Origin of the sequence: Micromonospora sp. NPDC049374 (genome assembly GCF_040677165.1) — a bacterium.
Lineage (GTDB): Bacteria > Actinomycetota > Actinomycetes > Mycobacteriales > Micromonosporaceae > Micromonospora.
On sequence record NZ_JBFAQH010000006.1, the window covers coordinates 250,293 to 360,766 of the forward strand.

116 protein-coding genes, 4 tRNA genes and 1 pseudogene (1 of these 121 only partly in view) are annotated in these 110,474 nt (G+C 71.7%); 51 read left to right on the forward strand and 70 right to left on the reverse strand.

Annotation, left to right across the window (positions count from 1 at the left end):
* Both AB0J93_RS13130 and AB0J93_RS13135 read left to right on the forward strand, forming a co-directional pair.
* Positions 1–66, forward strand: the final stretch of a protein-coding gene (locus tag AB0J93_RS13130; protein ID WP_363921306.1) for a flotillin family protein. 1,956 nt of this gene lie to the left of the window's left edge; the window shows 66 of its 2,022 coding nt (coding positions 1,957–2,022); its start codon lies beyond the left edge, outside the window; the stop codon is at positions 64–66.
* A complete protein-coding gene (locus AB0J93_RS13135; RefSeq protein ID WP_363921308.1) occupies positions 59–5,143 on the forward strand; it encodes a DNA repair ATPase in 5,085 nt (1,694 codons plus the stop codon). Before AB0J93_RS13130 ends, AB0J93_RS13135 begins: the two co-directional genes overlap by 8 nt.
* Before the next feature lie 83 nt (positions 5,144–5,226).
* Here the strand turns inward: AB0J93_RS13135 and AB0J93_RS13140 are convergent, their stop codons facing one another.
* From AB0J93_RS13140 to AB0J93_RS13155, 4 genes are all read right to left on the reverse strand, one after another.
* Positions 5,227–6,375: a serine hydrolase domain-containing protein gene (locus tag AB0J93_RS13140; protein WP_363921310.1), complete on the reverse strand. Its 1,149-nt coding sequence runs from the start codon at positions 6,373–6,375 to the stop codon at positions 5,227–5,229.
* A gap of 96 nt (positions 6,376–6,471) precedes the next feature.
* Positions 6,472–8,034, reverse strand: coding sequence for an AMP-binding protein (locus tag AB0J93_RS13145; protein ID WP_363921312.1), 1,563 nt, complete (start codon positions 8,032–8,034; stop codon positions 6,472–6,474).
* 20 nt (positions 8,035–8,054) lie between these two features.
* On the reverse strand, positions 8,055–9,269 hold the full coding sequence (locus tag AB0J93_RS13150) for an acyl-CoA dehydrogenase family protein (RefSeq protein WP_363921314.1): 1,215 nt from the start codon (positions 9,267–9,269) through the stop codon (positions 8,055–8,057).
* A 1-nt stretch (position 9,270) separates the two neighbouring features.
* Entirely contained in the window at positions 9,271–9,723 is a 453-nt protein-coding gene (locus AB0J93_RS13155) for an SCP2 sterol-binding domain-containing protein (RefSeq protein WP_363921316.1), read from the reverse strand.
* A gap of 67 nt (positions 9,724–9,790) precedes the next feature.
* Here AB0J93_RS13155 and AB0J93_RS13160 point away from each other — a divergent pair, with 67 nt between their 5' ends.
* A complete protein-coding gene (locus AB0J93_RS13160) occupies positions 9,791–10,429 on the forward strand; it encodes a TetR/AcrR family transcriptional regulator (protein WP_363921317.1) in 639 nt (212 codons plus the stop codon).
* Between the two features lie 32 nt (positions 10,430–10,461).
* On the opposite strand, the gene AB0J93_RS13165 is transcribed toward AB0J93_RS13160, so the two are convergent.
* The gene (locus AB0J93_RS13165; protein WP_363921318.1) at positions 10,462–11,112 is read right to left on the reverse strand and encodes a VTT domain-containing protein; all 651 of its coding nucleotides are present in this window, start codon (positions 11,110–11,112) and stop codon (positions 10,462–10,464) included.
* A 193-nt stretch (positions 11,113–11,305) separates the two neighbouring features.
* Between AB0J93_RS13165 and AB0J93_RS13170 the strand changes: the two genes are divergently transcribed.
* Both AB0J93_RS13170 and AB0J93_RS13175 read left to right on the forward strand, forming a co-directional pair.
* Entirely contained in the window at positions 11,306–12,451 is a 1,146-nt protein-coding gene (locus AB0J93_RS13170) for a histidine kinase (RefSeq protein ID WP_363921319.1), read from the forward strand.
* Positions 12,448–13,089 carry a response regulator transcription factor gene (locus tag AB0J93_RS13175; protein ID WP_363921321.1) on the forward strand — a complete coding sequence of 214 codons (642 nt, stop codon included), beginning with the start codon at positions 12,448–12,450 and terminating at the stop codon, positions 13,087–13,089. Before AB0J93_RS13170 ends, AB0J93_RS13175 begins: the two co-directional genes overlap by 4 nt.
* 70 nt (positions 13,090–13,159) lie before the next feature.
* Here the strand turns inward: AB0J93_RS13175 and AB0J93_RS13180 are convergent, their stop codons facing one another.
* The 7 genes from AB0J93_RS13180 to AB0J93_RS13210 form a co-directional block, all read right to left on the reverse strand.
* Positions 13,160–13,774, reverse strand: coding sequence for a DedA family protein (locus AB0J93_RS13180; RefSeq protein ID WP_363921323.1), 615 nt, complete (start codon positions 13,772–13,774; stop codon positions 13,160–13,162).
* 54 nt (positions 13,775–13,828) lie between these two features.
* Complete coding sequence (locus tag AB0J93_RS13185; RefSeq protein ID WP_363921550.1) at positions 13,829–15,127, reverse strand: adenylosuccinate synthetase; 1,299 nt, start codon at positions 15,125–15,127, stop codon at positions 13,829–13,831.
* Between the two features lie 158 nt (positions 15,128–15,285).
* Positions 15,286–16,245, reverse strand: a complete 960-nt coding sequence (locus tag AB0J93_RS13190; protein WP_363921325.1) for a hypothetical protein — start codon at positions 16,243–16,245, stop codon at positions 15,286–15,288.
* Between the two features lie 10 nt (positions 16,246–16,255).
* Positions 16,256–17,230: a serine/threonine protein kinase gene (locus AB0J93_RS13195; RefSeq protein ID WP_363921327.1), complete on the reverse strand. Its 975-nt coding sequence runs from the start codon at positions 17,228–17,230 to the stop codon at positions 16,256–16,258.
* On the reverse strand, positions 17,227–17,979 hold the full coding sequence (locus tag AB0J93_RS13200) for an NUDIX domain-containing protein (protein WP_363921329.1): 753 nt from the start codon (positions 17,977–17,979) through the stop codon (positions 17,227–17,229). Before AB0J93_RS13200 ends, AB0J93_RS13195 begins: the two co-directional genes overlap by 4 nt.
* A gap of 84 nt (positions 17,980–18,063) precedes the next feature.
* The gene (locus AB0J93_RS13205; RefSeq protein ID WP_363921552.1) at positions 18,064–18,969 is read right to left on the reverse strand and encodes a MaoC/PaaZ C-terminal domain-containing protein; all 906 of its coding nucleotides are present in this window, start codon (positions 18,967–18,969) and stop codon (positions 18,064–18,066) included.
* A gap of 251 nt (positions 18,970–19,220) precedes the next feature.
* Positions 19,221–20,594, reverse strand: a complete 1,374-nt coding sequence (locus tag AB0J93_RS13210) for a 3-oxoacyl-ACP reductase (protein WP_363921331.1) — start codon at positions 20,592–20,594, stop codon at positions 19,221–19,223.
* 54 nt (positions 20,595–20,648) lie between these two features.
* Here AB0J93_RS13210 and AB0J93_RS13215 point away from each other — a divergent pair, with 54 nt between their 5' ends.
* A complete protein-coding gene (locus AB0J93_RS13215) occupies positions 20,649–21,941 on the forward strand; it encodes an acetyl-CoA C-acetyltransferase (protein ID WP_363921333.1) in 1,293 nt (430 codons plus the stop codon).
* 146 nt (positions 21,942–22,087) lie between these two features.
* A complete protein-coding gene (gene purB / locus AB0J93_RS13220) occupies positions 22,088–23,512 on the forward strand; it encodes an adenylosuccinate lyase (RefSeq protein WP_363921335.1) in 1,425 nt (474 codons plus the stop codon).
* Between the two features lie 172 nt (positions 23,513–23,684).
* Here the strand turns inward: purB and AB0J93_RS13225 are convergent, their stop codons facing one another.
* Both AB0J93_RS13225 and AB0J93_RS13230 read right to left on the reverse strand, forming a co-directional pair.
* The gene (locus tag AB0J93_RS13225; protein WP_363921554.1) at positions 23,685–24,248 is read right to left on the reverse strand and encodes a YbjQ family protein; all 564 of its coding nucleotides are present in this window, start codon (positions 24,246–24,248) and stop codon (positions 23,685–23,687) included.
* A 24-nt stretch (positions 24,249–24,272) separates the two neighbouring features.
* Positions 24,273–24,953: a trypsin-like serine protease gene (locus tag AB0J93_RS13230; RefSeq protein WP_363921337.1), complete on the reverse strand. Its 681-nt coding sequence runs from the start codon at positions 24,951–24,953 to the stop codon at positions 24,273–24,275.
* Positions 24,954–25,402: 449 nt separating this feature from the next.
* On the opposite strand from AB0J93_RS13230, the gene purS reads away from it, so the two are divergent.
* The 4 genes from purS to AB0J93_RS13250 all read left to right on the forward strand — a co-directional run bounded on the left by purS (position 25,403) and on the right by AB0J93_RS13250 (position 30,044).
* Entirely contained in the window at positions 25,403–25,666 is a 264-nt protein-coding gene (purS, locus tag AB0J93_RS13235) for a phosphoribosylformylglycinamidine synthase subunit PurS (RefSeq protein WP_210939093.1), read from the forward strand.
* A complete protein-coding gene (gene purQ / locus AB0J93_RS13240; protein ID WP_363921341.1) occupies positions 25,663–26,346 on the forward strand; it encodes a phosphoribosylformylglycinamidine synthase subunit PurQ in 684 nt (227 codons plus the stop codon). The genes purS and purQ overlap by 4 nt, the downstream gene beginning before the upstream one ends.
* A 67-nt stretch (positions 26,347–26,413) precedes the next feature.
* Positions 26,414–29,284, forward strand: coding sequence for a phosphoribosylformylglycinamidine synthase subunit PurL (purL, locus tag AB0J93_RS13245; RefSeq protein ID WP_363921343.1), 2,871 nt, complete (start codon positions 26,414–26,416; stop codon positions 29,282–29,284).
* Positions 29,285–29,288: 4 nt separating this feature from the next.
* On the forward strand, positions 29,289–30,044 hold the full coding sequence (locus AB0J93_RS13250; protein ID WP_363921346.1) for a 2-phosphosulfolactate phosphatase: 756 nt from the start codon (positions 29,289–29,291) through the stop codon (positions 30,042–30,044).
* Positions 30,045–30,223: 179 nt separating this feature from the next.
* Here AB0J93_RS13250 and AB0J93_RS13255 read toward each other — a convergent pair whose 3' ends face one another.
* Positions 30,224–32,425: a carboxypeptidase-like regulatory domain-containing protein gene (locus AB0J93_RS13255; protein ID WP_363921348.1), complete on the reverse strand. Its 2,202-nt coding sequence runs from the start codon at positions 32,423–32,425 to the stop codon at positions 30,224–30,226.
* 102 nt (positions 32,426–32,527) lie between these two features.
* Between AB0J93_RS13255 and AB0J93_RS13260 the strand changes: the two genes are divergently transcribed.
* The 5 genes from AB0J93_RS13260 to amcA all read left to right on the forward strand — a co-directional run bounded on the left by AB0J93_RS13260 (position 32,528) and on the right by amcA (position 37,320).
* Positions 32,528–32,890 (forward strand): sterol carrier family protein, encoded by a 363-nt coding sequence (locus AB0J93_RS13260; RefSeq protein ID WP_363921350.1) that lies wholly within the window; start codon positions 32,528–32,530, stop codon positions 32,888–32,890.
* A 162-nt stretch (positions 32,891–33,052) separates the two neighbouring features.
* Entirely contained in the window at positions 33,053–34,615 is a 1,563-nt protein-coding gene (purF, locus tag AB0J93_RS13265) for an amidophosphoribosyltransferase (RefSeq protein WP_363921352.1), read from the forward strand.
* Positions 34,616–34,679: 64 nt separating this feature from the next.
* Positions 34,680–35,834, forward strand: coding sequence for a phosphoribosylformylglycinamidine cyclo-ligase (gene purM / locus AB0J93_RS13270; RefSeq protein WP_363921355.1), 1,155 nt, complete (start codon positions 34,680–34,682; stop codon positions 35,832–35,834).
* A 177-nt stretch (positions 35,835–36,011) separates the two neighbouring features.
* A complete protein-coding gene (gene amcB / locus AB0J93_RS13275) occupies positions 36,012–37,115 on the forward strand; it encodes a cyclophane-forming radical SAM peptide maturase AmcB (RefSeq protein ID WP_363921556.1) in 1,104 nt (367 codons plus the stop codon).
* On the forward strand, positions 37,084–37,320 hold the full coding sequence (gene amcA, locus AB0J93_RS13280; RefSeq protein WP_363921357.1) for a multiple cyclophane-containing RiPP AmcA: 237 nt from the start codon (positions 37,084–37,086) through the stop codon (positions 37,318–37,320). The genes amcB and amcA overlap by 32 nt, the downstream gene beginning before the upstream one ends.
* A 146-nt stretch (positions 37,321–37,466) precedes the next feature.
* On the opposite strand, the gene AB0J93_RS13285 is transcribed toward amcA, so the two are convergent.
* The gene (locus AB0J93_RS13285; protein WP_093403828.1) at positions 37,467–37,679 is read right to left on the reverse strand and encodes a DUF3073 domain-containing protein; all 213 of its coding nucleotides are present in this window, start codon (positions 37,677–37,679) and stop codon (positions 37,467–37,469) included.
* A gap of 368 nt (positions 37,680–38,047) precedes the next feature.
* The gene (locus tag AB0J93_RS13290) at positions 38,048–39,130 is read right to left on the reverse strand and encodes a Glu/Leu/Phe/Val dehydrogenase dimerization domain-containing protein (RefSeq protein WP_363921359.1); all 1,083 of its coding nucleotides are present in this window, start codon (positions 39,128–39,130) and stop codon (positions 38,048–38,050) included.
* Between the two features lie 272 nt (positions 39,131–39,402).
* Here AB0J93_RS13290 and AB0J93_RS13295 point away from each other — a divergent pair, with 272 nt between their 5' ends.
* Positions 39,403–40,242 (forward strand): hypothetical protein, encoded by an 840-nt coding sequence (locus tag AB0J93_RS13295; RefSeq protein ID WP_269740393.1) that lies wholly within the window; start codon positions 39,403–39,405, stop codon positions 40,240–40,242.
* Between the two features lie 252 nt (positions 40,243–40,494).
* Entirely contained in the window at positions 40,495–40,704 is a 210-nt protein-coding gene (locus AB0J93_RS13300) for a BldC family transcriptional regulator (RefSeq protein ID WP_007073996.1), read from the forward strand.
* 100 nt (positions 40,705–40,804) lie between these two features.
* On the opposite strand, the gene AB0J93_RS13305 is transcribed toward AB0J93_RS13300, so the two are convergent.
* Positions 40,805–41,185, reverse strand: coding sequence for a PPOX class F420-dependent oxidoreductase (locus AB0J93_RS13305; protein WP_203999126.1), 381 nt, complete (start codon positions 41,183–41,185; stop codon positions 40,805–40,807).
* 54 nt (positions 41,186–41,239) lie between these two features.
* Here AB0J93_RS13305 and AB0J93_RS13310 point away from each other — a divergent pair, with 54 nt between their 5' ends.
* Positions 41,240–42,019 carry a methyltransferase domain-containing protein gene (locus tag AB0J93_RS13310; protein WP_363921362.1) on the forward strand — a complete coding sequence of 260 codons (780 nt, stop codon included), beginning with the start codon at positions 41,240–41,242 and terminating at the stop codon, positions 42,017–42,019.
* A gap of 80 nt (positions 42,020–42,099) precedes the next feature.
* Here AB0J93_RS13310 and AB0J93_RS13315 read toward each other — a convergent pair whose 3' ends face one another.
* Positions 42,100–42,396, reverse strand: a complete 297-nt coding sequence (locus AB0J93_RS13315) for a hypothetical protein (RefSeq protein WP_363921364.1) — start codon at positions 42,394–42,396, stop codon at positions 42,100–42,102.
* Positions 42,397–42,590: 194 nt separating this feature from the next.
* On the opposite strand from AB0J93_RS13315, the gene AB0J93_RS13320 reads away from it, so the two are divergent.
* On the forward strand, positions 42,591–43,535 hold the full coding sequence (locus AB0J93_RS13320; RefSeq protein WP_363921366.1) for a 3-hydroxyacyl-CoA dehydrogenase family protein: 945 nt from the start codon (positions 42,591–42,593) through the stop codon (positions 43,533–43,535).
* Positions 43,532–44,278 carry an enoyl-CoA hydratase/isomerase family protein gene (locus AB0J93_RS13325; protein ID WP_363921368.1) on the forward strand — a complete coding sequence of 249 codons (747 nt, stop codon included), beginning with the start codon at positions 43,532–43,534 and terminating at the stop codon, positions 44,276–44,278. Before AB0J93_RS13320 ends, AB0J93_RS13325 begins: the two co-directional genes overlap by 4 nt.
* A gap of 59 nt (positions 44,279–44,337) precedes the next feature.
* On the opposite strand, the gene AB0J93_RS13330 is transcribed toward AB0J93_RS13325, so the two are convergent.
* On the reverse strand, positions 44,338–45,696 hold the full coding sequence (locus AB0J93_RS13330) for an ABC transporter substrate-binding protein (RefSeq protein ID WP_363921370.1): 1,359 nt from the start codon (positions 45,694–45,696) through the stop codon (positions 44,338–44,340).
* A gap of 154 nt (positions 45,697–45,850) precedes the next feature.
* On the opposite strand from AB0J93_RS13330, the gene AB0J93_RS13335 reads away from it, so the two are divergent.
* Positions 45,851–46,240 (forward strand): hypothetical protein, encoded by a 390-nt coding sequence (locus AB0J93_RS13335; RefSeq protein ID WP_363921372.1) that lies wholly within the window; start codon positions 45,851–45,853, stop codon positions 46,238–46,240.
* A gap of 34 nt (positions 46,241–46,274) precedes the next feature.
* On the opposite strand, the gene AB0J93_RS13340 is transcribed toward AB0J93_RS13335, so the two are convergent.
* Positions 46,275–46,787, reverse strand: coding sequence for an SRPBCC family protein (locus AB0J93_RS13340; RefSeq protein ID WP_363921374.1), 513 nt, complete (start codon positions 46,785–46,787; stop codon positions 46,275–46,277).
* Between the two features lie 196 nt (positions 46,788–46,983).
* Here AB0J93_RS13340 and AB0J93_RS13345 point away from each other — a divergent pair, with 196 nt between their 5' ends.
* Positions 46,984–47,955, forward strand: a complete 972-nt coding sequence (locus AB0J93_RS13345; RefSeq protein ID WP_363921376.1) for a hypothetical protein — start codon at positions 46,984–46,986, stop codon at positions 47,953–47,955.
* 76 nt (positions 47,956–48,031) lie between these two features.
* Here the strand turns inward: AB0J93_RS13345 and AB0J93_RS13350 are convergent, their stop codons facing one another.
* Positions 48,032–48,466 (reverse strand): hypothetical protein, encoded by a 435-nt coding sequence (locus AB0J93_RS13350; protein WP_363921378.1) that lies wholly within the window; start codon positions 48,464–48,466, stop codon positions 48,032–48,034.
* 4 nt (positions 48,467–48,470) lie between these two features.
* Complete coding sequence (locus tag AB0J93_RS13355) at positions 48,471–49,169, reverse strand: cation transporter (protein ID WP_363921380.1); 699 nt, start codon at positions 49,167–49,169, stop codon at positions 48,471–48,473.
* Positions 49,170–49,511: 342 nt separating this feature from the next.
* Between AB0J93_RS13355 and AB0J93_RS13360 the strand changes: the two genes are divergently transcribed.
* Positions 49,512–49,838 (forward strand): hypothetical protein, encoded by a 327-nt coding sequence (locus tag AB0J93_RS13360; protein WP_363921382.1) that lies wholly within the window; start codon positions 49,512–49,514, stop codon positions 49,836–49,838.
* Positions 49,839–49,921: 83 nt separating this feature from the next.
* Here the strand turns inward: AB0J93_RS13360 and AB0J93_RS13365 are convergent.
* From AB0J93_RS13365 to AB0J93_RS13400, 8 genes are all read right to left on the reverse strand, one after another.
* Positions 49,922–49,995 (reverse strand) — tRNA-Phe (locus AB0J93_RS13365).
* Positions 49,996–50,098: 103 nt separating this feature from the next.
* Positions 50,099–50,172, reverse strand: a tRNA-Asp gene (locus AB0J93_RS13370).
* Between the two features lie 33 nt (positions 50,173–50,205).
* Positions 50,206–50,278 (reverse strand) — tRNA-Glu (locus tag AB0J93_RS13375).
* A gap of 154 nt (positions 50,279–50,432) precedes the next feature.
* The gene (locus tag AB0J93_RS13380) at positions 50,433–51,212 is read right to left on the reverse strand and encodes a polysaccharide deacetylase family protein (RefSeq protein WP_363921384.1); all 780 of its coding nucleotides are present in this window, start codon (positions 51,210–51,212) and stop codon (positions 50,433–50,435) included.
* Between the two features lie 79 nt (positions 51,213–51,291).
* Complete coding sequence (locus AB0J93_RS13385) at positions 51,292–52,233, reverse strand: MerR family transcriptional regulator (RefSeq protein ID WP_363921386.1); 942 nt, start codon at positions 52,231–52,233, stop codon at positions 51,292–51,294.
* On the reverse strand, positions 52,223–52,813 hold the full coding sequence (idi, locus tag AB0J93_RS13390) for an isopentenyl-diphosphate Delta-isomerase (RefSeq protein WP_363921388.1): 591 nt from the start codon (positions 52,811–52,813) through the stop codon (positions 52,223–52,225). The genes AB0J93_RS13385 and idi overlap by 11 nt, the downstream gene beginning before the upstream one ends.
* Positions 52,814–52,868: 55 nt before the next feature.
* On the reverse strand, positions 52,869–54,350 hold the full coding sequence (crtI, locus tag AB0J93_RS13395; protein ID WP_363921390.1) for a phytoene desaturase family protein: 1,482 nt from the start codon (positions 54,348–54,350) through the stop codon (positions 52,869–52,871).
* A 69-nt stretch (positions 54,351–54,419) separates the two neighbouring features.
* Positions 54,420–55,574: a polyprenyl synthetase family protein gene (locus AB0J93_RS13400; protein ID WP_363921392.1), complete on the reverse strand. Its 1,155-nt coding sequence runs from the start codon at positions 55,572–55,574 to the stop codon at positions 54,420–54,422.
* A gap of 65 nt (positions 55,575–55,639) precedes the next feature.
* On the opposite strand from AB0J93_RS13400, the gene AB0J93_RS13405 reads away from it, so the two are divergent.
* Complete coding sequence (locus tag AB0J93_RS13405; protein WP_363921394.1) at positions 55,640–56,551, forward strand: phytoene/squalene synthase family protein; 912 nt, start codon at positions 55,640–55,642, stop codon at positions 56,549–56,551.
* Positions 56,548–57,699, forward strand: a complete 1,152-nt coding sequence (locus AB0J93_RS13410; RefSeq protein WP_363921396.1) for a deoxyribodipyrimidine photo-lyase — start codon at positions 56,548–56,550, stop codon at positions 57,697–57,699. The genes AB0J93_RS13405 and AB0J93_RS13410 overlap by 4 nt, the downstream gene beginning before the upstream one ends.
* On the opposite strand, the gene AB0J93_RS13415 is transcribed toward AB0J93_RS13410, so the two are convergent.
* Positions 57,696–58,508 carry a hypothetical protein gene (locus AB0J93_RS13415; RefSeq protein ID WP_363921398.1) on the reverse strand — a complete coding sequence of 271 codons (813 nt, stop codon included), beginning with the start codon at positions 58,506–58,508 and terminating at the stop codon, positions 57,696–57,698. The genes AB0J93_RS13410 and AB0J93_RS13415 overlap by 4 nt on opposite strands.
* A gap of 128 nt (positions 58,509–58,636) precedes the next feature.
* Between AB0J93_RS13415 and AB0J93_RS13420 the strand changes: the two genes are divergently transcribed.
* Positions 58,637–60,115: an FAD-dependent oxidoreductase gene (locus tag AB0J93_RS13420; protein WP_363921400.1), complete on the forward strand. Its 1,479-nt coding sequence runs from the start codon at positions 58,637–58,639 to the stop codon at positions 60,113–60,115.
* Positions 60,116–60,306: 191 nt separating this feature from the next.
* On the opposite strand, the gene AB0J93_RS13425 is transcribed toward AB0J93_RS13420, so the two are convergent.
* The gene (locus AB0J93_RS13425) at positions 60,307–61,071 is read right to left on the reverse strand and encodes a crotonase/enoyl-CoA hydratase family protein (protein ID WP_363921402.1); all 765 of its coding nucleotides are present in this window, start codon (positions 61,069–61,071) and stop codon (positions 60,307–60,309) included.
* A gap of 86 nt (positions 61,072–61,157) precedes the next feature.
* On the opposite strand from AB0J93_RS13425, the gene AB0J93_RS13430 reads away from it, so the two are divergent.
* Positions 61,158–62,009, forward strand: a complete 852-nt coding sequence (locus AB0J93_RS13430) for a Rieske (2Fe-2S) protein (RefSeq protein WP_363921404.1) — start codon at positions 61,158–61,160, stop codon at positions 62,007–62,009.
* A gap of 108 nt (positions 62,010–62,117) precedes the next feature.
* On the opposite strand, the gene AB0J93_RS13435 is transcribed toward AB0J93_RS13430, so the two are convergent.
* The 12 genes from AB0J93_RS13435 to AB0J93_RS13490 all read right to left on the reverse strand — a co-directional run bounded on the left by AB0J93_RS13435 (position 62,118) and on the right by AB0J93_RS13490 (position 71,386).
* On the reverse strand, positions 62,118–63,401 hold the full coding sequence (locus tag AB0J93_RS13435) for a LysM peptidoglycan-binding domain-containing protein (protein ID WP_363921406.1): 1,284 nt from the start codon (positions 63,399–63,401) through the stop codon (positions 62,118–62,120).
* Between the two features lie 14 nt (positions 63,402–63,415).
* Positions 63,416–63,841: a pilus assembly protein TadG-related protein gene (locus tag AB0J93_RS13440; protein ID WP_363921408.1), complete on the reverse strand. Its 426-nt coding sequence runs from the start codon at positions 63,839–63,841 to the stop codon at positions 63,416–63,418.
* Positions 63,838–64,302, reverse strand: coding sequence for a pilus assembly protein (locus AB0J93_RS13445; protein ID WP_363921410.1), 465 nt, complete (start codon positions 64,300–64,302; stop codon positions 63,838–63,840). The genes AB0J93_RS13440 and AB0J93_RS13445 overlap by 4 nt, the downstream gene beginning before the upstream one ends.
* Positions 64,287–64,730: a TadE family protein gene (locus tag AB0J93_RS13450; protein ID WP_363921412.1), complete on the reverse strand. Its 444-nt coding sequence runs from the start codon at positions 64,728–64,730 to the stop codon at positions 64,287–64,289. Before AB0J93_RS13450 ends, AB0J93_RS13445 begins: the two co-directional genes overlap by 16 nt.
* Before the next feature lie 3 nt (positions 64,731–64,733).
* On the reverse strand, positions 64,734–64,937 hold the full coding sequence (locus AB0J93_RS13455; protein WP_363921414.1) for a hypothetical protein: 204 nt from the start codon (positions 64,935–64,937) through the stop codon (positions 64,734–64,736).
* Positions 64,938–64,962: 25 nt separating this feature from the next.
* Complete coding sequence (locus AB0J93_RS13460; protein ID WP_363921417.1) at positions 64,963–65,826, reverse strand: type II secretion system F family protein; 864 nt, start codon at positions 65,824–65,826, stop codon at positions 64,963–64,965.
* On the reverse strand, positions 65,823–66,725 hold the full coding sequence (locus tag AB0J93_RS13465) for a type II secretion system F family protein (RefSeq protein ID WP_363921419.1): 903 nt from the start codon (positions 66,723–66,725) through the stop codon (positions 65,823–65,825). Before AB0J93_RS13465 ends, AB0J93_RS13460 begins: the two co-directional genes overlap by 4 nt.
* Positions 66,726–66,729: 4 nt before the next feature.
* Complete coding sequence (locus AB0J93_RS13470; protein ID WP_363921421.1) at positions 66,730–68,262, reverse strand: CpaF/VirB11 family protein; 1,533 nt, start codon at positions 68,260–68,262, stop codon at positions 66,730–66,732.
* Positions 68,252–69,052, reverse strand: a complete 801-nt coding sequence (locus tag AB0J93_RS13475) for a ParA family protein (RefSeq protein ID WP_363921423.1) — start codon at positions 69,050–69,052, stop codon at positions 68,252–68,254. The genes AB0J93_RS13470 and AB0J93_RS13475 overlap by 11 nt, the downstream gene beginning before the upstream one ends.
* A 2-nt stretch (positions 69,053–69,054) precedes the next feature.
* A complete protein-coding gene (locus AB0J93_RS13480) occupies positions 69,055–69,717 on the reverse strand; it encodes an SAF domain-containing protein (RefSeq protein ID WP_363921425.1) in 663 nt (220 codons plus the stop codon).
* Positions 69,718–69,836: 119 nt separating this feature from the next.
* Positions 69,837–70,709: a hypothetical protein gene (locus tag AB0J93_RS13485; protein ID WP_363921558.1), complete on the reverse strand. Its 873-nt coding sequence runs from the start codon at positions 70,707–70,709 to the stop codon at positions 69,837–69,839.
* A gap of 107 nt (positions 70,710–70,816) precedes the next feature.
* Positions 70,817–71,386 carry a hypothetical protein gene (locus tag AB0J93_RS13490; protein ID WP_363921427.1) on the reverse strand — a complete coding sequence of 190 codons (570 nt, stop codon included), beginning with the start codon at positions 71,384–71,386 and terminating at the stop codon, positions 70,817–70,819.
* Positions 71,387–72,076: 690 nt separating this feature from the next.
* On the opposite strand from AB0J93_RS13490, the gene AB0J93_RS13495 reads away from it, so the two are divergent.
* Positions 72,077–72,775 (forward strand): A24 family peptidase, encoded by a 699-nt coding sequence (locus tag AB0J93_RS13495; RefSeq protein WP_363921560.1) that lies wholly within the window; start codon positions 72,077–72,079, stop codon positions 72,773–72,775.
* Between the two features lie 57 nt (positions 72,776–72,832).
* Entirely contained in the window at positions 72,833–75,205 is a 2,373-nt protein-coding gene (locus tag AB0J93_RS13500; RefSeq protein WP_363921429.1) for a glycosyl hydrolase family 65 protein, read from the forward strand.
* A gap of 11 nt (positions 75,206–75,216) precedes the next feature.
* Here the strand turns inward: AB0J93_RS13500 and AB0J93_RS13505 are convergent, their stop codons facing one another.
* Positions 75,217–75,702, reverse strand: coding sequence for a hypothetical protein (locus AB0J93_RS13505; RefSeq protein WP_363921431.1), 486 nt, complete (start codon positions 75,700–75,702; stop codon positions 75,217–75,219).
* 143 nt (positions 75,703–75,845) lie between these two features.
* Complete coding sequence (locus AB0J93_RS13510; protein WP_363921433.1) at positions 75,846–76,559, reverse strand: DUF4386 domain-containing protein; 714 nt, start codon at positions 76,557–76,559, stop codon at positions 75,846–75,848.
* Between the two features lie 95 nt (positions 76,560–76,654).
* Here AB0J93_RS13510 and AB0J93_RS13515 point away from each other — a divergent pair, with 95 nt between their 5' ends.
* Positions 76,655–77,374 (forward strand): TetR/AcrR family transcriptional regulator C-terminal domain-containing protein, encoded by a 720-nt coding sequence (locus AB0J93_RS13515; protein ID WP_363921435.1) that lies wholly within the window; start codon positions 76,655–76,657, stop codon positions 77,372–77,374.
* Here the strand turns inward: AB0J93_RS13515 and AB0J93_RS13520 are convergent.
* Positions 77,295–78,278 (reverse strand): AraC family transcriptional regulator, encoded by a 984-nt coding sequence (locus AB0J93_RS13520; protein WP_363921437.1) that lies wholly within the window; start codon positions 78,276–78,278, stop codon positions 77,295–77,297. The two genes, AB0J93_RS13515 and AB0J93_RS13520, sit on opposite strands and share 80 nt — an antisense overlap.
* A 146-nt stretch (positions 78,279–78,424) precedes the next feature.
* Here AB0J93_RS13520 and AB0J93_RS13525 point away from each other — a divergent pair, with 146 nt between their 5' ends.
* Together AB0J93_RS13525 and AB0J93_RS13530 are read left to right on the forward strand one after the other, a co-directional pair.
* The gene (locus AB0J93_RS13525) at positions 78,425–79,246 is read left to right on the forward strand and encodes an NAD(P)H-binding protein (protein WP_363921439.1); all 822 of its coding nucleotides are present in this window, start codon (positions 78,425–78,427) and stop codon (positions 79,244–79,246) included.
* Positions 79,243–79,689, forward strand: coding sequence for a DUF4345 domain-containing protein (locus AB0J93_RS13530; RefSeq protein WP_363921441.1), 447 nt, complete (start codon positions 79,243–79,245; stop codon positions 79,687–79,689). Before AB0J93_RS13525 ends, AB0J93_RS13530 begins: the two co-directional genes overlap by 4 nt.
* Here AB0J93_RS13530 and AB0J93_RS13535 read toward each other — a convergent pair.
* Positions 79,670–80,440 carry a hypothetical protein gene (locus tag AB0J93_RS13535; protein WP_363921443.1) on the reverse strand — a complete coding sequence of 257 codons (771 nt, stop codon included), beginning with the start codon at positions 80,438–80,440 and terminating at the stop codon, positions 79,670–79,672. The two genes, AB0J93_RS13530 and AB0J93_RS13535, sit on opposite strands and share 20 nt — an antisense overlap.
* A 140-nt stretch (positions 80,441–80,580) precedes the next feature.
* On the opposite strand from AB0J93_RS13535, the gene AB0J93_RS13540 reads away from it, so the two are divergent.
* Positions 80,581–81,606 carry a sodium:calcium symporter gene (locus AB0J93_RS13540; RefSeq protein WP_363921445.1) on the forward strand — a complete coding sequence of 342 codons (1,026 nt, stop codon included), beginning with the start codon at positions 80,581–80,583 and terminating at the stop codon, positions 81,604–81,606.
* Between the two features lie 24 nt (positions 81,607–81,630).
* Here AB0J93_RS13540 and AB0J93_RS13545 read toward each other — a convergent pair whose 3' ends face one another.
* Genes AB0J93_RS13545 through AB0J93_RS13555 form a run of 3 tightly spaced genes read right to left on the reverse strand, consistent with a single transcriptional unit; the run spans position 81,631 to position 83,065 of the window.
* Positions 81,631–82,257 carry a dihydrofolate reductase family protein gene (locus AB0J93_RS13545; protein WP_363921447.1) on the reverse strand — a complete coding sequence of 209 codons (627 nt, stop codon included), beginning with the start codon at positions 82,255–82,257 and terminating at the stop codon, positions 81,631–81,633.
* Complete coding sequence (locus tag AB0J93_RS13550; protein WP_363921449.1) at positions 82,254–82,730, reverse strand: SRPBCC domain-containing protein; 477 nt, start codon at positions 82,728–82,730, stop codon at positions 82,254–82,256. Before AB0J93_RS13550 ends, AB0J93_RS13545 begins: the two co-directional genes overlap by 4 nt.
* Positions 82,727–83,065 (reverse strand): helix-turn-helix transcriptional regulator, encoded by a 339-nt coding sequence (locus AB0J93_RS13555; protein WP_363921451.1) that lies wholly within the window; start codon positions 83,063–83,065, stop codon positions 82,727–82,729. Before AB0J93_RS13555 ends, AB0J93_RS13550 begins: the two co-directional genes overlap by 4 nt.
* Before the next feature lie 191 nt (positions 83,066–83,256).
* Here AB0J93_RS13555 and AB0J93_RS13560 point away from each other — a divergent pair, with 191 nt between their 5' ends.
* Complete coding sequence (locus AB0J93_RS13560; protein ID WP_363921562.1) at positions 83,257–83,511, forward strand: type II toxin-antitoxin system prevent-host-death family antitoxin; 255 nt, start codon at positions 83,257–83,259, stop codon at positions 83,509–83,511.
* Positions 83,508–83,882 (forward strand): type II toxin-antitoxin system VapC family toxin, encoded by a 375-nt coding sequence (locus AB0J93_RS13565; RefSeq protein ID WP_363921453.1) that lies wholly within the window; start codon positions 83,508–83,510, stop codon positions 83,880–83,882. Before AB0J93_RS13560 ends, AB0J93_RS13565 begins: the two co-directional genes overlap by 4 nt.
* 126 nt (positions 83,883–84,008) lie before the next feature.
* Here the strand turns inward: AB0J93_RS13565 and AB0J93_RS13570 are convergent, their stop codons facing one another.
* Positions 84,009–85,181 carry a hypothetical protein gene (locus AB0J93_RS13570; RefSeq protein ID WP_363921455.1) on the reverse strand — a complete coding sequence of 391 codons (1,173 nt, stop codon included), beginning with the start codon at positions 85,179–85,181 and terminating at the stop codon, positions 84,009–84,011.
* Entirely contained in the window at positions 85,178–86,152 is a 975-nt protein-coding gene (locus tag AB0J93_RS13575) for a class I SAM-dependent methyltransferase (protein WP_363921457.1), read from the reverse strand. The genes AB0J93_RS13570 and AB0J93_RS13575 overlap by 4 nt, the downstream gene beginning before the upstream one ends.
* Positions 86,153–86,462: 310 nt before the next feature.
* On the opposite strand from AB0J93_RS13575, the pseudogene AB0J93_RS13580 reads away from it, so the two are divergent.
* A pseudogene (locus tag AB0J93_RS13580) lies at positions 86,463–86,747 on the forward strand (tyrosine-type recombinase/integrase); the annotation flags it as partial.
* 32 nt (positions 86,748–86,779) lie between these two features.
* Here AB0J93_RS13580 and AB0J93_RS13585 read toward each other — a convergent pair.
* The 3 genes from AB0J93_RS13585 to AB0J93_RS13595 all read right to left on the reverse strand — a co-directional run bounded on the left by AB0J93_RS13585 (position 86,780) and on the right by AB0J93_RS13595 (position 87,519).
* Entirely contained in the window at positions 86,780–87,037 is a 258-nt protein-coding gene (locus AB0J93_RS13585; protein WP_363921459.1) for a Txe/YoeB family addiction module toxin, read from the reverse strand.
* Complete coding sequence (locus AB0J93_RS13590; RefSeq protein WP_204026165.1) at positions 87,034–87,309, reverse strand: type II toxin-antitoxin system prevent-host-death family antitoxin; 276 nt, start codon at positions 87,307–87,309, stop codon at positions 87,034–87,036. Before AB0J93_RS13590 ends, AB0J93_RS13585 begins: the two co-directional genes overlap by 4 nt.
* Positions 87,310–87,447: 138 nt before the next feature.
* Positions 87,448–87,519 (reverse strand) — tRNA-Lys (locus tag AB0J93_RS13595).
* Between the two features lie 196 nt (positions 87,520–87,715).
* On the opposite strand from AB0J93_RS13595, the gene AB0J93_RS13600 reads away from it, so the two are divergent.
* Together AB0J93_RS13600 and AB0J93_RS13605 are read left to right on the forward strand one after the other, a co-directional pair.
* Entirely contained in the window at positions 87,716–88,201 is a 486-nt protein-coding gene (locus tag AB0J93_RS13600; RefSeq protein WP_363921462.1) for an anthrone oxygenase family protein, read from the forward strand.
* Between the two features lie 132 nt (positions 88,202–88,333).
* Entirely contained in the window at positions 88,334–89,383 is a 1,050-nt protein-coding gene (locus AB0J93_RS13605; protein WP_363921464.1) for an NAD-dependent epimerase/dehydratase family protein, read from the forward strand.
* Positions 89,384–89,470: 87 nt separating this feature from the next.
* On the opposite strand, the gene AB0J93_RS13610 is transcribed toward AB0J93_RS13605, so the two are convergent.
* The 5 genes from AB0J93_RS13610 to AB0J93_RS13630 form a co-directional block, all read right to left on the reverse strand.
* Positions 89,471–90,688, reverse strand: a complete 1,218-nt coding sequence (locus AB0J93_RS13610) for a hypothetical protein (protein ID WP_363921466.1) — start codon at positions 90,686–90,688, stop codon at positions 89,471–89,473.
* A 55-nt stretch (positions 90,689–90,743) separates the two neighbouring features.
* Positions 90,744–91,436 carry a hypothetical protein gene (locus AB0J93_RS13615; protein WP_363921468.1) on the reverse strand — a complete coding sequence of 231 codons (693 nt, stop codon included), beginning with the start codon at positions 91,434–91,436 and terminating at the stop codon, positions 90,744–90,746.
* Positions 91,433–92,251 carry an ATP-binding cassette domain-containing protein gene (locus tag AB0J93_RS13620; protein ID WP_363921470.1) on the reverse strand — a complete coding sequence of 273 codons (819 nt, stop codon included), beginning with the start codon at positions 92,249–92,251 and terminating at the stop codon, positions 91,433–91,435. Before AB0J93_RS13620 ends, AB0J93_RS13615 begins: the two co-directional genes overlap by 4 nt.
* A complete protein-coding gene (locus tag AB0J93_RS13625; RefSeq protein ID WP_363921472.1) occupies positions 92,248–92,586 on the reverse strand; it encodes a PadR family transcriptional regulator in 339 nt (112 codons plus the stop codon). The genes AB0J93_RS13620 and AB0J93_RS13625 overlap by 4 nt, the downstream gene beginning before the upstream one ends.
* An 82-nt stretch (positions 92,587–92,668) precedes the next feature.
* Positions 92,669–93,388 (reverse strand): PP2C family serine/threonine-protein phosphatase, encoded by a 720-nt coding sequence (locus AB0J93_RS13630; RefSeq protein WP_363921474.1) that lies wholly within the window; start codon positions 93,386–93,388, stop codon positions 92,669–92,671.
* Positions 93,389–93,450: 62 nt separating this feature from the next.
* Between AB0J93_RS13630 and AB0J93_RS13635 the strand changes: the two genes are divergently transcribed.
* Entirely contained in the window at positions 93,451–94,626 is a 1,176-nt protein-coding gene (locus AB0J93_RS13635) for a LuxR C-terminal-related transcriptional regulator (RefSeq protein WP_363921476.1), read from the forward strand.
* Positions 94,627–94,703: 77 nt separating this feature from the next.
* On the opposite strand, the gene AB0J93_RS13640 is transcribed toward AB0J93_RS13635, so the two are convergent.
* The 4 genes from AB0J93_RS13640 to AB0J93_RS13655 form a co-directional block, all read right to left on the reverse strand.
* Positions 94,704–95,063 (reverse strand): hypothetical protein, encoded by a 360-nt coding sequence (locus AB0J93_RS13640; RefSeq protein WP_363921564.1) that lies wholly within the window; start codon positions 95,061–95,063, stop codon positions 94,704–94,706.
* Positions 95,064–95,213: 150 nt separating this feature from the next.
* Positions 95,214–95,447 (reverse strand): hypothetical protein, encoded by a 234-nt coding sequence (locus AB0J93_RS13645; protein WP_363921478.1) that lies wholly within the window; start codon positions 95,445–95,447, stop codon positions 95,214–95,216.
* 81 nt (positions 95,448–95,528) lie between these two features.
* The gene (mscL, locus tag AB0J93_RS13650; protein ID WP_363921480.1) at positions 95,529–96,002 is read right to left on the reverse strand and encodes a large conductance mechanosensitive channel protein MscL; all 474 of its coding nucleotides are present in this window, start codon (positions 96,000–96,002) and stop codon (positions 95,529–95,531) included.
* A gap of 38 nt (positions 96,003–96,040) precedes the next feature.
* On the reverse strand, positions 96,041–96,724 hold the full coding sequence (locus AB0J93_RS13655; RefSeq protein WP_363921482.1) for an FCD domain-containing protein: 684 nt from the start codon (positions 96,722–96,724) through the stop codon (positions 96,041–96,043).
* Positions 96,725–96,774: 50 nt separating this feature from the next.
* Here AB0J93_RS13655 and AB0J93_RS13660 point away from each other — a divergent pair, with 50 nt between their 5' ends.
* Positions 96,775–98,181, forward strand: coding sequence for an MFS transporter (locus AB0J93_RS13660; protein WP_363921484.1), 1,407 nt, complete (start codon positions 96,775–96,777; stop codon positions 98,179–98,181).
* Between the two features lie 10 nt (positions 98,182–98,191).
* On the opposite strand, the gene AB0J93_RS13665 is transcribed toward AB0J93_RS13660, so the two are convergent.
* A complete protein-coding gene (locus AB0J93_RS13665; RefSeq protein ID WP_093403921.1) occupies positions 98,192–98,548 on the reverse strand; it encodes an STAS domain-containing protein in 357 nt (118 codons plus the stop codon).
* Positions 98,549–98,712: 164 nt separating this feature from the next.
* Here AB0J93_RS13665 and AB0J93_RS13670 point away from each other — a divergent pair, with 164 nt between their 5' ends.
* The 6 genes from AB0J93_RS13670 to AB0J93_RS13695 are packed head-to-tail and all read left to right on the forward strand — an operon-like array spanning position 98,713 to position 104,298.
* A complete protein-coding gene (locus tag AB0J93_RS13670; RefSeq protein WP_363921487.1) occupies positions 98,713–99,573 on the forward strand; it encodes an STAS domain-containing protein in 861 nt (286 codons plus the stop codon).
* Positions 99,573–99,989, forward strand: coding sequence for an STAS domain-containing protein (locus tag AB0J93_RS13675; RefSeq protein WP_363921489.1), 417 nt, complete (start codon positions 99,573–99,575; stop codon positions 99,987–99,989). Before AB0J93_RS13670 ends, AB0J93_RS13675 begins: the two co-directional genes overlap by 1 nt.
* On the forward strand, positions 99,986–100,405 hold the full coding sequence (locus AB0J93_RS13680) for an ATP-binding protein (RefSeq protein ID WP_363921491.1): 420 nt from the start codon (positions 99,986–99,988) through the stop codon (positions 100,403–100,405). The genes AB0J93_RS13675 and AB0J93_RS13680 overlap by 4 nt, the downstream gene beginning before the upstream one ends.
* Positions 100,393–101,415 carry a SpoIIE family protein phosphatase gene (locus AB0J93_RS13685; RefSeq protein WP_363921493.1) on the forward strand — a complete coding sequence of 341 codons (1,023 nt, stop codon included), beginning with the start codon at positions 100,393–100,395 and terminating at the stop codon, positions 101,413–101,415. Before AB0J93_RS13680 ends, AB0J93_RS13685 begins: the two co-directional genes overlap by 13 nt.
* Positions 101,412–102,761 (forward strand): sensor histidine kinase, encoded by a 1,350-nt coding sequence (locus tag AB0J93_RS13690; RefSeq protein ID WP_363921495.1) that lies wholly within the window; start codon positions 101,412–101,414, stop codon positions 102,759–102,761. The genes AB0J93_RS13685 and AB0J93_RS13690 overlap by 4 nt, the downstream gene beginning before the upstream one ends.
* A 1-nt stretch (position 102,762) precedes the next feature.
* Positions 102,763–104,298, forward strand: a complete 1,536-nt coding sequence (locus AB0J93_RS13695) for a SpoIIE family protein phosphatase (RefSeq protein ID WP_363921497.1) — start codon at positions 102,763–102,765, stop codon at positions 104,296–104,298.
* Between the two features lie 21 nt (positions 104,299–104,319).
* On the opposite strand, the gene AB0J93_RS13700 is transcribed toward AB0J93_RS13695, so the two are convergent.
* The gene (locus AB0J93_RS13700; RefSeq protein ID WP_363921499.1) at positions 104,320–105,105 is read right to left on the reverse strand and encodes an AraC family transcriptional regulator; all 786 of its coding nucleotides are present in this window, start codon (positions 105,103–105,105) and stop codon (positions 104,320–104,322) included.
* A 31-nt stretch (positions 105,106–105,136) separates the two neighbouring features.
* Here AB0J93_RS13700 and AB0J93_RS13705 point away from each other — a divergent pair, with 31 nt between their 5' ends.
* The 4 genes from AB0J93_RS13705 to AB0J93_RS13720 are packed head-to-tail and all read left to right on the forward strand — an operon-like array spanning position 105,137 to position 108,422.
* A complete protein-coding gene (locus AB0J93_RS13705) occupies positions 105,137–105,709 on the forward strand; it encodes a TIGR03086 family metal-binding protein (protein ID WP_363921501.1) in 573 nt (190 codons plus the stop codon).
* A gap of 57 nt (positions 105,710–105,766) precedes the next feature.
* Positions 105,767–106,303, forward strand: coding sequence for a PadR family transcriptional regulator (locus AB0J93_RS13710; protein WP_363921503.1), 537 nt, complete (start codon positions 105,767–105,769; stop codon positions 106,301–106,303).
* Positions 106,300–107,001: an ABC transporter ATP-binding protein gene (locus AB0J93_RS13715; RefSeq protein WP_363921505.1), complete on the forward strand. Its 702-nt coding sequence runs from the start codon at positions 106,300–106,302 to the stop codon at positions 106,999–107,001. Before AB0J93_RS13710 ends, AB0J93_RS13715 begins: the two co-directional genes overlap by 4 nt.
* Complete coding sequence (locus AB0J93_RS13720; RefSeq protein ID WP_363921507.1) at positions 106,998–108,422, forward strand: FtsX-like permease family protein; 1,425 nt, start codon at positions 106,998–107,000, stop codon at positions 108,420–108,422. Before AB0J93_RS13715 ends, AB0J93_RS13720 begins: the two co-directional genes overlap by 4 nt.
* 30 nt (positions 108,423–108,452) lie before the next feature.
* Here AB0J93_RS13720 and AB0J93_RS13725 read toward each other — a convergent pair whose 3' ends face one another.
* Positions 108,453–109,115 (reverse strand): response regulator transcription factor, encoded by a 663-nt coding sequence (locus AB0J93_RS13725; protein ID WP_363921509.1) that lies wholly within the window; start codon positions 109,113–109,115, stop codon positions 108,453–108,455.
* Positions 109,103–110,392: a sensor histidine kinase gene (locus tag AB0J93_RS13730; RefSeq protein WP_363921511.1), complete on the reverse strand. Its 1,290-nt coding sequence runs from the start codon at positions 110,390–110,392 to the stop codon at positions 109,103–109,105. The genes AB0J93_RS13725 and AB0J93_RS13730 overlap by 13 nt, the downstream gene beginning before the upstream one ends.
* Positions 110,393–110,474 lie beyond the last annotated feature (82 nt).

The following is a 110,474-nucleotide window of genomic DNA, read 5'->3' on the forward strand; positions in this document are numbered from 1 at the left end:
CGCCTCGGCGTGGCGGAGACCCCGGTCGCCGCCCTCACCGGCCCACGGCAGCGCGCCGGTGAGTGAGCCGACCGCCGGTCCGGCCACCGTCGGGCGTACGCCCGGCGACGCCGGACCGGCCTCGGCCGCCCCGGATCCGAGCGGGCCGGGGGCGGCGGACGCCGGTTCCCGGCCGGGACTGGACGACGGTAGCTACGAGGTGCTGCGGCGGCGGCTCGCCACGCAGGCGGCCGAACTCGGCCGGCGGGCGGAGGCGCTCAACGCCCGGCGGCTGGAGGTCTTCGGCAGCACCGAGCTGCGGCTGCTGAGCACCGAGCGGATCCGTACGGAGCACAACTGCGTACCCCGGGACATCGTCTCGGTGGGTGGGCTGATGCTGTTCGGCTACAACGTCTTCATCGGGTTGAAGCCGGAGACCTCCGTCGACGATGTCTTCTCCCTGCACCGGTTCAGCCGCGAGCCCGGGGAGCGCGGGAAGCCCGGCGGGGGCGGCGGGCCGGAGGCGGCCGGGTTCCGGTTCGACGAGGCGGGCCACGACGAGCTGCCCGGTCTGCTCCGCGACCCGCAGTTCGTCCGCGACTTCGGTGAGCTGTACCGCTACTACCGACAGGCCCGCCTGCTACAGCTGCGCCGGGTCGACGGCCGGTTGCTGGCGGTTTTCCAGACCGGTCCACGCACCGAGGACATCCGGGTGCTGCGGTGGCGGGTCGGCGTCGACGGCGTGCCCGAGTATCTGGACAGCCGGGGCGAGCGGGACCATGTCTTCCCACCGTCGCACGACTTCGAGTGGACCGAGACGACCCGCGAGGACCACGTCCTCGGCCGGCACCCGCACATCTCCATCGACGGCCAGGTCTTCGTGGAGACGGTCGGCGGCACGCTGACCGTGAAGGTGGAGAACAACACCGAGGTCGGCGAGGGCGTCTACAGCGAGCCGGTGGACGAGCCTCTGCAGAGCCTCGCCGACGCCGACGTGCACTGGGCCCGGGTGGGCCCGCTGATCCTGCTGCGGCTGCGGCCGTACAAGGAGACGCAGTGGCGGCACCTGGTGTTCAACACGCTCACCCGGGAGGTGGTCCGGCTCGACGGCATCGGCGTCGCCTGCCAGCGGCTCCCGGAGGACCACGGCATCATCTTCCCGGGCGGGTACCACCTGGTCACCGGCGTCACCCGGACGTTCGACACCGACGTCGCCGACCTGGAGTTCGAGCGGGTGGTGCGCTCGCCCAACGGCGAGGACGTGCTCTACGTCTTCCACGCCCGCGCCGACGGTCGCACCCTGCTGCTGCCGTACAACGCGATCCGCAAGGAGGTGGCCGCGCCGATCCCGTGCCACGGGTTCTCGCTGTTCGACGACGGCACGCTCGTGGTGTTCCGGGCGGTGTCCGAGGAACCGACCCGGGTCCATCCGATGCAGGTCTGGCAGACGCCGTACGTCTCGGACGCGTACGCGGCGGCTCAGCCGGCCGGCACCGGACCGCTGGAGCGGGTCGGCAACGCCGATCTGGTACGCGGCATCTCGGACTGCCTGTCGGCGGCCCGGATGGTCGACGGCACCGCCACCGCCGGGGTCTACGAGGCGCTGATCGCCGCCTGCGCCCGGATCGCCGACCACTACCACTGGCTCGGCGAGGACGAACTAGGTGACCTGGCCACGCCGCTGGCCGGGCTGCGCCGCACGGCCGCCACCGTGCTTGAGGAGCACGAGAAGGTCCGTACGCTCACCGAGCGGGCCCGCGCCGAACTGGACGACAGCGCCGAGCAGATCGCCTCGCTGGCCCGCCGGGCTCGGGGCGAGGCGCCGCTGACGGCCGACGACTGGGTCACCCAGTTGGGCGGCCTGCGCCGCGCCCGGGGACACCTGGAGACGCTGCGGGAACTGCGTTACGTCGACCACACCCGGATCGACGAGTTGGCCGGTCGACTCGACGAGGAACTGGCGGCGGCCGGTCGTCGGGCGGTGGAGTTCCTGCGCCGGGACGAGGCGTTCACCGGTTACCAGCAGGAGGTGGAGCGGCTCGCCACGAAGGCCGGTGAGATCGGCACGGTGGCCGAGGCGGGCACCGTCCGCGACGAGCTGGCCGCGCGTACGGATGGACTTCAGACCATCACCGACGTGGTCGGCGGGCTGGACATCGCCGACGCGACGGTCCGTACCGGCATCCTGGGCCGTGTCGGCGAGGTGCTGGGCGCGGTCAACCGGGCCCGCGCCGTGCTCGACAAGCGCCGCCGGGAGTTGGCCGCTGCGGAGGGCCGGGCCGGCTTCGCCGCCGAGTTCGCGCTGCTCGGGCAGGCGGTGACCGGTGCGCTGGCGGCGGCGGACACCGCCGAGCGGTGCGATGAGCAGCTGGGCCGGCTGCTGCTGCGGGTAGAGGAGTTGGAGTCCCGCTTCGGCGAGTTCGACGACTTCCTCGCCGAGCTGGCCACCCGGCGCACCGACATCTACGAGGCGTTCTCCTCACGCAAGCAGGCGCTGCTGGACGAGCGGGCCCGCCGTGCCGACCGGCTGGTCGCCTCCGCCGAACGGATCCTGGTAAGCGTGCACCGGCGGGCCGGCACCCTCGGCTCGCTCGACGAGATCAACACCTACTTCGCGGCCGATCCGATGGTGGACAAGCTGCGCGCGGTGGTCGAGGAGCTGCGTACCCTCGGCGACGCGGTGCGGGCCGAGGAGCTGGACGGCCGGGTCCGCGCCGCCCGCCAGGAGGCCGGACGTGGCCTGCGCGACCGCCTCGACCTGTACGCCGACGGCGGCGAGACGATCCGGCTGGGCCGGCACCGCTTCGCGGTGAACACCCAACCGATCGACGTGGCGGTGGTGCCGGCCGAGGGCCGGATGGTGGTGGCGGTGACCGGCACCGACTACCGTGCCCCGGTACGCGACGAGGAGTTCCAGCAGACCCGGCGGTTCTGGGATCAGCTACTGGTCTCCGAGTCGGCGCAGGTGTACCGGTCCGAGTACCTGGCCACCTCGATCCTGGCCGCCGCCGAGGCCGGCCGCGACGGCCCCGGCCTGGATGAGTTGCACACGGCGGCGGTGGACGCCGACGGGCTGCGGGACCTGGTCCGGCGGATCGCCGAGACCCGCTACGACGAGGGATACGACCGCGGCGTGCACGACCACGACGCGGCCGAGATCCTGCGGGTGCTGCTGCGCCTGCACGCCGGTGCGGGGCTGTTGCGCTACCCGCCGGCCGACCGGGCCGCCGCCCAACTCTTCTGGCGGTACGCCACCGACGAGTCGGCCCGGTCGACCTGGACGGCGCGTGCCGCCTCGCTGGCCCGGGCCCGGGCGCGGTTCGGTCGCCCGGACGGTGCGGACGCCGCCGACCTGCTCTGCGGCCAGTTGGCCGAGGCGGTCGACGGTTTCCTGCGCGGCGCCGGCCTGCCGGTGCCTCCGGGCGGGACCGCGGTGGCGGGCGAGTACCTCTTCGGGGAACTCGCCGCACCGCCGGTGCGGTTCGTCACCGGCAGCGGCGCGCGTACCCTGCTGGACCGGTTCCGCCGGGCGCTCGGCGGTCCGCAGTCCCGTTCCTCCCGCGAGTTCGACGACGACCTGCGGGCACTCGGTGACGACCTGGCCGGTCGGTACCAGCTGATCGAGGCGTGGTTGACGGCCTTCCTGGCCACCGACGAGGGTGGCCTGTCCGGTTACGACCTGCCGGAGGCGGTCGCCGTCGAGCTGTGCGGCCCCGACCTGGCCCGCGAGGACAGCGCGGCGACGATGACGGAGACGGTCGTCGACCTGCTCGGTGCGCATCCGCGCATCGAGGGCTCCACCCTCGACGTACGGCTGGACGAGACGCTGGCCCGGACCCGCACGTTCCGCACCGAACTGGTCCCGGCGTACCGGGACTACCAGCGGCGCCGCAACGCGCTGGTGGAGGTCGAGCGGGAGCGACTGCGGCTGGAGGAGTACCGGCCGAAGGTGATGAATGCCTTCGTCCGCAACCGGCTGCTTGACGAGGTGTACCTGCCGCTGATCGGCGACAACCTGGCCCGGCAGCTCGGCGCGACCGGCGACGGCAAGCGCGTCGACCAGTCCGGCCTGCTGTTGCTGATCTCGCCGCCGGGCTACGGCAAGACCACCCTGATGGAGTACGTGGCCAGTCGGCTCGGCCTGGTCTTCGTCAAGGTCAACGGGCCGGCCCTGGGGTCGAAGGTCACCTCGCTGGACCCGGCGGAAGCGCCCGACGCCACCGCCCGGCAGGAGGTCGAGAAGATCTCCTTCGCCCTGGAGCTGGGCAACAACGTGCTGCTCTACCTGGACGACATCCAGCACACCAACCCGGAGCTGTTGCAGAAGTTCATCTCGCTCTGCGACGGGCAGCGCCGGATGGAGGGCGTGTGGGAGGGCCGCACCCGCACGTACGACCTGCGCGGCAAGCGGTTCGCGGTCTGCATGGCGGGCAACCCGTACACCGAGTCGGGGAAGCGGTTCCGGGTGCCGGACATGCTCGCCAACCGGGCCGACGTGTGGAACCTCGGCGACGTGCTCTCCGGCCGGGAGGAGGTTTTCGCGCTCAGCTACGTCGAGAACGCGCTCACCGCGAACCCGGTGCTGGCACCGCTCTCCGGCCGGGACCGGGCCGACCTGGAACTGCTGGTGCGGATGGCCCGGGGCGACGACACGGTCCGCGCCGACCAGTTGTCCCACCCGTACGAGCCGGTGGAGCTGGAACAGGTCGTCTCGGTGCTGCGCAAGCTGCTGCGGGTGCAGCAGGTGGTGCTGGCCAACAACCAGGCGTACATCGCCTCGGCGGCGCAGTCCGACGACGCCCGCACCGAACCGCCGTTCCAGCTCCAGGGGTCGTACCGGAACATGAACAAGTTGGCCGAGCGGATCGTCCCGGTGCTCACCGACGAGGAGTTGGAGGCGGTGATCGACGACCACTATCTGGGCGAGGCACAGACTCTCGCGGCCGGCGCGGAGGCGAATCTGCTCAAGCTCGCGGAGCTGCGCGACCGACTCACGCCGGAACAGGCCGCCCGCTGGGCCGAGGTGAAGGCTGCCTTCCAGCGCTCGCGGGCGCTCGGCGGTACCGGGGACGACCCGCTCGACCGCGCGGTGGGTGCGCTCGGCCTGCTCGCCGACCGGGTCAGCGGCGTCGCCGCCGCCATCGGCCGCGCCACCGACCGCTGAGCCCTGATGTCAGGCAGGGTCCCTTGCTGACGGCCTCGGGTGCCGCAGGGGCCCTGCCTGACACTGCGGTGTCGCGGTTGGCCTCAGGTGAGCGCCAGGACGGCGGCCAGCACCCGCTGGACCAGCGCGGACTGACCCTCGGCCTTGGCATCGGTCGGGCTGGCGGCGAAGACGAACCGCAGGCCACCGTCGTCGAGGGCACCGATGGCCGCCTGGTAGCCGTATCGGGCGCCGGACTTGCCCCAGAACACCCGGCCGTCGGGCAGTCGGATCGAGGAGAGGCCGCCGTTGCTGTACTCCGCGCCCGCCCACGGGTGGGTGAACAGCTCACGTTGCTGCGCGGGGGCGAGCAGCCGGCCATCGAACAGGGCGGCGGAGAACCGGTCCAGGTCGGCGACGGTCGAGATCAGGTCGCCCGAGGCGGGCGTGAAGGTCTGACTCCAGCGCGTCGCGTCCACCAGTTCGGTCAGGCCGTCGCGGTTCACCTGCTGATAGCCCCGCACGTGCGGGCCACGTATCCCGGTCGCGACGCCTGGAGCGTACGTGTCGCGTAACCCGAGCGGCCGGAAGATCCGCTGCCGCATCTGCTCCGAGTACGACGAGCCGGTCACCCGCTCGATCAGGATGCCGGCGACGATGTAGCCCATGTTCGTGTAGCGCTGGGCGTCGCCCGGGGTGTAATCCGGCGGGTTCGTCAGCGCCCTGCGAACAATCTGCTCGGGAGTCCAGCGGTCGAAGCGGTGCTGGAGTTGCCAGTCCAGTCCGTCGGGCAGGACAGGGCTGGGCAGACCACTTGTGTGGGCGAGCAACTGCCGTACGGTCACCGTCGGCCAGTCGGCCGGGATCAGGTCCGGCAGGTACGGGCGTACCGGCTCGTCGAGGTCCAACTGGCCCTCCGCCACCAGTTGGTAGACCACGACGGCGGTGAAGACCTTGGTGACGCTGCCGATCCGGATCCGGGCTTCCGGCGGCACCCGTGCCGAGGAGCGCAGGTCGCGTACGCCGAAGGTGTCCTTGAAACAGCCGGTCGGTGTGGTGACCCGCAGTTGGACGCTGGTGGTGGTGAGCTGGGGGTCGGGGATGTCGCCGACCGCCGCTACCAGGCTCGTGGAGTCGAGCGTGCCGGCAGGGCAGTCGCGGTGGGCGGCAGCACCCGCGGGTGCCGCCAGGGTGCCGGCAAGCAGTGCGCCGACCGCGACCCCCGCGACGAGATTGCGTCTGGTGAGTTTCATGGGGCGAGCCTGCCGAGCCGGCAGGGCGGGAGGTATCCGGATTCCACCCGACCGACCCCTGAGGACGCTCCCGTAGGGGCAAGTCTCCCGTCGAGGTCAGCCGTAGTAGCGGCGTAGTTCGCGGGTGAGCACCTTGCCGGTGGCGTTGCGGGGCAGGTACTTGACGAAGACGACGTCGCGGGGGACCGAGAAACGGGCCAGGTAGTGCCGGACGTACTCGCGGACCGCCTCGGTGTCGAGGGTCTCGCCGGGGTGCAGGGCGAGGAAGGCGGCGAGCCGCTGGCCGTAGTCGGGGTCGGGTACGCCGATGACGGCGGCCTCGCGTACCTGGGGAAGTTGGGCGAGCAGCTGTTCCACCTCGGCGGGGAAGACGTTCTCGCCACCGGAGACGATCATGTCGTCGGCGCGGCCGTCCACGAAGAGCAGTCCGTCGGCGTTGACCCGGCCGAGGTCGCCGGTGTCGAGCAGGCCGTCGCGCCGATCCCGGTCGGGCCCGGAGGTGTAGCCCTCGAAGAGCATCTCGTTGCCGACCAGGATCCGCCCGACCCGGCCACCGGGCACCGGCTGGCCGTCGTCGTCGACGATTTCCAGCCGGGTCCCGTGCGGCGGCCTGCCCGCGGTGGTGGGTGCCCGGCGCAGGTCTGCGGGGGTGGCGATGGAGGCCCAGGACGCCTCGGTCGAGCCGTACAGGTTGTAGAGCACGTCGCCGTAGGTGTCCATGAACGCCGCCGGCAGCCCGCCGGGCAGCGCCGAACCGCTCACGGCGACCACCTTCAGCGGTGGTAGGTGCTCAGGCGCGGGCAGCTCCATCAGCCGTTGCAGCATCACCGGCACCGCGAACAGTGCCTGACACCGATGCCGCACCAGGTCGTCCAGGGTGGCGGCCGGGTCGAAGCGCCGGTGCAGCACGATTGTGGCCCGCAGGGCGAAACAGACCTGTAGGGCCGCGTACCCCCAGGTGTGGAAGATCGGGGCGGCGATCAGCACCCGGTCCCGGACGTGCAGCGGGATCCGGTCGATTATGGACACCAGCGGGCCGAAGCCGTTCGGGGTGGGCCGCCGGGCGCCCTTGGGCACGCCCGTGGTGCCGGAGGTGAGCACGATGATCCGGCCGTCCCGCTCGGGCGGGTGGAGCTCGCCGGGGAGGGCGGTGGCGATCAACTCCGCCCGGGCCTGCTCGTCGAGGCGGTGCAGCTCCGCCGGCAGCCCGAGGGTCCGCTCGGTGAACTCGTCGTCGTGCACCAGGACGCGTAGCCGCTGTTCCTCCGCCACGGTGGCCAACTGCGCCGGGGAGAGCCCGGTGTTGACAAGCACGGCGTCGGCGCCTAGCAGCGTGGCGGCGACGACGGTCTCGATCAGGCCGGGGTGGTTGCGGCAGAGCACGGCGACCCGGTCGCCGGCTTGGACGCCGAGTGCGGCGCGCAGCGCGCGGGCGAGCCGCATGGACCGGTCGAGCAGTTCGGCGTACGTCAGTTCGTTGCCCTGCTCGTCGACGACCGCGACCCGGCCCGGGTCCCGGGCCGCCGCCTGGCGCAGTTCACCGGCGAGGCTCCAACCCCATTTCCGCAGCGCGCTGAGCTGGGATGCGACGCGGATCGGACGACCCGGGGCGAGCAGGCCCCGCCGAGTCAGCGTGGTGACGATGAACGGCAGGTCCATGCCCGCGTACCTCCTGGCGGTCAGCGGATCTGCATCCCGGAGATCGCCCGGGAGATGACCAGTCGCTGGATCTCCGAGGTGCCCTCGAAGATGGTGTAGATCTTGGCGTCGCGATACCAGCGCTCGACCGGGTGGTCCCGTAGGAAGCCGGCGCCACCGAGCAGCTGGACCGCCTTCTCGGTCACCGAGACGGCCACCTCGCCGGCCTTGAGCTTGGACATCGAGCCCTCACCGGCGGTGAACGGCCGGTTGTTGCGGCCCATCCAGGAGGCCCGCCAGACCAGCAGCCGGGCGGCGTCGATCTCCATCCGCATGTCGGCAAGCGTGAACGCGACCGCCTGGTTGGTGATGATCGGCCGACCGAACTGGACCCGCTCCTTCGCGTAGTCCAGGGCGTACTCGTAGGCGGCCCGGGCCACGCCGAGCGCCTGCGCGCCGACGGTGGGTCGGGACAACTCGAACGTACGCATCGCGGCCTGGCCGGAGGCACGTTGCCCGGAGCGGGCGCGGGCCAGGCGTTCGTCGAGCGCTTCCTTGCCGCCGAGCAGGCACCGGCCCGGCACCCGCACGTCGTCCAGGAAAACGTCGGCGGTGTGCGAGGCGCGCAGGCCGAGTTTGCGCAGCTTGCGGGTGGCGCTCAGCCCGGCGGTGCCGGGCGGCACGACGAACGCGGCCTGTCCCCGCGAGCCCAGTTCCGGTTCGACCGAGGCGGTCACCACGTGCACGCCGGCGATCCCACCGTTTGTGGCGTACGCCTTCTGTCCGCGCAGCACCCACTCGTCGGTGGCTTCGTCGTAGCTGGCCCGGGTACGCATGGCGGCGACGTCGGAACCGGCCTCCGGCTCCGAGGAGCAGAAGGCGGCGACGGCCGGGGAGTCGACGTCACCGAAGCACTGCGGCACCCATTCGACGAGTTGGTCCGGGGTGCCCGCGCCGTAGATGGCGGCGACCGCGAGGGAGGTGCCGAAGATGCTCAGCCCGATGCCGGCGTCGCCCCAGAACAGTTCCTCACTGGCGATCGGCAGCGACAGCCCGGTGGGGTCGGCCCAGCAGGTGGCGAGGAACTCGAAGCCGTAGAGCCCGACCTTCGCCGCTTCCCGGATGACCGGCCAGGGAGTTTCCTCGCGGGTGTCCCATTCGGCCGCGGCTGGGCGCACGACGTCGCGGGCGAAGCCGTGCACCCAGTCCCGTAGATCCCGCTGTTCCTCGTTCAGGTCGAGCGAGAACTCGACCATGTCAGGCCTTGGGGATGTCGAAGAGGTTCGCGATGTTGGCGGCCAGGCCCAGGTCGCCCTTGGCCTTGAGCTTGCCGGTCATGAACATCATGACCGGGTTGGCGCCGCCGGAGACGACCTTCAGGAACTCGACCGGGCCCAGGGTCAGGCTCAGTCGGGGGTCGTGCTGCGGAGTCTCGTTTACCGTGCAGGTGCCGTCGGCGATGACCACCTCGTAGGTGTCGGTGCCGCCGTCCGGGGCGCCGGTGATGTTCCAGTGGATGACCGCGTTGGTGGAGCCGGCCCGGTCGGCGCGGAACAGCTGCGGCATCCGTCCGAAGACCTCGCCAAGGATCTTGCCGCGCAGGTCGCCCGACATCACCTCGGCCAGCTTGCTCTCCGGGGTGTTCTTGACGAGCTGGGCGAACTCCTTCGGGCCGACGTTTGCGAAGTGGGCCGGGTCGAAGTCAGTCATGGGAAGGCACCTCTCGGACAGTGGCTACTCGTGCGTAACCTTACGCACGAGTAGGTATGCTCGCAAGGTGTCCACCGGCCCCGCCTTCAAGCGCCTCCCGCGCGCCGTACGGCAGCAGCAGATGCTCGACTCCGCGGTGCGGATCTTCTCGCGGCGCGGCTACCACGGCGCCAGCATGGACGAGATCGCCGAGGTGGCGGGCATCTCCAAGCCCATGGTGTACGCGTACCTGGGCACCAAGGAGGAACTCTTCGTCGCGTGCCTGCACCGCGAGGGCACCCGGATGATGGAGGCCATCGCCGGTGCCGCCGCCCCCGACCTGCCCGCCGACGAGCGACTCTGGCGCGGGTTGCGGGCGTTCTTCGGCTTCGTCGGCGCGCACCGGGACGGTTGGGCGGTGCTCTACCGGCAGGCCCGCGCCGAGCATCCGTTCGCGCGTGAGTTGACCGTGATGCGGGCACGGCTGGTGGAGGTGGTCGCCGGGATGCTCGACCACGCGCTGCGCGCCGGGGGGCGGGAGGTGGCCGACCCCGAGTTGGAGGTCGTCGCGTACGCGCTGGTCGGCGCGAGCGAGTCACTGGCCGACTGGCTGGCCGACCATCCGGAGGCCGACCCGGAAAAGACCGCCACCCAGATGATGAACGTCGCCTGGCTCGGCGCAGGACAACTCCTGCGCGGCGTGACCTGGCACCCGCCTCAGGGGTAGGCAGCGGTCCAGCGCCGGGAACGCGCTCGCAATCACGCATCGCCGATGGAACCTCTGGCACCGGCCTCCGCAGCTGCCGGCAGCGAGCGTGCTCGTCGTCGGTACGCCCAGCGGGCCGTCTCCACCATCACTGTGACGCTGAACGCGAGGCCGAGCCCAAGTAGCAGCCCGCGCAGCGGGTCCTGTTCGAAGGCGAGCCCGCCCAGATAGCCGACCAGCGCCGAATAGATCCCCCAGGTGCCGGCGGCCAGTGCATCGAACATCAGGAACCGCGACCGGGGAAACCGGGTCGCCCCCATGGTCATGGTGACAGCCGTCCGACCACCCGGTACGTATCGCGCCACGGTCAGGATCAGACCGCCGCGTACGGCGATGCCCCGGCTGGCCCAGGTGTACACCGCACGCCGTCGCCCCTGTTCCGGTAGGCGGGTGAGCAGGCGTCCGCCGCCGCGTCGGCCGATGGCGTACGAAATGTGGTCACCGACCAGGGCACCGGCCGCCGCCACCACGATCACCACCGACAGCGCCGGCTGTCCGGTCGCCGCGAAGACCCCGGCGGTGATGACCGCGGTTTCGCTGGGCACCACCGGGAAGAACCCGTCAACCACCGCGACTGCGAACAGGGCCAGGTAAACCCAGGGCGAGGACATCGTCTCGTGGAGCAGGTCGAGCACCAATTGCATGCTTCCGATGCTGGTCCCCGCGTGGTTTCCGGCCATCGACCGATCGTCATTGCCGTCCCGCTACCTAAGTTGTGGTCAGCCCTGACTCCGGCTCCGGGCCAACCCCGAGAAGGGCGGGCCAGCCGCCCGGAAGTGTCACCCCTCTGGCCGTCGGCGGCGGCCCGACCGGCCCGGACGCCACTAGCCTGCAACGATGGCCATCGTCGAAGTCCGGAACCTTCTCCGGCGGTACGCGTTGCCGGTGCTGGCCGTACTGGTATCGGTCGGGGTCTGGATGTCCGCAAACGGCGCGGCCGGGGTGGCGTCACCTCTCCCCCGGGCGGTGGTCCTCGCCGTCGTCGTCGCCTCCGGAACTGCGGTGGCGGTGGCGCGGGTACGCCGCTGGCCGCTGTTCGCCGCGGCTGCCGTCGCTTGGCCGCTGCTTGCCGCCTGGCCGGTCCCGGCGGCGGCGTCCCTCCTGGCCGGGCTGTGGCTGCGGGGTCGTCGCCGGATCGTCGCCTACCTGGCCGGTGCGGTGCTGGTGACGGCGATCGGTGTGCTGGTGGGGTGGGCCGCTGGTGGGCACCGGCAGATCACCATGGCCACGCCGGGCAATGTGCTGGCGCTCTTCGCCTGGTTGGTGCTGCTGCCGCTGGTGATCGGGCTCTGGACGCGGGCCCGGCGGGACACCGTCGGCGCGTTGCGCGACCGGGCCGAGCGGCTGGAACGCGAACAGGTGGCCCGCATGGAGCAGGCCCGCGCCGAGGAACGGGCCCGGATCGCCCGGGAGATGCATGACGTGGTCGCCCACCGGGTGTCGCTGATGGTGGTGCATGCGGGCGCGTTGGAGGTGACATCCGCCGACTCGGCGGCGGTGGAGACCGCGTCGCTGATCCGATCGACCGGTCGGCAGGCCCTTGCCGACCTCCGCGAGGTACTCGGCGTGCTGCGTGGAGCGGCCGGGCCCGTACCGCCGCAGGGGTTGTCGGAGGTGGATGTCCTGATCCAGGAGTCGCGTACCGCCGGCCTGCGGATCGACCGGCAGGACGAGGGGATCCCTCGACCCCTGCCGGCCACGGTCGGGCGGACGGTGCACCGGGTGGTCCGGGAGGCGCTGACGAACGTACGGAAGCACGCCCCCGATGCGGAGACGACGGTCAGCCTGCGGTATCTGTCCAGCGGGGTCGAGGTCGGGGTGCGCAACGGGCCGGCGATCGGCGGGGCGGCTCTGCCCGGCGCGGGGTTGGGCCTGATTGGTCTGCGGGAACGTGTGGAATTGCTCGGCGGGCGGCTTACGGCCGGACCGTATGACGAGGGCTTCCTGGTCCGAGCGCTGCTTCCGACGGGGGAGCCGGAGTGATTCGAGTTCTGATCGTCGACGACGAGCAGTTGATCCGGTCCGGCCTGCGGTTGATCCTCGAAGCGGCCGGCGACATCACGGTGGTGGGCGAGGCCGCGGACGGCGCTGCGGCCGGAGCCGAGGTGCGGCGGCTCCGACCGGACGTGGTCCTGTTGGACGTCCGTATGCCGGGTATGGACGGCCTCGCCGCGGCGCCGGACATTGTCGCCGCCGGGGCAAGAGTGATCATGCTGACGACCTTCGACCGGGACGCGTACGTGCACCACGCCCTGCGTGCCGGTGCGGTCGGCTTCCTGCTCAAGGACACCGCACCGGCCGACCTGACCGCCGCAGTACGCGCCGTGGCCAGCGGTGACGCCATGCTCGCGCCCGCCGTGACCCGGCGCTTGATCGATTCCTTCGCGGAACGCGGCCCGTCCCGACGCCACACTGCCCGGCGTCAACTCCAGTGCCTGACCGCACGGGAGCTGGAGATCGCGCGTGCGGTGGGGCGGGGATGCGCGAACGCCCAGATTGCTCGTCAACTACTGATGAGCGAGGCCACGGTGAAAGGGCACGTGAGTCGGGCGATGACGAAGGTCGGCGCCGGGAACCGGGTGCAGCTGGCGATCCTGGTCCACGACGCCGAGCTGCCCTGATCGGTGCGGAACGCTCGGTGTCGGAGAGCGGGTTCAAAGGCGACAGCGGCTCTGCGACCGTGAGCGGAGTTCAGCGTCGGGCGGCCCGGCGATGGGCGCGACGGCGCAGCCCGCGTGCCAGCTGCACCAGCAGGGTGACCGCGATCGACAGGCCGATCCCGGCCAGGATCCCGTAGACCGGCTCACGTTCGAAGGCCAGCCCGCCGAAGAGGCCGAGCAGCACGCAGTAGAGCGCCCACGTGCCGGCGCCGACCAGGTCGTAGAGCAGGAACGGGCGCAGCGGGTAGCGCACCGCGCCCATGGTCAGGGTGACCGCCGTCCGCCCGCCGGGCAGGTACCGGGCGGAGGTCAGGATGACGCCGCCGTGCCGGCACACCGCGCGTCGTGCCCACTGTGATCCGGCGCGGCGTCGACTGTCCTGCGGCGAACGATCCAGACGACCTGAGCCGCCGCCACGCCCAATCGCGTAGGAGACATGGTCGCCGAGTACGGCACCGAGCATGGTCGCCACGATCACCACCACCAGATTCGGCTCGCCGCCGGTGGCGAGAACGGTGACCGTGATGACCGCCGCCTCGGCCGGCACCAGCGGGAAGATCGCGTCGATCGCGGTGAGACCGAACAGCAGCAGATACACCCACGGCGAGGTGAGCGTGTGCCGGAGCAGGTCGAGCGCGGCCTCCATGGGTACATGCTCGCCGCCGGGCGGACGCATCGGGGCGGGACGGACGGATCACCGCTAATGGGGCCTTCCACCCGTTGCCACCGGCACCCGGGTGGCCGTACCGCCGTCCGGACGGACGGTGTCGAGCTGGGCCGTCCGCATCCGCTTGTCCTCCGCCGTGGGTCCGTGGGAGGTGAGCACGACGGGTACGCCAAGCGCCTGCTCCACCGCGGTGGGCCAGTCGGCTGGCGGAGGGGCGTCGTACACCGGTCTGGTCCGCAGCAGACGGGCGGTGAGCGCCGCCTGCCGGTCGAGGTCGCCGGGTGGACCCGGCACCAGCCCGTCCAGGTCGGCGTAGCGGTCGCAGATCCGCAGGTCGAGACCCTGCCCCACGAGATCCAGGTGGGTCAGCGCCAGGCCGTCGACCCCACCGGTGACCGCCAGGGCGTACGCGTGGGCGACGGCGTCGAAGTGGCCGAACCGGAAGCGGCCCTGCCACGGGTTCGTCGGGTTGTGCGGTTCGGTCAGCCCGAGCGCCGGTTCCTCGGTGACCAGCGGTCCCGGCCCGTGTCTGGTGGTGACCGTCCGCAGCACGCCGAGCCGGGTCGCCGATCCGGCCAGCCCGGCCTCGGCCAGCAGCGCCTCGGCGTTCGCGGTGGTCGTGGTGCTCCAGGTCGTGTACGGGTGGAAGCCGTGCCACTCGTCCAGCAGCACTCCCTGCGCACCCTCGAACACGCAGGTCCCGGCACGCAACTCCCCGGCGAGCCAGCCCCGGTCCACGATCGCCACCCGCTCGGCGAAGGCCCGGTACGCCGGCAGACAGTCGGTTACCGGCGGGGCGTCCAGCGGGCCGAGTTCCGCGCTGAGCCGGTCCCGTAGCGCGGTCAGCCGGCGGCGCAGCAGCTCCGGGCTGCGGCAGTCCGCCACCCGGGGTGCCTGGTCGGGGTGGGCGAGACCGTACGCGACGGCCTCGCCCACCCCCAGCCCGCAGGAACCGTGCCGGTCGGCTCCACGGGCCAGCTCCCGGGCCCGATTCGCGGCCCGGTGGTACGGGGTGGCCAGCAGCGCCTCCCCGTCCACGGTCAGCCGGTCGAGCGCGTCGGGTACCCCGACGGCGGCGAGGTGGTCGGCCTCGGCGGCCAACGCCAGCGGGTCCACCACCACGTGGCGGGACAGGTGGGTGCCCACCCCCGGGCGGAAGGTGCCGGCCCCGAACTGGGCGAACGTGTGGTGCCGGCCGTCGCGCAGGACGACGTTGTGTGCCGCCTGCGCACCCCCGTTGAACCGCACCACCGTCCGCACCGGCCGGGTCGCGCAGAGCCAGTCCACGACGGTGCCCTTCCCTGCGTCGCCGTACCCGAGGTCGACCACGATCACGTGCTGGCCGCGCGGCCCCCTCGCCGCCGGCCCGCCGGTTGACCACCCGTCCGGCACGGCCGCCGCCGTACCGCCCGACCGTCGGGCCGCCGCCATCGCAGCCGCCGTCCCGCCGGTGACCGCGTCGCCCGGAACCGCACCCGCCGCCGGCCGGGTCACAGCCGGACCACTCCGCGACCGGTGGTACGGCCGGCCGGCAGCTCCGACACCTCGGCCCGTGATTCCCCGTCCAGCCGGGCGAGCGCCTTCGACACGGTGCCGGTGGCCGACGAGCCGGCGCGGTCCAGGTCCCGCAGACCCTGGTCGAGGTCGATCGCCTGCTCGCCGAGGCCGACGGTGAGCGCGATGGTCTCGCAGACCGCAGCGAGATCGTCCAGTTCCAGGGCGTGCTGGCCGAGCAGGTCGCGCCAGAAGTCGAGCACCCGGCGGTTGCCCGAGTAGTGGCTGCCGGCGGGCAGCAGGTAGTAGGTGTCCCAGCGGCGGGTGACCTCGTCGACGATCTGCCGCAACGGCACGTCCTCGCGCGGGTCGTCCTCGATCAGCCGGCTCACCTCGGCGGCCTTCACCTGCGGGTACGCCAACTCGTCGCCGATGACGAACAGGTAGCCGCGCCGGCCACGCTTCTCCCAGCTGTCGGTGACCGTGCGCCGGGCCATGAAGTACAGCGCCAGCTCGTACGACTCCCGCATCTGGCCGCCACCGCCGCCCTCCAGCACGATCCGGCCGAGGTCGTCGTCCATCCGGTTGTCGGACTCGAACTGCCCCACCTGCAACGGCACCCGGTCACAGGTGGCGTCCCCGATCGCACCGAACATGACCTGTGGGTCGCGGGCGTAGCCCTGGCGCAGCAGCAGCCCCAGCAACTGCGGCAGTTTGGCCTGGAGAACGCGGGGCACATGCCCCATCGAGCCGGTCACGTCGAACAGGACCGCGACGGGGGTCGACTGGGGGTGCTCCGCGCTGTCCCGGCTCTCCCGTACCGCGCCACGCGGGTCCAGCGCCGGGTGCACCACCCGGGCCCCGCTGTCGCTGTAGGAGAAGGCGCTGGTGCCGGTGGCCCGGCGGTAGCGGTCGGCGGCGTCGTAAACATCGGTGGACCATGCTCCGCTGCCCATGGCAGCCTCCTTAGGGGTTGAGGGTGAAGGGGCGGAAGGTGCGCGGCCCGTAGAGGCGGTGCAGCACCTCGTCCAGTTCCCGCAGCAGCAGCCAGGCGTCGTCGGGGCGGCTGCGCAGGAACCGCTGCCGGCAGCCCCGGGCGAAGTCGAGCAGCTGACGCGGGGCCCGGCGGTCCAGCAGCCAGGTCATGCAGCGGGTGGCCATGAAGATGTCGGTGCCCGGACCGCAGGGCTGACGGCTGGGGACTTCCGGCGGGTACCAGGTGTGGTGGTCGGGCACCATTGCCGGCACGGTGCCGCCAGGCTCGGTGGAGAAGCACCAGTCGACAAGCACCAGGCCGTGCGCGTCGGGGTCGATGAGCACGTGTGACGGCAGCACCGCACCGTGCACCAGGCCCGCCCGGTGCGCCAGGCCGAGGGCGACCAGGAGCCGTCGCCACATCCACGCCACGTCACGGGCGTCCAGCCCGTCCGGATAGGCCCGCCGTACCTCGACCAGACTGTGCAGGCCGGGCGCGCTGCCGAGCACCGTGATCCGGCGGTCCGCTCCGGTGTCGGCGTCGCGGTGGGTGAAGCTGTCGACCAGTCGGGGCACGTACGGCAGCCAGCGTGGGTCGCCCCGCTCGGCGAGTGTGCGCAGGGCACGCTGCTCGCGGGCCATCAGATCGTTGTCGGCCGCGTCGCGAGGCAGCTTGAGCAGCCGGTCGGCACCGACGTCGTACAGGTCGGCGAGATCGCCCGAGTACGCGGGCCGCCCGCACCGGTAGCCGTGCAACACGGTGACCCGCCGGGCCCGCCAGCGGCTGGTGACCCGGAGGAAGGCGTCGGTGGCGGCGGCCCGGATCCCCGGACCGGCCCAACCGAGCCGGTCCGGGTGCAGGGCACCGACGAGTTCCCGGTAGCGCCGCTCCGGCGCGTCGCCGCCGAACAGCTCGTCGTCGTCGCGGGCGGCGGTGACCAGGCGGATCGCCTCGTCGGTCCTCATCGCACCGTCTCCTCACGCGCCGGGCGCAGCAGCGCGGGGTGCAGCAGCCGAGCGTCTCCGGCCCGGTAGAGCCGGGCACGCGGGCCGCCTCGGGTGCCGCCGCGCTCGGTGCTGGCGCCGGTGCTCTCCACGAAGCCCGGCACCGAGAGCACCTTGCGGTGGAAGTTGCCGGCGTGCAGCTGGTGCCCCCAGACCGTCTCGTAGACGGCGCGCAGCTCCCCGATGGTGAACTCGGGTGCGAGGAAGCGGGTGGCCAGCGGGGTGTATTCCAGTTTGGAGCGCGCTCGCTCCAGCCCGTCGGCGACGATCTGGCCGTGGTCGAAGGCGAGTTGCCGGTTGGCCAGCTCGGCGACCGGCACCCAGGCCGCCTCGTCGGCGTCGGTGCCGGCCGTCGCGTCCGGCAGGTCGGGCGCGAAGGCCAGATGGGCGATCGAGACGATCCGCATCCGGGGATCGCGGTCGGGTGCGCCGTAGGAGGCCAGTTGCTCGACGTGGACGCGGCGCAGTGGCTGGCCGTCGAGGCCGGTCTCCTCGGCCAGCTCCCGCCGCGCGGCGACAGCCAGGTCCTCGTCCGGCCGGACGAAACCGCCTGGAAGGGCCCAGAGGCCGGCGTACGGCTGCTCGCCGCGTCGGATCAGCAGCAGGTGCAGGGCGTCGTCGCGGATGGTCAGGGCGACGATGTCGACCGTTACCGCGACCGCCGGATAGGCCCGCGGGTCGTAGGCGGCGAGGAAATCCTGCTCGTTCACGCTCGATCACTCTCACTTCGAGAATATCTCTTGTTGAGAAGAACTTAGCGGAAAAGAGTGGGCCGGGCAAGTGCCCGGCCCCGCTCAGCGGATGGTGCCCACCAGGTGTGGGCGGCCACGCCGGTCGTGCAGGCTGAAATCCCAGCCCGGGCCGAGCGCCGTGGCGCTGAAGGCCACCGTGCTGGGCAGCGGCACCGGCAGCTTGAACGCCACGTCCACCGTGTACGCCTCGGGCAGCCGGCTCTCCAACGCCGCGAGACACCGTGCCTTGCTCCACATGCCGTGTGCGATGGGCCGGGGGAAGCCGAGCAGCCGCGCACCCCACCGCGAGGTGTGGATCGGGTTGTGGTCGCCGGAGACCCTCGCGTAGTCCGTACCCACCCGGGGCGTGACCTGCCAGCGGGCGGTGGCGGCCGGCGGCGGGGGCCGCTCACCGTGGTCGCGTCGCTCGCCGCCGTCCGGGGTGCGCTGCCGGCCGAGGTACGTCGAGACGCCGCGCCACACCTCCTCGCCGTCGACCGACCCGACGAGTACGACGTCCACCTGCCGCCCCCGGTCGTGCGGACGCAGGTTCTCCGCCCAGGTGGTGAAGTCCAGCCGGTCGGCTACGGTGACCGGTCGATGCACCGTGATCCGGTTGCCGACGTGCACCACCCCGGTAAGCGGAATCGGGAACTCCGGCGCGGTGATCAGACGCAGCGCCAGCGGAAAACCCATGACGTGGGGAAACGTCGCGGGCAGCCGGTCGGCGAGCCGGAACCCGCAGACCCGGTCGTAGTCGGCCAGCCGCTCCGGATCCACCGGCACGCCACCTACCGCCAGTTCCACCGTCGGCACCGTTTCACCGCGCCGCCCACCCAGCCCCGGCACCGGGTTCAGCAACGCCCGCCGGTACAACGGCCCGGCCGCCGGCAACCGGGGCAACTCCACCCGCGCCCGGCCCGCCGGGTCTCCGCTCGCCGTGGGGCCGGTCGGGGCGCCGCCGCTGATGCCGGACCGGCGCGCGTCGGTGGACGCTGACGTCGCCGGATCCGACCCAGGCCTGTCGGCCGGTACGTCGGAGCCACCGCCGGCCGGGGCGAGGCCGGACAGGTCACGGGTCGCCTCCAGGTCCCCGCCGCCGGCCGGTGCGGCGAGCGCGGCAGCCCGGATCTCCGGCGTCAGCACCTCGGTCGGACCGTCGATCAGCTCGCCGACCGACAGGTCGTCGGCCGGTTCGTCGTCGCGCCTGCGCCGGGCCATCACGCCCCCAGCAGGCTCTGGCCGCAGACCCGGACCACGTTGCCGGTGACCGCACCGGACGCCGGCCAGGCCAGCCAGCCGATGGTCTCCGCCACATCCACCGGCAGTCCGCCCTGCGAGAGGCTGTTCATCCGGCGGCCGGCCTCCCGCAGCACCAGCGGGATCCGGGCGGTCAGCCGGGTCTCGATGAACCCGGGCGCGACCGCGTTGACGCTGATCTGCCGCTCCCGCAGCGCCGGGGCGAGCGAGTCGACCAGCCCGACGACCCCGGCCTTGCTGGTGGCGTAGTTGGTCTGGCCCCGGTTACCGGCGATCCCGGCGATCGAGGAGACACCGATGAGCCGCCCGCCGGCCGGGATCAGCCCGCGCTCCAGCAGCAGGTCGTTGATCCGCTCCTGGCTGGACAGGTTGACGTCGATGACCTGGTCCCACCGGTCGGCGTCCATCCGGCCGAGGGTCTTGTCCCGGGTGATGCCGGCGTTGTGCACCACCACGTCCACCCGCCCGTGCCGACTGGACAGGTGCTCGGCGAGCCGGGCCGGCGCATCGGCGGCGGTCAGGTCGAGCTGCACGGCGCTGCCGCCGATCTCGTTGGCCACCGCCGCCAGTTCGTCCCCGGCGGCCGGGATGTCCAGCGCCACCACGGTCGCCCCGTCGCGGGCCAGCACCCGGGCCAACGCCGCGCCGATGCCCCGCGCCGCGCCGGTGACCAGCACCACCTGCCCGTCGAGCGGGCGGTCCCAGTCGGCCGGTGCGGTCGCCTGGCCGGCACCGACCCGGATCACCTGCCCGGAGACGTACGCGGAACGGCCCGAGAGCAGGAACCGCAGGGTCGACTCCAGGCTGGTCCAGGTGCCCGGGTCGGCGTCCCTCGTGACGTACACCAGTTGTGCGGTGATGCCCCGGCCGAACTCCTTGCCGATGCTGCGGGTCAACCCCTCCAGTGCCCGTTGGGCGGTCGCCTCGCGGGGCGTGCCGCACTCGGTCGGCGGAGTGCCCAGCACGATCACCCGCCCGCTGGGCTGGACCGCCCGGGCCTGCGGGTGGAAGAAGTCGTAGAGCTGGCGCAGTTGGGACGAGTCGCTGATGCCGGTAGCGTCGAAGACGAGGGCGGCGCTCTCCGGCGTACGACCGGTTGCCGGATCGGGCACGGCGGTGGCCGGATCGCGCAGGGCGAGCCCGGCGGCGGCCAGGGCCTTGCCGACCGGTTCGGTGAGCCGCCCGCCGGTGGCGGCACCGAGCAGGACCAGCCCGGGCAGAATCGGCTCGCCGGGTGCGTGCCGGCGCAGTCGCGGCGGATCGGGCAGCCCGAGGCGCTTGACCAGCGCCCGCCCGGCGCCCGAGTGGACGAAGCTCGCATACCTGTCGGTCATAGGCGTAGCCTACTGGTGAGTAAGGTGCGGGCAACACTTTCGAGGAGGCGGATCGTGCAGAACGTTCGACGGGTCGCGATCATCGGCGGCAACCGGATCCCCTTCGCCCGCTCCAACTCGCGCTACGCCAGCGCCGCCAACTCCGACATGCTCGGCGCCGCGCTGGACGGGCTGATCGCCCGGTTCGGTCTGGCCGGGCAGCGGGTCGGCGAGGTCGTCGCCGGTGCGGTGCTCAAGCACTCGAAGGACTTCAACCTCACCCGCGAGGTGGTGCTTGGCTCGAAGCTCGACCCGCACACCCCGGCGTACGACATCCAGCAGGCCTGCGGCACCGGCCTGGAGGCGGTCATCCTGGTCGCCAACAAGATCGCCCTCGGTCAGCTCGACGTCGGCATCGCCGGTGGCGTCGACACCACCTCGGACGCTCCGCTCGCGGTCAACGAGGACATGCGCCGCACGTTGCTCAAGCTCAACTCGGCCCGCACCCTCGGTGAGCGGCTGCGGATCGCCGCGAAACTGCGCCCGGCCCAGCCGTTCAAGCCGGAGGTCCCCCGCAACGCCGAGCCCCGCACCGGCCTGTCCATGGGCGAGCACGCCGCGCAGACCGCGCTGCGCTGGAACATCGACCGGCAGGCGCAGGACGAGTTGGCGCTGCGGTCGCACCAGCGGCTCGCCGCCGCGTACGACAAGGGCTTCTTCGACGACCTGATGACCCCCTACCTGGGGCTGACCCGCGACCAGAACCTCCGCCCCGACACCACCCTGGAGAAGCTGGGCACCCTGCGGCCGGTCTTCGGTGCCAAGGGACCGGACGCCGAACGGGCCACCATGACCGCCGGCAACTCGTCGCCGCTTACCGACGGTGCCTCCACCGTGCTGCTGGCCAGCGAGGAGTGGGCGCGCGAGCACAACCTGCCGGTGCAGGCCTGGTTCTCCTGGTCGGAGACGGGCGCGGTGGACTTCGTGCACGGCGAGGAGGGGCTGCTGATGGCACCCGCGTACGCGGTGCCCCGGCTGCTGGCCCGGGCCGGGCTCACCCTCCAGGACTTCGACTACTACGAGATCCACGAGGCGTTCGCCTCGCAGGTGCTGGCGACCCTGGCGGCCTGGGAGTCGCCGGAGTTCTGCAAGGACCGGCTCGGCCTGGACGCCCCGCTCGGTGCCATCGACACCGACAAGCTAAACGTGAACGGCTCCTCGCTGGCCGCCGGTCACCCGTTCGCCGCCACCGGCGGCCGGATCGTCGCGACCCTGGCCAAACTGCTCGCCTCCAAGGGCACCGGACGCGGCCTGATCTCCATCTGCGCCGCCGGCGGCCAAGGCGTCACCGCCATCCTCGACCGCTGACCCAATCCGCCCAGCCGCCGTAATCCGGTCCGTCGATCATGAGGTTGACGGCAGTTATTGATCTTCAAGTCGCCGCCAACCTCATGATCGATACCGTGGCGCGACCCGATGGGCTTGCTGCGGCGGGTTGTCGCGAGAATGGCGGGGTGACGATGATTCCGAACGTGCTTGCCAACCGGTACGCCTCGCCCGAGTTGGTCACCCTCTGGTCGCCGGAGGAGAAGATCCGGCTGGAACGGCGGCTCTGGCTCGCCGTGCTGCGGGCGCAACGGGATCTGGGTGTTCCGGTGCCGGACGGGGTGGTCGAGGCGTACGAGCGGGTGCTTGACGACGTCGACCTGGCCTCGATCGCGGCACGGGAGCGGGTCACCCGGCACGACGTGAAGGCCCGGATCGAGGAGTTCAGCGCGCTCGCCGGGTACGAGCACGTGCACAAGGGGATGACCTCCCGGGACCTCACCGAGAACGTCGAGCAGCTTCAGGTGCGCCGCTCGCTGGAGCTGATCCGGGATCGGGTGGTGGCGACGCTGGCCCGGCTCGCCTGGCACGCCCACGAGTACGCCGACGTGGTGATGGCCGGTCGCTCGCACAACGTGGCGGCGCAGGCGACCACGCTGGGCAAGCGCTTCGCGTCGGCCGCCGAGGAACTGCTGATCGCGTACGAGCGGCTGGAGGACCTGATCGCCCGGTACCCGTTGCGGGGGATCAAGGGACCGGTGGGTACCGCCGCCGACCAGTTGGACCTCTTCGACGGCGATGCGGCCAAGGTCGCCGAGTTGGAGCGGCGGGTCGCCGAGCACCTGGGCTTCAGTCGGGTGCTGGGCAGCGTCGGGCAGGTCTATCCGCGTTCACTCGACTTCGACGTGCTCTCCGCGCTGGCGCAGGTGGCGGCGGCACCGTCGTCGTTGGCCACCACGATCCGGCTGATGGTCGGCCAGGAACTGGCCACCGAGGGCTTCAAGCCCGGCCAGGTCGGCTCCAGCGCGATGCCGCACAAGATGAACACCCGCTCGTCGGAGCGGGTCAACGGCTTCGCGGTGATCATTCGGGGCTATCTGTCGATGGTCGGCGAGCTGGCCGGTGACCAGTGGAACGAGGGCGACGTCTCCTGCTCGGTGGTGCGCCGGGTGGCCCTGCCGGACGCCTTCTTCGCCGCCGACGGGCTGTTCCAGACGTTCCTCACCGTGCTGGACGAGTTCGGCGCGTACCCGGCGGTGATCAACCGGGAGCTGGAGCGGTTCCTGCCGTTCCTGGCCACCACAAAGATCCTGGTGGCGGCCGTCCGTCGGGGCGTCGGTCGGGAAGCCGCCCACGAGGCGATCAAGGAGCACGCCGTCGCGGTCGCCCTGGCCATGCGGGAGAAGGGCACCCCCGACAACGACCTCTTCGACCGGCTGGCCGCGGACGACCGACTCGCCCTCACCCGCCCCGAGATCGACGCCCTGGTCGCCGACCGTGCCGCCTTCGTAGGCGCCGCCCCCACCCAGATCCAGGCAGTCACCGCAAGAATCACCAAAATCGTCGAATCCCACCCCCAAGCCGCCACCTACTCCCCACCCCCCATCCTCTAACCCCACCCCCACCCCCACCCCCGGCCCCACCCCCACCCCCACCCCCAGTCGCTCTCGTTGATCATGAAGTTGTTGTTGCGCCACGCCGCGCCGGCGGGCAATAACTTCATGATCGGCGGCCAGGGTGTCGCGGGCAGCGCGGTCGGACGGTGGAGCGGGTGAGCGGGTGGGGTTAGTCGCGGGTGGGGGTTTGGGGGGCGGTGCCCAGGGTGGGGGCGCTGGGGGGTTCGGCGATCTTGCCGGGTTCCTCGGCGAAGGCTGGTTCCTGGGCGGTTTCCGCCGCCACCAGCGGCTGGTCGGGGGGCATGACGTCGGGGACCTTCGGCGCCACGATCACGGCGGTGCCGTAGGCGCAGATCTCCATCCACATCTCGCCGCAGTCGCGGCTGTCGAACCGCATCCCCACCACGGCGTTCGCGCCGAGCCGCCGGGCCTCTTCGCCGAGGCGGGCGACCGAGTCGGTACGCCAGCGGGTGAGGTTGTCCGGCGCCATCGGGTCGTACGCGCCACCGCGCAGGTTCTTCACTCCCTCGCGGTACGGGTTGCGGGTTCTGGCCATGGAGGAGACCACCTCGCCGAGGATCTGGCGGATCTCGTAGCCGGGAAGTTGATCCGTCGTCACGACCAGCACGTTTCCGATGCTGGCAGGCCCGGGTGCGGCACATCGTGAGCCCTGTTCACCTGCTCGGATGCTGAAAAACCGCGCGGCGCGGACGGCAGGCGCAGGGCCCACCATCCGCGCCGCCACGGGCGCTAACCGTCAGACGCCGGAAACGGACCGGATCCAGGCACGGTTGTACGCGACGCTGCCGTAGTTCTGGATGCTCTGGCCGTCGGCGGTGGAGGCCACACCCACCTGTTGACCGTTGTAGAACTGCGGGCCGCCCGAGTCGCCCCGCCACGCGTTGCCGTTGATCCGGCTGCTCCGGATCGCCTGCCCGCCGTACGCGTCACTCACGTTCGTGCTGGTGACCCGGACGCTCGCGGTCTTCAGCTGGGTGGACGCCGAGCAGCCGCTGTAGCAGGTCATGCCCCAGCCGTAGATCGAGTTGGTCGAGTTGACCGGCGGGTTGCTGGATGCCAGCGTCACGTAGCTGGTGCTCACCGAGCTGGACAGGCGCATCAGGGCCAGGTCGTACCGGCCGTAGGTGGCGCTTACCGTTCGGGTGACGCCGCCGGAGGAGCGGTAGACGCTGCCCACCCGGACCGACATCGAGCCGCCGAGGCAGTGCCGCGCGGTGAGGACCCACTGCGGGGCGATGATCGTGCCGGAGCAGGTGAACGAGCCGTTGCTGAAGACCGCGGCGGCCCACGGCGCCGAGGAGACGGTGCCGCCGCCGATGATGTACGGACCGACGGGTGAGGCGACGGCGCCGGAACTGGCGCCCATCACCGCGGCCATGGCGGTGGCGAAGACCGCGATCAGGGATCGGATGCGCATGGGGCTCCTTCGGGGTTCCCAGGACCCGGGTTCACCGGGCCGGCCTGCGGTGCCGGACGGGGGTGATCCGCCACCGCGACATCTATACATCGACGTCTGACGATGTACCGTAGGGCCCGGTGAGGTGTTTCACAAGAGGTTCATTGAAACAAAGCGATGTAACAGTTGGATTTCCCGTCACCGGGCCACCTGCGACCGGCGGCGGCTCTCAGCTGCTCTGCCGCCCGAGGGCTCGTCCAGCCGGGGGTCGACCGGCGGGAAGCTGGCAACGAAGCCGTATCGGGATCGCAACGAACCCGTATCGGTCCCGATCGGTCCGCGTGGGTACGGTCGTGCGGCACCCGGGCGGCGTCCGGCCGGTGCGTCTGGCGCGGCATCTGCCAGGTAGGCTGGCTGCGCTCGCCCGTTGTGGGTCGGCACCCAACTGCGTACACAGTCAGGAGTGCCCAGTGCCTCGCGTCGTCGTCGACGTCATGCTCAAGCCCGAGATCCTCGATCCTCAGGGCCAGGCCGTCGCAAACGCGCTGCCCCGGCTCGGCGTCAACGACGTCGCCTCGGTACGGATCGGCAGGCGGATCGAGATCGACTTTACCGGTGAACCGGACCTGGACCGGGCCCGGGAGATCGCCGACAAGCTGCTCGCCAACCCGGTCATCGAGGACTTCACGGTCCGTCTGGTCGAGACCGACGAACCTGCGGAAGCACGGTCGTGACCGCTCGGGTCGGTGTGGTGACGTTCCCCGGCTCGCTTGACGACGGGGACGCGGCCCGGGCCGTACGGATCGCCGGCGCCGAACCGGTTCGTCTCTGGCACGGTGAGGCGGAGCTGCACGGGGTGGACGCGGTCGTCCTGCCCGGTGGCTTCTCCTACGGCGACTACCTGCGCTGCGGTGCCATCGCCCGGTTCGCCCCGGTGATGGAGAAGATCATCGACGCCGCCGGTGGGGGCCTGCCCGTGCTGGGCATCTGCAACGGCTTCCAGATCCTCTGCGAGGCGCACCTGCTGCCCGGGGCGCTCACCCGCAACCAGCACCTGCACTTCCGCAACCGCGACCAGATCCTGCGCATCGAGGCGACCGGCACCGCCTGGACGAACATGTTCCAGCCGGGCCAGGAGGTGCTGATCCCGGTCAAGAACGGCGAGGGCTGCTACGTCGCCGACCCGGCAACGCTTGACGAGCTCGAAGCCGAGGGCCGGGTCGTCGCCCGCTACGTCGGCGGCAACCCCAACGGATCGCAGCGGGACATCGCCGCGATCACCAACCAGGCCGGCAACGTGGTCGGCATCATGCCGCATCCCGAGCACGCGGTGGAGGCGCTCACCGGCCCCTCCCTCGACGGCCTCGGCTTCTTCACCTCGGTGCTCAAGCACCTGGTGGGGGCGCCGGCGTGACCGTCCGCGGCGGGATCATCGGTCGGCTCACCCGCCCGTCGGGCGGCGAGCGCAACAAGGAGATGTCATGACCACGCATCCGGACCCGGTGCGGGACAACCCGGAGGCGGTCCCGGCGCAGCCGCAGCCGGCCGCCGCTCCGCCGGCCACCCCGGCCCGGCACGCCGCCGTGTCCGACTGGGCCGACGGGGTGGACACCGTGCCGCGCGCCGCGGGCACCCCGGAGGAGCTCCAGCCGTACGCCGAACTGGGGCTCGCCGACGACGAGTACGACCGCATCCGGCACATCCTGGGCCGCCGGCCGACCCAGTCCGAGCTGGCGATGTACTCGATCATGTGGAGCGAGCACTGCTCCTACAAGTCGAGCAAGGTGCATCTGCGGCAGTTCGGCGAGAAGGCCCCACCGAGCGACCGGCTGCTCGCCGGCATCGGGGAGAACGCCGGGGTCGTACGGATCTCCGACGAACTCGCCGTGACCTTCAAGGTCGAGTCGCACAACCACCCGAGCTTCGTCGAGCCGTACCAGGGCGCGGCGACCGGTGTCGGCGGCATCGTCCGCGACATCCTGGCGATGGGCGCCCGCCCGGTGGCGGTGATGGACCCGCTGCGTTTCGGCGCCGCCGATCACCCGGACACCGCCCGGGTGCTGCCCGGCGTGGTCGCCGGTGTCGGCGGCTACGGCAACTGCCTCGGCCTGCCCAACATCGGTGGTGAGGTGGTCTTCGACCCCTGCTACCAGGGCAACCCGCTGGTCAACGCGCTCTGCCTGGGCGTGCTGCCGGTCGACCGGCTGCAGAAGAAGGACGCCAACGGGCCGGGCAACGTGGTGGTACTGATGGGTGCCAAGACCGGCCGGGACGGCATCGGCGGGGTCTCGGTGCTGGCCAGCGCCACCTTCACCGAGGGCAGCGAGCAGCGTCGCCCCTCCGTGCAGGTGGGTGACCCCTTCATGGAGAAGCTGCTGATCGAGGCGTGCCTGGAGCTGTACGACGCCGAACTGGTCGTCGGCATCCAGGATCTCGGCGGTGCCGGCCTGACCTGCGCCCTGACCGAGACGGCCGCCTCCGCCGGCACCGGCATGCGGGTGTGGCTGGAGCGGGTGCCGCTGCGCGAGCCCTCGATGGAGCCGCACGAGATCCTGGCCAGCGAGTCCCAGGAGCGGATGCTGCTCGTCGTCGCGCCGGAGAAGCTGGAGGCGGTGCTCAAGACCGCCGAGAAGTGGGGCGTCTGGGCCACCGCCATCGGCGAGGTCACCGCGCCCGAGTCGGACGGCTCGCCGGGTCGGCTGCTCATCACCTGGCGGGATCACCTGGTGGTGGACGTACCGCCGGGCTCGCTTGTGGACGACGGGCCGGTGTACGCCCGGCCGATGCGCGAGCCGGCGGACCTGATCCTGCTCCAGGCCGACCGGGCGGAGACGCTGCCCCGGCCGAGCGACCCGGACACGCTGCGCGAGACCGTGCTGCGCATGATCGCCTCGCCCAACCTCTGCGACAAGACCTGGGTCACCGAGCAGTACGACCGCTATGTGCTGGGCAACACCGTGCTCGCCCAGCCGGAGGACTCGGGCGTGATCCGCGTCGACGAGCGCACCGGGCTGGGCGTGGCGCTGTCCGTCGACGGCAACGGCCGGTACGCCCGGCTCGACCCGTACCAGGGTGCCAAGCTGGCGCTGGCCGAGGCGTACCGGAACGTGTCGGTGACCGGGGCGACGCCGATCGCGGTCACCGACTGCCTGAACTTCGGCTCACCCGAGGACCCGGGCGTGATGTGGCAGTTCGCCGAGGCCGTACGCGGCCTGGCCGACGGCTGCGCCGAGCTGGGCATCCCGGTGACCGGCGGCAACGTCAGCTTCTACAACCAGACCGGGGCGGCGGCCATCCACCCCACGCCGGTCGTCGGCGTCCTCGGCGTGCTGGAGAACGTGGCCGACCGGGTGGCGTCGGGCTTCGTTCCGCGCCCCGGCGCCGATCACGACCAGCTCTTCCTGCTCGGCGAGACGCACGTGGAACTCTCCGGCTCGGAATGGGCCTGGGTCACCCACCAGCATCTCGGTGGCGTACCCCCGCACGTCGACCTGGCGCGCGAGAAGCAGCTCGCCGGCCTGCTGGCCGACGCGGCTCGGGTCGGGCACCTCAGCTCCGCGCACGATCTCTCCGACGGCGGTCTCGCGCAGAGCCTGGTCGAGTCCTGCCTGCGTCATGGCGTCGGGGCCCGGATCGCGGTGCCGGAGCGGTTCGAGGGCAACTCGATGCCGTTCGTCTTCCTGTTCAGCGAGTCCGCGGGTCGGGTGCTCGTGTCGGTGCCGCGCGGTCACGAGAAGGCGTTCACCGCGCTCTGCGGTGAGCACGGCGTGCCGTGGGAGCTGATCGGCGTGACCGACCCGACGGCCGGCGCGCTGGAGGTGCACGGCCAGTTCCGGATCGGCCTGGACGAGCTGCGCGAGGCGTACACCGGCACCCTGCCGGCCCTGTTCGGCGGCGTGCAGCCGTTCGAGGTGACCGCACCGGCGGTTGCCGAGGTCGTCATCGACGCGCCAGCCGGCGGGGCCGACCAGGCCGCCGCCCACGACGCCGCGTCGCGGGCCGACGCGCCCGGCGCAACGACGACCGGTCCTGAACCGACCCCCGGGCAGGCCACCGCCCGTCAGCAGGCCGAGCCGGTCGACGGCGAGCAGGACGGTGGCGAGCCGACCGGCGAGGTGCAGACCGCACCGGCGTCGGCCGAGGCCGCTCCGTCGGCGGATCCGACCGAGGAGGCGGCCGACCGACCGGCCGAGCGGGCCACCCCGCCGGTGCGCGACGGTCGCGTCGCGGCGACCCCGCAGTCGGCCGAGGCCGCCGATCCGGCCGTCCCGGCGGGCAGCCACGAGGCATCCGGGGCGGACGCTCCGCAGCACGGTGACACCGAGCAGCCCCCCGCGCCCGACGAGCGCTGAGGCGTTGGCCGCGGCCGTATCCGCCCAACCCGGGTCGGGGGTCCGGTTCGACTGGGGTCTGGCGGGTGCGGCCGAACTCGGCCGGGTCTGCGCGGTACTGGTGGTGGTGGACGTGCTGTCGTTCACCACCACCGTCGAGGTGGCGGTGGGGCGGGGGATGCGGGTGCATCCGTTCCCCTGGGGGGAGCAGGCCGCCGCCTACGCGCGTCGGGTCGGCGCGGTCGCCGCGAGCGGCCGCCGACAGGTCACCCACGAACATCCGTGGTCGCTGTCGCCGGCCGCGCTGAGTCGGGCTCCGGTGGTACCCGACCTGGTACTGCCGTCGCCCAACGGATCGGCCATCAGCGCCGCCGCCAGCGCCACCGGGCTACCGGTGGTCGCGGCCAACCTGCGCAACGCCCGCGCCGTCGGGCGTTGGCTGACCAGCCAGGGGTACGGCTCGACCGCCGCCCCGGTCGGTGTGGTGGCCGCCGGTGAACGGTGGCCGGACGGATCGTTGCGCCCCTCGGTGGAGGACCAGCTCGGCGCGGCCAGTGTGCTGGACGCCCTCTCCGGCGCGCCCGGCGGGCTCTCGGTGGAGGCGGCCATGGCGCTGGCCACGCTGGCCAGCGTCCCCGACGTACCGGCGGCGATCCGGGGCTGTGTCTCCGGTCGAGAGCTGATCGAGGGCGGCTTCGCCGAGGACGTCGAGATCGCGGTACGCGTCGACACCTCCGCGGTCATCCCACTGCTCCGCCAGGGCGTCTTCTCCGCCGCCTGACCGCTGGCGGTGCAGGGCGTTGGGGCCTACCCGTCCACCGCCGGGGGCGGCACGTCACCTCGTGTTGGTGCCGTGCCTCCCCGCGTCCGACCAGGACGGAACCACCGCGACGACTGCTCGGGCCTTGCCGGCCGCCGCATGGACGGCGTCCTCGGCTCGACCGAGGACTGCGACAGGATCTAGTCGTCGAGCCAGTCCAGGCGGCGACCGCCGCGGTCCTGGGGTGCGCCGTCGGGACGGCCGCGGCCGGCCTGTGCCGGGTCGCTGTAGCCGCCGCCCTGGCCGTAACCACCCTGGTCGTAGCCGTTGTCGTAACCGCCGCGCTGCCGTGGGGGCTCCTGACCGTACCCGCCGCCGGCCGGGGCGCCACCGTAGCCACCCTGGTCGTACCCACCGCGTGGCGGTGTGTCCTGGCCGTATCCGCCGCCGGCCGGGCCGCCGTAGCCACCCTGGTCGTAAGCGCCGTCGTAGCTGGTGTTGTCGTAGCCACCGCGCTGGTGCCCGGCTTCCTGGCCGTAGCCCCCGGCCGGCTGGTCGTACCCGCCATTCGGTGCTGCGCCGTAGCCGCCGCCCGACTGCCCGGGAGGGTAGCCACGGTTCGGGTCGCCCTGGCCGTATCCACCGGCCGGCTCAGCCTCGCCGTAGCCGCGAGTCGCGTCGCTCTGGCCGTACCCGCCCGGCTCGCCCTGGCCGTAGCCACGGTTCGGGTCGCTCTGGCCGTAGCCTCGGGTCGGGTCGCTCTGGCCGTACCCGCCGGCTTCACCCTGCCCGTAGCCGCCCGGCTCGGACTGGCCGTAGCCCTGGCCGGGCTCCGGCTGGTACATCCCGGTGGCGTACGGGTCGGCGGGGGCCGGGTAGGCCGTCTCCTCGCCCTTGTAGCGGCCGGTCGGCTCGTCGTAGCCGCCACCTGCCGGAGGGTAGTCCGGGCCGGCGTTGCCGGCACCGTAGTCGCGGCTGCCGTAGCCGCTGCCGGACGACGGACTGTTGCCGTAGCCGCCGCCGGACGACGGACTGTTGCCGTAGCCGCCGCCCGACGAGGGGGCGTTGCCGTAGCCCGGAGCGCCGTAGCCGCCCGGCTCGTCGCCGTAACCACCACCACCGGACCAGCCGCCCGGCCCGCTCGCGGCACCGTAGGGCTGCGGCGGTGCGCCGTACGGGTCCGGGGGAACGTCGTCGACGACCGGCTGGTGCATCATCGTCGGCGCGTTGGCCAACCCGGCACCGCCGACCATTGTCGGGTCCGGTGCGCCACCGACCCGGTTCACCACCCGGGTCTGGTCGTCCGCGCCGACGAACGAGCCGCGGGCCGCCGGGACCGCACCGGCCGGAGCGCCGGCGGGAACATCACCGTCGGGTTCGCCGTCCTCGTTCTCCTTGCGCTTCATCCAGAGCAGCACGATCGTGCCGACACCGACGGCCACGAAGAGACCGCCCAGCAGGATGAGCAGCCAGTTGCCGAAGCCACCGGAATCCTCGTTGGAGGCAGGGGCCTGGGCGGCGGCGCTCTCGGCGGCGGTCTCCTCCTCCTCGCCGAGTTCGTCCTCGAACGGATCCTCGGTCGGCACCGCCGACTCGGTGGCCGACGGGCTGGCGCTCGGGCTTTCCGAGGCCGCGATCGGGAGGGTGATCCGCCGTCCGGTGATGCTCTGCCCGGCGTTGGCGGTGAAGCTCGCCACGGCGTTCTTGTTGTCGGCGCTCGCGCCGATGTCGATCCGCCCGGGCGCGATCGGATTGTCGCTGCTGCCGGTGAACCGGAAGTTGCCGTCGCCGTTTGTGGTGGTGTCGCGCTGCTTGCCGGCGCTGTCCTTCAGCAGGACGTACGCGCCCGCCACCGCGTCACCGCCCTGGTCGACGACCTTGCCGGAGATCGACCGCACGGTCTGCGGCGCCTGCGTCGTCGGCGGCGGCGCTGCAACCATCGTGACGGTGGTCGACGCTTCTTGTTCTCCTCGGACCAACCCCTGGGCGTCAACAGCCTTGACGGTGATGGTGGCCGTTCCGTTGGAGGCGTCGTTGGCGAGGCGGAAAGTCGCCTGAAATTGGCCGTTTGAGTCGACCCGGCGCCGCTCGCATCCGTCGACGCAGGCCAGCTTTCCGTTGTTCGAGCTGACGGTGACGTCTGCGGGCGGTGCGTCTTCCTCGAAACTAAGTGAATAGCTGACCGTGGTGGTCTTGCCAGCCTCGACTCTGCTGGGGGAAGCCGACACGTTGTTGATGTTGGGAGCGGCGAAGGCGGGTGTGGCTGGGGCGGCGAGCAGGGCGCCGATCATCAGCGCCACGACCACACCGGCCCGCTTGTGCCAGGCTCGTCGGTGTGTTGACACGTCCACCGCCTTCCGGACTGACCTCCCCTGTCCGGCGGGTGCCGGTCGGGGGAACATCACGGTACGAATACGCCGTCGGCAACTATGCCTTGTCGGGCCGGATCGGCGCGACCCAGGGCCAGCGTGACGGTCGGCGCGGTCACGCCGTATCGTCCCGTCGTGTCCTCTCCGTACATTAAGTCCGCCTCGGTGGCGGCAGCGTTGTCGGCGCTCGACGAGGGGCGTGCACCCGAACGGTCGGTGCTCCGCGAGGCGGTCAGGGCCTTGTTGACCCTCCTCGCGGACCGCGCCCCCGGCCGATCGGTGGAGGTGCGTGTCCCACCTTACGGTGCAGTTCAGTGTGTGCCGGGGCCGCGACACACCCGCGGTACTCCCCCGAACACGGTGGAGATGGATCCGGAAACCTGGCTCGGGTTGGCCGCGGGGCGACTCGACTGGACCCGGACGGTTACGGAGGGTCGCGTCAAGGCGAGTGGGGCTCGCGCGGACCTGTCCGCGTATCTGCCCCTCGAACTGGGGTGACGGCTGAGACCGGATGACGCATAGCGGTGACAGTGTGACTGTATGTGGCGACATGGATTCGCGTACACTGTCAGGCGACGACAGTGTGGTCCCGGCCGAGAGGTGCGGAGCAACCCCCGTGGTTCCGCCAGGCCAGTCCAGACCAGCAAGAGGGAGCGGCAGGTGCCCCGAGGCGACGGCCGGCTGAGCCACGACCTTGATCCCCAGCGACCCGGCCCCCAGGACGCGTGCGGAGTCTTCGGCGTCTGGGCCCCGGGGGAGGAGGTCGCCAACCTGACCTACTTCGGGTTGTACGCGTTGCAGCACCGGGGTCAGGAGGCGGCCGGCATAGCGGTAAGCGACGGCTCCGGCGTGGTGGTCTACAAGGATCTCGGCCTGGTGGCCCAGGTCTTCGACGAGCCGACGTTGGCCAGCCTGCGCGGGCATGTCGCGATCGGGCACGCGCGTTACTCCACGACCGGCGCGTCGACCTGGGAGAACGCCCAGCCGACCATCCGGGCGACCAGTTCGGGCACGACCATCGCGCTGGCACACAACGGAAACCTGGTCAACACGGCCGAGTTGCAGCGTGAGGTGGCCGAGCGCAGCCTGGGCGCCGACGGTTCGACAAACGACACCTCGTTGGTCACGATGCTGCTGGCCAGCCGGCCGGATCTTTCCGTCGAGGCCGCCGCGCTGGAGGTCCTGCCGCAACTGCGAGGCGCGTTCAGCTTCGTCTTCATGGACGAGTCGACCCTCTACGCCGCGCGCGACCCGCACGGCGTGCGTCCGCTGGTGCTGGGCCGACTGGAGCGCGGCTGGGTGGTGGCCAGCGAGACCGCCGCGCTGGACATCGTCGGTGCCAGCGTGGTCCGCGAGGTCGAGCCGGGCGAGCTGATCGCGATCGACGCGGAGGGGCTGCGGTCCACCAGGTTCGCCGCCCCCGAGCCCAAGGGTTGCCTCTTCGAGTACGTCTACATCGCCCGGCCGGACGCCACCATCGCCGGCCGCAACGTGCACGCCGCCCGGGTGCAGATCGGGCGGCAACTGGCCAAGGAGCACCCGGTCGACGCTGACCTGGTGATCCCGGTGCCCGAGTCGGGCACGCCGGCAGCGATCGGCTACGCCGAGGAGTCCGGCATCACCTACGGTGCCGGCCTGGTGAAGAACCCGTACGTGGGACGTACCTTCATCCAGCCGTCGCAGACGCTGCGTCAGCTCGGCATCCGGCTCAAGCTCAACCCGCTGCGGGAGAACGTGCGGGGCAAGCGCCTGGTCGTGGTCGACGATTCCATCGTCCGCGGCAACACCCAGCGCGCGATCGTGCGGATGCTGCGCGAGGCCGGTGCGGTGGAGGTGCACGTACGCATCTCCTCGCCGCCGGTCTCCTGGCCGTGCTTCTACGGCATCGACTTCGCCACCCGCGCCGAACTGCTCGCCAACGGCCTCGACAACGACGGCATCCGGCGCTCGATCGGCGCGGACACGCTGGGCTACGTCTCGTTGTCCGGCCTGATCGCCGCGACCGAGCAGCCGAAAACGCGGCTCTGCCGGGCCTGCTTCGACGGGGAGTACCCGATCGAGCTGCCCGTCGGCAACCTGATCGGCAAGCACGTGCTCGAAGGGATCGGCCGTCGGGTCGCAAACCGTACGGCCGAGGACATCGACCCCGCCGAGCAACTCGTCCCGCCACTCGACAGCAGCTTCGGCGACCTCAAACCGTCGGCGACCACAAACCGCCCGTAGCACCGCCCGGCTGCCGTGCCGGTCACCGTCGACGCGACAGCCGAGAACCACAAAGGGGAGAACCGTGACGCACGTGTCCGAGCGCAGCGGCGCAGGAAGCAGCCCGAGCGGCGCTGGCGGGGACCGTCAGCCATGGACGGCCGGTTCCGGCCGCCCGGCGCGCAAACGCGCGGTCTCGTACGCGGACGCTGGCGTGTCCATCGAGGCGGGCGACCGTGCCGTGGAACTGCTCAAGTCGAAGGTGAAGCAGACCCGCCGGCCGGAGGTGATGGGCGACCTCGGCGGCTTCGCCGGCCTGTTCCGGCTGGACACCACGAAGTACAAGCACCCGATCCTGGCCTCCTCCACCGACGGCGTCGGCACCAAGCTGGTGATCGCCCAGCAGATGAACATCCACGACACGGTCGGCATCGACCTGGTCGCGATGGTCGTCGACGACCTGGTCGCCTGCGGCGCGGAGCCGCTGTTCCTGCTGGATTACATCGCCACCGGCGAGGTGGTACCGGACAAGGTCGCCGAGATCGGCGCCGGCATCGCCGACGGCTGCCGGTACGCGGGCTGCGCGCTGCTGGGCGGGGAGACGGCCGAGCACCCGGGCGTGCTGCGCCCCGACGAGTACGACATCTCCGCCACCGGCGTCGGTGTGGTGGAGGAGAGCGACATCCTCAGCTCCGAGCGGGTCGAGGTGGGCGACGTGGTGATCGCGATGCGCTCGTCCGGCCTGCACTCGAACGGCTACTCCCTGGTCCGACACGTGCTGCTGGGCGCCGGCCGGATGCGCCTGGACGTGGTGATCGACGACTTCGGTCGCCAGCGCACCCTCGGCGAGGAACTACTCACCCCCACCAAGATCTATGCGCAGGACTGCCTCAAGCTGATCGCGGAGGCCGAGGTGCGGGCCCTGGCCCACGTCACCGGCGGCGGTATCCCCGGCAACCTGGTGCGGATCCTGCCGGAGCACGTGGACGCCGTGGTCAACCGGTCGACCTGGAAGCCGCAGCCGGTCTTCGACCTGGTCCAGTCCAAGGGTCGGATCGAGGACCCGGAGATGGAAGCGACCTTCAACATGGGCGTCGGCATGTTCGCGATCGTGTCGGCGGAGGACGCCGACCGGGCGCTGGCCACGCTCACCGGGCGGGGCGTCGACGCCTGGCAGGTCGGCGAGATCATCGAGGGCACCGGTGAGGTGCGGATGGTCGGCCAGCACACCCGAGGATGATCACTTTGCGCTGATCGTCCGACCACCTGATCAGGGCTTCACCCGAGTGGCCGTCGCGGCCTAGCCTGAAGGGCACCCTCGAGAGCTGCGGGGGCGCGCCCATGCCGGGTCGCGCCCGGCAGCCCAAGACCGCTACGGAGGAGGGCGATGGCTGCGCGGGGACGGTCATTGGGCGGGATGCGGGGCCTGGCCACCGTCCCGTCGTACGTCGTGATGCAGCCCACCACCCTCTGCAATCTCGACTGCGCGTACTGCTACCTGCCGTTTCGGGCGGCGGACCGGCAGATGCCGGTCGCGGTGGCCGAGGCGGTGGCCGCCTCGGTGAACCGGTGGGCGTCCACGGACCGGTTCTCCGTGGTCTGGCACGGTGGAGAGCCGCTGGCCGCCGGCCGGGAGCGGTTGGCGGCGCTGATGGCACCCTTCGGGCCCGAGGTGGAGCACCACGTCCAGACCAACGCCACCCTGATCGACGACGCCTGGTGCGAGTTCTTCGCCCGGCACCGGATGCGGGTGAGCGTGAGTGTGGACGGGCCGCGGGAGCGCAACGGCGAGCGGGTGAGCCGGGCCGGCCGACCAGCGTACGACCGGATCGTCCGCGGGGTGGCCGCGTTGCGTCGACACGGGCTGCCGTTCTCGGCGCTCGCGGTGGTCAACGACCCGTCCCCCGGACGGGCCACCGAGCTGTACGACTACTTCCTCGACCTCGGTTGCGAGGTGCTCGGCGTCAACATCGAGGAGACCGAGGGAGTCAACACCCGGGACAACGCCCATGACGCCCCGGCCGTGACCGGGTTCTGGGCCGAGCTGGTCTCGGCCTGGCGGCGGGATCCCCGGATCCACCTGCGGGAGGTGGAGTGGTCGTTGCGGTACGCCGGGGCGGTGCTGGACGGGACGGCGGACGATCTGCTGCCCAGCCGGCTCGACCCGATACCGACCGTGGCGTACGACGGCTCGGTCGTGGTGCTCTCACCCGAGTTGGCCGGCTTCACCGATCCCCGCTACGGCGACTTCTCCAGCGGAAGCGTGCTCACCACCCCGTTGCACACCATCCTGGCCGCCGCGGAGCGCACACCCTGGGTCGGCGAGTTCATCGACGGTGTGGAGGCGTGTCGCTCCTCCTGCCCGTATTTCGGTTTCTGTGGCGGAGGCCACGCAGCCAACCGCTACTTCGAGCTGGGGCGTTTTGACGGTACGGAGACCGAGCACTGCCGCAACAGCAAGATCCGCCTACTGGAGGGAGTGTTGGAGCATGCCCGAGACCACCAGTCACCGGGAGCCTGAGACCGTGACGGGAGACGAGCCCGACCGGGTCGCCGACCGGGTGCGTGAGGCCGCTGCCGGACTCAACGCCCTGCTCCACGAGGCCGAGGTCGCGCGTCAACTACGGGCGGAGGTGGCGGGTGGCGACGGGGCCAGCGCGGTCTGCGCCTGGAACCACTTCGAAAACATCCCGACGTTCTACAACTGGAACAACCGTCCCCGCTGACCGGTCGGTGCCGAGGGCCCGCCACGCCGCCGGAGCATCGTCCGGCCGTGGTGGGCCCTCGACTCGTCGGGTGCTGCACGCCGCTGCGTAGCGGGCACATGCGTGAGCACGCGGGCAGTCACCGCGTGCTCAGATGTGACCGGGGGTCAGCGGGTCGGACGGACCCAGTTGTCCGGGTCGTCGTCGGAGTGGTCCTCGTCATCGTCGACGTACTCTTTGTAGTCGTCGTCGAAGTTGCGGTCCGACTTGCCGCTGCCGCCGAGTTCTCGCTGCAAGGCGGCGAGGTCGGTGTTCGGGGAGTGGTACTTCAGCTCCCGGGCCACCTTTGTCTGCTTGGCCTTAGCACGGCCGCGCCCCATGGCTCGACCCCCTCGCACAGAATGCGGGGCAGCCCGAAGGCGGGCCCCGATGACGTCAGGCATCTCTCGTGGCTCTTACGGTACATGGGGATGCCACCGTTCGGCACCTCGGGTTACCTACGACCACGACCGCGCGTTGCGGTTGTCAGGACGTCACCCATTGTACCCGGTAAGGGGCGGTGCCGAGATCGGTCGTGACACGGGGCAAATCTCCGCGAACGCGTCGTATGTTCAGTTTAGAGCGACCGGCAACCGGATTGGCCGGGCTGCGGCGTGTCGTCTCGCGTCCACCGCCCTGTTGGCGGTTCCCCTTGGTCGGACCCCGGGGCGTCGGGGGCGGGACACGACCCGCCCCCGACGGTGCGTCGTCAGCGCAGGTGGATCGTGCGCAGTCGGCCGATCTCGGCCATCCGCCGCTCGGCCAGCCGGTCCGCCGCCACGGCCGGCGGTACGCCGTCGGTGTCGGCGAGGCGGAGGATCTCCCGCGTGGTGTCGTAGATCCGGGTGGCGCGCAGCTTGGCCCGCTCGAAGTCGAAGCCCTCGATCTCGTCCGCGACCTGGATCACACCGCCGGCGTTCACCACGTAGTCGGGCGCGTAGAGGATGCCCCGGTCGGCGAGCAGCTTCTCCACGCCGGAGTGGGCGAGCTGGTTGTTGGCCGCCCCGGCGACCACCTTGGCGCGCAGCGCCGCCACCGTGTCGTCGTCCAGGGCGCCACCGAGGGCGCACGGGGCGTACACGTCGATGTCGGCGGCGACCAGCGCGGAGACGTCGTCGACGAGGTGCACCTGGGGGTGCGTGGTGCGGGCCCAGTCCAGTGCCCGTGCCTTGACGTCGGTGGCGACCACCTCGGCCCCGTCCTCCAACAGGTGACCGACGAGGTACTTGCCGACCTTGCCCAGCCCGGCGACGCCGACCCGCCGACCGTGCAGCGTCGGTACGCCCCAGACGTGCTCGGCCGCCGCCCGCATGCCCTGGAACACGCCCCAGGCGGTGAGGATCGAGGAATCGCCCGCCCCGCCGTGCTCGCGGCTGCGGCCGGTGACGTACCGGGTCTCCCGGGCGATCACGTCCATGTCCGGCACGTAGGTGCCGACGTCGCAGGCGGTGTAGTACCGGCCGCCCAGGGACTCCACGAAGCGGCCGTAGGCGCGCAGTAGCGCCTCGCTCTTGATCTGCTCGGGGTCACCCCAGATGACCGCCTTGCCGCCGCCCAGGTCCAGGCCGGCGAGGGCGTTCTTGTACGCCATGCCGCGGGAGAGGTCGAGCACGTCGGCGAGGGCGGCCTCCTCGCTGTCGTACGGGTAGAACCGGGTGCCGCCGAGCGCGGGACCCAGCGCGGTGGAGTAGATGCCGATGATCGCCTTCAGGCCGGTCTGCTTGTCCTGGCAGAACACGACCTGCTCGTGACCCGTGGACTCCGGGTCGTCCGTGGTGGCGAATACGCCCATGACTGGCTCCTGTGTCGGCGGGCGCCCTTGTGAGGCGCGGACCTGGTCAACGCCGGCGGGGATGCTGCCGGTGTTGCGAGCCTAGTATCGGCGCGTGTCGCGCCGCTCTCCCGAGTAGTCGTCGTCCCGCCCTGCGGGCAGTCCGTCCCGGCCTCGCCGTCGTCGCGGGCGAGGGGGCAGCGCGGGGCTTTGCCCGGGTTGCTCCTGCGCGGCGCGGGTCGCCCGATGACGCCGAGCAACGCTCGGCTTGCCGTTCGTGGGAGGATCGCGCCGTGCCGTCGCTCTTCGCTTCATACCTGCGCGTGTACGAGCCGCTGACCGCCTTCGACCGGGATCGCCAGTCCTACTGGCGGCGCTACGTCGAGCAGGGGCGGGCCGTGGCGCCGGTCGAGGGGCCCGGCCGGCAGCGGACCTCGGTGATCGAGGCGCTCGGTGCCGGTTGGACGCGGCTGCCGGACCTGCCGGACGAGGCGTACGTGCTGGAGACCGACGAGACCCTGCTGGTGTGTCCGTGGAACCTGCGTATCCGGGTGGCCGAGGCGGCGTTGAGCGCGCGGGACGGCGTACCGCCGGTGCTGGCCGACGCCTTCGTGCCGCCGGTGCTGGCCGGGCAGGCCAAGGCCGTGGTGGAGGACTGGCGCAGCGGTGCCCGGGTGCTGGAGCACGGCGTCCCCCGGGTGCACGAACAGATCGCGACCTGGGGCGTGCCGCTGCGCTGGTTCGTGCTCTTCGAGGCGCAGGAGCGCAACCACGTCACCGTTCCGGACCGGCGCTCGCTGCGCTTCCGGACGGAGATCTCCAAGGCCCGCCGCCGCTCGTCCCGGGCGCTCGCGGTGCTCCGTAAGTCGGTCGGCGACGCACCGATCACGGAGGCGGTCGAGGAGGCGGCCCGCTGGCTGGAGGAGTTCCACCCGCGTTCGGTGGTGGAACTCGACTACGGCGGGTTGGTGGAACTGCTCTCCGACGAGACGCTGGCCGAGGACGACTCGCCGGAACTGGTCGCGGCCGGGCTGGCCGGGCTGTCCCGGGGCGAGGCGGAGGAAGCCTCGGCGGCGTACGACAAGTTGGTCGCCCGGTGGCGCGCGGTGCAACTTCTGGAGCGTTGCAACTAGGCCCTTAATGTCCTAATTTCAGGGCTCAACGCGAGACTGGTTCGTAGTTGACGCATCACGAACCGTGATCATGAGTCCGAATAAGTTACTTTCTGGCGTGTAAAAGTCGTATAAATCGGGCATGGTTCATCCGTCCGTCTAGGGACGTTCGGCCGTTCGGCCCATGTCGGACATCGGGGACTAGCCGGACCATGGGAGACGCGTCGGCCGGCGGGACCCCGGCCGATGTCTATACATGTGGAGGAGTGACCGATGGCATCGCGAACGCACGAACCAGAGCCGCTACTCACACCGGCCGAGGTGGCGTCGATGTTCCGTGTCGACCCGAAGACGGTGACCCGTTGGGCTAAGGCTGGCAAGCTGAGCGCCATCCGGACCCTCGGCGGCCACCGCCGATACCGCGAGTCTGAGGTCAGGGCACTGCTGCAGGGGCAGATTCCGCAGCAGCGCCAGGGGGACTGACCACACGGTTGATAACAGAGCTACCCGAAGGGCGGCGGACTCGTTCCGCCGCCCTTCGTCATGCCCGGGCCGGCGAAGTCCCTGAGCCCCGGCCAGCCCGTCAGTCGGTCAGCTCGACCCGGATACCCACCGTGCCGCCCTCGCCCCGGCGCAGCCGGCTGCCGAGCAGGGTCAGCCGACCGATCACCCGGTACTTCTGCTTGATCAGGCCACGGATGCGGTTGGTCGCGCCCGGGTCGTAGAGGCTCGCCCGGGCGGGCACCGCCTCGCCGTGCGGCCGGCCGCGCACGTCGCAGGGGGCCACCGTGACGTTCCCACTGCGGCGGATCCGCTTCACCTTGCCGGCGTCGGCCGCCGACCACACCGCCAGGGCGTCGCCGTCGCGCACCGCCCAGACCGGGGTCGGCACCGCACGACCGTCCTTACGGAACGTCGTCAGGAGGATGTACTTCTCGGCGGAGAGGCGGTCCAGCGTGGTCACGCCGCCAGGATACGGGCGCTGCGGCCAACTGACCGGCCGGATAGCGTGAAGGATGTGACGGGGGAGCCACGGATCGGTGACGTCTTCGGGGAACTGCTGCGCGACGCGCTGGCCGTGGCGACCGGCATCGGTCCCCGGCCGCTGGCCGGTGGGCGCCTGCCCCGCCCGGTCATCGAGATCATCGAGCGGGACGACGGGTTGGTAAACGGCGCACCGGCCGCCCACTATCTCGACGGACCGCAGGACTGGCAGCCGCACGACCACCGGGCGGTCGACCGGGTACGCGGCGCGACGCTGGACATCGGTGTCGGCGGCGGACGGATCGCGCTGCTGTTGCAGGAGCGGGGCGTACCGGTCACCGGGCTGGACACCTCAGCCGGCGCGTTGCAGGTGTGCCGCCGCCGGGGCGTACGCGACCTGGTGCACGCCACCGTCGACGAGCACGCCGCGAACGGGCGTCGGTATGACACGTTCCTGCTGCTCGGCAACAACCTCGGCCTGATGGAGGGACGGGAACGGGCTCCGGTCTTCCTCGCCGCGCTGGCGGCACTGGCCCGTCCCGGCGCGCAGGTGATCGCCCACGGCACCGACCCGTACGGCACCAGGGATCCGGTGCACACCACGTACCACGAGAACAATCGGCGGCGGGGCCGCCTGGGTGGGCAGCTGCGGCTGCGACTGCGCTACCGGGAGCTGGGTACGCCCTGGTTCGACTACCTGGTCTGTTCGCCCGAGGAACTCGCCGGGCTGGTGCACGGCTCCCCCTGGCAGTTGGTCGACGTGGACAACCGCGACGCTCCGTACTACCTCGCCACCCTGCAACTGACCCGCTGAACCGGCGACAGCGCACAGCGGGAGTGTTGAGAAGGGCCCCTGCTCCACCGGAGGTGTCGACAGGGCCCCTTCCGCACACCTCAGACCTGGACGGTCGGCGGTAGCTGCTCCGGGGGGAGCCCGCCGTCGCCGTCGACCACCTCGTCGGGCTGGCCGTCCTCGTCGATGTCGACCATCGTGACGTCCACCTTGCCGTCACCGTCGGTGTCGAACTGGAACAGGTCGGCCTTGCCGTCGCCGTCGGTGTCGACCACCCACACGTCGGTCCGGCCGTCGTTGTTGGTGTCGGCACGCAGCAGCTCGACGCGCTCGTCGCCGCGCGTCTCGACGGTCCCTTCGGCGCCCGCGCCGTCCACGGTCTCCGGTGCCTGGCTCATCTGCTCGTCCTTCCCTCGGTTGTCGGCGGTCTGTACCCGATCTCGCCCGCCCCCACGCATGGGACCGGGGCCGGCGCTGCATAGGGTCGCAGCATGACTGAGCGGAGCGTACGGGCTGACACCCGGCGTGGCGGAGACCCCGCGCGCCGCAGGGTTGAGCCAGGGACCCATTCTCACTGTGCGGTGGTGTCGCGATGACGGAACGGTTCGTGGTGGTGGGTGCCGGCACGATGGGTCTCGGCATCGCGTACGTGGCGGCTGGCAGCGGTCACGCCGTGGAGTTGGTCGAGGTGGACCGGGAGCGCGGTGCCGCGGCGGTGCGGCGGATCGCCGAACTCGGGGAGCGGGCCGTGCGGCGGGGCAGACTCAGCGCCGAGCAGGCCGCCGCCGACCGGGCACGGATCACCCTGCGGGCAGGGCTCGCCGAGGTCGCACCGGCACCGGACGTGATCGTGGAGGCGGTACCGGAACGGGCCGACCTCAAGCGGGCCGTGCTCGCCGAGGCGGAGGCGCTGCGCCCGGCGCTGCTGGGCAGCAACACCTCCAGCATTCCGATCACCGACCTTGCGGCGGAGCTGAACCGGCCGGCGCGCTTCTGCGGGCTGCACTTCTTCAACCCGGTCTGGGCGATGGCGCTGCTGGAGATCGTGGTCGGGCCGGCCACCTCCCCGGAGACCACGGACGCGGCCGTCGCGCTCGCCGGCCGGCTGGGCAAGGACCCCGTCGTGGTACGCGACATGCCGGGCTTCGCCACGTCACGGCTCGGCGTGACCCTCGGGTTGGAGGCGATCCGGATGGTCGCCGACGGGGTCGCCAGTCCCGCCGACATCGACAAGGCGATGGTGCTCGGCTACCGGCACCCGGTGGGGCCGCTGGAGCTGACCGACCTGGTCGGTCTGGACGTGCGCCTGGACATCGCGCGGACGTTGCAGGCCGCGTACGGTGACCGGTTCGCCCCGCCGCCGCTGCTTGTGGAACTGGTCGCCGCTGGCCGGCTGGGCAAGAAGTCCGGGCAGGGCTTCTACCGGTGGACCGACGGGGTGCGCTCGGGCGGCAGCGAGCCTCTCGAGGCCGCTGGCGGCGCTTCGGCGGGACCGGTCCCGGACGGTGCGGGACCGTCGCCGGAGGCGGCGCGATGAGCAGCGGACTGCGGGTCGAGGAACAGCCGGACCGGCTGGTGGTGACGCTGGACCGGCCGGAGAAGCGCAACGCCATCGACGTCGACCTGATCACGGCCCTGCACGAGGTCTGCGCCGAGTTGGAGGCACGCCCCCGGATGCTGCTGTTGACCGGCGGCACCGACGGGATCTTCGCCGGCGGCGCGGACATCGCCCAGCTCCGCGAGCGCGGCCGGTTGGACGCACTTGCCGCGATCAACTCGGCGGCCTTCGCCCGGATCCGGGCACTGCCGATGCCGACCGTGGCGGCGATCGACGGGCCGGCCCTCGGCGGCGGTGCGGAACTGGCGTACGCCTGCGATCTGCGGGTCTGCTCGGCGCGGGCGGTCTTCGGCCAGCCGGAGGTGCGGCTCGGCATCCTGGCCGGTGCCGGTGCCACCCACCGGCTGCCGGCGCTGGTGGGTGAGGCACTGGCCAAGGAGCTGTTGTTCACCGGCCGACGGGTGGACGCGGCGGAGGCGCTGCGAATCGGCCTGGTGAACCGGGTGGTGGCCACGCCGGAGGAACTGCTGCCGGCGGCACACGGGCTGATCGACGAGATGGCCAAGGGTTCGGCGTTGGCGTTGCGGTTGACCAAGCTCGCCGTCGACGCCCCGGCCGCCGCGCATCCACAGCTGGACCTGGTCAGCCAGGCGGTGCTCTTCACCGACGAGGAGAAGCAGCGCCGGATGACCGAGTTCCTCGAACGGCGGCGCGGGCGCTAGGAGGCCCGGAAACAGCGACGGCCGCACCGTGCGCGGTGCGGCCGTCGGCGTCTGCCGGATCAGGAGGCCAGCGCGGCCAGCGGTACGTCGGCGTCGGCGAGCGCCCGGATCACCGCGGCGGACTCGCTGAAGCCGATGATCAGCACCGCGTCGGCCCCGAACTCCTTGATCTGCTTGGCGCCCGCACCGAAGTTGATCGGGGCGGCCTCGGCGTCCTCCCCGGGCTCGTAGCCGAGCAGCTTCACCTTGTCGCCGCCGAATCCGGCCCGCTCCAGCTCGGCCCGCACGACTTCCCGGAGCCCCTTGCCGTAGGAGTCCTCACGCGCCACGATGGCGATCTTCTGTGGGCCGTCCCGGAGGATTACGTCGGCCAGCGCCCGCCCCTGGAGACTGTCCGGCGGAGCGGTGCGGAAGTAGAGACCCTTGTCGTCGGCCTCGGTCAGGTCCGCCGCCGTGTTCGACGGCGAGAACAGGATCAGGCCGGCGTCCACCACGTCGGGCAGCACGGCCGCGGAGATGCCCGAGCCGCCGGCACCGATGATCACATGCACGCCGGCGTCGATGTGGCTCGCCACGGTCGCCTTCGCCACGGCCGGGCTGGTGCCGTCGTCGCCGTCGATCCACACCACGTCCTCGCCGAGCACCCCGCCGGCCGCGTTGATCTCCTTGAGCGCGAGCGCCGCACCAGCCGCGATCGGCGGGTTGGCGATTGCCAGGTCACCGGTCTTGGGCAGCAGACCGCCCAGAACCAGCGGGGCTCCGCTCTCCGGGTCGGGGAAGGTACCGTTCTGCCGCTTGCCCTTCGGCGGCGCCTTCCTGCTGGCCGTCGACTCGTCACCGGCGCCGACGAACTCCGTCTTGGCGTCGTTGAGCTGCTGACCGTCGAAGTGCAGGGTGGCGTAGCTGGCGGTGGCCGGCTCGCCCGCGTCAGTGAAGCCGGCCCGGGTGATCGACACGCTGCGGTACTCGATGTCGGTGCCCTGGCGGGCCAGCCGCAGGCACTGACCCACCGAGGTGCAGCCCGCGCCGTCGTTCGTGACGCCCACGATCTGCTTGGCGATGGCCGCGGAGTCGGTCGAGCCGGCGAGCTGCGCCGCGAGTGCGCTGATCACCACCGCGTCGTACGCCTCGGCGGCGTAGAGGAAGTCGGTAAGCCTCGGGTCCACGGACCGTAGCCGGTTCTTGAAGTCGTCCGGCAGCGGCGTGAGCGGGGTGGTGCCCTTCATCCCGTCGACCAGGCCGGCGCGATCCTGCAACTCCTCCGGGTACGAGTTGAGCATGTTGCCGTCCGTGCCGTAGAGGCGCACCTGTTGGGTGGTCGCCTCCTCGGGCTGGTCTTCCCCGCAGGCACTGGTGGTGAGCAGGACCGTGGCGCAGACAGCCAGGATGGCCGTCCGCGAGCCGCGCGACATGTGCATGGTCGTCCTTCCTCGGGCGAAGGTCCGCTGCGCAGACTAGCGTGCCGTGACGGGCGGCGGGACCGTGGAGGCAGGTCTATCCGCAGGTCGCCTCCACCATGTGCGGAGAGTAATCGCGGCGGGTTCCTTGACCGCTACCCGTACTGTGCGGTCCGTGACCGACTCGCCACAGCAGATGTTCGAGGATGCCGCCGCCATCCTCAGCTCGGCCCTCGACGGGGACTCCGAGGCGGTGGTGGGGACCTTCGACGCGGTGGTCGACCGGGCCGGCCTGACCGGCGCGTACGACGTGGCGTGGTGCCTGGCCGCGACGATGGTCGGGGATCCGGTGCCGCCCGGGGCCTGCGCGCTCGACTTCCCGGGTATCGACCAGGCCGGGTACGACGCCCGATGGGTGGCCCGCTTCGTCAGCGCGTACGCCAACGCCGACCTCGACACCGCCCGGGCGCTGTTCGGCGCGGCGGCCGCCGACGGGCTGCTGCCGGAGTGCCTGCTCACCCTGGCCGGCTCGACGGTGGCGACGCTGCGGCATCGGGCCGACTGACCGTTCGCGTCGGTCATCGCGCCCGGCACGGCGCTCATGCCGGCGAGTGGATCAGCGCCGTCGCGTAACGGGAGAGCAACTCGTGCCAACCGGCGGTCAGGGCTTTTCGGTAACCCTCGGCAGCCGTGCCGTGCCGGTCGAAGTGCCGGTGCGTCACCTCGATGAGGGTGCCGGATTCGGCGGGAGTGAAGAGCACCTCGACCTCGCTGGCCCGCGCCGGATCGGGCACCGGTGCGCGATCCGCACCGATCTGCCAGGTGAACACCAGACGGCGGGGTGGATCCCAGGTCAGCACCCGCCCCCAGTCGTTGCGGAATCCGTAGGGCCCGACCTCGTAGAGCATCCCACCGGGGCGGGGCTCCATACCCAGTTCGGCCAGGAGGGCGGGGCCCGACCAGGTGTACTCCATCACCCACCAGTCGGCGAGCCGGCCGGTGAAAACCTCGTACGCTCGCTCGGCGGAGGCGGGCACGAACAGGGTGTTGCGGAGCGCGAACCGCTCAAGGTCCTGCTGGATGTCGGAAGGATCGGCCATCCCCTGTCCCATAGGCCCGGACCATACCGGCTCATGCCCCGGTGCGCAGCTTCCCCCGATGTCCGTCCCGCCTGATGATCGTTGTACTCGTCGATTCGATCCGATCATGTCCTGCTGATACGCCTCCTCACCGGGATGGCCGTCCGCAGAGCGGGTATGCGCGGCGGGACGTCGCCGGGCGGTCCGCGACGGTGGAGCGGAGCGGGACATGACAGACAGCGAAGAGCCCTCGGTGTCCAGTGCCGGGCAGCCGACCGGCCCGGCCGGTGGCGGTGGGCCGGAACCGGACGTGCTGCTCGACGTCCCGAAGGTCTCGGTCAACTCGATCCAGCTCTCTGTGGACCGGCTGGACGCCGACCTGTCCCTGCGCGCCCGGCTCGCCGGTCTGCTCCAGCTCGACGCCGGTGTCCGGGTACACGTCGAGGGCGTCGAACTCGACATCGAGGGCGTGGAGGCGCAGGCCCTGCTCAAGGTGCGCCTGGAGAAGCTGGTGACGATTCTCGACCGCGCGCTGACCACCATCGACCGGAACCCGCAGGTCATCGATGTGTTGGCCAATACTGCGAACGCGGTGTTGGAGGACGTGAACCGGGCGGCGGGCGAGGCCGCCAGCGCGAGCGAGCAGTTGGCTGCCACCGTCGGACCCGCCGCCGGGCAGGCCGCCGGACGGCCCGACCCCGCCCTGGGGCGGACCAGACCGGTGGATCCGGCAGCTGTCCGGTTCGCTGGTCCGGCGACTCAACCGCCCACCCGGTCTGGTCGGCCCGTCGGTGGGCCGGAAGAGGTCGCCGGCCCGTCGAGCCGGGCAGCCGGCGGCGCGGGGCCGGTGGATGGGCAGCCGGGCGGGGCGACCGACGAGTTGGGGCAGCAGGTGGGTGCCGTCGGGGCGGTCGCCGACCGGACCGCCGGACGCGAGCCGGACGACCGTGACCAGAGCCGGGGTCGGGAGCGGAAGCCGGATCAGGGTCGGGACCAGGGCCAGGCTCGGGGGGAAGGTCGGCAGGCTGGCCGGGGAGACGATGAGACTGCGCCGCCGGAGCACGGCCCACCCGGTCCCGGTGGAACGTCCGGCACGCGGCAGCTGGCCGAGCAGGCGGGAGAGACCCTGCTACAGGCCGGTCGTAGCGTCTGGGAGGCGATCCAGAGCGGTGTGACGCAGCACCGACAGCAGGATCGATGACCGGCCGGCGGCCAGCAGCGCGGCGGTGCCGCCACTTCGGATGAGCGATCCGAGCCGGGTGGTGGAGAGGTCTGTGTCAGCCGGCCAGTCGACCGAGGCCGGGCAGGAAACGCCCGACCCGTCTCGCGTAGCGGCGGTAGAACGCCCCTCCGGTCACCAACTCGGTGCGTTCGGACGGATCGACTCCGATGCGCCACGAGGCGCCCATGGCGAGTTGGGCGGCGAGCGTCGCGCCGATACCGGCGACGGTCACGACGAAGCCTGCGAGGTGCAGCGGTCGGTGGTCCAGACCGGGCAGCGGAGGCAGGCCGGCGAGAGCGGCGGCCGGGCCGGCGAGGCCGAGTACGAGGGCGGCGACGAACAGCAACTCGGCCCACCATCGCAGCGTGCCGGGCGGGCCGGCATCGAGACGCAGGCCGGTGTCTCCGGTGCGGCGCCACTGCGCGAGCGTGCGCCAGCCGAACGCGAGCAGCAGGCCGAGCAGGTAGAGCAGCCGTGCGAGCCGGGCCATGTCGTCACGCCTTCCGGTTGGTGCAGCAGTTGTCTGAGCAGCCCGAGGCCGGGCCGGCGGTGATGTCGGCGACCGCAACGGGTGCGCAGTCGTCGCAGTGCTCGCCGCGCCACGCCTGCACGCCTTCCCTCACGGCGACCCCGGCGATGACGAGCCCGGCGATCGGGTCCGCCCAGGACCAGCCCCACAGGGCGTTGAGGAGCAGACCGACGAGCAGCACCGCGGACAGGTACGTGCACAGCAACGTCTGGGTGGAGTCGGCCATGACCGTGGCGGAGCCGAGTTCGCGGCCAGTGCGACGCTTGGCGGCGACGAGCAACGGCATGACGATCAGCGAGGCGACGGCCAAGCCGATCCCGACCGGGCTGGCGTCCGCCTCTCCGCCGCCCAGCAGCGAGCGGCCTGCGTCGAAGCTCACCCACGCGGCCAGGGCGAAGAAGGACAGGCCGATCAGCCGCAGCGCCAGCCGCTCGCGATCCTCGGGCACCCGGGAGCGAAACTGCCAGATCAACACCGCAGCGCTGGAGACCTCGACGAACGAGTCCAGGCCGAAGCCGATCAGCGCAGTGGAGGAGGCGGCCGCGCCGGCGGCGATGGCCACCAGGCCCTCCAGCAGGTTGTAGCCGGCGGTGGCGTAGGCCAGCCACAGGCTGCGTCGGGACAGCACCGCCCGCCGGTCGGGGGCCAGTGCCGACGTGCTCACGCCTGCGCCTCTGCCGGCGGGCGGTTCGGCGCGCTTCCGGGCGCCGGGTCGCCGTACACCGGACAGAGGGCGACCGCCTCGCCCGTGGCCGCCAGCAGCAGTTCCGCCGAGCGCAGCAGGTCCAGCAGGAAGCGGTTGGCCGCCGCCCATCCCGCACCGCCGATGATCCCGACGGCCAGCAGGACCGGCAGGACGCATCAGGCGGCGCAGGCCGCTGCCGCGAGCCCGGTCGGACCGGCGCGGGCTTGCCGCCCGCTGTCGGGACGGCGGCCGTGCGGGTGGCGGCCGGGGTCGTTCGTAGCTTCGGAGCCGGGTATTGACCTCACTTGAATGATTGGTCGTGTGACGATCGATCATCCGGACCCGGTGTGGGTCGCCCTGCGTACCGTCAGTGTGCTCCTCAGCCTTGTCGTGGTCGTCCTCGGCGTGCGGGTCGCGGTGACGCGACGGTTCCCCATTGTCTGGGTGCGGGTTGCGCGGCTGACCGAGAGCCAGCGGTCCGAGCCGCTCCGTCGGGGTGGCGTCCTCGCGCTGCTCGGTGCGAGCCTGCTCGTCCAGCAGGTGCCGCTGCTCGCCCCCGTGCCCGTCGTGCTCGGACGGGCTCTGTTCGCACTGGCACTGCTTCTGATTATGGGCGCGATGGGATGGTTCGTCCTGCTCAGGCGCTGAGATCAACCAGCGGAGGGCACAAAGCAGAACGCCGACCGGCGTTTCCGCTGGTCGGCGTTGCAATAGCCCGGCGAAAGGCTATGTGGCCAGGGGCGGGGTCGAACCGCCGACCTTCCGATTTTCAGTCGGACGCTCGTACCAACTGAGCTACCTGGCCGTGGTGCTCGGCTCATGCTACCCAACCTGCGGGATCGCCGCTGGGACGGGTCACATGCGCCGATACGCAGAACGCCGCGCAAGGTGCGCGGCGTCAGCGCTTGCGGTCCTGACGGGACTTGAACCCGCGACCTCCGCCTTGACAGGGCGGCGAGCACTCCAACTGCTCCACAGGACCTTGCTGGTGTTGCCTCCGGCCTGAGCCGAACCGTGCCCCCAACGGGATTCGAACCCGTGCTACCGCCTTGAAAGGGCGGCGTCCTGGGCCGCTAGACGATGAGGGCGGCCCCGCCATCATTGCACACTCGCAACGTTGAGCGGACTTGCTCCCATCCGGCCCCGCCGGAGGCTTCGAAAGCATACGTGATGGCGTACCGGTCGACCAAACCGGTATGGCGGCAGCCACAACGGCCCGAAAAACGCCAGCTCGAAGCGGGTCTAGGTGAGCCTGGTGACGCCGTGGTCGCGCTTCAGGCCGGCGATCAACTTCGCGCAGGCCGCGAGGGTGGCCGAGCGGTTACCGCCCCCGTCGTGCAGCAGGACCACGGCACCGGGACGGGCCGACCGCTTCACCCGCTTCTCGATGGTGGCCGCGGTCGGCTTGGCCCAGTCCTGCGGGTCGACTGACCAGTGCAACGAACGCATGTCCAGCTGCTTGGCGACCTTCACCACCTCGGCGGTCCACCGGCCACCGGGCTGCCGGTAGAACGGCACCTTCGCGTCCGGCACCGCCCGCCGGATCTCCCGGTTGGTGCGTACCAGGTCGGCGCGGATCTCGGAGACCGGCCGACGGGCCAGATCCAGATCGTGGTTCCAGCTGTGGTTGCAGAGCTGGTGCCCCTCCCGGACGATCCGCCGCAGCAGGCCCGGATGCTTGCGGACCTGCGTACCCACCACGCAGAAGGTGGCGGTGACCTTGGCTGCCTTCAGCCGGTCGAGCACCTTCGGCGTCCAGGCCGGGTCCGGACCGTCGTCGAAGGTGAGGGCCACCTTCTTGGTGCCGGTGGTGCGGACCAGTCCGGCCGGCAGCTTCACCGGCAGCGGTCGTAGCCGTGGCTTCGGCGGCACGGTACGGGTCGGCGACGGGGCCGGCTCCGGCGGAAGGGCGGCTGAGGGTGGCGGGCTGGACGGGGCGGTGGCCTCCGGGCTGCCGCTACCGCCGCCGCAACCGGCGACGAGCAGGACGACCAGGAAAACCAGCAGGGCACGGCGACGCATCGTTCGCTCCCGAGAAGGGGTTCGGGGTACGCGGACCCCCCGACGCTAGTTCACCGGGATTCGGGTGGACCCACGGCGGTCAGGAGGCGGCCGGACGGTTCAGCGAATCGTGCACCGCAACGGTGAGAGAGACCGCCTCGGTCAGGTCGGTCGGGCGGACCACCCCGGCGGGCAGGGCCCGGGCCGGCCAGCCCGGCCCGGCCGCGAGCACCAGCATCGGCCGGTTCGGCGCGGTGAGCAGGGCGGTGAGTTGGGCCGGGTCGGCGGTGGCCCGAGTCTGTGACCAGAGCACCACGGCGGCCGGACCGGTCCGGTCGACCGCGGCGAGCAGTGCCGTCGTCGGCACCCGGGCACCGAGCATCCGGTAGCCGACGCCGGCCTCGGCCAACGCTGCGGCGAGCGCCTCCAGCGGCAGGCTGTGCTGCTCCTCGTCGGCGCAGGAGAGCAGGACGCGCGATGGCCCGGGAGCGGGGCCGGCGGACGCCACCGCGCCCAACGCCGCCGAGACGCAGCGGGACACCAGGTGCTCGACCTCGATCAGCAGGCCGGTGGTGGCGTGCCGCTCGCCGATACCGACGAGCAGCGGGCGCAGCAGCCGGTCCCAGGTCGCGACCACGCCGTCGGCGGCGATGGTGTGGGAGATCGTCTCACTGATCGCCGCGGCGTCCAGTCGCATCGCGGCGCGGGCCAGCCCCCGGGCGGCCGGTCCGGCCCGGCCGACCGGGATGGTCGTACCGCCGCCGTCCCGTCGCCTGCCCACGGGGCGGGAAATGCCGGCAGACGCGAGGGCGTCGGGTGCCTGACGGGCCCACCGGGCCGCCTCGGCAGGACTCACCCCTTCGGCGGTGAGCCGTCGCATCACTTCGAGCCGAGCCAGATCCGCTGGTGTATAGCGCCGGTGGTGGCCCGGAATGTGCTCGCTCGGCCCGAGACCGTACCGCTGGTGCCAGGTGCGCAGGGTGGTCACCGCGACCCCCAGGCGCTGGGCGACCGCGCCCGCGCTCAGCGCCTCATCGGCCACCCGGCCGCTCCGGCGCGTCGTCGGCCGGCTGCCCGGGCGGTTCGGAGGGTTTCAGCAGCCGATCCAGTACGCCACCCAGCCATGGCGCGTAGGCGTCGGGGTCGTGGCGGAGCGCGGCGGCGAGCTGGGTCGGTTCGACCCAGCTCAGTTCCGCCACCTCGGTCGGCTCGGGGCGTAGTGCCCCGTCGGTGTGGAACTCGCCGCGCAGGACGTGGTCGTACTCGACCTCGACCCGTCCGGTGGCCGGATCCTCGGCACGGTAGACGTAGACGCCGATCTCGCTCAGCGGCACCGGCCCGGCACCCAGTTCCTCCGCCAGCCGTCGGTTGGCGGCCTCGGTCAGGGCCTCGCCCGGCCTGGGATGGCCGCAGCAGGAGTTCGCCCAGCGTAACGGGAAGCGGGTCTTCGTCGCGGCGCGCCGCTGGAGCAGCACCCGACCATCCGGTGCCACGAGCAGTACGGAGAACGCCCGGTGCAGCTGACCGGGCGGTTGGTGGGCGGCGGCCACCGTGGCCTTCCCGACGGGCTGCCCGGTGCCGTCGACCAGCTCGACGAGGTGGCTCTCCCGGGACTGCGGCATCAGCGCCACTCTCCGTTCGTGGGCGCGGGGCTCGGCGCGGCCTCGCTCCTCGTGCTCACCGAGACTCCCCGGTGATCCGACCGGCGGCGAGCTTGCCGGAGATGAGCACCATCGGTACGCCGACACCGGGCTGGGTGCCCGAGCCGACGAACACCACGTTGGACAGCGAGCGGTGCAGGTTCGACGGTCGGAACGGGCCCGTCTGGAACAAGGTGTGCGCGGAGGCGAACGGCGTACCGGCCGCCATGCCCTGCTCGGCCCATTCCGCCGGGGTGATCGCCCGCAGCACCTCGACGCCCGCGCCGAAGCCGACGTATCCGCGCTCCTCCAACGTGGTGACGAGCTGGTCGGTGTAGCGGGCGGTGAGGTCGCCCCGCCAGTCGAACGGCGCCCGGTCGAGGTTCGGCACCGGAGCCAGCACGTAGTAGGTGTGCCGGCCGGCCGGTGCCACCGCCGGATCCGTCCGGCTCGGGTTGGTGACCAGCAGGGACGGGTCGGACATCAGGTTTCCGCGCCGGATGACCTCGTCGAAGGTGCCCTGCCAGGCCCGGCCGAAGTGGATGTTGTGATGGGCGATGCGCCGGTAGCCCTGGGTCGAACCGACGTGCAGCACGACACACGAGGGCGAGTAGGTGAGCCGGCGCTGCCGGGCCGGCGGCAGCAGGTCGCGGTAGGCCACCGGAAGGTCGGGGTTGAGCACCACGGCGTCGGCGGGGACGAATTCCCCGTCAGCGGTCACCACCCCGGTGGCCCGGCCGTTCGCGGTCTCCACCCGGGTCACGGTGGTGCCGTACCGGATTCGCACGCCGTGCTTCTCGGCGGCGCCGGCCAGCCCGCGGGAGACCGCGTGGATGCCGCCGCGCGGGAAGAAGACCCCGGCCACCGAGTCGAGGTACGCGATGACCGCGTAGATGGCCAGCGCGTCGTGCGGGGCGAGACCGGCGTACATCGCCTGGAAGGAGAAGATCCGTCGGGTACGCGGATCCCGGAAGAACTGGTTGATCTTGGTTTGCAGTCGCCGGAAGGCGCCGGTGGTGACGAGTTTGAGCAGGTTGCCGGTGAGTAGATCGGTCGGTGCGTCGAGATTGCGCTCGATGAAGTCGGCCCGCTCCAGGCGCCACAGGTTCCGGGCGAAGTCGACGAACCGCAGGTAGCCGTCGGCCTCCCGGGGCCCGCAGACCCGCGAGATCTCCGCCGCCATCGCGGTGGTGTCGGTGAGCACGTCAAGCGTCGAACCGTCCGGATAGTAGGCACGGTAGGCCGGGTCGAGCGGCACCAGGTCGAGCCAGTCGGTCAGCTCCTCGCCGACCGCGCCGAGCGCCTCGGCGATGAGATCCGGCATGGTGAGCACCGTGGGCCCGGTGTCGAACTCGTAGCCGTCGACGCTGAGTCGCCCGGCCCGCCCACCTGGCACCGCCTCGCGCTCCAGCACGGTCACCTGGCGTCCGCTGCCCGCCAGGTGCAGCGCGCAGGCCAGCCCGCCGAGGCCGGCCCCGACAACCACCACCCGATCAGTACGCCCGTCAACGGTCCGCACCGATGACCACCTCTCTGGGAGACCGGAAGACCTCGGGGGTTTCCCGACGCTCTCTGTGCAGGACGCCCATCATGCCCTCCGGTGGGTGGCGGCGGTCGCGAGGCCGACCAGCGCGGTACGGGCGGTCTCGTCGACGGCGACCGCGTCGAGCGCGGCCAGCGCGTCCTCGACCCGCTCGTCGATCATCCGCTCGATCCGGCGTACGGCACCGGTGTCGACCACGACCTCGGCGAGCCGGGCGATCGTCGGCCCGTCGGCGCCGCGGTCGGCACCGTCGAGTGTCCGCAACTGGGTCGGCGTGGCCAGTTCCCGGGCCAGCACGAGCAGCGCCGTCGGCTTGCCGGTACGCAGGTCGTCGCCGGCCGGCTTGCCGGTGGTGGTCGGGTCGCCGAAGACACCGAGCAGATCGTCGCAGAGCTGGAAGGCCTCGCCGACAGCGAGACCGTAACGGGTGTACGCGGCGGCCAGCGCGCTGTCGCCGCCGACGCCGGCCAGGCTGGCACCGAAGAGCAGCGGTCGTTGCACGGTGTAGCTGGCGGTCTTGTACCGGGCCACCCGGAGCGCCCGATCCACCGACCAGCTCTGCGGGTCGCTCTCGCCGAGGACGTCGAGGTACTGCCCGGCGACCGTCTCCACCCGCATCCGGTCGTAGCCGCGCCGTACCTGGAACAGCCGGTCGGCCGGCAGGTCGGCGAGGGCCAGCAACTGGTCGGCCCAGACCATGCAGAGATCACCGATGAGTACGGCGACGGCCTCGCCGAAGCGCCCGGAGTCGCCGTTGCGACCCGACGCGGCGTGCTGGGTGGCCACCGCCACGTGCGCGGTCGGTCGGCCGCGTCGGGTGGCGGAGGCGTCCATCACGTCGTCGTGCACCAGCGCGAAGGTGTGCAGCAACTCCAAGGTGGCCAGTGCGGGCAGCACCGGGGCGACCGGCGTGTCGCCGCCGACCGCGCCGCGCCATCCCCAGTAGGCGAACGTGGGCCGGACCCGCTTTCCGCCGGAGAGGACGCAGTCGCGGGCGGTCCCGGCGAAGCCGCCCATCGCCGGGTCGATCGCGGTGAGCGCGTCGACCTCGGCGGTCAGGAACTCGGCAAGCGTGTTGTCGACGGCCGTGACGATGTCGCGCGTGTAGACGGCCAGTACGGCAGCGATCGGGTCGTCTCCACCGACCGGCTGCTCAGGCACCACGCGAAGGAGGTTACCCGTTGGTCCGTCGCTGGCCATGCTGCCGAGCGTACCCTAGGGTCTCAAGTTGCGTCGATTGGTGCGTCGAATCAGAGGAGGGGCCGGTGGACCTGGATCTCGCCGCTGCCTACGACAGATGTCGTGAGCTGCACAGACGTCACGGCCGCACCTACTATCTCGCCACCAGGCTGCTGCCCGCATGGAAACGACGGCATGTGCACGCTTTATATGGGTTTACCCGCTACGCCGACGAGATCGTCGATCAGACCGACGCCCTACCCCCGGCCGAGCGCGCGGCCCGGTTGGACGACTGGGGTGGACGGTTCGTCGCCGGGCTGCACGGTGCGCCGGTGAGCGACCCGCTGCTGCCCGCGGTGCTGCACACCATTGCCGTGTTCGACCTCGAGCGGGAGGACTTCGCCTCGTTCCTCAAGAGCATGGCGATGGATCTGACCGTCACCTCCTACCGCACCTACGAGCACCTGCTGGACTACATGGAGGGATCGGCGGCGGTCATCGGCACGATGATGCTGCCCATCCTGGGCAGCTCCGATCCGGCGGCGGCCCGCGAGCCCGCCCGGCAGCTCGGCTTCGCGTTCCAGCTGACCAACTTCATCCGGGACGTCGGTGAGGACCTGGCCCGGGGGCGGACGTACCTGCCCGACGAGGACCTGGCCGCTTTCGGCGTGACCCGGGAGGACCTGTTCGCCTGCCACGCCGCCGGGCGGGCCAGCGGGCCGGTGCGCGAACTGATCCGGTACGAGGTGACCCGCGCCCAGGCGCACTACCTCGCCGCCGCGCCGGGTGTGGTTCTGCTCGACGGCGCCTCGCAGGCCTGCATCCGTACCGCCTACCTGCTCTACGGCGGGATCCTCGACGAGGTGGCCGCCCAGGACTACGACGTCTTCGCCCGCCGGGCCACGGTGCCGCAGCGGCGCCGGCTGGGGGTGGCGACCCGCGCCCTGCTGACCCCGGCCGGCAGCCCGGTCGCCGTGCCCGGACCGCCGGTGCGGTGAGCGGGCGTACCGCCGTCGTGTTGTTCACCCGCGACCTGCGGGTGCACGACCACCCGGCACTGGCGACCAGCTGCGCCGCCTTCGACCGCGTGGTGCCGCTGTACGTGCTGGACCCCGCGCTCGCGGAACGGTCGCCGAACCGCACCCGCTTCCTGCACCAGAGCCTCGCCGCGCTCCGCGAGGCGCTGCGCGCGCTCGGCGGTGACCTGGTGCTGCGGCACGGCGATCCGGTGGCCGAGACCATCCGGTTGGCCGGCGAGGTGGGCGCCGAGGGTGTCGCGCTCTCCGCCGACGTCTCCCGGTACGCGGCCCGCCGGGCGCGACGCCTGCGTGCCGAGTGCGACCGGCACCGGCTGCATCTGAGGTTCTTCCCCGGCCTGACGGTGGTCGAACCGGCAGAACTGACCCCCGGCGGCGGTGACCACTACCGGGTGTTCAGTCCGTACCACCGGGCCTGGAGCGCGCGACCGTGGCGGGAGGAACTGTCGGCACCGGCGACCGTGAGGTTGCCGGCGGGCGTGCCGGTCGGGCGTCTCCCGGGGCTGCCGCCGGGAGAGTCGCCGGACGTGGTGACCGGCGGGGAGGACGAGGCACGGCGTCGGCTGGCGCGGTGGCTGCCCGACGTCGCGCGCTACGGCGACCGCCACGACGACATGGCCGGCGACGCCACCTCCCGGCTCAGTCCCTACCTGCGCTTCGGCTGCCTGTCTCCGCTGACCGTGGCCAACGCGATCGACGACCGGCAGTCCCCGTTCGTCCGTCAACTCTGCTGGCGCGACTTCTACCACCAGGTGACCGCCGCCTTTCCCGACCTGCCCCGCAAGGCTTACCGCCGCCGGGCGACCGAGCACTGGCGCTACGACGAGCAGGCCCTCACCGCCTGGGCCGAGGGGCGCACCGGCCTGCCGGTCGTGGACGCCGGCATGCGTCAGTTGCGGGCGCAGGGTTGGCGCGGGTTCAATCCGGTCCGTCAGGCCGAGCGGTACGACCCCGACGGCGCGTACGTGCGGCGGTGGGTGCCCGAGCTGGCGTCGGTGGCCGGCGTGGCGGTGCACCAGCCGTGGCGACTACCGGATGCGCTGCGCCGCACACTCGACTACCCGCCGCCGCTGGAGCCCCCCGGTGACCATCCGGTCTGGCTGCGCTAGTCGGCCCAGACCGTCACCTTCAGCAGGAGCCCGCCGTTGCCGACGCTGTTGACCGCCTGTACCCAGCCTGGGCGACCCTCCGACGTGGTGAAGCACTTCTGCTGGTTGCCGCCGCCGATGTAGGTGCTCGTGGCACCGTCCCGGCCGGCCTCTCGGTAGGTGCGGCAGCGGTTGCGGGCCCCCTGCTCCGGCCCCGCGTTGCTGTCGTCGTGGAGCTGACTGTGCCGGGCGCTGCCGTAGAGCACGTACCCCCAGTCCAGGTAGAGATCAACAGTGGCGTCCTGGACGTACCTGCGTTCGGCCCGACCGTCGTCCAGGTCGACTCCGGTCTGCTTGTCGAGTTGCACCACGTCGCTGAAGACGGCGGTGCCGGCCTCATCGACGACTGGCTCGGCGGAATCTCCGGTGCGTGGGCCGGACGTCGGGTCACTGGAGGGGGGCCGGCTGGCCGTGGTCGGGGACACGTCGTCCGGCGCGGCACCGGCGGGCGTGTCGGCCGGTGGTTCGTCGCCACCTCCCGTCAGTGCCAGCAGGGCGCCACCCCCGCCGAGAAGCAGCAGGACGGTGAGGCTCACCGCCGCCGCGCGCCAGCGACGCTGCCGCAGCCGGTACGCCAGCAGGCCGGCGAGAGCAAGGGCGCCGAGCGCGACCCACAATGCCCAGAGCGGGTCGGCGCGGAGTGCCTGCACCACGCCGACGAGCCCGGCGGCGGCGGTGAAAATGTCGGCGGTCAGGCTGGCGAGATCCCGGGAACGGGCCGGTGCCTCGGGGGGACGCCCCGTCGGACCGTCGGACGCTTCGTGCTCCACAAGCCAGAGATATTACTTTCGGTCACTTTTCGATCGCATCCCAGCAGGCCGACAGGTCGGGTCCGGTATCCGTCAGAGGACGGCGTGGTCGGGTGGCCGGGGGCGGGTCGGTGCGCAATGCTGGCGGCATGGCGGAGCCGGAACTGGTAGACGTGGTGGTGCTCGGGCTCGGAGTCGGCGGGGAGGAGGTGGCCGGTCGGCTCGCGGAGGCCGGGCTCACCGTGGTCGGCGTCGAACGCAACCTGGTCGGCGGGGAGTGCCCGTACTGGGGGTGCGTTCCGAGCAAGATGATGATCCGGGCGGCGAACGCGGTCGCCGAGGCCCGCCGGGTCGACGGCCTCGGTGGTGCCGCACAGGTCGCTCCGGACTGGGCGCCGGTGGCGAAGCGGATCCGCGAGGAGGCCACCGACGACTGGAACGACCGGGTGGCGGTGCAGCGGCTCACCGGCAAGGGCGGGCGCTTCGTACGCGGTAGTGGCCGGATCGACGGTCCGGGCCGGGTACGGGTCGGTGACCAGGTCTTCCAGGCACGCCACGGCATCGTGCTGGGTACCGGTACCCGGCCGTCGGTGCCACCGGTGGACGGGCTGGCGGATACCCCGTACTGGACCAACCGCGAGGCGATCGAGGTCGAGGAACTGCCGGGGTCGCTGCTGGTGCTGGGCGGTGGGGCGATCGGGCTGGAACTGGCTCAGGTGTTCGCCCGCTTCGGCGTACGGGTCACCGTGGTCGAGGCGCTCGACCGGGTACTGGCCGTCGAGGAGCCGGAGTCGTCCGAGGCGGCGGCCGCCGCGTTGCGCGCCGACGGGGTGGAGATCCACACCGGCGTCAAGGCCGCTCGGGTCGAGCACGGCGCCACCGGCTTCACCCTGCGCGGCACCGGAGGCGAGGAGTTCACCGCCGAGCGGCTGCTGGTGGTGACCGGTCGCCGCGCCCACCTGGACGAGCTGGGGCTGGACACGGTCGGCGTCGACGCGAGTGGGCGGTACCTGCCGGTGGACGACCGGTTGCACGTCACCGACGGGATCTGGGCGGTCGGCGACGTCACCGGCGAGGGTGCCTTCACCCACGTCGCCATGTATCAGGCGTCCATCGTGGTCGCCGACGTGCTCGACCACATGCGGAGGTCGCAGGGCGGCGCGGACCCGAGCGGTACGGCAAGCGTGGTCGGTGGCGCGGTCGGCGTGGCCAGTTCGTTGGCCGCCACCGGATCGAGCGGTTCGGCGGGATCGGTGCCCCGCGCCGACTACCGGGCGCTGCCCCGGGTCACCTTCACCGATCCGGAGATCGGTGCGGTCGGCCTCACCGAGCAGCAGGCGCGCGAACGCGGAATCAACGTGCAGGTCGGCTTCACCCGGCTGTCGTCGTCCACCCGGGGCTGGATCCACCGCACCGACGAGTTCGGCTTCATCAAGCTCGTCGCCGACGCCGACCAGGGGGTGTTGGTCGGGGCCACCTCGGCCGGTCCGGCCGGCGGCGAGGTGCTGTCCGGTCTGGTGGTGGCCGTGCACGCGGCCGTTCCGCTGAGTCAGCTCCGGCACATGATCTACGCCTACCCGACCTTCCACCGGGCGATCTCCGACGCGCTACGCAACCTCGGACAGTGACCCGACGAGGCACGTCAGCACGCGGCAGAAGGCTGATCTAGCTCCGGCCGCGACGCCCACCCTCCTCAACCGCCCGCGATCTTGCACTTCTCGTCCCTGCATAACGGGCATAGGTCGCATAGCGGCGACCGAAAGTGCAAGATCGCGGGGGCGGGGCGGGGCGGGGCGGGGCGGGGTGGGGCGGGGTGGGGTCAGGGGGTGGGGGTGCCGTGGCGGCCGGCGCCGGCGGTGAAGCGGGCGGCGCCGGCCGCCGCGTCGGTGGCGAGGGAGTGCAGGCCGTAGGTCAGTTCGGTGGCCAGGGCCTGGGGTTCCGGTTGGGCGGCGGCGGCCAGGATCGAGGCACGGTCGTTGCGCAGGCAGGTCTGTGGATGGCGGGCGATCTCGGCGGCCAACTGCTCGGCCGCCGCCCGGGACTCACCCGGCTCGACCACGCGGTTGACCAACCCCATCGCGTACGCCTCGTCGGCCGGCACCGCACGCCCGGTGAGAATCAGGTCCATTGCCCGGCTCTCGCCGATCAGCCGGGGCAGCCGGACCGTCCCGCCGTCGATCAGCGGCACTCCCCACCGTCGGCAGAAGATCCCCAGTACCGCGTCCGACTCGGCGACCCGCAGATCGCACCAGAGCGCCAGTTCCAGCCCGCCGGCCACCGCGTACCCGGAGATCGCGGCGATCACCGGCTTGCCCAGGACCATCCGGGTCGGGCCCATCGGACCGTCGCCGTCCGACTCGACCCGGTTTCCGCTCGGCGTACCGATCGCCTTCAGGTCGGCACCCGCGCAGAACGTGCCCCCGGCCCCCCAGAGCACCGCCACCGCCGCCATCGGATCCGCGTCGAAGGCCCGGAACGCGTCAGCGAGCGCCCGGGCGGTCGGCCCGTCGACCGCGTTGCGGACCGTCGGCCGGTCCAGGATCACCGTGGTCACCGGCCCGTCCCGTTCCACCCGTACCGTCATCCCGTCAGCATGCCCCGGCGTCGCCCGGCTGGCTATTCGTCCCCGGCGACCGGTTTGCGGCGGCGTACGACGGGAAGTCGTTACTCGTGCGAGCGTTGTTGACGAAAATCGAGCAAGCCTCCGGCCTCGACCGGTTCGGTGACCGGTTGCAGCAGACGGTGCAGGGTGTGCTGCGCCCACAGCGGGTCCGCGACCTGTTGCACGGGGTCTGGCTGGGCCACCCGCTGCATCCGGCGATGGTGCAGTTGCCGGTCGGCTCGTGGATCAGCGCGGCCGTGCTGGACCTGATGCCCGGTCAGCGGAGGGCGGCGACCGCGTTGACCGCGGTCGGCACGCTGAGCGCCGTGCCGGCGGCGGTCGCCGGGCTCAACGACTGGGCCGGGCTCTCCCGTGACCAGCGTCGGGTCGGCCTGGTGCACGCCGCGTCGAACTCCGTCGGGCTGGCGCTGTACGGCGCCTCACTGGCCGCGCGTCTGTCCGGTCGGCACGGACTCGGGCGCACCCTCGGCTGGCTGGGCCTCAGCGCCGCCGGTGCGGGGGCGTACCTCGGCGGACACCTGGCGTACAAGCAGGGTGCCCAGGTGAACGTGAGCGTCTCCGACCTGCATCTGATCAGCGAGGGTTGGCACCCGGTGGCGGAGATGACCAGCCTGCCGCAGCAGGAACTCGTCACCCGCAAGGTCGACGACGTTTCGGTGATCCTCTACCGGCACGGCGACGACGTGACGGTCATGTTGGAGCGCTGCCCGCATCAGAGCGGCCCGCTCGGCGAGGGCGAGGTACGCGAGGTCGACGGGCACGCGTGCGTGGTGTGCCCGTGGCACGGCAGCACCTTCCGACTCAACGGCGGCGAGGTGGTGCACGGCCCGTCCCCGAACGACCAGCAGGTCCTGCCGACCCGGGTCGTCGACGGCCGCTTGGAGGCCCGGCTGCCCTGACCAGGGAAGCCCGACTCGCTGGATCTGTGGCAGTAGCGGTGGTCCACTGTCGGCGTGTCGGCTACTTCCACTGCCACACATCAAGAACGTGGGGTGCCGAACTGGGGGTCAGTCCTTGCGGTGTCGGCCTGCGGGTAGTTCGCGAGGAGCAGTGGCGGGCGGATGGTGGCGGGTGCCGGCGCGGGACATGGCCGGCCGGCGGCGCAGGCCGAGCACCGCACCGATCTGCGCGCCGACGATGCTGGCCACGGCCAGTACGGCGGAGACGGCGAGTGGACGGTTCACCCGGTCGGGTTCGCCGGCCCGGGCCGCACCCACCGTCACCACCGGGGGGTGACCATCCGGCGTCTCACCCTGCGACGGCTCCGGTTGCCGTGCGTCGGGACTGGCCGGCGCGGTCGTGGCCGACCCCGGGCGCTCGGTCGGGTCACCGGGCCGGTCCACCGCCTCACCGGGCCGGTCCACCGCCTCACCGGGCCGGTCCACCGAGTCGCCCGGCTTGGCCGGTGCCGGGCGGGTCTGCTCGGTGCGCTCCGGCCCAGGAGCGGGGCGGGGATTCGGTGCGACAAGCCGGCCGGTGGCATGTGGCCGGGAACCCTGGTCGTGTGCCTCCTCGGGAAGCTTGATGAGCTGGCCGGGGCGGATCCGGTCCGGGTCACGCAGCTTGTTGAGCGCGGCCAACCGGTGGTAGTCGTCGAAGTCGTCGAGGTACCGGTCGGCGACCCCGCCCAGGTAGTCGCCCTTGGCGACCCGGTAGACGGGCGCTGCCGCCGAGGTGCCGGCCCCGTCGGCCCACGCGCCTGCCGCCCCCGAGCCGCCTGCCGCCTTCGAGTCGGCTACCGCTGAGCTGGCCGCCGATTCGGTTGCCGAAGTCGTGGCTGCCAACCCGAGGGCCGCCGGTGCCGCGATCGAGTGAGCCGGAGCGAACGCCACGGCGGCCGCCGGACCTTCGCCGTACGCCGAGGCACCGTACGTCGAGGCGCCGTACGCCGTGGTGGCGGCGGTGGCGGCGGGGCTGGCGGCGAGGATCAACGCGACCGACCCGACCAGCGCGGCGGCGGCCCGCTGCTGCCGGCCCATGCCGGGTAGCCGGGGAGCGGGCCGGTCGAACGCCTGCGCGCCCAGCTCCACGAGCACCGACAGGGCGAAGGTGGCCCAGCCGAACCAGCCGGCGATGGCCAGCGCCCGCAGGAAGAGTTGCCCGTCGTCGCGGCTGGTCAGCGTGGTGCCGATCTCCGCGAGCGTGGGTACGTGGTCGGGGAGTGGGTTGCCGGCGAAGGCCAGCAGCGCGATCGGCCCGCCGACCAGCAGACCGATCAGCACGACCAGCGCACCGAAACCGGTAAGCACCCGACCGACCCGCCGTACGGCGGTGCCACCCGATGCGGCCATGGCTACCTTCCTTCCTAGGGAGCCCCGGTAAGCGCCCGCGCGGTCGCCTCACCGGAGACGGTGACGGTGTTGGAGAAGCCGAACAGGCCGAGCGCCGCCCGGTCGTAGGTGACCTCGACGCGTACCCGGATCAGGGTCTCGCCGTCGACCAACGGGAAGGTCACGGTGTAATCGCTGGCCCCGGCGGTGGTGAGGTAGTTCCGGACGGCGCGGCGGGCCTCGCGTCGGTTGATCCGCTTGGGCCCGCCCTCGATGGCGGTCGCCCGGTCGATGGCCTGGCCGCCCGCGCGGGCCGCCTCGGCGGCCAGGTTCTCGGCGCGTTGCAGCGTCCGGAGCTGACCCGCGCCATCGAACGCCATGCCGATGATGGCCAGTACCCCGATCATGGCCACGGCAAGGAAGATGCTCACCCGACCGGTGTCGCCACGCGCGGCCGTCATCCCCGGCTCCGGTAGCGGTCCAGCGGCGAGGTGAACGAGGCGGTGATCCGTTGTCCGTCCGGCATCGTCAGCGCCGGCAGCTTGATGTCGGCGTAGGAGACGGTGCAGGCGATCTCGACGGTGACCGTGGCGTTCTGCCCGAGGTCGCTGGTGAAGGCGCGCCTGAAGGTGGTGGACCGTCCGTCGACCGAGCCGCGGAAGCTCACCTGCGGGGCCCCTGAGCACGACACCCCCCGCCAGTCGAGCTGGCGGCGGGCCGCCTCCCGGGCCTCCCGACGGGCGGTGGCGGCGTCCCGGGAGATCGACGCCGCCCGGGCCGCGTCGTGCGCGGCGGCTTCCAGCGCCGCGCTGGCCACCGCGGTACGCCCGGCGACCCCGCCCAGCACCATCATCGCCACGAAGGCCGGCGCCAGTACCGCCACCTCGATCGAGACGGAACCTCGGCTCATGGCTCGGTCCATCGTTCCACCGTCCCGTGTGCCGTCTGCCGGACGGCGAAGCTGACGCCCGGCACCACCGACAGGGCCCTACCGCTCACCGTGCAGGTCACGTCGGTGTCCGTGGCAACGCAGCTCGGCCCCGGGTCGTCCCAGTCGACCAGCCAGTCCCCGGCGGCCTGGAGGAACTCGGCCGCACGGTCCTCTCCGGCACCCGCCGGGGCGTCGTAGAGCCGTGCCGCGTTGACTCCACTCTGGGCGGCGTTGAGCGCGGTCGACCGGGCGACGAACACGACGGCGACCTGGATCGAGGCGAACAGCATCACCAGGATCGCCGGCAGGGCCACCGCCAGCTCGACCGGGTTGCCGCCCCGCTCGGCGTCCCCGGGCAGCAGTCGGTGCCGGGTGGCGGCGACCACCCGGCACCAGCCGGCGGTGAGGCGACGGAACATCGATCAGGTGTCCGACGGGTCCTGGTGGGTCGGGATGTTGTCCATCCAGTCGTTTGCCGCGCCGAGGGCGGCGGCGGTCACCGCCATCGCCACGGCCACCAGGCCAAAGATGATCACTGCGGTCGGCACCGGGCTGTCGCCACGGTCGCCGCGCAGTTCGGCCAGCCGCGCCCGTAGCGCGACGTGCAGGTAGGTGATTACGGACATCGGTGCTCCTTCACTCGGGGTCGGCCTAGAGGCGGGCCAGGAACGGGTAGATGGCGAAGCCGAGCAGGACGAAGACCAGCAGCGCGCCGGGGATGTCGAGCCGGCTGGTCACCCCCTCGGCCCGGGCCAGGTTGTCGGTGCGGATCTGGTCGCGTAGCGAGTCGGCCCGGCTGCGCAGGGTCTCGTGCACCTGAGCGCCCTCACTGCCGGAGGAACGCATGATGGCGCCGACGTCGCCCAACTCCGGGATGCCGATCCGGTCGGCGAGATCGCGTAGCTCGTCCCAGGGTGAGTGCATCTGCATCTGGGCCATCCGCAGCGCCTCGGAGATCCGGTCGAAGACCCAGCCCTCGCAGATCGCGGCGGCCCGCTCCAGCGACTGCACCGGCCCGTGCGCCGCGGACAACTGCAACGCGACCAGGTCGAGGTAGGTGCAGACCGCCTGACGGAACTCGTCCCGCGCGGCGTCGGCCTTGGTCAGCACCGACCGGTGCGCCACCAGCGCGCAGAGCAGCGCCAGGCCGAGGCTGCCCAGGACCGGTACGGCCAACGGCAGCGAGACGCCGACGGTGAAGAGGGTGACGCTGAGCAGCGCCGGGGCGGAGAGTCCGATCAGGGCGGACAACAGCAGGGAGAGGGCGTACTGCTCGGGAGTGCGGTCGAGCAGGGCCAGTTGCCGGTGTGGGGGTCGCAGCCAGCGGGCCATCCCGGTGAGCCAGTCCAGCCGCCGGTCGGCGGGGCCGGTGCGGGTGGCTCCCGGCGGCTGGTGCAGCCGGCGCAGCGCCGGGCCGAGCGCGGGAGTCGCCGGCACCAGCTCGCGGACCACCAGGAACACGCCAAGCCCGAGGGTGGCACCGGCCACCACCGCGAGAGTGAGATGCAGGTTCACGCCACCACCTCGCCGGGGTCGGGGGCGGGCAGGAAACGGGCCGGTCGGGGTGGCTGGCTCATCGAGCGCACCCAGGCCAGCAGCGCCACGAAGGCCGCACCGAGCACCGCCATCACCACCTGCCCGAACGGAGTGTCGTACGGCTGCACGTACTCACGGTTGAGCAGCCCGTACGCGATGGTGGCCAGCGTCATCCCGGTGAGGAAGCGGACCGCGAACCGGGGCTGGGTGCGTTTGGCCTCGATCTCCCGGCGGGTCGCCACCTCCGCGGCGGCGGCCGAGGCGATCGAACCGAGCACGTCGCCGAGCCGCTCACCCCGGTCGGTGAGGTGCAGGATCAGCGCCGCGACCACCTGGTCGCAGACCGGGTCGCCGATCTCGTCGGCGAAGGCCAGCAGGGCGGCGCGGGCCAGCCAACCGGCCTGGAGCCGCGCGGCGAGCAGGCGTACCTCCTCCTGGATCTCCTCCGGTGCGGTGGTGACCGTACCGATGATCGCCTGCTGGAGCCCCTGGCCGGTGGCGGAGACGTCCTTGAGCCGGCGGGTCCACTCGCCGACCGCTTCGATTCGGGCGATGGCCCGCTGCTCGGCCCGACCGACCGAGAACAGCCACGGGGCGCCCGGCACCGCCACCGCGACCAGCAGACCCACCACGGGCAGGCCGGTCAGCAGGAAGGCCAGCGCACCGGCGACCACCGCGCCGACCAGCAGCGCCTGGTACGCCCGCTGCTCCCGGGCCGTGGTGCCGGAGCCGCGCCAGAGTCGCCCGAGCCCCGGGCCCGCCCCGGGTGCCCGGCCGGGCGGCCGGCGGGTGCCGACGAGCGCGACGACCGCCAGCACCAGGCCGGCCACGCAGGCCGCACCCGAGACCAGTGCGATCAGCTCGATGTTCGTACGCACGGTCTCACCGCCGACCGAGTCGGGTCTGCCGGGGCCGACGCCAGGCACCCTGGCCGGCCTCGATCCAGCGGCTCAGCAACCGGGCGTCGTAGCCCACCCGCAGCAGCTGATCCCGGATCCGTTCCGGCAGGTGCCGGGGGACCGCCCGGCCGTCGGGGCCGGGGCCGAAGATCTGCGTGGTGGTGATCCGGCTGCTCTCACCGACGCCCAGAACCTCCTCGACGTGCGAGACGAAGCGGTGCTTGCGCCCGCCGATGCCGGTCTCGTCGTCGACGGTGACGTAGACGATCAGGTCGAGCGCGTTGCCTGCCATCCGGCGGGCCTGGTCGACGGTCATCTCGCGGCCGTGGGCGAGCGCCAACTCGATGATCCGCTCGCTCACCCCGGCCGGCGTACGCGCGTGGATCGTGCACATCGACCCCCGGCTGGTGGTCATCGCCTGGAGCATCGGCACGATCTCCCGGGACCGCACCTCGCCGACGATGATCCGCAGCACGCCCATCCGCAGCGAGACCGGGATGAGGTCGGCGATGCTCACCTCGCCGGCCGGTCGACCGTCGGGCCCGCGTTCGCCGTGCCCCTCCCGGGCCTCGAAGCTCATCACCGCCCGGTGCCGATCGTTCCGGCGGGCGGGGAGCAGCTCCCGACTCTCCTCCAGCAGCACGTACGGCTCGTCCGGCGGGATCTCGCTCATCATCGCCCGGATCACCGTGGTCTTACCGGCACCGGCCAGCCCGGCGACCATGATGTTCAACCCGGCCCGCATCGACGCCCGGAGGAAGTCGCGCAGCAGCGGGTCGATCATCTCGTCCAGATCGCCTCGGCCACCGGCCAGGTCGTCCAAGGTCACGTCGAGGGTGTTGTGCTTGCGGATCACCGCGTACGGGCGGTGGCTGACCAGGAACACCGCGGCCAGTCGGCTGCCGTCGGGCAGTTGCAGGTCCAGGGTGGGTTTCGAGGTGGACAGGGAGCGTTCCGTCGCGCCGGCCCGGCGGGCCGCGGCCTGAAGGATCTCCACCAGCTCGTCGTCGCTGTCGGCGATCGGGTCGGACCAGTCGACCCCGCCGCCGTGTCGGGTGATGCGCACCTGGTCGCAGCCGAGGATGTGCACCTCCTCGATGGTGTCGTCGACAAGCAGGGTCTGGAGTCGACCGAGGCCGGCCAGCTCGGCGGTCACCTGGTCGAGCAGCAGCCGTTCCTCGCCGGCGGCCATCGGCGTGCCGGCCCGGCGCACCGCGTCGGCGTACTCGGCGACCAGCTCGACGGCGAGCCGGGCACGTTCGGTGTCCTCCTCGGCGACGCTGAACTCGCGGCCACGCTGCCACCGGGTGAGCCGTTCGCTGAGCTGCCGGCGCAGCTCGCGCACCACCTGAAAATCCACCCGTGGCCGGGGCGGTGGCGCCGCCGGCGGTGCCGTGACGGGTGCCGAAACATTTGGTGGTTGGTGCCAACCGTTGACCGGGGGCAGGGGCGGGGCGGTGGAAGTGGCGCCCGGTGGTTGCCGGCGCGGGTCGGACGAGACCGGTTCAAATCGCATCCGGCACTCCCTGGGAGACGGGCCACGCCAGCCGGGCCCGCCGCCGTTCCAGCAGCGCGCCGATCGGCACCTCCAACTCGCGGGCCGCCCGCAACAGCGGTCGGCTGGCCCGCACGGTCCCGCCCAGGCTCAACACCTCGGCGGTACGCGGGTCGTGCGGCAGCCGGGCGATCACCGGCAGCTGAAGGGCCTTGCTGACCTCGCTCCTGCCGTGGCCGCCGCCGACCAGCAGCAGGCGCAGGGTGCCCGACGGCACCCGATGCTCGGCGAAGTCCCGCTCGATGGCCTGGAGCATGGCCCGGGTACCGGACAGGTCGGGCAGCTGCGCCCGACTTACCACCAGCACCACCGAGGCGGCGCGCAGCAGCGGCCAGGGCGGACCGAGGACGTGCAACCGGCCACAGTCGACAAGCACGTCGTACGGTGGGTCGCCGCGTTCCAGCCCGGTGAAGAAGTCCGCGAACCGCTGCCAGAGCGGGGTGACGCTGCCGGCCTGGGCCGGGTCGACCACTCCCGGCAGCAGCAGCCGTTCCCGGCGCGGCGCGTCCAGGTCGACCAACTGCGACCAGAAGGCGCTCTCCAGGCTGCCGTCCCGCAGCTCGCCGACGGCCAGCTCGCCGATGCCGCGCGGCCCGTCGAGCGCGCCACCGAGATAGCCGGCGAGGACGGAGCCGCCGGCCGGGTCGCACTCGGCGAGGATCAGCCGCCGGTGCCAGCTCAACGCACAGGCCAGCGCGGTGGTGGTGACCCCCGGCGAACCCTTGGCCGAGACCAGCGCGATGATCGCCATGCTCAGGCCGCCTTGGTCAGTACGACCGCGATCCGATCCTGGGCGGCCAGTGCCACCACGGCCGGCACGTCCCGGACAGCGAGCGCCAGGTAGACGACCACCTCGTCCCGCCCGTCGGTGGAGACGGCGTCGGTGACGGTCGCGGTGAACCGGGTGGCACCGGACGACGAACCTCCGCCGCTGTCGTTGCTCGGCGTGCTGACCAGCAGAATCTGGTCCCCGGGGCGGAGCTTCGGCGCCGGCACCTGGGCCGCGCGCAGCCCGAGAGCGAGCTGCTGCTGACCGGGGCCGAGCAGTGGATCGTCGGTGAGCTGGGCCATCGTCAGCAGGGAACCCGGGGCCAGCGAGACGGCGGCGCGCATCCCGATCACGTCGGCGAGCCGGGAGGCGGGCACCGGTTCGAGTCCCTGACCGCCGGCCACCTGCACCGACACCAGGTCGTCGGCGCGTACCACGCTGCCCACCTCGACCGCCCGGGCCACCGCCAGGTAGCTGCCGGTCGCCCGGACCGAGGTCACCGCGAACGCCGAACCCAGGCCGCCGAGGGCGATCAGCAGGACGGCGAGACCGAGCAGCCCGGGCCGGACCCGGCGTTGGCGGACCACCCGGGGAGGGGCGACCGGCGCGTCCACCGGAGTGCTTCCGTCGCGGGTCGCCACGCTCATCGGGTCACACCTTTCGTTCGCGACTGCGGGGCTCGCAGGATCGGCTCACTCCTCGCGCTCACCAGTCACACCTTTCGTTCGCGACTGCGGGGCTCGCAGGATCGGCTCACTCCTCGCGCTCACCGGGTCACCACCTGTAGCTCGTTGATCTGGATGCCGACCGGGCCGGTGGTGCGGGTGACACCGCCGATGCTCCCGCTGTCGCCCCCGCTGCTGGTCCACGTCACCGACCAGTGCGTGGTCGCCCGGACCGTGTACGTCCCGGCCTCCGGGTAGCCGCTGTGGTAGCCGCAGTCGGGGGAGGGCTGACCGGCGTACGCACCTCGGGGGTCGTACGGGGTGCCGGGGCCGGTGCAGGTGACCTCGTCGCCGTTGCCCATGTCCCAGACCACCCGGTCGACCTCGGCCAGGATGGTCACGGTCAGGCCGCGGTCCGTGGCGTCGGCGCTCAACGGGCCGAACTGGTTGGCGCCCCGTTCGGCCCACATCCAGACCGGCAGACCCACCAGCCCGGGGCCGACGGACTTGCGGGGCGCGACCGCTGCCCGGGGCGCGAGCAGGGTGATCGAGGCGAACGCCCGCCGGGCCAGTTCCTCCGGGTCCGGCGGCGCGCCGAAGCCCTGCGGTGGCGCGTCCAGCAGCACTGTCCGCTGGTCACCGACCGCCCCGCCGTAGCAGGTGCGCACGTACCACTGCTGACCCTCGGGCGCCTCCGGCTGCGGCTCGGCCAGCTTGTAGTAGCAGCCGTCGCCGCTGTTGAACCAGCCGAGCACGTCGTCGTAGCAGGGGATGGTGCGGCCCTCCCACTGGCAGACGCCTCCGCCGCCCCCGCCGCCGTTGTCGCCGCCGCTGCCGTTGTCCCCACCGTTGCCGCCGCCACCGGGGGTGCCCGGGTCGTCGTCCCAGACGTTGCAGTTCGGTTGGGCCGGCGGGCATTCGGCACCGGGGTCGGCGGCGTTCGCCGGAACCGCGCCGGTGCTCGCCAGCAGCATGGCCAGCGCCCCGCCGAGCAGCGCCCGCCGGAAGGCGGCGGTACGTGCGGCCGGTCGGCGTCGGTGGCCGGCCTGCCGCTCGTGGCCGCGACTGGCGCTGCGCCCGGTCAGCACGGTTGGTCCTGGTGCGCCGCGCCGGTGCTGATCCGCCAGCGACCGTCGGGATAACGGGTCGCCGTGGCGGTGGCCAGGTGGCGGGAGCCGCGGGTGCCCGGTACGACCTTGTCGTCGACGATGTAGATCAGCCGGTAGTTGCTGGCGTCGACGCAGTCCTGGATCTCCACTGTGGGGGGTGTGGCGGCCAGGTCCATCGAGATGACGGTGGGTCCTTCGGAGCGCAGGGTGCCGGCGCTTACCGCGCCGTTCTGGCGGGCCTGCCGCAGGCTGAACCGGACCCTGGTCAGCAGCGGGTCAGCGAGGAACCGGGTCAGCGCCGGCTCCTGTGGGTCGCTGCGCCGGCTCGCCGTGCGGGACGCCGCGAGGTAGCCGGAGTAGGCCGCCAGCGCCGCCTTCTCCGCAGTAGCCTCCTCGGCGGCCTGCTCGGCGCCGGCTGGTCTGTTCCGTTCGGGTGTCGCGGTGGTGGACGCCTCCTGGGTGCTGCCGCAGGCGGTGCTCGTGCCGACCGTGGCCACCGCGACCAGGCCGGCCGTCCAGCGGCTCAGCTGCCGTGCTCGCACCTCGTGCCCTCCTCGGTGCCGACCGGCGGACGCCGTCCCCAGCGTCTCCGGGCGTGCGGCGGCGCGACCGGACGAATCGCTCCGGCCCTGTTCCGTACGCAGCCGCATTTACTGTTATGGATCTCCTACGAAATGCACTCGCCTGGCTGCTCGTCGGTGGTGGACGTGGGTTGCGTCACATCCAAGGGGCGAGCATAGGCTGACGCCGGCCGATGCAACAGAGGCAATTCACTCGAACACTCTGAGTTATGAATGGTGGTGGCGCCGCATGGTTACCGGAAGGTTGCCGGCGTTGATCGACCCGGTGTGTGGCCCGGGCAGGTGTGGGCGGCGAGGCGGGCGATCCCACCGTTGGGCGGGCGCCCGACAGGCCGGTCGCAATGAGGCGGGAAATGGCAATCGGTCCGATCCGTCCCCGGTGAAAATGGTGCCAATAGGCCGCCGATTGCCGCCGATGGGAATTCCATCTGCCCGTTACGGGCATTCGAACCGACGCTCGGACGGCGGGGCGACAGGCGGCGTCGGGTATTCGGACCGCCACCCGAACCGACCGGACACACTACCCTCCGTGATGGGGTGGTCCGCGTGACCCGGCAACCTGCTCCGCCGGCACCGTCGGACCGAGCGGCCGAGCGGAGTGATCCACCGTCCGGGCACACCACTCGGTCGTGGCCGCACGCCTCGGCGGTACTGTCGATCACCCCACTGCTCCGGTACGCCGTCGCTCGGCACGCCGTACCGTCGGGAACCGTCCGCCGGACCGGCTGCGACGCCTGCGGCGCGCCGATCGGCCCGCACCGTCCCTGGCCGGCGCTCGGCCCGACCGCCCGCTGCGGCGGCTGCGGTTCCCGGGTCGGTGCTCCGCCGGCCACCGTCGAACTGGCCGCCCTGGCAGCCGTGGCCGCGCTGCTGCTGAGCCACCCACCCGCCGTCGAGTTGGCCACCGCCGGGTGGTGGTTGGCCTTCGCGCTGCCGTTGCTCTTCATCGACGTCGCGGTGCACCGACTGCCGGACCGGCTGACCTGGCCGGCCACCGCCGGCACCTGGCTGTTGCTCGGGCTGGCCGCGCTGACCGGTGCCGGCCCGACACCATGGCTGCGCGCCGTCGCCGCCGGGCTCGGGTTGGCACTCTTCTTCGCCACCACCACCCTGCTGCTCGGTGCGCGGGGCTTCGGCATCGGCGACGCCAAGCTCGCGCTGAGCGCGGGTGCCCTCCTGGGCTGGTACGGCTGGAGTGTGCCGGTGCTCGGTCTGCTGCTCGCGCTGACCCTGTCCGGGCTGGTCGCTCTGGGCCTGCTGGTAAGCCGCCGGGCCCGCTGGTCGAGTCACCTGCCGTTCGGGCCGTACCTGGTGCTCGGCACGCTCGGCGCGTTGCTGCTGGTGTGGTGAACCGGCCGGTGGGGAATTGTCAGCCCGCAGGGACCGTCGGAGAGTCCTGGAGGCACTGTGCACCCCACCCCTGAGCAGCAGACGGACGAGCCGCAGCCCGACGAGCGGTGGCGGATCCGGCGGATCCGGGACGACCTGGACCGGCTCGGCGAGACCGAGTCGGTCTTCGCGTTGAGCAACGGATGGCTGGGCTGGCGCGGCACCCTCGACGAGGGCGAGCCGGTCGACATGCCGGGCAGCTACCTCAACGGGTTGCACGAACGCCGTGAGCTGACCTACCCCGAGGACGGGTACGCCTTTCCGCAGCTCAGCGACACCGTGATCAGCCCGCCGAACGCCACGCTGGTGCGGCTCTGGGTCGGTGACGAGCCGCTCGACCTGCGCACCGGCACCGTGCTCGCCCACGAGCAGGTGCTCGACCTGCGCGCCGGGGTGATCGAACGGCTCACCGAATGGATCTCGCCGACCGGCGACGGGGTGCGGGTACGCAGCACCCGACTGGTGTCGCTGTCCCGCCGCCGGGTCGCCGCCGTCGACTGGGCGGTGGAACCCCTGGACGGGCCGGTCGACCTGCGGATCTGCGCGGACCTGCTGGCCAACGAGCATGTCCCCGAGCGGGCCGACGACCCCCGGGCCGCCTCGCTGATTTCGGACCCGTTGACCGCCGAGTTGCACCGCGTCGACGGCACCGACGCGCTGTTGGTGCACCGTACCGAGCGCAGCGAGCAGCGGGTCGCCGTCGCGGTCGCCCATCGAACGGTGGCACCGGCACACGTCACCACCGACGCCGACGCCACGCCGGATCGGATCCGGTTGACCCTCACCGGGTCACTGCGACCCGGCGAGCGGGTGCGGCTGACCAAGTACGCGGCGTACGAGTGGGCACCCGTCGCCGATTCGTCCGCCGAGGAACTGGCGGCACAGGTGACGGCCGAGGCGGACGCGGCGCGTACGGTCGGCTTCGACGACCTGCGCACCGAACAGCGGACCGCCCTGGACGACGCCTGGCGTACCGCCGACGTGCTGCTCGACGGCGACGACGAGTTGCAGCTGGCGATCCGGTTCGCCATGTTTCACCTGATCCAGGCGGGCCGCGCCGACGGCGACCGGACCATCCCCGCCAAGGGGCTGACCGGCAACGGCTACGACGGGCACGTGCTCTGGGACACCGAGGGATACGTGCTGCCGGTGCTGACCTACATCGCGCCGGCCGTGGCCCGGTCGGCGCTGCGCTGGCGGCACGCGCACCTGCCGCAGGCGTTCGACCGCGCGGCGGAACTGCGGCTCACCGGTGCCACCTTCCCCTGGCGGACCATCAGCGGCCGGGAGTGCTCCGGCTACTGGCCGGCCGGCACCGCCGGGCTGCACGTCAACGCCGACATCGCCGACGCGGTCCTGCGCTACGTCGCGGCCACCGGCGACGAGGACTTCCTGACCGGCCCCGGGCTGGACCTGCTGGTGGCCACCGCCCGGTTGTGGCACGGCTTCGGGCACTTCACCGACGACGGCAGCTTCCATATCGTCGGTGTCACCGGTCCGGACGAGTACGCCGCGCTTGTCGACGACAACCTGTTCACCAACCTGATGGCGCGGCGGAACCTGCGCGGCGCGGCCGACGCCGTCGAGCGGCATCCGGAGGCGGCCGCGCGGTTGGGCGTGGACCCGTCCGAGGTGGCCGGTTGGCGGGCCGCCGCCGAGGCGATGACCATGCCGTACGACCCCAAGCGCGGGGTGCACCAGCAGGCCGCCGGGTTCACCGACCGGCCGGAGTGGAACTTCGCCGACACCGGCGACTATCCGCTGCTGCTGCACTATCCCTACCTGGAGCTGTACCGGCATCAGGTGGTCAAGCAGGCCGACCTGGTGCTGGCGATGCTGCGCTGCCCGGGCGAGTTCACCGCCGAGGAGAAGGCCGCCAACTTCGCCTACTACGAGGCCCGGACGGTCCGGGACTCGTCGCTGTCCGCCGCCCCACAGGGGGTGCTCGCCGCCGAGCTGGGCCACCTCGACCTGGCGTACGACCTGTTCGCCGAGTCGGTGCTCCAGGACCTGGAGGATCTCGGCGACAAGACGGGCGACGGGCTGCACCTGGCCTCGCTGGGCGGGGCCTGGCTAACGTTGGTGCAGGGCTTCGGCGGCCTGCGCGACGACCGGGAACTGTTGTCGTTCGACCCGAGGCTGCCCGACCGGATCGACCGGCTCGCGTTCAGCCTGCTCTGGCACGGCCACCGGCTGCACGTCACGCTTACCGCTGACGAGGCCCGCTACGCGCTGCCGGACGCCGACGCCGACGTGGCGATCGAGCTGTGGCACCACGGCGAGCGGCTGCGGGTGACCGCCGACCGCCCGGCCACCCGACCCATGCCCCCACTACCCGACCTCGGCCCCGAACCACCATCCCCACCCGGCCGTCGCCCGGCCCGCCGCTGACCGCATGGGTGTCAGTGGACCGGCTCACCCTGGTCACCGTGGACCGGGCCGCCGGACATCCGCTGCCGGACGGCCGCCAGGTCCTCGAAGGCGTACGCCCAGTTGTGGCACTTGAAGCTGCGCAGCCCCTCGATCGGTGACCGGCAGTCGGCGCAGCGTACGCCGGGGATGGCGGCGGGCAGGCCGGTGTTGACGTAGCGGCGGTCACCGAGGATCACCGTCGCGATCATCATCGGGTCGTGCACGCCCTTCAGAGCCGAGGCGACGATGTCGTACCAGGTGATCCGGCGACCGCACTTCGGGCAGTCCGGCTGGTCGCCGCTTACCCACAGCGGCGCGCCGATGGTCCGGGACGGCATGTTGAGCAGCTTCTCGATCCGCCGTACGTCGGACTCCGGCGTGGTCCAGCGGTGCCGGCCGGGCAGTGCGGCGGGCGAGTCGTAGACGGCTTGGAACAGGGCGGGGTCGACCTCGACGGTTTCGCGTTCGCTTGTCATCGGCGTCCTCCGGACTTCTCGGCGCCCCCACCGTGGTCACCGGCGGGTGGCGGGCACAACCGGATCAACGACACGGCGGGACGGCCGGCCCCGGTCAGGGCGTACCCGGGTGGGAACGACCCGAACCGGGCCGGCCGGGGCGGTCAGGCTGGTGACGCGGCGAGCGGCGTGGTCGGCGTCGTTCGCGGCGTCTCGGTGAGTGCCCGCTTCCGGACGCCGAAGATGACCAGGTAGCCGAGAATCCAGAGTTCGCCCACGGTGGCGGGGACCACCAGCAGATCGGCGGCGATCCCGGCGCCGGGGGCGAGGTACCTGACGAAGGTCATCAGCACGTAGCCGACACCACCGGTGACGAGGATCCAGCCGAGGACCCGGGGCAGCCAACCCGAACGCAGCACGCACCAGCCCATCGGCATCAGCCAGAGGCCGAAGAAGAGCCCGCCCACCGCCCACAGGTTCTCGCTGACGAGGTACAGCAACTGGACCGTGTCGGCGGCTCCGCCGGCTCCGTCGGTGGCCACCCCGAGCGCGGTCCCGAGCATGGCGGCGCTGCCGAGGATGGCGACGGCGTTGACGATGCCGAAGGCGGCGATGCTGCCGGCGGCGGTGCTGTCGATGGCGCGGAACAGCCGGTAGAACCAGACGGCGGCAAGCGTCTGGGTGAGCACGACGAGCAGTTCGAATGTCACCCCGATACGCGCCAACGACTCGTTGGCGACCAGGTTGGCGAGGGTCGCGTCGGCGTCGCCGGCCTCGAAGATCATGGGTCGGATGGTGAGGAAGCCCAGTGCGCCCGCGATGCCGAGCCCAAGGTAGAAAAGCCCGGTCGTCCGGGCGGTGCGGATCAGTGGATGCATGGTGGCTCCTTCGGTTGCGGCAGCTGTGACGACGAGATCAGCCTTACGTCGTAAGGCAACCATACGTTGTAAGGTCAAGGGAAGATGGGAGCCGCATGGGAGCGAGAAAACGCCGGGAGCCGCTGAGCCGTGACCGGGCGCTGGTCGCCGCTATCGCGCTTGTGGACGCGGAGGGGATGGCGGCGCTGACGATGCGCCGGCTCGCCGCCGACCTCGGCGTCGAGGCGATGTCGCTCTACCACCACCTGCCCGGCAAGGAAGGGCTGCTCGACGGCCTCGTCGATGCCGTGGTCGCCGAGATCGTCACGGCCGCCGACCGGGCCGAGACGGAGGCGGCCGGCGGAAACTGGCGTACCCGGCTACGGCTACGTTTCCTCGCCGCGCGTACGGTCATGCTGCGGCACCCGTGGGCGCCCGCCCTGCTCAGCTCCCGCCCGACCATTCCCGGCGGCGTGTACGGCTATTACGAAGGCATCCTCGCCATCCTGATCGACGGCGGCTTCTCGTACCGGATCGCCCACCGGGCGCTGCACGCGTTCGGCAGCCTGGCCCTCGGCTTCGCCCAGGAGGTCTTCCAGCCCAGTGCGGGTGAGGAGGTCGACGCCGAAGCGGCGGAGGCGGAGCTGGCCGAGCTGTCCGCACAGCTGCCCCACCTGGCGGCGATGGTGGCCGCCGAGCTGCACGACGCCACCGACCCCACCCTGGGCTGGTGTGACAGTCAGACCGAGTTCGAGTTCACCCTCGATCTGCTCTTCGACGGTCTGGAACAGGCTCGCGGCGCAGCCGGCCCGGCGGCACCCCGTACGCCCGCTTGAAGGCACGACAGAACGCCGCCTCCGACTGGTAGCCGAACCGCCGCGCCACCACCGGCAGCGGTTCGTCGGTGCGGCCGAGATGATCGTGGGCGAGTTGCAGTCGCCACGCGGCCACATACCGCATGACAGGTTCGCCGACCAGTGCCGTGAAGCGTGCGGCGAACGCCGACCGGGACAGGCCCGCCTCCCGGGCCAGGTCGATCACGCTCCAGTCCCGCTCGGGCGTGCGGTGCAGCGCGGTGAGCGCCTGCCCGATCTGCGGGTCGCGCAGCGCCGCCAGCCAGCCCTGGCGCGCCTCGGGTGCGGCGTCCAACCAGGCTCGGATCGTCTGGATGACCAGGACGTCCGCCAGCCGGGTGAGCATCGTCTCGCCGCCCGGACGCAACGCCTGCGCCTCCCTGGCCACGAACCGGAGCGTGCTGTGCAGCCACCCCGTCTCGTCGTCGAACCGGTCCAGGTGCAGCACGGTCGGCAGTTGGGCGACCATCCGTTGCGCCGCGACGTGGTCCAGCCGCAGCACCGCGTACGTGACCTGGGTCAGCTCGCCGCCACCGCCGTACCGCATGATCTCGTAACGCTCGCTGAGCCGCTGCACCGGAATCGAGAAGAGTGGCTCGGTCGACGCCTGCGGATCACTGCGGAAGCGGTGCGGAATGCCGTGCGGGATCAACGTCAGACTGCCCGGCCCGACCAGGCGCGGTTCGACGCCGTCCGCCTCGAGCCAGCACCGCCCAGCCGTGACCACCTGCAACGTCATGCAACCGGGCAGGGCCGGCACCGCCACCCCCCACGGTGCGGTCAGCTCGGCGCGACAGTACAGCGTGCCGGTGAGCCGGAGGAGATGCAGTGTCTCGCCGAGCGGATCACTGGGTGCCGCGACCTCGCAGGCCGGTGTCGTCCACATCGCTCAAGGCTCGCGCAGATGTGCTGATCGTCCAAGAGGCTGGACGCTGGGCAAAGAAACGCGGCAGAACGATCATTGTTCGCCCATCAGTTCCCGATCAGGCTGGGTTGGCAACGGAAGCAAACTTCTCCGGAACGGAGCCACCCATGTCCCGACCGTCAGTACTCGTCACGGGCGCGACCGGCAAGACCGGCCGACGTGTCGCCGACCGCCTCACCCGCCTCGGACATCCGGTGCGGCAGGCTTCCCGCCGCGGCGAGCAGCCCTTCGACTGGGCGAGGCCGGAGACGTGGTCGGCTGCGCTGCGCGGCACCGACGTCGCGTACCTGTGCTACTTCCCGGACCTCGCCGCGCCGCAGGCGCCCGACGTCGTCGAGGCGTTCACCGCCGCCGCGCGAAAGGCGGGCGTGTACCGGCTGGTGCTGCTGTCGGGTCGTGGGGAGGCGGGTGCACGGCGCTGTGAGGCGATCGTCGCCGGCTCCGGGCTCGGGTACACCATCGTGCGGGCCAGTTGGTTCGCGCAGAACTTCACCGAGGGGCAGCTCGCGCAGGCGGTCCACGACGGCCTGCTCGCGCTGCCGGCGGGCCAGGTCGCCGAGCCGTTCGTCGACGTGGACGACGTCGCCGACGTCGCCGTCGCCGCGCTCACCGACGACCGGCACGACGGGCGGGCGTACGAGGTCACCGGCCCCCGCCTGCTGACCTTCGACCAGGCGGCAGCGGAGATCGCCGAGGCCACCGGTAGGGAGGTGCGCTACCTGCCGGTCACCGCCGAGCAGTTCCACGACGGCCTGGTCGGACAGGTCGGGCCGGATCACGCCCGGCTGCTCACCGACCTCTGTGTGGAGGTCTTCGACGGGCGCAACGCCAGCCTCGGCGACGGCGTCCAACAGGCACTCGACCGGCAACCGGCTGATTTCACCGATGTCTGCCGCCAGGCCGCCGCTGCCCGGACGTGGCAGCGGTGAGCGGCCGGAACACACCTGCCGGAGCACCGCCCGTCCCTCGACCCGGAAGGGTCGGTCTGACCGTCGCCGGGCTGGTCGCGATCGTCATCGGTGGGGCGTTGTTGACCGTGCCGGCGACGTTCCACGCCGGAAACGGCATCGAGTACGCGGGCAACAGCAGCCTGCTCAGCGAAGCCCGCGCCGCCGGAGGGTCGCTGCTGGCCACCGGCGTGCTCGTCACGCTCGGCGGGTACGTCCGACGGCTGACCTTCACCGCCGCCCTGGTCGGTGCCGTGGTCTACCTGGCCTACGGCCTGTCCCGGCTGCTCAGCATGGCGCTCGACGGGCCACCGGCCACCGGCCTCGTTGCCGCCATGGTGGTCGAGTTGATCCTCGGCGCGGTCTGCGGCCGGCTCGTCCTGCGGTACGACCGACAGCCCGTGCTCATTGGAACAGCCCGGTGATGGCATCTTGCAGCCGGATGATGTCGGTGATCGTGTACCGGCCCTCGCCCGGCCCGGGGTCGGTGCCCAGCGGTGGCTGCTGATGCCCGGAGGCCAGGGCCCGGACCTGGTTGGCGGGGTCGGGCAGGTAGGTGAGCCCGACCACCCCGAACCGGGCCTGGCCACGGTCGCGGGCGGCGGCCCGGCCGGACAACTCGCCAAACGTCGGCGGCCGGTCGAAACGGCCGGCGTAGAACTCGATGATCGGGTACTCGTTGCCGCCCGCGACCTCGCGTACGAACGCTGCGTGGAAGCTCGCCTCCACCTGGATGGACACCACGTCTCCGGGGCGCAGCAGCGTCGGCGTCCCGGGCCGGCGTGGCCGGCGCGTCAGCGGTGGCGGCGGCGCGGCCAGGAAGTCCTTGATGGCCGGAGACTGCCGGGCGAAGGCGTCGGAGAGCACGACGTCGCGGTTGAGTGAGTCGATGGCGGCCGACGCGTGGGCCGTGACAGCCTCGTCGACGAGGCCGTACCGGTGCAGCAGAACCGCCATCGCCACCCAGCCACGGTGCCGGGTCGCCGCAGCGGTGTCGTCGGCGTCGAGCAGGCACCCCCAGCGGGTGAGCATCGGTGGAACGACCCGTCGCGCCAGCTCGCGGTGATCCTCCGGTACGGCCACCAGCTGCCAGCCCACCCACCGGGCCAGATCCTCGTTCAGCGCGCGGACGAGGACCGGTGCGGCGAGCTTGTCCAGGATCTGCTGATGCCTCACGCCGAGCGAGTCTGGCAGACCTCCGCACCCGTCACCGACGCGTCGACCGCAGACCAGGACCTGACCTGCTGCTGCGCAAAATCCCGCCAGATGGGTACGGGGGAAGGCATGGCTCTCGAACAACCTTCAGGCGACCTCTCGTGATCACCGGTACCTGGCCGCTACTACCCAGCGTGGTCGCGTTGGTCGCCGCCCTCGCGGCGATCCTGTCCGCCGGCCGGGCGTTGGTCCGGACGGCCGACGAACTGGCCGACCGGACCGGGATGGGCGAGGCGGTGGCCGGCGCCCTTCTGCTCGGCGCGGTGACCTCGTTGCCCGGCATCGCCACCACGATCATCGGGTCGGTTCGGCAGGACGCCGAGTTCGCGCTCGCCAACCCGATCGGTGGCATCGCGGTGCAGACGGTGTGGCTGGCCATCGCCGACCTGCTGTACCGCCGTTCGAACATCGAGCACGCGGCGGCCTCCCTGGAGAACGTCCTACAGGCGGTCGTACTGGTGGCGCTGCTCTGCCTGCCCGTGGTGGCGTACGCCACGCCTGAGCTCACCGTGCTCTGGGTGCACCCGGCGAGCCTGCTGATCCCCGTCATCTACCTGTACGGCCTGGTGCTGCTGCGCAGGCTCCGCCGGGAGCCGATGTGGTTCGCTCGGCGCACCACCGACACCCGTCAGGACGTGCCGGCTGCCGAGACGTCGGGACTGAGCCTCCGCCGGTTGTGGTTCCGGCTGTCCGCGCTGGCGGCCGTCGTGGCAGCCACCGGCTACCTGATCGGCCAGGGCGGGCTCGGTGTGGTGGCCGCCTCGGGTCTGCCCAGCGGTTTCGTGGGTTTCACCCTCACCACGGCGATCACCTCGCTGCCTGAGCTGATCACTCTCATCGCGGCGATCCGCATCGGGGCGCTGACCCTCGGCATCGGCAACATCCTCGGCGGCAACGCCTTCGACTCTCTGATGATCTTCCTTGCCGACGCCGCCTACCGGCCCGGCTCGATCTACTCCGAGGCGAACCTGTCGGGTCTGCTGTTCACCGGCATGACCACGCTGATGACGGCCACGCTTACCGCCGGGCTGCTGATCAGGGAACGCCGGGGCATCGGCTTCGAAGGGGCCGCCATCCCGATCATCTACCTGGCCACCGTTGCCCTCCTGCTGATCCGCCCCGGCTGAGGGCAGCGATCCCGCTCCTCCGTGCTAGACGAACGCCGTGACGCCGTCGTACTCCGCCACGGGCGCAGCGCCGACTTGCGCGTACTCGACAAGCAGCAGACCGTTCGGCGTCGCCTCGTGGCGCACGAGTCGCAGGCCGACGGGTGCGCTCGGGTGGTCCAGCAGGCGCCGTCCGGAACCCGCCACGGTGGGAGCGACGACCAGCCGGAGCGTGTCGACGAGACCGGCCGCCAACAGGGCCTTGCCGAGTCGAGCACTCCCGTGGATCTGGAGTTCCCGTCCCGGCTGCGCCCGCAGCTTCCCGACGGTCTCGATCGGGTCGCCGTGCAGCAGCGTCACGGGACGCCAACTTCCCTCGGTGAGGGTGTTGGTGACGACGTACTTCGGTAACGAGTTCATCCGTTCGGTGAACGGGTCGTTCGGGTCGGTGATCTGCGGCCAGTCACGAGCGAACGCCTGGTAGGTCCGTCGCCCCAGCAGCAGACCGTCGGCAAGATCAAGCCATTCGGAGGTGCGCTGGACGAAGAGCGAGTCCAGGTAGGGCACGAGCCAGCCGCCCCGGGTGAAGCCGCCACTCGAATCCTCGGTCGGCGAGCCGGGGCCCTGGCTGACCCCGTCGAGGGTCACGAACTCGGTCAGGGCGATCTTCATCGGGCCTCCTCGCTTTCGGCGAATTCGGCGAGCTGGGCGGTCACCGAGCCCCAGCCGTCGGCGAAGCCGAGTTCCTCGTGCCGGGCACGAGCGGCGGGATCACCGTGGCGGACGATGACCCGATAGTCCGTGCCGTGGGGATGATCGTTGAGAGCGACCTCGGCGGTCATGGCGACCGGGACCGGGCTCGCGGGCCGCCAGGCGCTGTCGACCGCATTGGTGAACACGATCCGCTCGTACTCGTCGACGACGAGGAAGGTCGCGTCCATGTGCGGGACGAACTCCCCGCCGTCGTCGCTCAGCCGGGTCACGAACCCGCCGCCGGGCCGGACGTCCAAGCGGTCGACACGGCAGAGAGCGGGGGCCGGAACCCACCACCTCGCCAGCCGGGATCGATCGGTCCACGCCCTCCACACCGTGGCGCGAGGCGCGCGGATGACCCGCTCCACGGTCAGGTCCAGGTCGGAATTCACTGTTGATGCTCCTCAGGGTCGGTGACGAAGAGTTCGAGGCGATCGGTGCGCTCTTCCCAGATCCGGCGCTGCTCGGCGAGCCAGTGGTCGATGACGGCGAGGCGCTCACGGTTGAGCACACAGGTGCGTACCCGACCGACCTTGGCCGTCTGGATCAGCCCACTGGACTCAAGGACCCGTACGTGCTTCATGAACGAGGGAAGCGTCATCGGGAACTGGCTGGCGAGTTCACCGACGGTCGTCGGACCACGGCCGAGGCGGCGGAGGACCCCGCGTCTCGTCGGGTCGGCGAGGGCCCCGAACACACCGTCGAGCTGCGCCGAATACTGAGCCATGTGGCTAAGTATTCCTCACGACAACGCTTAGCGCAACGGCTAAGTATCTAGGTGTGCGCGGGGCGCCCGCACCGCGCCAGGTGGAGAATCTGCGCGCTGCGCGGGCGACCCCGGCCCTGAGCGGCCAAGGCCGCTGATGCATGCGGCCAAGCAGGCTAAACTAATCCCTTAGCTAAGCGAGGAGGTTGCGCCTGTCGGCTGAGGCGGTGCATTACAACATGCATGATGCCAAGACCCACCTGTCGCGCATCATTGAACGGGTGGAACGCGGCGAGGAGATCATCATCGACCGGGCGGGCACCCCGGTGGCGAAGGTCGTACCGCTGGTCCGGCGGGCCAACCGCACCGCAGTCGGCTCCCTCGCCGGCCAACTGGACCTTTCCGGTGACTGGGACTCACCACAGACCAACGTTGAGATTGCCGACGACTTCGGCATCGGCGCATGAACCTGCTGCTGGACACTCACGTCGCGCTCTGGGCCATCACCGGCGACCCGACCCTCGGCACCGAGTTGCTCGACCGACTACGCCACGAGCCGGACATCTTCCTTTCCCCGGTCACCCTGTGGGAGATCACCATCAAACAAAGTGCCGGGAAACTCGCCGGACCCCCTGACCTTGCCGACCGGGTAAGAGACATGGGCTTCCGAGAACTCCCGGTGACCCACGCCCACGCCATCGCCGCCAACCGCCTGCCATCGCATCACCGCGACCCCTTCGACCGCATGCTGGTGGCGCAGGCAATCACCGAAGGGCTGACCCTCGCCTCCCGCGACGCGTCGATAGCGCTGTACGACGTGGACGTCCTCAAGGTGTGACCGGACAGCTCGGTCCACGCCTGATACCCGCGAAAGGCCAAGGCCCAACTCGCCCACCGGCCGCCCCTCCGATCCGAGCGGCGCCGCGGCTGTCCGCGCCGATCCGATCACGAGTCGCTGTTACGACTACCGCTGCGAACCCTGTCCCCCCTCGGCGTTCCGTTTCCGGGACCAGAAGATCGTCGCGCCCAGCAGGCCGGCAGCCAGCAGGGTCACCCCGGAGACGGTCACCGCCTTCGTCTGCCCGCTCACGTCCGGCAGCAGGAAGGCGGCGATGTCCAGCATGAACGCCGCGGACGCGACCACGGTGAGCGCGGCGGCGACCCGATTGAGCCGCCCGTCCAGCTGTTCGCTGCGCAGTGAGGACTCGGCGAGCAGCGAGGCGTTCACGTGGGTGAGCAGCTTCTCCGCACGCTCGTGCGTACCGTCGAGCCCGATGGTCTCACGGGCGGCGATGTAGGTGGCGCGGTGGTCCTGGCCCGACTCGACGCGGTAGGCGTCGAGTCGGTGGTAGTCGGCCCAGACACTGTCGAGGAAACGACGAAACTCTGGTCCCTCGAGCCGTCCAGGGGTCGCTCGGGCCAGTTCGGTCAGGATCCGGAGCCCGCCGACGCTGGCGCCGACCAGCACCGACTGCTGAGCGACGGTGATATCGGCGGGTTCGAGCATCGTCAGGATGTCGTTGATACGTTCCGGGGACGGGTCATCGTCCCAGGTGTAGGTGTAGGGCAGCAGGATCTGGCAGCGGGGGCCCAGCACCAGTTTCGGCACCCGACAATCTGGTTCCCAGGCGGGCTCGCGGGCGATGAAATGGCAGTTGTATCGAACGGCGCGGGGGTCGACCTCCGTCCATTCGGAGGCCGCGGCGCCACCGGGCGGTACCACCAGGTGTCCGAGAAGCCCGGACTGCTGCGCGCCGGCCAGCACGTCCCCCAGCAACGCTCGGTCGGCTTCGCGGAGCCTGCGGTTGATCGTCGCGTCCAGCGCGGCCAAATCGTGCGCGTCGAGCTTTCGGAGATCGGTCGGGTGGAGCAGGGCGTACGCTACGAATACGGCACCGGCGGCGAGGACCCGGATCCGACAGCTGACGATCGTTGCCTCGGGCAGACTGACCGTGGCCCGGACGATGTCCGTGAGATCGACCTCGAGCGTTTCCTCGGAGTTGTAGGCCATCGAAGCGAGCGTTCCCGGGACGGGGTGAAGCTCGCCCCCTCCCGGGAGCACCACCCGCTTCACCGTACGGTCGAGCGTGTAGTGCAGGGGGTAGGCCCTGGTCTGGATGTGCAGCACATCGGTCATAGCCTGGCCACCGCCACATGCTCCGGGATCAGCTCGGTCTCGGGTACGACGACCTCACCGAGGTACCGGCGCTGGAGGTCCTCGGGACTGTGGTTGTCCACCGGGCTGCCCACGATCGTCGAGAGATCACTGGTCGTCAGGTAGGTAGCGTCCTCGGGCACCGACCGCTTCCGGAACCACCGGCGTTGCGCCGACAGCACCGGATGGTCCACGGTGGACAACGGCCAGTAGCTGACCATCGTCAGGGTGTCCGGTCCCGCCGAGACTCCCAGTCCGATGACCGCCCTGGCGCCATCCGGCGGCAGATAGAAGATCAGCCCCTCGGCCACGTACGCGATGGGCCGCCCGGCGGCGAACTGCCGGATGCGGTCCAGGAGACGACGACGTGCCTCCGGGTCGTTGAGATCCGCCGCGACGTGCTCGACGTCTCGTTGATCGAGCACCCCGGCTGCGCGCAGCTCGGCGGCTCGTCGCCGCTTGTTCGCCACGATGTTGGGCAGGTCGACCTCCATCGCCGCGGCGAACGGCAGCAGCCATGGGTACGAGGAGAAGCCGGCGCCGCACACCACCAGTACCGTGTCGCTGCGCTTCTCTAAGGCATGCGTCAGGGTTTCCAGGATGATGCGGCCACGCAAAGACACCACCAGGTCGTCGTAGGGGTACACCGATTCGGCGAACTCGTCCCACATGTCCCGAACCGCGCCGCGTTGCTCGTCTGAAATCCACTCCCTCGCCAGCGGATCGGCCGCGAGATCCTCCCGTCGTGCTCGTGATTCGTTGACTAGGTAGGCGGTAAGTCCGACATCGTTGTGCACGTCCACATAGAACCATGAATCGGCAACATGACAGTTGCCTGCGACGCAGGCGCTCTTGCACTCGATCATGCCGCCCGACTGAGCATCCCCCGTGTACGTCGATCCGATGACCTGTTCCTCCGCCATCCGGCCAGCGGCACGGAGCCGCTGCCGCACCGCACTCCGCCGACTCAGTTTCGTGTGTGACGACCCCCGTCGGGGGATGCGGACTCAACCTGTCGACCACTGTCAGCCGGTGCTGGCTCACGTCGTCGAGTAGGTGTCGGGCGTCGCCGGTTCACGTTGGCGTCCGACGCGCGTCAATGCTCCCGCTGCCGCCTTGCTGCCTCGCTGTCTGCCGCTGACGGCGACCCATCGGTTCGGGCTTCAGATGATCGAGGGTGCCAAGTAGCGTGAACGAGTGCTGGGCCGCCGCCGTGCCGCCCAGACCGCCGTCCGGGACACCGCTGGCCCTGCCTGGCAGCCTTCCGACCTGATCTTCACCACCCGCTACGGGCGGCCGGTCGAGCCACGCAACTTCAACCGCTTCTGGGACCGCCGCTGTGACGCGGCCGGAGTCCGGCGGATCACCGTGCGGGACGCCCGGCGTACCTGCGCCTCGCTCCTGGCGGACCTGGACGTGCATCCCCGGGTGGCGATGCAGATCCTCCGGCACGCGCAGTTCGCCATCACCATGGAGATCTACACGGCGGTGTCGTCGGCGGTCACCCGCGACGCGCTCAAGCGGCTCGGTCAGACGCTCGACCGATGACCACCGGGCGCTGCTGGTGCCACACCGACTTGCTATCGGTCGCCGTAGTGGTAGCGGCAGGCCACGATCTCGACGTCGTCCTTGGTGATCCGGTGCACCAGCCGGTGTTCGCGATCGATCCGGCGGGACCAGAAGCCGGACAGCTCACCCCGTAAGGGCTCCGGCTTGCCGATGCCCTCGTATCCGTTGCGCATCACGTCCGCGATCAGGTCGTTGATGCGCCTGACCAGCTTGCGGTCGGTGTGGCTGAGGTACTGGCTCCAGGCTGTCGCGGTGAAGACCAGCCTCACGCGACGTCCCGCGCGGTGTCCGGGTCGGTCAGCTCCCGCTCGGCCGTGTCGCCCTGCTCAAGCTCGGCGATCGACCGGCGTAGGGCTGCGGCGTTGCTGGGGCTGCGCAGGAGGTACTCGGTTTCCTTCATCGACTCGTACTCGGCGAGCGACACGATCACCACCGGCTCGTGGCCAGACCGGGTCACCACCACTTCCTCGGCGTCGTCGATGACGCTGTCGAGTTCGGCGGCCAGGTTCTGGCGTAGCTGGGTGAAGTTCACGGTCCGCATGACCACCTCCAGGGCAAGTACAGAAAACTGTACCTCAGATGGCGTGCCTTGCTCCTGGTCGATGCCGTACGTGGCTGCCGTACGAGCCACGCTGACAAGACAGGGGCCCCCATAAAGGGCCGTTGAGCTGCAACAGAGTGGGCCGCCAGGGACTCGAACCCTGAACCTATGGATTAAAAGTCCACAGCTCTGCCATTGAGCTAGCGGCCCGCGCCGCTCAGGTTACCGGACACCGACGGGGGCGGGCTCGCGGCTTCCGGCCCGCCGTCGATGTGTGACGGCGTGGCTCCCGTCAGGTACGGGTGGACGTCGGCTGGCAGGATCGGCTGGCCGACGCGCGGACCTCGTCGTTGGCCCGGCTGTCCCGCGTCCTGCTGGGCTGCCCCGACGTCCTGGAGGTGCCGCAATGTCGGAGCCGATCCGCCTCGCCGTCCTGGCCGGGGCCACGCTGACCACCGGGCTGGTGGCGGGGCTGTTCTTCGCGTACGCCTGCTCGGTGATGCCGGGGCTGGCCGCGACCGACGGCCGGACCCTGGTCGGCACCATGCAGTCGATCAATCGGAAGATCATCAACGGCTGGTTCCTGTCGGCGTTTCTCGGTGGGCCGTTGCTCGTGGTGGTGGCCGTCGTCGGCTATCTCGGCACCGGCGGTGCGGTGCTCGGCTGGCTCATCGCCGCGCTGGTCGGCCATGTGATCACGCTCGGCGTCACGGGCCGGTGCAACGTGCCGCTCAACAACCGGTTGGAAGCTGCCGGGCCGGTCGACGGGATCGACGACCTGGCGGGGGTACGGCAGTGGTTCGAGACGCCCTGGGTGCGGTGGAACCTGATCCGCACGGTCAGCTCGGTCACCGCCTTCGCCTGCCTGATCGGCGCACTGCTCGCCCGCTGACCCCGGCCTGACCCGGCCGCAGGCGGCCAGCGCGACTCAGCCCTGCTGCAGCCGCGGCCCGGCGCCGCGAGCGCGCGGTCGGCGTCTCGGCGGGGGGTGCTTGGAAAGCGGCTGACCGGGTACGGACCGGGCATGCGGATCGTGGTCGTGGGAGCGAGCGGGAACGTCGGTTCGGCGGTGCTGCGCCGGTTGCGGCGCGAGCGCGACGTGGAGATCGTCGGGGTGGCGCGGCGGTTGCCGCCCGCCGGGGCGGGTGAGCCGTACGAGGCGGTGCGGTGGCACTCCTGCGACATCGGCCTGGCCGGCGCGGCGGACGAGCTGACCGGTGTCTTCGCCGGTGCCGATGCGGTGGTGCACCTGGCCTGGCAGATCCAGCCCAGCCACGATCAGCACGTGTTACGCCGTACCAATGTCGGCGGCAGCCGGGCGGTGGTCGATGCGGTGCTGCGCGCCCGGGTGCCGGCCCTGGTGTACGCCTCGTCGGTCGGCACCTACGCACCCGGCCCGAAGGACGTGCCGGTCAGCGAGCGCTGGCCGGCCACCGGGGTGCCCGGGTCGTCGTACAGCCGGGACAAGGCGGCGGTGGAGGAGATGCTCGACGGGATCGAGCGGAGCCATCCGGCGCTCCGCCTGGTCCGGATGCGTCCTGGGTTGATCTTTCAGCGGGAGGCCGGCACCGAGATCAGCCGCTACTTTCTCGGCCCGCTGGCACCGGTGCGGCTGCTGCGGTTCGGCCGGCTGCCGCTGGTGCCGACCAACCGGCGGTTGCGGATGCAGGTGGTGCATGCCGACGACGTGGCTGACGCGTACGCCCGAGCGGTCATGGGCGACGTCCGCGGCGCCTTCAACGTCGCTGCGGACCCGGTGCTGACTCCTGAGCTGGTGGCCCGGCATTTTCACGGCTGGACGGTGCCGGTGGCCGCCCCGGTGCTGCGGGCCGCCGCGGCGCTCACCTGGCGGGCGCGGCTGCAACCGGTCGACGCCGGCTGGGTCGAGTTGGCCCTCAACGTGCCGCTGATGTCCAGCGAGCGGGCCGAGAGCGAGCTTGGCTGGCACCCGAGCGTCGACGCGGTCACCGCGCTGCGGGAACTCTTCGCCGGCATGGCCGAGCGCGCCCGTACCGCCAGCCCACCCCTCTCCATCGCACCCAGCTTTCCGGCGGGCCAGGGCAACCCCTACTGACCCCGCCTCCGCCGCTGACCAAGAGCTTTGAGTCGAAAACCAACTCGGCGGTGACGCAAACTCTTGATCAACCGAAATGATCGACGGTCAGCGGACGGTGGAGGCGGTGAAGGTGGGCTTGCCGGAGCCCTGGAAGAAGATGCCGGGGTGGGTCTGGAAGCCGTGGCTGGGGTTGCGGCGCAGGGTCGAGTTCTCGATCCGCAGCGTGCCGGTGCGGTCGTTGCTGACGAAGAAGATCGCCCCACCGCCCTCACGGGCGTCGTTGTCCTCGACGACCGTGCCGGCGACGCGTACGGAGAACTTGTTGCCGTCGCAGTAGATCGCCCCGCCGCTGCCGCCGCCAGGCGTGCCGGAGCGGGCCGGGTTGGCGCCCTCGCCGACCGCCTCGTTGTCCCGCAGCACGCTGTTGAGGACCACCCAGGATACGCCGATGCTGCTCAACGCGCCGCCGTTGGCGCAGGAGCCACCGGTGAACGTGCTGTTGACCACGTACACCGGCTGGTCGTCGTGCTGGTCGAGGACCCGGATCGCGGCGCCGCCCAGGTCCGGGCCGGTGCGGTCGCAGCGGTTGTCGACGAAGCGTGAGTTGACCACCTTGAACCGGCCACCCCGGACGAAGATCGCCCCACCGCCGCCGCCGTCGGTGCGCTGGCCGGTGGAGTCGCCGTCGGCGAAGGTGAGGTTCTGCACGGTCAGTTGCGGGTGATCCTGGTCGTCGCAGTGTGAGGTGGTCCAGCCCTGCAACGCGTCGCAGGTGTTCATGTAGAGGATGCGCCGCTTACCCTGCCCGCTGAGGGTGACCTTGCCGCCACCGTCGAGCACCACCTGCGGACCGTTGGCGTTGCGTACCTTGGCGGTGGCGGTCATCCGGATGGTCACCGGGTCGGGTCCGCAGTCGAAGGTGATGATCCCACCGGCCGCGACCGCCCGGATGACGGCGGCCGAGGTGCAGCTGTCGGCGGTGCCGTTGCCGACGGTACGGGTCGGCTTCGACGTGTCGACCGCCTGCCCGGCCGTCGGTACGGTCACCCGTCCGGTCGGGTTGCCGGTGTCGCGTGCGCCCCGGGACGCGCGGGGCGGGGTGGGGCTGGCACTGGCGTCCGGGCTGCTGCCCAAGCCGGTCTCAGCCGCCGGGGTGGCCTGCGCGCCCGGTGCCTGCCCCGGCCCGCTCGGCGCCGGGGAAGTGCCGCTCACCGGGGCCTGCGCGCCACGCGGGTCGGCGCTCGGCACGGACGGGCTGCACGCGGTCAACATGGCGATGGCGACGCCGAACGCGACCGTGGCGGTGGAGGATCTGAGGCGCACCCCGTGATGCTAGGTCCTGTGTCAACGAACCCGGGTCCCGCCGTGGGCCGAAGGATCAGGCTATCGGCACGTGGTGCAGGTGTCGCCGCCGCCGCAGCCGGACGGCGAAGACGCCGGCCACCGTCACGATCAGCAGCAGGGTGACCACCAGCCCGTGCAGAAAACCGCGGGTCAGGTAAGCGTCGTCGGTGTGGTCCACCGCCCAGGTGGCGATCTCCCGGCTGGACCAGAACGGCGTCAGCTTCGCCCCCGCGTCGGCCGGGTCGAGCAGCATCTGCATCGCCACCACGGTGAGCAGCAGCAGCGTGCCCTCCAGCTCGCGGGGCAGCAGGGCGCCGATCAACATGCCGAACGGTGCGGCCACGGCCACGCAGCAGAGCATCGCCACGGCGATCCCGCCGTACCGCAGGTTGTTCGCGTCGACGACGGTGAGTAGGAAGAACGGCACCGAGATCGCCAGTCCGAGCCCCCACAGGCCGAGCATCCGACCGATGTAGAGGTGGTGCGGGCGGTAGCCGGCGAGTCGGAGCCGGGGCTCCAGTTCGCGGGCCGCGCTGGTGGCGAAGAGCGCCGCGGTGCTTACCGCCCAGCTGATGCCGAGCAGCAGCGCGCGGACGGACTGCCCGACGTAGGAGTCGCGCCGGATCAGCCAGAAGGTCAACGGCATCAACAGCAGGAGCAGGAGTACGCCCCGGCGGCGCGCCAGCTCCCGCAGCGTCATCTCGGCCACGGTGACCAGCCGGTTCACGATCGGCCTCCCTGGTATGCGGGGGTCAGGTCGAGCACCATGTCGACCCGGTCGAGCTGGTTGAGCAGGTGGGTCACCACGACGATGGCCCGTCCCTCGTCGCGCAGCCGGGTCAGCTGGTCCCAGAGATTGACGTAGCTGCCCTGGTCGAAGCCCTGGTACGGCTCGTCGAGCAACAGCACGTCCGGCTGCGCCAGAGTGGACATGGTGAGGTTCAGTTTCTGCCGCGTGCCTCCGGAGAGGTGCCGGGCGAGCACGGCGTTCTCGGCGTCCCAGCCAAGTTGCCGGGCCGCCGCCCGGCCGGCCTGCCGGGCGGGCCCCCGTGGCACGCCCTGACCGGCACCCACCAGCACGAAATGCTCGTCGGGCAGCAGGAAGTCGGCGGTGCCGCCCTGCTGCGGGCAGTAGCCCAGCCGGCCGGAGACGGTCACCTCCCCGGCGTCCGGCGAGACCAGACCGGCGCAGATCCGCAGGAACGTGCTCTTGCCGCAGCCGTTCGCGCCGATCACGGCGGCGATCTGCCCGGCCCGTACGGTCAGCGACGCGTCGCGGAGCACCACCTGCCGGCCGTACCGCTTGGTGATACCTCGGGCGTGCAGCCGGACGGGGCCCGGACGCGGGCCGGGTGCGGTGCCGATGCTCTCCACGATGGCGGCGGCGTACGCCTGCGGCGAGCCGAAGACCAGCCACGGATCACCGCCGCCCTCGCGCAGGTGGGTGGCCGCCTCGGCGACCACGTGCCGGGCGGCGTCGCCGCTTACCCGGCGCTGGTACAGCTCGGCCGCGAACGCCCGCAGCCAGTCGTCGGCGTTCACCCGTCGACCCCCTTCGTGACGATGCCGGTCACCGGGGCCACGAACGCCAACCAGGCGTTGCCGCCGTGCCGCAGCGCCGCTCGCCCGTCGTCGGTGAGTTGGTAGTACTTGCGGGCCGGGCCGGAACCGCCCTCCCGCCAGCGCGCGGTGACCAGCCCGGTGCGTTGCAGTCGCAACAGCACCGGGTAGAGCGTGCCGCCCTGGATCGGTCCGACGCCCGCGGCGTCGAGTGACTGGGCGAGCTGGTAGCCGTAGGACTCGCCGTCGCGCAGCAGGGCGAGCACGCAGAGGTCGAGCACTCCACGCAGCCACTGCCCCCGCCGGTCGGAATCCACCCGCCGAACCCTAGTGCCGCTATCTAGATGGCACAACTACCTAGTGCGGTACGGCGGTCCAACCGCCCGGTGCCGGCGTACCTCAGCCGGTCACGACGTCGGAGATGACCACTGTGACGTTGTCCGGCGCGCCGGCCTGGTGGGCGAGCTTCACCAACTGCTCGCCGCACTGCTGGCGGTCGGCGTGCATCCCCAACGTGGCGGCGATCGCGTCGTCGGCCACGTAGTCGGAGAGCCCGTCGCTGCACAGCAGCAGCCGGTCACCGGCGGCGAGGGTCACCGCGCCCATCGTCGGTGGCGCGTCCGCACCCTGCACCGCCCGGGTCACCAGCGAGCGCTGCGGGTGGTGGCGGGCCTGCTCGGGGGAGAGGGCGCCCTGGTCGACAAGCGCCTGCACGAAGGTGTCATCCCGGGTCAGCTGGCGCAGTTGGCCGTCGCGGAGCAGGTAGCACCGCGAGTCGCCGACCTGCGCCAGCACCAGCGTCTCCCCGGCCAGCAGGGCCGCGGTCAGCGTCGTACCCATGCCGTCGCGCGCGGGGTCGGCGGCGATCGCGGCGTGGATGCGCTGGTTGGCGGTGCTCACCACGGCGCGCAGCGCCTCGGTGGCGGCGTCCGGTGCGGTCGGCGGGACCAGCTCGTCGAGGATCCGGATGACGATCTCACTGGCCACCTCACCGGCGGGCAGCCCACCCATGCCGTCGGCCACCGCGACGAGGCGCTCGCCGGCAAGGGCGGAGTCCTCGTTGTTGGTCCGGACCAGACCGATGTCGTTGAGGATGGCCGAGCGGAGGATCAGCGTCATGGGACAAGCTTGCCAAGAAGACCCTTCCCGCGTCTCTACGCACTACTGCGTAGGGTTGAGGAATGTTGCCGGTGTCCATGGTCGGGCGCGCCGGTGAGCTGGCTGAGCTGGACCGGGCCTGGTCCAGCGTGGTCCTGGGCCGCCGCCGCTCTCCCGCTGTCGCGGTCGTCACCGGGGGACCGGGCGTGGGCAAGAGCCTGCTGGTCGCTGCCGCGCTGGACGGCTTCACCCCGCGACCGGAGGTGGTGCTCAGCGGCACCGCGCGAGTGCACAGCCCCGCACCGTACGACTGGTTGGCCGCGGTGTTGAGCGGCCGGGACACCACCCGGCTCGACCTGCCGGCCGATGCGCTGGCCTGGCTCGCCCAGCAGCCCACCGCGCCGCGCGAACGCTACGCCCCTGGCACCCTGCTCCGGCTGGCCGTACGTACCGTCCGGGTGCTGGTCGGTGCCGGGCCGGCGGTGCTGGTGGTGGAGGACCTGCACGCTCTCGACCCGGCCAGCCTCAACCTGGTCGGTGAACTGGCCACCGCCGACGGGCTGCCGGCGCTGCTGGTGGTGGCGACCAGGCCCGCCGCGCGCGCGGTCTCACCGGAACTCGCCGGCCGCACCCTGGCGCGTCTCTGCGGGGTACGCGGCGTGGTGCGCCAGCACCTCGGGCCGCTGCGTCCGGCCGAGGTCGCCGAGGTGCTGACCCAGGTGTACGCGGACCCACGCCCCGAACTGGTGCACGAGGTCTGGCGGCGCACCGCCGGCAACCCGTACGCGCTCACCGAACTGCTCGCCGCGCACTCCGGGCAGGATCCTGACGCCCTGCTGGCCCCTGCGGGCTCGCCCGCGCTGCCCGAGTCCGATCCCGCGCCGTTCCCGTCCAGTCCGGCCGTGCCCGCGTCCCGGGTTGCCGTGCCGGAGTCCCGTCCTGGCCGGTTGGCGCGCCACCGTGCCGTGCCGGCGTCCGGGTCCGCCCCCGCGCCGGCGGCCCCACCTCCGGTCTGCCTGACCGGCCGGGAGGCGGAGGTGCTCGACTGCCTGGTCGCCGGGATGTCCAACAAACAGGTGGCCCGCGCCCTCGGCATCTCGGTACGCACCGTCACCGTGCACGTCTCAAACCTGTTGCGTAAGACCGGCACCGCCTCCCGTACCGAGGTGGCGCTCTGGTCGGTCCGCCAACGCCCCACCCTGACCCAGAGCGTCGATCATGAAGGTGCTGCCCCGGCAAGCGCTTACCCACCGCAATAACTTCATGATCGACCGAGCTGGTCGGGGTATGGGGTGGGTGGGGTTGGTGGGCGGGTGGGGGTCGGGGTGTGGGTGGGTTAGGCCTCTGGGGGGAGGGTGGTGGCGGGGGTGTTGAGGGTGACTTCGGTGGGGGTGACGGTGGAGATCTGGTCGGCGAGGACGTAGACGGCGCCGGTGGGTACCAGGTCGGTGGAGACCTTCAGGTAGCCGGTACGCAGCAGGCGGGCGGCGAGATCCGCCGGCACGTCCGGTTCCTCCACGGTCGCGGATTCGATCAGTTCGTCCAGGCTGCTGCCCGGGTCGGTGGTCGGTGCCTGCACGGTCACCGCGTTCGGGTCGCCGCGTTGGACGAGGTCCACGGTGCCCACGTCGACGCCGGCCGAGTCGACCACCCGCATGCCGGTGGTGACCCGCGAGAGGGTTGTCCGTTGATCGATGCCCTGCTGCTCCATGCTCGCGCGGTTCCCGCCCCCCACTCCCCCTAAACCCTCCCCACCCCACCCCTCCCGCCCAGCCCTCGGCCCCAGTCCCTGTTGATCAAGAAGTTTAGGTCGGGAGCCGCGCGAACTCCGACCAAAACTTCTTGATCAACCCGAGCGGGGGCGGGGGGTTAGTTCGCGCCAGGTGTCGGTGCCTTGGAGCAACGCGCGGATGGTGTCCTCGGCCTCGTCGACGGTGTCGTACTCGTAGAACCGGGAGACGCCCTCGGCGCCGCCGGCCCGCTGCTCGACGAACCATCGGTCGGCATCCGCCCGGAGGAAGACGTCCCGCCGGGCCAGTCGCCCCCATTTCCCGTTCCACCAGTGCTTTCGCTGCTCCATGGCGGGACTCTATCGAACATTTGTTCGACACAAGACGGCCCCTGCGGGATTCCCACAGGGGCCGATGTGCGGTTGCCGGATTCAGCGCGCCGCGGGCGGTTCGTCCCGGCGGCCGAGCACGTCGTCCAGGGCGCCGCGCTGCTGCGCCGGGGTGGTCCGGCCGGCGGCGACGAGTGCGTCCCGGATCTCGGTGAGCAGCTTGACCTCCTCGCTCGGTGCGGCCGGCGGCGGCTCCTCGCCCCGCTGGCGACGCTCCGCCAGCCGGTTCATCGGGTAGACCACGAGGAAATACAGCGCAGCGGCGGTCAGCAGGAAGGTGATCAGCGCGTTGACGAAGGCGATCCAGTCGAAGGCGATGCCCCGGAACTCGGGCGCAGTGCCGGCGAGGCCCTTGTCGCTGCCGGTGATGAGCAGCACGAAGACCCGGATCAGTGGTTCCAGGAAGGACTTGGTCAGCTGGGTGACCACGCCGGTGAAGGCGGCACCGATGACGACGCCGACCGCGAGGTCGACGACGTTGCCGCGCATGATGAAGTCTTTGAAGCCCTTGAGCATCCGTACTCCCGAGGTGTCCCGAATCCGTCGGGGACAACCTATGCCCGGGGCGCGGGCTCCAGAAAAGCGGCGGCCTCCCGGGCGGCCAGTTCCGGATCGCCGGCCCTGATCGCGGCCACCAGCCGGGCGTGGTCGACGTGCCGTTCCGGCGTCAACGCGTCGCCCATGGCCTGGGTGAGCGTGCTGCGCATCGCGGTGCCGACCGAGGCGTACAGCTCGGCGAGCATGGCATTGTGTGCCGCCGCGACCACGGCGGTGTGCAGCGCGGCGTCGGCCGCCACGAAGTCGGCGACCCGGCCGCCGCGCCAGGCCGCCTCGCGGGCGGCGAGCGCGTCGTCGAGGGCGGCCAGGTCCTCGGGGGTACGCCGCCGCGCGGCGAGCCGGGCGGCCTCCACCTCGAAGGCGCGGCGCACCTCGATCACCTCGGTCATCCGGTCGTCGGTGAGTCGGCGGGCCACCACCGGGGCGAGTTCGTCGGTGGAGAGCACGTAGGTGCCGGAGCCCTGGCGGCATTCCAGCACCCCGGCGTGGGCCAGGGCGCGGACCGCCTCGCGCACCGTGTTGCGCCCTACGCCGAGTGTCTCGACCAGTTGCGGCTCGGTCGGTATCCGGCCGCCCACCGGCCACTCGCCGTCCATGATCCGTTGCCGGAGCTGGGCGATCGTCTCCCGGACCCGCCGGCCGCGCGGCGGAACCGGGGTGGAATCGACTGCGGGTGGCACTGGTTACAACCTCTCGCCGGAATTCATCCCATGATTGTAGGTTCGAGGTCATGCCCCCGTCACCCCCTGGCATCCCCGCCGTCCCGACGAACGCGGTCAGCCGCCAGGCCATCCCGACGGGCGCGGTGGCCGGTCATGGCGTCTCGACGGACGCGGTCACCGGTCAGGGCGTCCCGACGGGCGCGGTCACCGGTCAAGGTGTCCCGACCGTCGAAGTTGTAGCGGATGAGGGGTCCCCGGGCGCGGTCAGCCCGGCCGGCGGCGCGGCTTCGACCGCGTCCCGCGCCAACGCGGGATGGCTGGTGCTGGCCGGGATGCTGCTGGTGGCGCTCAACCTGCGGGCCGCCGTCACCAGTCTCGGCGCGCTGCTCGACGAGGTACGCGTCGGCCTGGCCCTCTCCGGGACGATGGCCGGCTTCGTCACCACCCTGCCCACCATCGCGTTCGCCGGGCTCGGGGCGGCCACCCCGTGGCTGGTCCGCCGGTTCTCCCCGGCCAGGCTGCTGGTGCTGGCGATGCTGGCCCTCACCGTCGGGCAGGTGCTGCGGGCGGTCACCGGTTCCGCCGTGGTGTTCCTGCTCACCAGTGCGCTCGCGCTGGCCGGGATCGCGGTGGCGAACATCCTCCTGCCGATGCTGGTGAAGCAGCACTTCCCGCACCGCACCGGGCTGGTCACCGGGGCGTACACGATGGCGCTGACCGTGGGCACGACGGTGGCTGCCGCCTCCGCGGTGCCGGTGGCGCACGCCTTCGGCAGTTGGCGGGCCGGGCTGGGTGTCTGGGCGGCAATGGCGGCGGTGGCCGTGCTGCCGTGGCTGCCGGCGGCCCTGCGCGGTCGCACCGCTGCACGGCGCAACGGCACTGCCGCCCGGTCGCGCGTGCGGCCGGGACGTACCCGGCTCGGCTGGGCGATGGCGGTCTACTTCGGGGCCCAGTCGCTGAGCGGGTACGCGATCATGGGCTGGTTGGCCCAGTTGTTCCGGGACGCGGGTTTCCGCCCGCAGGACGCCGGGCTGCTGCTCGCCGGAGTGACCGCGCTCGGCGTGCCGATCGCGCTGCTGATGCCGACGCTGGCCGGCCGGCTGGGCAGCCTGCGGCCGTTGGTCTTCGCGCTGACCGCCGCCTCCAGCCTGGCGTACCTGGGTCTGGCGTTCGCGCCGCGCGGCGGGGCGCTGGTGTGGGTGGTGCTGCTGGCGTTCGGCCAGGGCGCGTTCCCGCTCATCCTGGCCACCATCGGGCTGCGGGCCCGCACCGCCGACGGCACGGTCGCGCTGTCGGCGTTCGCGCAGAGCACGGGTTACGTCATCGCCGCGTCGGGTCCGCTGCTGGTCGGGATCCTCCACGAGGCGACCGGGGGATGGCTGGCGCCGATCGGCTTCCTGCTGGTCGCCCTGGCCGTGCAGACCTGCGCGGGCGTGCTTATCGCTCGCCCCCGCTACATCGAGGACGAGCGTTGAGTCGTCGGGGTCAGGAGGAGGCCGGCGTCGGATCGCCGGCGACCGCCTGCTCGACGGTGGGATACGTGTGCAGCACCTCGACCAGGCCACTCACCTCCAGGATCCGCAGCACGCCGCGCTGTGGCGCGGCGAGTCGGACCACTCCGCCGGCCTCGTCGCAGCTGTTCTTCGCGCGGACGAACACCGACAGACCGGTAGAGTCACAGAACGAGACGTCCGACAGGTCGAACACGAGGCGACTGCGCCCCTTGTCGAGCAGGTCGGTGATCTGGTCCTGCAACTGCGGTGCGGTGGCCATGTCCAACTCGCCAGCGACCGACACGACGACCACGTCACCGCGCTGTTCCGTGTGCACCGTCAAGGACATTCGCCAGACCTCCTGTTTATCGGTGGAACGGTATCCCACTCGGGCCGTCGTACGCAGAACGGGAGCAGGATCAGGTGGCCACCGTCATTCCGTTGCTCTGCGGCAAGTAGTTCGTCGGACCCCGGTGATAGAGTCCGGCCGGTCCAGGTCTAGGGGGTATTGCCATGGCGCTCAGCGCTGACGAGAGCGTCCGGTTGGGTGAGCTGCTGACCAGCCGGGCCGAGCGGGTCACCCAACGGTGGACCGAGACCATCGCCGGGCAGTTGCGGGGCCGGCTCAGCCAGGCCGAGCTGGTCCGGCAGGTGCAGGAGCTGCACCGCGCCCTGGTCGACGCCCTCAGCAAGGGCGCGGTCGACCTGAACGTCGAGGAGGCCACCGAGCTGCGGGCCGTGCTCGCCGAGTTCTCCCGTGGGCAGGCTCGCCAGGGCTTCTCCGCCACCGAGACCGCCACCGGCGTGTTCGCTCTCAAGGAGGCGCTGCTCAGCGCGCTGGGGGCCGACCAGAGTGTCGAGACGCTGCGCGACTACGTCGCCTTCTCCGCGCTTGTCGATCAGATGGGCCTGTTCACCTTCGAGACCTTCGTCCGCACCCGGGAGAGCCTGATCGCCGACCAGGCCGAGCAGTTGCTGGAGCTTTCCACCCCGGTGGTCAAGCTCTGGGAGGGCGTGGTGGCGGTGCCACTTGTGGGCACGCTCGACTCGGCCCGCGCCCAGGTCGTGATGGAGCGGCTGTTGCAGACCCTGGTCGACACCGGCTCGCCGTACGCGATCATCGACATCACCGGTGTGCCGGCGGTGGACACGCAGGTGGCCCAGCACATCCTGAAGACCGTGGTGGCCGCCCGGCTGATGGGCGCCGACTGCATCATCTCCGGCATCCGGCCGCAGATCGCGCAGACCATCGTCGCGCTCGGCATCGAGTTCGGTGACATCGCCACCAAGGCGAGTCTCGCCGACGCGCTGCGGCACGTCCTGCGGCTCACCGGGGTCGAGACCTCCCGCCGCCAGTCGCGTCGGGAGGCGTGATGGAGCGGGTGCCGATCCTCAAGATCGGCGACATCCTGCTGGTTTCCATCCAGGTCGACATGTCCGACCAGACGGCCGTCGCGCTCCAGGAGGACCTGGCCGAGCGGATCGTCGCGACCGGCTGTCACGGCGTGATCATCGACATCACCGCGCTGGACATCGTCGACTCCTTCGTCGGTCGGATGCTCTCCACCATCGCTTCGATCTCCCGGGTGCTCGACGCGGAGACGGTGGTCGTGGGCATGCGCCCGGCCGTCGCCATCACCCTGGTCGAGCTGGGGCTGTCACTCAACGGCATCCGTACCGCGCTGAACGTCGAGCGGGGGATGGAACTCATCGCGATCGACCGGGCCGACGACGACCACCACGACGATCCGGACGACGATCCGGTCCCAGAGCCGACGGCGTCACCGTGACCAGCGGGGTCGACCTGGGCCGCCCCCAGACGCAGTCGGTCGGCAGCGACGAGGACGTCGTACGCGTCCGCCAACTGGTGCGTACCGCAGCCGTGGCGGTCCGGCTCTCCCTGGTCGACCAGACGAAGGTGGTCACCGCGGCCAGTGAACTTGCCCGCAACACGCTCGTCTACGGCGGCGGCGGGACGGTCGAGGTGGCCGCCATCGACAACGGTCGGCGACCCGGCATCAGGGTCGTCTTCGCCGACTCCGGTCCCGGCATCGCCGACCTGGATCTCGCGCTGACCGACGGCTACACCACCGGTGGTGGTCTCGGCCTCGGCCTCAGCGGCGCCCGCCGACTGGTCGACGAGTTCGACATCCAGACCGCGCCCGGTCAGGGCACCCGGATCACGATCACCAAGTGGTCCCGGTGACCGCCGAGCCGGTCGCCGACCGGGGCACCTGGTTCCGGGTGGAGAACGGCAGCGCGGGCAGTGCCGTACGGCGGGCCGCCGAGCGGCTGGGCGACCAGCTGGGCCTGCCCGCCGCGCGGATCGCCGACCTGGCCATCGTCGCCGCCGAGCTGACCAGCAACCTCATCAAGCACGCCGACGACGGGTTGCTGCTGCTCCGGCCGGCACGCCACGAGCTGGACGCCGGCGTGGAGATGATCGCGGTCGACACCGGTCCGGGCATGGCCGACCTCGCCGACTCCGCCCGCGACGGGCACTCCACCGCCGGCACCCTCGGCATCGGTCTGGGCGCGATCGTCCGGCAGGCAAGCTGGTTCGACGCGTACTCGCAGCCGGGCCGGGGGACGGTCATCGCCGTGCGGGTCTTCGCCGGCCCGGATACCGCCGCGTCCTGGGTCGGCGGGCTGACCCGACCGTTGACCGGGGAGACGGTCAGCGGGGATGGTTACGCGGTCCGGATCGTGGGCGACCGCCGTCAGGTGTTGGTCACCGACGGTCTGGGGCACGGGCCGCTGGCCGCGGCGGCCACCGACGCGGCGCTCGCCGCCTTTCGGGACGCCCCGGCGGCATCGCCGGCCGAGGTGGTCGGTCACCTGCACCGGGCGATGTCGCACACCCGGGGGGCGGCACTCGCCGTGGCCGAGCCGGACCCGGCGGCCGGCGTGCTGCGCTACGCCGGGCTGGGCAACATCACCGGCGTCGTGGCCAGCGGTGACGGTCGGCGTCGTGGTCTGGTCTCCCTGCCCGGCATCGCCGGGCACCAACGACCGGTGATCCGGCAGTACGACTATCCCTTCGAGGCCGGTGGCCTGCTGGTCATGCACACCGACGGCGTGGTCGACCGGTGGCAGCTCGCCGACTACCCGGGTCTGGCCGGGCGGGCACCCCTGGTGGTGGCCGCCACCCTGCTGCGCGACGCCGGCCTTCGGCGCGACGACGCCGGGGTCCTGGTCGCGAGGTCCTGGTCATGACCACGACGTCGTTGCTGCAGATGGCACTGCGGGTGGAGCAGGACATCTTCGTGGTCCGCCAGCGTGGCCGGGAGGTCGCCGCCGCGGTCGGACTGGAGCATCAGGACCAGGTCCGGATCGCCACCGCGTTGAGCGAGGTCGCCCGTGACCTGCTGCGGGCGGTCGGCGGGGCCGACGTGGTGTTCGCCGTTGCCGACTCGCCGGACGGCCGCCGTCACCTGCGTGTCGACCTCACGCCGGTGGCGCCCCTGCCAGGTGGGCGGTACGAGCCGGAGTCGGGCGCGGTGGCACGCCTGGTGGACACATTGAGCGTGCTGACGGTTCAGCGGGATACGGTCGTCAGGATGTCACGACGGGTTCCGGCCACCGCCCGGACGCTCACCACCGAGCGTCTGGCGGAGTTGCGCGCCCAGCTCGGCGAGAGCGCCCCGGGCACCGCCGAGGAGGAACTCGCCACCCAGAACCTCCAACTGATCAACGCTCTGGACGAGGTACGCAACCAGCGTGACGAGCTGGCCCGGCTCAACGAGGAACTGGAGCAGACCAACCGGGGCGTGATGGCCCTCTACCAACAGCTCACCGACGAGTTGGAGGCGACAAACCAGGGCGTGGTGGCCCTCTACGCGGAGCTGGACGAGAAGTCGGCGCAGCTACGCGCGGCGAGCGAGTCCAAGAGCCGCTTCCTGGCCAACGTCAGCCATGAGCTGCGGGCACCGGTGACCGCGATCATCGGGCTGGCCCGCCTGCTCGGCGACTCTGCGTCCGACCCGCTGACCACCGAGCAGGAACGCCAGGTGGGGCTGATCCGTTCCTCGGCGTCGGATCTGCTCACGCTGGTCAACGAGCTGCTCGACCTGGCCAAGGCGGAGTCGGGCCGGATCGAGCCGGAGTGGTCCGAGGTGGACCTGCGGGCCGTCTTCGGACAGCTGCGCGGCACGCTGCGGGCGTTGCCCGCCGCCGACGGTGTCGAACTGGTGGTGGAGGAGCCGGCCACGGCGGCCACGGTGCGCACCGACGAGGTGCTGCTCGCCCAGGTGTTGCGCAACCTGCTGCACAACGGCCTGAAGTTCACCACGGTGGGCGAGGTCCGACTGCGGGCCGAACGACACGGTGACGGTTGGCGCCTGACCGTCTCCGACACCGGGCCGGGCATCCCGTCAGAGTTGCATGATCGGGTGTTCGAGGAGTTCTACCAGGCGCCTGGCCCGGCCCGGGTCGGCGGCACCGGCCTCGGCCTGCCGTACGCCCGGCGGTTGGTGAATCTGCTCGGCGGCACTCTCGAGCTGGCCAGCGAACCGGGTCGAGGCAGCACCTTCACGGTCTGGCTGCCCGCGGACGGGACGTGACGTGGACGGCGCGGCGACAGTGCTGGTGGTCGACGACAGTCGGACCAAGCGCTACCTCCTGGTGAACTGGCTGACCCGAGCCGGCTTCACCGTGCTGGAGGCGGAGACGGGTGGCGAGGCGCTGAGCCGGGTCGGGGTGGACCCGATCGACCTGGTCGTGCTCGACGTCCGGCTGCCGGACCTCAGCGGCTTCGAGGTCTGCGAGCGGATCAAGTCGGCGCAACCGGCGCTGCCGGTGATCCACGTGTCCGCGCACGCCGTCGACACGAACGACCGGACCCAGGGGTTGACCCGAGGAGCGGACGCGTATCTGGCCGAGCCGATCGAGCCGGAGGAACTGGTCGCCACCGCCCAGTCGGTGTTGCGGTACTACCAGGCCCGGCGGCGAGCCGAACTGCTCGCCGAGCGGCTCACCGGGCTGGCGGACACCACCGTCGCGGTGCACGCCGCGCCGAGCTTCACCAGATTGCTTCAGGCGGCGGCGGCCGGCGCCGCGGAGATCTTCAAGAGCCCCGCCGCGGTGGTCGCCGAGACCTTCGACGGAGACTGCCTCGCCGGGGTCTGTGCCGGGCCCGGCAGCGAAACCCGCGTGGTGACCTGGGTCGTCGACGACACCGGGGTGCCGACCGGTGCCACCGTCGTGGTGCAGGAACCGGACGGTTGGTCGCTTGTCGACTGGCCGGCCGGCGACACCGTCACGGTAGCCGCCGCCCGGCTGCGCGAGGACCGCGCGCCGCTCTACGTCGTGGTGCCCACCGCGACGCAGACCGCGCGTACCCCGGTGCTGGTCCAGCTCGCCCAGGCGGTGGCCTCCGCCGTGGAGGCGCAACGCTCCTTCGACGAGGAACACCGGATCGCGGTGACGCTGCAACGCAGCCTGCTGCCGCGTCAGATTCCGCAGATCACCGGCCTCGACCTGGCCGTGCGCTACGAACCGGCCAGCGCCCAGACCGAGGTGGGTGGCGACTTCTACGAGCTGGTGATGCTCGACGGTCACCTGCTGCTGGCCATCGGGGACGTGGCCGGTCACTCCCTGCACGCCGCCACCGTGATGGCCGAGCTGCGGCACGCACTGCGGGCGTACGCGGTGGAGGGGCACCAGCCGGGCGAGATCCTGCACCGGGTGAACGAACTGATGCGTACGCTGCTGCCCAGCGAACTGGCGACGATCTGCGTACTGCTGCTGGAGCCGACCACCGGACACGTCCGGCTGGCCAGCGCCGGTCACCTGCCCCCGTTGATCATTCAGGACGGTAAGGCGGAGTACGTACACCATGCCGCGCCGCTGCTGGGGGTGCGTGCGCCCCGCCCCGCCGACCTGGAGTTCGTGCTGCCGACCGGGGCAACGATGGTCTTCTACACCGACGGTCTGATCGAACGGCGGGACGCCACCATCGACGACGGACTGGCCGCCCTCGCGACGTGTTCCGCCCAGGTCGACGACGATCTCGACCGGTACTGCGAGCGGCTGCTCGTCGAACTGGCCCCGGACGAGATCCAGGACGACGTCGCCGTGGTCGCCCTCCGCCGCCGCTGAGCTGCGACGCCTGCGGTAGCGCTAACGCCGACTCTGTGCGTACGCGGTGGGAGAGACGCCGGTCGTCGCGGTGAAGTCGCGTACCAGGTGGGCCTGATCGCTGTAGCCGAGTTCGGCGGCGAGCCCGGCCCAGTCGAGCGGCCCGTCCGCCGCCCGTTCGATCGCCTCGTGCAGCCGGTAGCGGCGGATCACCCACTTGGGGCCGACCCCGACGTGGGTGAGGAAGAGCCGCTGCAACCGGCGGACGGACACGCCGTGTTCGCGGGCGAACTCGTCGACCCGGCGTACGTTCCGGTCGGTCCGGATCGTCTCGACCAGGCGCATCACCTCGTCGTTGACGGGATCTGGGCGGGGTGCCCAGCCGGTCAGCAGCGCGTTCAGCGCCTGGCAGCGTTCGGCGTCCGTACCGGCGCAGACCGCGTGATCGGGTACGGCACCGGGGAGCGGCTGCCGTCGGCCGGTCAGCTCGGCGACCGACCGCCGCCAGAACGGATGGAAGCCGCCGGGCCGGAACTGCACGCCGCTGACCCGCCCGGAACCGGTGAGGGTGATCGAGAAGAGTTCCTGACCGACGCCGGCCAGCTCCGCGCGTTCCGGGTCGTCACCGTCGCGTTGAAACACCACGTTGACCGCCGGATGCGGGACGACCCGCTGCTCGAACGGTTCGCTGAGGTCCCAGTCGATCAGCCAGTAGTGCTCCACCCAGGGACGTAGCGCAACGGCGGGCAGGTGCCGTCGGAACTGCACCCACCGCTTCATCCGGGCCGGGTCGAGGATGCCCCGGCTGTCGCGGCGCGGCTGTCGCATTTGTTCAAGACCGCCCTCATACGCTGCCCCTATGGCAACACAGACTAGCGACCTGCTGGCGGCTGCCGCGCCGCGAACCGTGGCGGTGGTCCGCCAGATCACCGATGACCAGCTCGACCTGTCCACCCCCTGCCGGGACTATCAGGTCCGTGACCTGCTGAACCACCTGTACGAGGTGGTGGTCAACTTCCAGGCCCTCGCCGGGCGTTCGCCGGTGACCTGGGCCGACAAGCCGGACCATCTCACCGACGGCTGGCGGGACCGGTTCGAGACCGAGACCCGCCGGTTGGTCGAGGCGTGGTCGGACCCGGCCAGTGAGCAGGGCGTCTCGCCGGGGATGGGGATGCCGCAGCGGGTGGTGGGTGCGATGGTGCTGCTCGACCTCACCGTGCACGGCTGGGATCTCGCGGTCGCCACCGGTCAGGCGTACGAGCCGGCGCCCGAGGCGCTGCCCGCGCTGCACGAGTTGCTCGCTCAGCTCGCGCCGACCGCCCGGCAGATGGGCGTGTTCGCCGAGGCGGTGCCGGTCGACGACACCCTGCCGGAGCTGTCCCGGCTGCTCGGCATGACCGGCCGCGACCCCGCCTGGTCACCGGTCGGCTGAACGACGACACACCGGCGCGAGCTTGACGCCACTATTCACTGAGTGAATAGTGGCCTGGTGTCCACACCGCACCTGCTGCTGGGGCTGCTCGCGACCGGCACCATGCACGGGTACGAACTGAAGCGGGCCCACGACACGCGGCTGCCGCAGGCCCGCCCGCTGGCGTTCGGGCAGGTCTACGCCACGCTGGGTCGGCTGCTGCGGGACGGGTTGGTGGCGTCGACCGGGCCGGAGCGCCTCGCCGGCCCGGACCGGACGGCGTACACGCTTACCGAGCAGGGGCGGGCCACGCTGGACCAGTGGTTGAGCGGCGTCGAGCCACCGATGCCGTACGTGAACAGTCCGCTGTTCGCGAAGGTCGTGGTGGCGCTGCTGGTCGCCGACGTGGACCGGGCGCGGGCGTACCTCGTCGCGCAACGGCGCGCACACACCGAGCGGCTGCGTGAGCTGACCGCGCTGAAGACGGCCCCGTCGGCCACCGTCGACGACATCGTGGCGGCCGACTACGCCATCGCCCATCTCGACGCCGACCTGCGGTGGCTGCACACCACCCTGGACCGGGTCGCCGACTGGCACCGGGAGGTGCACTCGTGACGCAACTTCAGGCTCGCGGTCTGGTGAAGGCGTACGGACCGACACCGGCACTGCGCGGCATCACCCTCGACATCGACGAGGGGGAGATCGTGGCGGTGACCGGGCCGAGCGGCTGCGGCAAGTCCACCCTGCTGCACTGCCTCGCCGGCATCCTGCGGCCGGACGCCGGCGAGGTGAGCTGGCGGGGGCACCGGCTGGACACCTGGTCCGAGGCGGCCCGATCCCGGCTGCGGCGTACCGAGTTCGGGGTGTTGTTCCAGTTCGGTCAGCTCGTCCCCGAGCTGACCGCGGCGGAGAACGTCGCCCTTCCGTTGTTGCTCGCCGGCACGGGGCGGCGAGCGGCACGGACGGCGGCGCTCACCTGGTTGGCACGCCTCGGCGTGGCGGAGTGCGCCGACGTACGCCCCGGCGAGATGTCCGGCGGTCAGCAGCAGCGCTGCGCCACCGCCCGGGCACTGGTCACCGAGCCACGGGTGCTCTTCGCCGACGAGCCGACCGGTTCGCTGGACACCCTCGCCGGGGAGCAGGTGCTCACGCAACTGGTCCGGCTGGCCCGGGAGCAGCACACAAGCGTCGTCCTGGTCACCCACGAGCCACGGATCGCCGCGTACGCCGACCGTGAGGTGGTGCTGCGCGACGGCGTGATCGACCACACCGGCCTGGGCCTCGACGCGCCGTTGGCCGGCGGCTCCCGGTGAACCTCGCGACCCTCACCAGGCTGGCGCTGGCCGGCAACCGCACCGACGCCGCCCGGGTGGCGTTGACCGCGCTGAGCGCTCTGCTGGCCAGCCTCGCCGGGCTTGCCGCCCTGACGGTGCTGGCCATCGAGAAACCGCCGGGTGACGCGTGGCAGCAGTCCGAGCAGTACGTCAGCGCGCTGCTCAGCCAGCCGGGGCTGCGCGGCGGGACGGCGTTCGCGCTGGTGCTGCTGACCATCCCGGTACTGGCCCTGGCCGGACAGAGCGCCCGGCTGGGTGCGCCGTCACGTGATCGACGGCTCGCCGCGCTCCGGCTGGCTGGGGCGACCCCCGGTCAGGTGAGCCGGATCGCCATGCTGGAGACCGGGTTGGCCAGTCTGGGCGGCACGCTGGTCGGCCTGGCCACGTACCTCATCGGGAGGTCGGTGCTGCACCGTCCCGACGCCAACGGCCTGCTGGCGCTGCCCACGGACGTGCTGCCGCCGGTGTCGGCGATGGCGGCGGTGGTACTCGGGCTTCCGGTGCTCGCCGCGGCGGCCACCGCCCTGATGCTCCGCAGGGTGGTCACCACGCCGCTCGGTGTGGTCCGCCGGGCCGGTCGCACCGGGTCGCCTCGGCCGTGGCCGGCGCTGCTGATCGGGCTCGGCGTGCTGGCGGCGGCGATGATCGAACAGATCCAGTGGGCCCTGCAGGGTGCCGGCCTCGAATGGCTGGCCCTGATCGCGCTGTTCGGCATCTTTGGCGCGGTGATGGGAGTGATCTTCGGGGTCGGCTGGATCTCCCACCTGGCCGGGCGGACGCTGCACCGGTTCGCCCGACGTCCGGCCGCGCTGCTGGCGGCCCGCCGACTGACCGACGACCCCTGGGCCAGCAGCCGCACCTTCGCCGCCCTGCTGGCCGCGTTGATCATCGCTGGCGGCGCGGCGGCCTTCCGCGCCTCGTTCCGGCTCCGGGCAGAACTCGAACAGGAGCAGAACCGGCAGGCCAGCTTCGGCGGCGACGGCTTCTACGACCCCTTCTACCTCGACACCATGGATCTGGTCGACCTCGCGGTGGCCGTGGCGGTGGTCATCGCCGCCGCCGGGCTGTTCGTCACCCTGGTGGAGGGGATCGTCAGCCGCCGCCGGGCGTACGCCGCCCTGGTGGCGACCGGGGTGCCCCGGGCCACCATCGGCACCTCGATCGTCTGGCAGGTGCTGACCCCTGTGGTGCCCGCGGTGCTGTTCGCGCTCGGCGTCGGGTACGCCATCGGTCTACTGCTCACCGGCGGGGTCGGTCGGGGCGGCCCTCAGCCGGACGTACCACTGGGGCAGTTGGCGTCGCAGGGTGCCGGCGCGATCGTCGCGGTGCTGCTCGTGGTGGGGTTGGGGGTGCTCTTCCTGCGCTCCAACACGGCGATGGAGGAACTGCGGGCGACCTAGCGCGGTGCACAAGGACACTCGCGCTGGCGGTCAGCTGGCGTTCGCCCGCAGGTAGGTCAGGGTTGCCAGCACCCGGCGGTTGGTGTCGTCGTCCGGTGGCAGGCCGAGCTTGGCCAGAATGTTGCCGATGTGTTTGCCCACCGCCGCCTCGGTGACGTGCAGTCGGCCGGCGATCGCCGCGTTGGACCTCCCTTCGGCGACCAGCACCAGCACCTCCCGCTCGCGGGCGGAGAGGTCGGCGAGCGGGTCGCGGGGGCGGTGCAGCAGCCGTCGGACCACGTCCGGATCGACCAACGTGCCACCACCGACGACGGTACGCAGGTTGTCGACGAACTCGGTGACCTCGGCGATCCGGTCCTTGAGCAGGTAGCCGACCCGGCGGCCGTCGGCGCTGGCGAGCAGCGCGGAGGCGTACTCGGGCTGCACGTGCTGGCTCAGCACCACCACGGCCAGGCCGGGATGCTCGGCGCGCAGCTCCACCGCCGCGCGTAGCCCGTCGTCGCGGTGCCGGGGCGGCATCCGGATGTCGGTCACCACCAGCTCCGGCCGGTGGGTCCGGACGGCATCCACCAGCGCGGGCGCGTCGCCGACGGCGTCGAGCACGTCGAAGCCGAAGCGGGCGAGCAGGGCCACCAGTCCCTCCCGCAGCAGCACCTCGTCCTCGGCGAGCACGACCCGGGTCACGCCCTGCACGGTAGCTCCACCCGGACGACAGTGGGGCCACCCGCCGGGCTGGCCAGCAGCAGGCGGCCCTCGGCGGCGGCCACCCGGTCGGCGAGCCCGGTCAACCCGCTGCCCCGGGCCGGGTTCGCGCCGCCCCGGCCGTCGTCGCTGACCTCGACGACCAGCCCGGTGCCGGTGTCGGTGAGCCGGACCTCGGCGCGGGTTGCTTCGGCATGCCGGGCGACGTTGCCGAGTGCCTCCGACACCACGAAGTACGCCGTGGTCTCGACCGTCTCGGGCACCGCGCGGCGCAGGTCGGCGTGCACCTCGACGGGAATTGTCGCCTCGTCGGCGAGTTCCCGGACCGCACCGGCCAACCCCAGGTCGGTGAGGCTCTGCGGGCGGATCCCCTGGACGATCTGCCGGAGCAGCACCATCAGCCCTTTCGCCTGCTCGTGCGCCACGGCCAGCGGCCGGGCGGCCGGCGAGTCCTCCGGAACGTCCAGCCGGGCCAGGCCGATCTGCAGGCTGAGACTGGTCAGCCTGGGATGAGCACCGTCGTGCAGGTCACGTTCGATGCGTCGGCGTTCGGCCTCGTACGCGTCCACCAACCGGGCGCGCGACCGGGTCACCTCGCGCAGCGCGAGGCCGTCCGGAGCAGTGCGGAGCAACCACCGCGCGACGGTGCCCTGCGCCATGGCGAGCGCCCCGGCCGCGTACCAGAGAACCGGCACGAGCAGCACCCCGACGATCGCGTGCGGGATCGCCTCGACCGCCGTGTCCGGGCTTGCCCAGAGCAGGACCACCTCGTCGCCGCCGGCGACCACGAACGGACTGACGATCAGGACCGCGTCCAGCAGCACCACCATGGTGAACAGCCAGTACACCGCCGGGACCAGGCCACCGAGGACGAACAGGTAGGCGGCCTCCCGCCAGGCGGTGCCGGTGCTGTATCGGGCGGCGAGACCACGCCAGGGTGCCGCGGGTAGCGGCCGGTTGTCGACCAGGCCGAGCCGGTAGCGTTCGACCGCCGCCACCGGCACGCTGATCAGTGGTGCCAGCGCCACAATGATCAAGGCACCGACGGTCAGGAAGACACTGAGCGCCAGCGGCACCGGCCGGCCCTGCCGAGCCGCGTTCGTGGCGGCTACCAGTGGCGCCAGCAGAACGAGCAGCCCGAGTGAGAGCACGCCGGCCAGCGGTACGCTTGTGAACAGGTACGCCAGGGCACGCCACGGCCAGCCGGTCAGCAGATAGCGGGGCCGCCGCAGGGCCTGGGCGAGGTGGGTCGGTGCGGCTGAGGTCATGCCGCCGACGCTAGCGATCCGACCAGGGCTGACCCAGCCCGCTGGACACCGTCTCCCGGGTATGGCCAGCACTACCTCGTTC

Bases quoted from the DNA above. Each gene is read 5' to 3' on its own strand.
- AB0J93_RS13225 (WP_363921554.1), bottom strand. From the start codon at position 24,248: ATGGTGGGCCCTGCGCCTGCCGTCCGCGCCGCGCGGTTTTTCAGCATC.
- AB0J93_RS13140 (WP_363921310.1), bottom strand. From the start codon at position 6,375: ATGAAACTCACCAGACGCAATCTCGTCGCGGGGGTCGCGGTCGGCGCA.
- AB0J93_RS13165 (WP_363921318.1), bottom strand. From the start codon at position 11,112: ATGCAATTGGTGCTCGACCTGCTCCACGAGACGATGTCCTCGCCCTGG.
- AB0J93_RS13570 (WP_363921455.1), bottom strand. From the start codon at position 85,181: ATGACCGATGTGCTGCACATCCAGACCAGGGCCTACCCCCTGCACTAC.
- AB0J93_RS13210 (WP_363921331.1), bottom strand. From the start codon at position 20,594: ATGACCGACAGGTATGCGAGCTTCGTCCACTCGGGCGCCGGGCGGGCG.
- AB0J93_RS13255 (WP_363921348.1), bottom strand. From the start codon at position 32,425: ATGTTCCCCCGACCGGCACCCGCCGGACAGGGGAGGTCAGTCCGGAAG.
- AB0J93_RS13340 (WP_363921374.1), bottom strand. From the start codon at position 46,787: ATGGGACAGGGGATGGCCGATCCTTCCGACATCCAGCAGGACCTTGAG.
- AB0J93_RS13450 (WP_363921412.1), bottom strand. From the start codon at position 64,730: ATGTTCCGTCGCCTCACCGCCGGCTGGTGCCGGGTGGTCGCCGCCACC.
- AB0J93_RS13145 (WP_363921312.1), bottom strand. From the start codon at position 8,034: ATGGACCTGCCGTTCATCGTCACCACGCTGACTCGGCGGGGCCTGCTC.
- AB0J93_RS13515 (WP_363921435.1), top strand. From the start codon at position 76,655: ATGGGAGCGAGAAAACGCCGGGAGCCGCTGAGCCGTGACCGGGCGCTG.
- AB0J93_RS13290 (WP_363921359.1), bottom strand. From the start codon at position 39,130: ATGGGCGTATTCGCCACCACGGACGACCCGGAGTCCACGGGTCACGAG.
- AB0J93_RS13420 (WP_363921400.1), top strand. From the start codon at position 58,637: ATGGCGGAGCCGGAACTGGTAGACGTGGTGGTGCTCGGGCTCGGAGTC.
- AB0J93_RS13660 (WP_363921484.1), top strand. From the start codon at position 96,775: ATGCCCCCGTCACCCCCTGGCATCCCCGCCGTCCCGACGAACGCGGTC.
- AB0J93_RS13600 (WP_363921462.1), top strand. From the start codon at position 87,716: ATGTCGGAGCCGATCCGCCTCGCCGTCCTGGCCGGGGCCACGCTGACC.
- AB0J93_RS13155 (WP_363921316.1), bottom strand. From the start codon at position 9,723: ATGACTGACTTCGACCCGGCCCACTTCGCAAACGTCGGCCCGAAGGAG.
- AB0J93_RS13485 (WP_363921558.1), bottom strand. From the start codon at position 70,709: ATGCTGCTGGCGAGCACCGGCGCGGTTCCGGCGAACGCCGCCGACCCC.
- AB0J93_RS13300 (WP_007073996.1), top strand. From the start codon at position 40,495: ATGGCATCGCGAACGCACGAACCAGAGCCGCTACTCACACCGGCCGAG.
- AB0J93_RS13470 (WP_363921421.1), bottom strand. From the start codon at position 68,262: ATGCGATTTGAACCGGTCTCGTCCGACCCGCGCCGGCAACCACCGGGC.
- AB0J93_RS13635 (WP_363921476.1), top strand. From the start codon at position 93,451: ATGTTGCCGGTGTCCATGGTCGGGCGCGCCGGTGAGCTGGCTGAGCTG.
- AB0J93_RS13190 (WP_363921325.1), bottom strand. From the start codon at position 16,245: ATGGGCAGCGGAGCATGGTCCACCGATGTTTACGACGCCGCCGACCGC.
- AB0J93_RS13345 (WP_363921376.1), top strand. From the start codon at position 46,984: ATGACAGACAGCGAAGAGCCCTCGGTGTCCAGTGCCGGGCAGCCGACC.
- AB0J93_RS13325 (WP_363921368.1), top strand. From the start codon at position 43,532: ATGAGCAGCGGACTGCGGGTCGAGGAACAGCCGGACCGGCTGGTGGTG.
- AB0J93_RS13630 (WP_363921474.1), bottom strand. From the start codon at position 93,388: ATGACGCTGATCCTCCGCTCGGCCATCCTCAACGACATCGGTCTGGTC.
- AB0J93_RS13520 (WP_363921437.1), bottom strand. From the start codon at position 78,278: ATGTGGACGACACCGGCCTGCGAGGTCGCGGCACCCAGTGATCCGCTC.
- AB0J93_RS13445 (WP_363921410.1), bottom strand. From the start codon at position 64,302: ATGGACCGAGCCATGAGCCGAGGTTCCGTCTCGATCGAGGTGGCGGTA.
- AB0J93_RS13605 (WP_363921464.1), top strand. From the start codon at position 88,334: ATGCGGATCGTGGTCGTGGGAGCGAGCGGGAACGTCGGTTCGGCGGTG.
- AB0J93_RS13475 (WP_363921423.1), bottom strand. From the start codon at position 69,052: ATGGCGATCATCGCGCTGGTCTCGGCCAAGGGTTCGCCGGGGGTCACC.
- AB0J93_RS13690 (WP_363921495.1), top strand. From the start codon at position 101,412: ATGACCACGACGTCGTTGCTGCAGATGGCACTGCGGGTGGAGCAGGAC.
- AB0J93_RS13555 (WP_363921451.1), bottom strand. From the start codon at position 83,065: ATGGCTCAGTATTCGGCGCAGCTCGACGGTGTGTTCGGGGCCCTCGCC.
- AB0J93_RS13350 (WP_363921378.1), bottom strand. From the start codon at position 48,466: ATGGCCCGGCTCGCACGGCTGCTCTACCTGCTCGGCCTGCTGCTCGCG.
- AB0J93_RS13195 (WP_363921327.1), bottom strand. From the start codon at position 17,230: ATGAGGACCGACGAGGCGATCCGCCTGGTCACCGCCGCCCGCGACGAC.
- amcA (WP_363921357.1), top strand. From the start codon at position 37,084: ATGCCCGAGACCACCAGTCACCGGGAGCCTGAGACCGTGACGGGAGAC.
- AB0J93_RS13665 (WP_093403921.1), bottom strand. From the start codon at position 98,548: ATGTCCTTGACGGTGCACACGGAACAGCGCGGTGACGTGGTCGTCGTG.
- AB0J93_RS13435 (WP_363921406.1), bottom strand. From the start codon at position 63,401: ATGGCCGCATCGGGTGGCACCGCCGTACGGCGGGTCGGTCGGGTGCTT.
- AB0J93_RS13425 (WP_363921402.1), bottom strand. From the start codon at position 61,071: ATGACGGTACGGGTGGAACGGGACGGGCCGGTGACCACGGTGATCCTG.
- AB0J93_RS13645 (WP_363921478.1), bottom strand. From the start codon at position 95,447: ATGGAGCAGCGAAAGCACTGGTGGAACGGGAAATGGGGGCGACTGGCC.
- AB0J93_RS13545 (WP_363921447.1), bottom strand. From the start codon at position 82,257: ATGAAGATCGCCCTGACCGAGTTCGTGACCCTCGACGGGGTCAGCCAG.
- AB0J93_RS13170 (WP_363921319.1), top strand. From the start codon at position 11,306: ATGGCCATCGTCGAAGTCCGGAACCTTCTCCGGCGGTACGCGTTGCCG.
- idi (WP_363921388.1), bottom strand. From the start codon at position 52,813: ATGCCGCAGTCCCGGGAGAGCCACCTCGTCGAGCTGGTCGACGGCACC.
- AB0J93_RS13150 (WP_363921314.1), bottom strand. From the start codon at position 9,269: ATGGTCGAGTTCTCGCTCGACCTGAACGAGGAACAGCGGGATCTACGG.
- AB0J93_RS13480 (WP_363921425.1), bottom strand. From the start codon at position 69,717: ATGAGCGTGGCGACCCGCGACGGAAGCACTCCGGTGGACGCGCCGGTC.
- AB0J93_RS13285 (WP_093403828.1), bottom strand. From the start codon at position 37,679: ATGGGGCGCGGCCGTGCTAAGGCCAAGCAGACAAAGGTGGCCCGGGAG.
- amcB (WP_363921556.1), top strand. From the start codon at position 36,012: ATGCGGGGCCTGGCCACCGTCCCGTCGTACGTCGTGATGCAGCCCACC.
- AB0J93_RS13730 (WP_363921511.1), bottom strand. From the start codon at position 110,392: ATGACCTCAGCCGCACCGACCCACCTCGCCCAGGCCCTGCGGCGGCCC.
- AB0J93_RS13400 (WP_363921392.1), bottom strand. From the start codon at position 55,574: ATGGCCAGCGACGGACCAACGGGTAACCTCCTTCGCGTGGTGCCTGAG.
- purL (WP_363921343.1), top strand. From the start codon at position 26,414: ATGACCACGCATCCGGACCCGGTGCGGGACAACCCGGAGGCGGTCCCG.
- AB0J93_RS13180 (WP_363921323.1), bottom strand. From the start codon at position 13,774: ATGGAGGCCGCGCTCGACCTGCTCCGGCACACGCTCACCTCGCCGTGG.
- AB0J93_RS13440 (WP_363921408.1), bottom strand. From the start codon at position 63,841: ATGACGGCCGCGCGTGGCGACACCGGTCGGGTGAGCATCTTCCTTGCC.
- AB0J93_RS13330 (WP_363921370.1), bottom strand. From the start codon at position 45,696: ATGCACATGTCGCGCGGCTCGCGGACGGCCATCCTGGCTGTCTGCGCC.
- AB0J93_RS13380 (WP_363921384.1), bottom strand. From the start codon at position 51,212: ATGCGTCGCCGTGCCCTGCTGGTTTTCCTGGTCGTCCTGCTCGTCGCC.
- AB0J93_RS13455 (WP_363921414.1), bottom strand. From the start codon at position 64,937: ATGTCCGTAATCACCTACCTGCACGTCGCGCTACGGGCGCGGCTGGCC.
- AB0J93_RS13315 (WP_363921364.1), bottom strand. From the start codon at position 42,396: ATGAGCCAGGCACCGGAGACCGTGGACGGCGCGGGCGCCGAAGGGACC.
- AB0J93_RS13705 (WP_363921501.1), top strand. From the start codon at position 105,137: ATGGCAACACAGACTAGCGACCTGCTGGCGGCTGCCGCGCCGCGAACC.
- AB0J93_RS13670 (WP_363921487.1), top strand. From the start codon at position 98,713: ATGGCGCTCAGCGCTGACGAGAGCGTCCGGTTGGGTGAGCTGCTGACC.
- AB0J93_RS13505 (WP_363921431.1), bottom strand. From the start codon at position 75,702: ATGACAAGCGAACGCGAAACCGTCGAGGTCGACCCCGCCCTGTTCCAA.
- AB0J93_RS13510 (WP_363921433.1), bottom strand. From the start codon at position 76,559: ATGCATCCACTGATCCGCACCGCCCGGACGACCGGGCTTTTCTACCTT.
- AB0J93_RS13525 (WP_363921439.1), top strand. From the start codon at position 78,425: ATGTCCCGACCGTCAGTACTCGTCACGGGCGCGACCGGCAAGACCGGC.
- AB0J93_RS13675 (WP_363921489.1), top strand. From the start codon at position 99,573: ATGGAGCGGGTGCCGATCCTCAAGATCGGCGACATCCTGCTGGTTTCC.
- AB0J93_RS13565 (WP_363921453.1), top strand. From the start codon at position 83,508: ATGAACCTGCTGCTGGACACTCACGTCGCGCTCTGGGCCATCACCGGC.
- mscL (WP_363921480.1), bottom strand. From the start codon at position 96,002: ATGCTCAAGGGCTTCAAAGACTTCATCATGCGCGGCAACGTCGTCGAC.
- AB0J93_RS13590 (WP_204026165.1), bottom strand. From the start codon at position 87,309: ATGCGGACCGTGAACTTCACCCAGCTACGCCAGAACCTGGCCGCCGAA.
- AB0J93_RS13700 (WP_363921499.1), bottom strand. From the start codon at position 105,105: ATGCGACAGCCGCGCCGCGACAGCCGGGGCATCCTCGACCCGGCCCGG.
- AB0J93_RS13320 (WP_363921366.1), top strand. From the start codon at position 42,591: ATGACGGAACGGTTCGTGGTGGTGGGTGCCGGCACGATGGGTCTCGGC.
- AB0J93_RS13230 (WP_363921337.1), bottom strand. From the start codon at position 24,953: ATGCGCATCCGATCCCTGATCGCGGTCTTCGCCACCGCCATGGCCGCG.